We start from the raw sequence: 112,520 nt of genomic DNA, 5'->3' as shown, positions 1-112,520 counted from the left end.
GCCGCGGACGAGAACTGCAATGGTATCGCTGGTCATCGACAGACGCTTCCGGGGCCCGCCCAACTCCGGCAACGGAGGCTATGTATGCGGATGTCTCGCAAGGCACGCCGCGGGAGACGTCGAAGTGACGTTGCGCGTCCCGCCGCCGCTGGAGCGGTCGCTCGAGGTGTTGACGGGGGCCGACGGCGGAATCGAGTTGCGCGAGAACGACAGGCTGCTCGCCACGGCGCGTGCAACAGGCATCGATGTGCCTGATGTTCCCAGGGTGAGCTACGAGGCGGCCGAAGAGGCGGCCGGCCGAACACCTTACGACGAGCAGACCCACGACCTTCCGACTTGCTTTGTCTGTGGCCCCGCGCGTGCCCAGGGCGACGGTCTGCGCATATTCGCCGGTCCGCTGCAGGCGGCGCTGCCCTCGGGCAGGCCTGTCGTGTTCGCGGCGCCCTGGGTGCCTGATGGCAGCCTGTACGGTGCGGACGGCTATGTCGCGACCGAGTTCGTCTGGGCCGCTCTCGACTGCCCGACCGGCTATTGCAGCGTTGGCGCCCGGCACCTGGGATTGAAGGGCGACGAAACGGCGCTGCTCGGACGCATGGCCGCTCGGATCGATCGCCGGCCGCGTCCCGGAGATCGATGCGTGGTGGTGGCGTGGCCGACCGGGCGGGAAGGCCGCAAGCTCTTTGCCGAGAGCGCCTTGCTCGATGCGCAGCAGGAGGTGTTGGCGGTAGCACGAACGACGTGGCTGCTGGTCGACCGGCAGGGTCAACTCGGAGCGATGGCATGAACGAGAGGGGGAGCAGCGTATGACCAGCCGCGAAGCAGAGCTCGAACTTCGCCAGTCCATCATCGACGCGTGCCGCGAGATGGCGGCGCAAGGCATCAACCAGGGAACGTCCGGAAACATCAGCGTCCGAACCGACGACGGCATCCTGCTCACGCCGTCCGGTGTTCCATACGACCGCATGAAGCCCGAAGATATCGTGGCCATGAAGTGGGACGGCTCGTGGACCGCGTCGGCCGGCAACGTTCCGTCGACGGAGTGGCGCTTTCACCTCGACATCCTGAAATCGAAGCCGGAGGTCGGCGCCGTCGTCCACGCCCATCCGGTCTTCTGCACCATCATCGCGATCATGAACCGCTCCATCCCTGCGATTCACTACATGATCGCCGCAGCCGGCGGAAACGACATCCCCTGTGCGCCCTATGCTCAATACGGCACCGCCGAGCTGTCGCAGGCGGCCCTGAACGCGCTTCGCTATCGCCGGGCCTGCCTCCTCGCACATCACGGATTGATCGCCATCGGCCCCAACCTGCGCAAGGCCCTGTGGCTCGCAGTGGAGGTTGAGGTGCTCGCCAAGCAGTATCACGGCTGTCTTCAACTTGGCTCTCCTCCGCTGCTGCCCAACGAGGAAATCGACAGCATCCTGAAGCGATGGGGACAGTACGGCCTGCGCGATAACGGCGGCACGCCCAAGATTCCCCAGCGGTCGAGCTAAATCACGATCCAACCATTGTCCTGCGAGAACTCATGGCACACTCTCACGACGTCAGCGTCTGCGGCACTTATATTCTGGATATTCTTGGGGTCCCGGTGACCGAGATTCCGCCCGGTGGCGGCCGCTTGCTGATCGAGGAAATTCGGCTGGCGGTCGCTGGCACCGCCGGCGGAACGGTCATTCCTTGCGCGCGGCTCGGTCTGAAGGCGCTCGCAGTTGGCGCCGTCGGCTCCGACGAGAAGGCCGACTGGATGCTGAACGCGCTGGAGCGCGAAGGCATCGACATCTCTCTCATGGAGCGGATGGCCGACAGTCCGACCTCGGCAACAATCCTGCCGATCAGGCCCGACGGCTCGCGTCCGGTCATGCACGCAAGAGGCGCCTCCGCCCGCTGGCGGATCGCACCCGAAACGCAAAGGGCCGCTTGCCGGAGCAAGATTCTGCATCTCGGCGGGGTCGGTTCCTTGCTCGCGATGGACGGAGAGCCTTCCGTCGCATTGCTGCGCGATGCGAAGGCGGCCGGTTGCACGACGACGCTCGATCTCATCCAGGCGCGGCGTGAAACGCTGGCCCTGGTCGAGCCGCTGCTGCCGCATGTCGACTTCTTCATGCCGAGCATCGATGAGACCAGTGCGATGGTCGGAACCGACGAACCCGCTGCGTGTGCGCGGTTCTTCATCGACAAGGGAGCTGGGGCCTGCGCCATTTCTCTCGGTGCCGATGGCTCCTTCGTGATGGCACGCGACGGACGTCAGTTCACGGTACCGGCGTTCGACGTCGCGGTCCGCGATACCTCGGGATGTGGCGATTCCTACACGGGCGGCTTCATCGCGGGGCTGGTTCGCGACTGGGACCTGCTCGACTGCGCCAAGCTTGCGACCGCGACGGCCGCGATCGTCGCGACAGGGCTGGGTTCGGGCGCCAATCTCGTGTCCTTCGAGGAGACCGTGAACGCCATGAACACCTTTCCGGTCCGCAAGCCTGCTCGCGCCTGATCTTTTCATACCGGTAAAAAAGACCATTCATCCGAACAACAGGGGAGAACGCAACATGGCACGACATGCGATCGTGACGGGAGCAAGCCGCGGAATTGGCCGAGCGATAGCCATTGGCCTTGCAAAGCGCGGCTACGATCTCGCGCTGACCGACATCGCCGCCCAGGAGAACGCCCTCCTTGAGACTCTTGCACAGGTCAACGAGCTGGGCCGCCGCTGCATTTCAGTGCTGGGCGACGTCAGCGATGTCGGCGATTGCAGGCGGACTGCGGCTGAAGCCATCCAGGGGCTCGGGCACATCGATGTCCTCGTCAACAATGCGGGGATACTCAGGCTGGCGACCATCGATGAATTGACGACTGATACATGGGATCAGACGTTCGCCGTCAACACGCGCGGCGTCTTCCAGATGACCCAGGCCGTGGTGGCGCATATGAAGGAGCGCAAATACGGGCGGATCGTCAACATCGCCTCGCTCGCCGCCCGAACAGGCGGTCCGGGACAGTCCCACTACGCCGCATCGAAGTCGGCGGTGGTCGGCTTCACCCGGGTTTCGTCCATGGAGTTCGGAGGCTACGGCATCACTGTCAATGCCGTATGCCCGGGCATCATCGTGACTGAGATGGGGATGAACAATCTCCGCGATCCCGAGCGGGTCGCCTATTTCGAGAAGGTCACGGACCTGCACCGGCTCGGGCGGCCCGAGGACGTCGTCGGGCCCGTGGCGTTCTTTGCGTCTGATGATTCTGCGTTCGTGACCGGCCAAGCCCTTAACGTGGACGGAGGTATCTTCTACAGCTAAAGCATGATCCGGAAAAGTGCGAAGCGGTTTTCCGGAAAGATCATGCGCAACCAACAACCTAAAGCGCGATGACGATTCATCTAAATCTCATCGCGCTTTAGCAACGGGCTCGATCAGCTTCAACGGACCTATTGCGGCTCGATGCCGGCTGCCTTGATGATCCTTCCCCATTTGCCGATCTCGGCCTTCAAGAAAGCCTCGAGTGCTTCGGGCGTGGCGCGCTCGGCGTCGACAGGAGCCATGCTGAGCTCGGCGAAGCGGCTGACGAGCGCGGGATCCTTGAGAGCTGTCTGGAGTGCACCGACCAGCAGGTTGACGACCGGCTTCGGGGTGCCGCGCGGCGCGTAAAGGCCGTACCAGGTGGTCACGTCGAATTCCGGAGTGCCGGCTTCGGCCGAGGTTGGAACGTCCGGCAGCGTCGCCACGCGTTTCTTGCTGGTGATCGCGTAGCCTCTGATGGTGCCGGACTGGATATAGGGCGTCGGTCCGGTGGCGGGGTCGCAATAGACGTCGATGTGGCCGGCGATGACATCGTTCAGCGCGGGCCCGCCGCCTTTGTAATAGATCGGCGTGAGCTTGGTATCTGTCGCGCTCATGAACATCAGGCCGCAGAGCTGCGAGGCTGAGCCGAGACCGACATTGCCGAAGGTAATCTTGTCGCCGGCGTTGCGGATCTGCGCGATGAGCTCTTGGAGATCCTTGGCTGGAAAGTTCGGCCTCGCCACGAGGATCATCGGCACGTCGGTGACGAGCCCGATCATGGCGAAGTCCCCGACCGGATCGAACGGCAGCTTGGCATAGAGGGCAGGCGCGGTGGCCTGGCCGACATGCATCAGGAGCAGCGTGTAGCCATCAGGGGCCGCCTTGGCGACGCGGTTGGTGCCGAGCGTGCCGCCGGCGCCGACGACATTCTCGATCACGATCGACTGTTTCAGCGTCGCGCTCATGGCGCTGCCGAGGATGCGTGCGATGACGTCGCCGGGACCGCCGGCGGAGAAGGGCACGATCATCGTTACCGGGCGGGAGGGGTAGTCGTCCGCGATGGCCGCACCGCAGGGATAGAGCAGGACAAGCAGGATCAGCGATCGTACGAGATACGTCATCGAACACTCCCTGGCGGCATTGTTCTAGTCGTCGGAAGGCGCCGCCTCCTTGGCCGCCGACGATTTTTCGATCATGTCGAGTGCGGCCACCGCAGCCGCATTGATGTGGTCGACGCAGCAGCGCTCGGCGAGGTCCGCATCGCCGCTCTGGATCGCGCGCCAGATCGCGGTGACCTCGCGCAGGCTCTTGTTGATCCGTTTCGGTTGCGACATCGAGGTGATCCGCAGCAGCTGAATCCGGTCATGCAGAGGCTTGAGCGCGCGTTCGATGAACGCGTTGCGGCAGCCGCCGATCAGTGCGGCGTAAAACTCGGTCTTGGCCTCGAGACAGCCGACGAGATCCTGCTTGGCCGCGGCCGCCTTCAGCCGCGTCAGGGCTTCCCCGATCCGGCGGGCGACGTCCGGATCGTGAAGCCTGGCGCATTCGCGGCCGGCAAAGCCTTCGAGCACCGCGCGCGCGGCGTAGAGCTGCCGGGCCTCCTCCAGGCTGATCGTGGAGACCACGGGGCCGCGGTGCGGGACCGTGTTGACCAGCCCGTCGGCCTCGAGGGCGCGCAGCGCTTCGCGGATCGAGGGGCGGCTGACGCCCATCATCTCGCAGAGCTCGCGCTCGACCAGGCGCTGGCCCGGTTTCAGCGTTCCCGACATGATCGCCTCGCGCAGCTTCTGCGCCACCATCGCCCGGACGGTCGGGACGTCATCGATGCGGAGTGTCGACTGCAAATCGCGGCGTCTTTCCATGTCCGGGCCTTGGTTGGAATGATTCAATACCGGTTTACAGGCAGAATCATCATTTCGGCAATTTGAACGTGGGCGGGCTGATCAAGGGCAAAGACGATCGAACGGGCGATATCGGCCGGCTCGAGCGCCATTCTAAACTGGTCGAAATAGTCCTTTTCCTTCTGCTTGTCGCCGCGGTAGCGGGTCAGGATGATGTTGGTCCTGGTCAGGCCGGGCTGGAGCTCGGTGACCCGGATCGCGGTGTCCGCCAGCTCGCCCCGGAGAGTCTCGGTGAACATGTGCACACCCGCCTTGCTGGTGCTGTAGGCCGCCATGTCCGGAATAATACGGACGGCGTTGATGGAGCTGATGTTGACGATATGACCGGTGTTGCGCCGGACCATGTCCGGGAGGAGCACGCGGGTGACGCGCATCAGGCCGATGAGATTGGTCTGGATGATGCTGGACCAATCGTCCGGAGAACCGACGTCGAAGCGCGTCCGCCCGCCGATATCGTGCCCGGCATTGTTGATGAGGACATCGACCGGTTTGAAATGCGCGGGGATCACCTCCGGCAGGCGATCGACGGCCTTTGCATCGCTGACGTCGAGCTGGATCGGAAACACCATGCTGCCCGCCGTCGCCGCCAGCTCCTGAAGGGCCTTGGCGTCGCGATCGACCAGCACGACGCGGCGGCCGCTGTCCAGCAGCGCCTTGGTGATGGCGCGCCCCATGCCGCCGGCGGCGCCCGTCAGCACGACGGTCTGGCCCGTTCCTTCAGTCATCGCAACACTCCCATTTCATGCGCTCATGCGATGGACCAGCCGCCGTCGATCGGCAGGCTGGCGCCGGTGATGTCATTTGCCGCGGGACCGCAGAGAAAGACGACCATGGCGGCGACGGCATCCATTTCGATGAAGCGCTGCGTCGGCTGGCGCTCGCCGAGGTACTTGCGGGTCACGTCGTCGACCGGACGGCCGTTGTTCTCCGCCATCGCCGCGATCTTGTTCAGGATTGCCGGTGTCGGCAGCGTGCCCGGACAGATCGTGTTGCAGGTGATGCCGCTGCGGGCGGTCTCGATGGCTACGGCGCGCGTCAGGCCGAGGATTGCGGTCTTGGTGGTGACGTAGTCGATGCGGTCCTCGACCGCGCGGCTTGAGTAGATCGAGCCCATGTTGATGATCCGGCCCCAGCCGCGCTGCTTCATCGCCGGCAGGGCAAGGCGGATCAGGTGGAACGGCGCCGACAGATTCACAGCGAGCGCCTGGTCCCAGCGATCTGGCGGAAACTGCTCGATGGCGGAGAAATGCCTGATAACCGCATTGTTGACCAGGATGTCGATGGCGCAGCGACCGAGCAAGTCGGCCATCATGATCTCGATGGCGTCGCGCCGGGCCAGGTCGGCAGCGGCGGGGATGACCTCGACGCCGAAGCGGGCGTGGAGGGCGTCTGCGGCCTGCTCAGGCGCGATGAGATCGTGCAGGACAATGTTGGCGCCCGCGCCGGCCAGGCCCTCGGCCACGGCGTGGCCAAGGCCTGCCGTCGCACCGGTCACGAGCGCCCATTTGCCCTTCATTGCCGCCGCGCTCCGCTACTTCTTGTCGAGCTCGGCGAAGACTTCCTTCGCGTTGCGGAACGCGTCCACGCCGGCCGGCACGCCGCAATAGATCGCGACCTGCATGAAGACCTCGCGGATCTCCTCTTTGGTCGCGCCGTTGGCGAGGGCACCGCGGACGTGGGTCTTCAGCTCGTGCGGACGGTTGAGCGCGCAGAGCATCGCCAGATTGAGGAAGCTTCGCGTCTTGCGTGTCAGCCCTTCGCGGCCCCAGACGTAGCCCCAGCAATATTCTGTGGTCAGATCCTGCATCGGGCGGTTGAACTCGTCGGCGGACGCGATCGCCTTGTCGACGAACTCGTTGCCGAGCACGCTTTTGCGGATTTCGAGGCCGCGGTCGTAGGTCGCCTTGTCCATTCTGTTCTCCGTTTCTTGTTCGGGCGTTGTCAGGTCTTCGGCCAGAAGGGCTTTGCCAGCGCGAGCTCGGGCGGGAACACCGTCACCGGCACGCCGGATTGCCACTGCACGATGGTCATGCCGGCGCCGACCCGGCGGCCCTTCTCGTCGAACTTGATCTCGCCCAGCGGGTAATATTTCGAGGGGCCGCCATCCATGGTGCGCAGCGCTTCGCCGACCGCGACGCGATCGGCCTTGCCGGCCTTCTCCAGCGCGTCCTTGATCACCCACATGTCGCCATAGGTGGAGATCGCGTTCTGCGTCATCCACGGTTCCTTGTAGCGGGTCTTCAACTCGGCGATCAGCGCCTCATGGCCCTTGGCGCCCCAGCTGGCGACGCAAGTGAGCACGCCCTGAAGCAGTTCGGGGCTCACGGTCTGAAGCATGTCGGGCTCGGCGATCGCAATGCCGAACGAGATGGTCGGCACCTTGCCTTGACCGAGGCCGAACTCGTTCATCTTCTCGAGCAGCAGCTTGGCGTCCGAGATCACGGTCGGCAGGAAGAAGAGCAGGTCGGGCTTGGCCGAGCGAATCTTCTGCACCAGCGATGTCGCATCTGCCAGCGGCGGCGTGAAAGTTTCGTCCACGATCAGCTGCAGCTGGTTCTCCGCCAGCAGACCCTCGCGCATCGCCTTTGCGGAGGCGATTGAGGCGCCCGTGTTGTCGGTCAGGATCGCGACCGTCTTCGGCCGCTTGCCCGAGGCCGTCTCCGCCAGCTTGATGAGCTGGGGCAACGCCTGCTTCGCCTGTGAACCTGCGGTGGCGGCGGTCTGGAATACGTATTTGAATCCGCGATCGGTGATGAGATCGGAGTAGGAAAGGGTGAGCATGGGCAGGTTTGCGCGCTCGGTGACTTCGGTCACCGCGAGCGTGAAGGAGGACAGATAGGCGCCGCTGGCCGCGACCAGATCGGTCTCCTGCGCCACCATGCGCTGGGCTGCGTTCTTGGCCTTCTCCGTGGTATCGCCGGAATCGAGCACGACGAGCTTCAGTTTGGCGCCGCCGAGCGCTTTGACGCCACCTTGCGCGTTGATGTGGTCGATGGCCATCTCGGCGCCTTCGCGCATCACCGTTCCCGGGCGGGCATAGAGCCCCGAGATCGGCACCAGCAGGCCGACTTTCACCTCCGACGGCTGCTGCGCCCAGCCGCGGGATGCGATCAGAGTGCCGGAGGCGCCGGCCAGCAATGTTCGGCGAGAGATCGTGATCTTGCTCTCAGCAGTCATGACAATTCTCCTCCCTGAAAAATCGCGCAAGGCTCTATGATGATTTCTTCGGCCAGAACGGCTGCGCCTGCGCGAGTTCGGGCGGATAAACGGTGACAGGCACGCCCGATTGCCATTGCACGATGACGACGCCGGCGCCGACCCTGCGGCCCTTCTCGTCGAATTTGAGCTGACCGCCCGGATAATATTTCGATGGGCCGGCATCCATGGTGCGGAAAGCCTGCGCGACCGCGTTGCGGTCGGCCTTGCCGGCCTTCTCCAGGGCTTCCTTCATCAGCCACATGTCGCCATAGGTCGAGATGACGTTCTGCGTCATCCAGGGCTCCTTGTATTTGGTCTTGAGCTCGGCAATCAGGGCCTCGTGGCCCTTCGAGCCCCAATTGGCGACGATGGTCATGATGCCTTGCACCGTCTCCGGGCTCACGCTCTGAAGCATGTCCGGCTCGGCGATCGTGATGCTGAAGGACACGGTCGGGATCTTGCCCTGGCCGAGGCCGAACTCGCTGATCTTCTCAAGGCCAAGCTTGGCGTCCGACACCGCGTTCGGCATGAACAGCAGCAGATCGGGCTTGGCCGAGCGGACCTTTTGGATCAGCGGCGTCGCATCGGACAGCGGCGGGGTCCAGACTTCCTCGACGACGAGCTGGAGGCCCTCCTGCGCGAACAGTTTTTCCTTCAGTGCCTTGGCGGTGGCGACCGAGGTCGCGGTGTTGTCCATCAACATCGCCACGGTCTTCGGCTTTTTGCCCGAAGCGTTCTCGGCGAGCTTCATCAGCGTCGGCAGGCCGAGCTCGGACTGGCGGCTCGCGGGGGCGGCGGGCTGGAAGATGTATTTGAAGCCGCGGTCGGTCAGAAGATCCGAATAGGACAGCGTCAGCACCGGCAGTTCGGCACGCTCGGTCACCTCGGTGACCGCAAGCGTGAACGAGGAGAGATAGGATCCGGTTGCGGCGACAAGATCGGGCTCTTGCGCCACCATGCGTTGCGCCGCGTTCTTGGCCTTCTCGGTGGTGTCGCCGCAATCGATCACGACGAGCTTCAGCTTGGCGCCGCCGAGCGCCTTGATGCCGCCCTGCGCATTGATGTGCTCGATGCCCATCTCGGCGCCCATCTTCATCACCTGGCCGGGGCGGGTGTAGATTCCCGATAGCGGCACGATCAGCCCGACTTTGATCTCACCGGGCGCCTGCGCGCGTGCCACGCCAGCAAGGCCCACGGCGGCGGCGCCGGACAGGACGGTCCGGCGCGTCAGGCCTGTCGGTGTCTTGTCCTTCGATGTCTTGGTCATTTTGTTTGCTCCCTGGTCTCTGTTTCTTGTGGTCGTCACATGCCGAGATAGGCCTTGCGCACGCGATCGTCGGCGCGCAGCGTGTCGTTATTGCCTTCGAGCACGACATGGCCGGCTTCGAGGACATAGCCGTGGTCGGCCGATTCCAGCGCTTCCGCCACGCGCTGCTCGACCAGCAGCATGGTCACGCCGGACTGGCGGCGGATCTCGATCAGCCGCTCAAAGATGAAGTCCGCAGTGGAGGGCGCCAGCCCCATCGAGGGTTCGTCCAGCATCAACAGCTTCGGCGAGGAGGCGAGGCCGCGGCCGATCGCGAGCATCTGTTGCTGGCCGCCGGACATCGTACCCGCGAACTGGTCGCGGCGTTCCTTCAGCACCGGCAGCCATTCGAAGATGCGCTCGATATTGCTCCGCCAGTCGCGCCGGCCGCTCTCGGTCATCGCGCCCATTTCCAGGTTCTCCATCACGGTCAGGGACGGGAACACCTGACGGCCCTCGGGGACGTGGGCGATGCCGAGATGGGCGCGCTGCGGCGGCGGCACCGCGAGCAGGTCGACGCCGTTGAACGTGATTGCTCCGCCGCTCGGCTTGACGATGCCGGAGATCGTCTTGAACAACGTGGTCTTGCCGGCGCCGTTGGGGCCGACGATCGCGACGAACTGGCCGGCGCCGACATTGATCGAGACGTCGTTCAGGACGGGCTTGGCCGAATAGCCCGCGCTCAATCCCTCAATTCGCAGCATGGCCCACCCACTTCTTGCCGAGATAGGCCTCAATCACGCGGTTGTCGCGCGTCACCACCTCCGGCAGACCCTCGGTGATGACGGCGCCGTGGTCGAGGACGAGGAATCTGTCGACCAGACGGACCATCGCCTGCATGGTGTGCTCGATGATCGCGATGGTCATGCCGTCGCGCGCGAGCTGCTGGATCACGGCGACGACCTCGTCGGCCTCGCCGTGGCCGAGGCCCGCCAGCGTCTCGTCGAGCAGCAGGATGCGCGGCTGGCCGGCGATGGCGCGGGCCAGCTCCATCAGCCGCAATTCCTTGGTCGAGAGCTCGCCGGCGACACGATCGGCGACGGCGGAGAGGCCGACGCGGGCGACGGCATCTGCGGCGAGCTTGCGCGCCTCCTCGTCGGAGCGCGCGCGTACATAGGCGCCGACCACGACGTTGTCGAGGATCGACATGCGCAGGAATGGCCGCATGACCTGGAAGGTGCGGCCGATGCCTGCCTCGCAGATCACGTGCGGCCGCTGGCCGGACATGTTGCGGCCGTCGATCAGCACCTCACCCTGGCTCGGCTTCAGGAAGCCGTTGAGGAGGTTGAACAGCGTTGTCTTGCCGGCGCCGTTGGGCCCGATGATGCCGAGGATCTCGTTCTTGTGCAGCTTGAAGCTGACATCCTGCACGGCCTTGAGGCCACCGAAGGATCGCGACAAGCTTTTCACTTCGAGCACGACTTCGCCGGTGGCGGCGCGCTGCCGCGGGGCGGGCTTCAGTGTGGTGACGTTGGCAGCCGATGTTTCGGGCATGTCGATCGCAGCCGCCTTGGGCGCGATCCGCTTGCGCAGGAGATCGCGCAACTTCCAGAACAGGCCTTCCGGCGCCAGCAGGATGACGCAGACGATGGCGAAGCCAAAGATCACGCCCTGGATGCCGGGGAAACGCGCGCCGGCCTCGGCATGCAGGATCTCGGCGAGCGGGATCAGGATCCCCGAGCCGATCACCGGACCCCAGACCGTGCCGACGCCGCCGAACATCGCGACCGTCAGCGCCTGTGCCGACACCAGCATACCGAACACCGATTGCGGGGTCACGACCAGCAGCACCTGTGCGTAGAAGCCGCCGATGGCCGCGGCGATTGCGCCGCTCAGCGTGATCGCGCGCAGTTTCCAGGCCAGCGTGTTGATGCCGGCGGCTTCAGCCGCGGCCTCGTTCTGCTTGATCGCGAGCAGCGCCATGCCGAAGCGGGAGCGCTCGATCAACTGAGTCAGCACGATGGTGGCCAGCATGATCGCCAGCCCCAGCAGCGTATAGACGTGTGGATCGGCGAATTGCATATAGGCGATCGGCGCATCGCGCTTGATCGGGAGCGTCCCCTCCTGGAAGCGGAGCCACTCGAACACATAGAGGATGGCGAGCGGGTAGGCGAGCATCGCCAGGGCGAAATAGTGACCCTGGAGGCGGAAGGTCGGAAACCCGATCAGCAACCCGGCGATGCCGCCGAGCATGGCCGCGATGGGGATCAGCAGCCAGGGGGAGATATCGAAGTAGATCTGGCCGAGCGCGGTCGCATAGGCGCCGATGCCGAAGAACGCGGCATGGCCGAACGAGATCAGCCCGGTGTAGCCGCTGAGCAGATTCCAGGACAGACCGAACACCGCCCACACCGGCACCAGCGTCAGGATGAGCTGGTAGTAGGAATTGGTGACGCCGAGCGAGAGCGCGGCATAGCCGATGGTGAAGAGCAGGGGCGGCAGAAAGGAGCGCATCCAGAGCATGGTCAGGTCCTCTCCACCATCCGCCCGAAGAAGCCTTGCGGGCGGAAGAAGATGATGAGGAGGAAGACGGCGAAGATTGCCGCGTTCTGCAATTGCGTCGGCAGGATCAGCGTCGACATCTGCTGCACGAGACCGATCGTCATGCCGCCCCAGAAGGCGCCGATAATGCTGCCCATGCCGCCGAGCACGACGCCCGCATACATGACGATGACATATTCGAGGCCGACAAACGGGTGGAACGGATAGTTGGTGGCGAGCAGGCCGCCCGCGATCGCCGTGATGCCGCAGCCGAGCGCGAAAGCGGTGCGGTGCGCGCGATCGACGTCGATGCCCATATACGTCGCGGCGGTCGGATTGTCCGCGGCGGCGCGGAGCGACTTTCCGATCCGTGTCCGCGTGATCAGCAGCGAAAGCAGGATCATGATCGCCAGGGATACGATCATATCGATGCTGCGCGCCTTGTTGAGGAAGATGCTCATGTCGAAGAAGGGGCCAAGCTCCCAGGCCGAGCTCGACAACGGCGTGCGGATCGAGGCCAGCACCGAGCCGAAGACAATGAGGCCGCCGTTTTGCAGGATCAGCGCGATACCGAGCGTGAGGATGAGCTGGGCGTAGTGGCCTTCGCCCTCCAGCGAGGCGGTGCGCGTCCCCGAGACGTGCGAGATCAGCGTGCGATGGACGAAATAGCCGAACACGGCGAGCACGGGCCCGGCCAGCAGGATCGAGACGAACGGCCCGACCGTATTGCCGAACACCGCCTGCACGCCGGCAGCGGTGAACAGATAGAAGGCAGTGTACATGCCGAGCATCATGAAATCGCCATGGGCGAAGTTGATGACGCGCATGACGCCGAAGATCAGGCCGAGCCCGACGCACATCAGCCCATAGACGGCGCCAATCAGCAGGCCCGCGGCGAGCGCTTGCAGAAATCCTTCCATCAGCCACGTCTCCGCGCTGCGGACGATGCTAGACTGGCCTCCAAGCCGACCATATTTCCCCCGTGCTCTCCGGCATTTCTTATGATGCCGATCGTAAAACCCGTTCCGTCTCCAGGCGGCACTGCGCGGCAATGGCGCCGGCATTGCCGAGCTGCTCGCAATCGTCGATAAGTTGTTGGAGCCGGTGCGCGCGATCCACACCGAGAACTCGGGCCGCGGCCGCGCGAAAGCGCGCGCGAATTTCTGAAGGCGTTGCCGCGATGACGTCGGGCAGCGCGTGCTGGATCGTCCGGCCACTACGCAGTTGCACGGTCACGTCCGCGCCCTGCTTGCCGGGGAAGGCTACGGTGAATCCGGGATCGGCCTTCAGATCCGTGATCGCGACGAGACGCATGATCTCGGCATCGTCGAGCTCAGAGTAGTTCTCGTCCTCGATCTCGCCCCGCGCCAGCGTCGCCGCGACGCTGAAGGGAATGCTCATCTTCGCCTGCAGCGCGTTGCGGTAGGGCCCTATCGAATCGCAGCCGGGATAGCGAACGGCGGCATCGGGCGCGCGGATGACGACCCGATCGATCTCATCGGTGCCGGCGATCTCGTGGGAGACGCGCAGTGCGGCTTGCGCGGCGGTCTGCGCGAAATTGCAGGCCGGGACCGGCTTGTTGTAGACGGCCATGATCTCGCAGTCTCCGTCCGGGAAGAGCCTGATGCTGTCCGGCGCGGCCTGGCGACGATAGGCGGCGAACAGCCCGGCCTCGCCTTCGAGGATGGTCTCGGAGCCGAAAGCGCCGGCTGCGGCGAGGCCGATCGCCTTGATCGCGTTGCTGGCGGCAAAGCCTGGATGGAAATACATGTCGGAGCCGCCGGCATGCGGCCATTCGTTCAGACCGCTGGAGGTGTTGGCCGCGATCGCGATGGCGCTGGTTGCTGCGTCTTCGGGGAGGCCGAGCGCGAAACTTCCGGCGAGCGCCGCGCCCGGAGGGGCCACGAGGCCGGTCGGACGATGGAGGCGAGCGAGATCAGACGTCAGCAAGGCGCGGCCGACCCGCGCGCCGGTCTCATAGCCGATGATGGCCGCGGCGAGCAGCCTTGCGCCGGGCAGCGGCGCCTGTTCCGACAGCGCGAGCAATGTCGGCCAGATCACCACGCCGTGGTGCGCGATGCTGGCCGCGTGCATGTCTTCCCGCACGAGGCCATGCCCCATCACGGCATTGGCGAAGGCGGCATCGGCCGGCGAGGAAAGTTGCGACGTTCCGACGATCGTTGCTCCGCCGCCCCCCTGTGCGATCGCTACGGCCTGGCGGCTCCAGGGATGCTGGCCGGCCTCGAACGCACAGGAGAGGAAGTCGAGCAGACAGAGCTTTGTCTTGGCGACGACGTCAGGCCCGAAACTGTCCAGGTCCAGCGCAAGCGCGCTCCGCGCCATCTGCCGCGCGAGCGAGATCTTGCCTGATCCGGTCGGACCGATCGTCATCGCAATCGCTCTCCCTGCTGGGTTTGCGTGATCAGCCGCGCATTTCGACGCCGGCCCACTCCTCGAGCACCTTTGCGATCGAGGTGAAGTCGGACGACGCGCCATACTTGGCGTTGGTGATTGCGAGCATCTGCCGCACCACCGCGCCGCAGACCATCGGCACGCCCATTGCCTCGGCCTCGTCCACGCAGAGCCGGACGTCCTTGTAGGAAAGTCCCGTGGTGAAGCCGAAATCGAAAGTGCCCGGCAGCACCGAGCGGGGGAATTTGTCCTCGGAGGCGCTGTTACGGCCGCTGCTCGCGTTGATGATGTCGATCAGCACCTTTGCGTTGACACCGCCCTTGACGCCCATGGCGACGGCTTCCGAGGTGATGACCAGCGCGGCGGCCGCCATCAGATTATTGGCCAGCTTAGCGGTCTGCGCCACGCCGGGCTTGTCGCCGGTGTAGAACAGCTTGCCGAAATTCTTCAGGATCGGCTGCACGATGTCGTAAGTGGCTTGCGGGCACGACACCATGACTGCCAGCGTGCCGTTCACGGCGCCCTTGATGCCGCCGCTCACGGGCGCATCGACCAGCGTCATGCCCTTGGCCCTCAGGCCTTCGGCAACGAGCTTCGCCGCGCCGGGACCGGAGGTCGAGAGATCGATGACGATCTGGGCGCGCCTGCCGCTACTGATGCCGTTCTCGCCAAGAGTGACAGCCTTGACGATGTCGGGCGTCGGCAGGCTGGCGAGCACGATGTCGGCGCGCGAGGCCACGTCGGCCGGCGACTTGCCGAGCAGGGCGCCGCGCTTGACCAGCGGCTGGGTTGCCTCGGCCTGCGTGTCAAAGACGACGAGCGAATACCCCGCGTCCATCAATCGTCCCGCCATGGGACCGCCCATGCGGCCCGTGCCGATCACGCCGAGGATCTCTCCCGCCATCGTCTACTCCCTGTCGCGCGATCCCGTGACGGACGCGCCTTTCTTGATCTCGTTGCTCAACCGTTGTCGCCGGCCGGCCTTTGCGGCCGCCGTCGTCATGGCCGCGGGACCCCGCGCCAGCGAGGTCGGATTGTTATGATTGTCAGACAAGCTGTCAAGCATAACATTTGGGATCGACAGTTTGCCGCGGATCGTCATATGGTCCGGGAAAACGAGGAAGACGCCCCGCGTGCCGCAAGATTCAATTCCCAGTGTGAGCAGGACGCTCGCCGATTTCGTCGCGGCGACGTCATGGACGGACGTGCAGGCGCAGAGCCGCGAGGGGCGGCGATCGATCCTCAATTTCTTCGCCACCGCGCTCGGCTCTGCGCGTGACCCCGTCGTCACCGCAGCGATGCGAACACTGGCGCCGTTCAGCGGCGTCGGGACCTCGACCATCATCGGTCACTCGCAACCGATGGACGCGCTTTGCGCGTCGTTCCTCAACGCCATCTCGGCCAATCTGCTCGACTTCGACGATACCCATCCCGAGACCATCATTCATCCCGCCGCGCCGGTCGCCGCCGCGCTATTCGCGCTTGCGGAGACGCGAAAATTGTCGGGGCGCGAAGTGCTGACGGCCTTCATTCTCGGTGTCGACGTCGAGTGTCGCATCGGGAATGCAGTTTCGCCGCGCCACTATGCGCGCGGCTGGCACATCACCTCGACCTGCGGAATCTTCGGCGCTGCTGCGGCGTGCGCGAAGCTGCTGCGCCTGCCAGCGGAAGGCATTGCGAACGCGATCGGAATTGCTGCGAGCCAGTCGGCCGGCAATGTCGAGAACCTGCCGAGCGCCGCCAAGAATGTCAGCGTGGGCAACGCCGCGCGCAACGGGCTGTTCGCTGCACTCCTTGCGCAACAGGGATATGAAGCCGCGCCCCGCGCGATCGAAGGCCCGCTCGGCTGGGCGCGCACCATGGGCGACGAGCCCGATCTGGCTCGCCTGTTCGACGGCCTCGGCAAGACGTGGGAGATTGCGAAGAACACCTACAAGCCCTATCCGGCCGGCATCGTGTTCCATGCGGTCATCGATGCCTGCTTCCACTTGCGCGACCGGCTTGGTCGGCGCATCGACCAAATCGAGTCCGTGACGGTGCATGGCTCGGCTCTGCTGCTCGCGCGCGGCGATCGTCCCGTTAACAATGAGCGCGACGCGCGGGTCAGCATCCATCATTGCGTGGCCTGCGGACTGCTGCTGGGCAAGGCGGGCGTGACCGAGTTCGCGCCCGAGACGGTGATCAGGCCCGATGTCGCGCAAATGCGACAAAAGGTGAGGGCGGAGCTCGACGCTCAAATGCCCGATGGCGCGGCGCGTGTCAGCCTGCACCTTTCGTCCGGCGAAGTCCTCACTGAGACCGTCATCTCGCCGCGCGGCAGCCAGGCTACGCCGCTGTCGGACCGCGACATCGAAGAGAAGCTGCGCGAAGGGGTACGGACCGGTCGAAGCGATTGGGATGCAGACCGCGTCATCGGCGCTGTCTGGCGGCTCGATACGATTGATGAGGTCGGTGAGCTCCTGCAATCGTTGCGGCCATCTTCGGCAATGCGCCTACCAACTTCCACCTAGACTCTCTCAAGACCTGAAAGGGACAATCATGAGCAAGACCGAACTGTTCGAAAAGGGCCTCAAGGTTCGCAAGGAGGTGCTGGGTGAGGATTACGTCAACAAGTCGATCGCCGGCGCCGACGAGTTCACGCGCACCATGGCGGAATGGTCCACCGAATTCTGCTGGGGCGCGCTGTGGACGCGGCCTGGCGTCGACCGTCGCACGCGCTCGATCGTCAATCTGGCGATGCTCGGCGCACTGAACCGCCCGCACGAGCTCAAGCTGCACGTGAAGGGCGCGTTGAAGAACGGGCTGACCAAGGAGGAGATCAAGGAGATCCTGCTCCAGGTCGCCGTCTATTGCGGCGTGCCCGCCGGCATCGACGCTTTCCGCAACGCACGCGAGGCTTTCAAAGAAGTCGACGCGGAGTCCTGAGCGCGCCCCATTTGGCTGGTGGAAGCGATGAGCGAGCCGGAATACGAGCTCTTTGCCATCCGCTACGCAACGCGGGATGCGCAGCGGAGCGAGCACTTCATCGGCGGCGACCCGCATGACGGGCCGATGCCGATGGACTATTTCATGTGGCTGGCGAGGGGAGGCGGGCGCGGCTTCATCATCGACACCGGCTTCAACGCCGCGGTCGCGAAGCAGCGCAGGCGGACGTTCCTGCGCTGCCCGGTTGAAACGCTTCGGGCCTTCGACATCGACCTCGCCGAGGTCAGGGATGTGATCCTCACGCATCTGCACTACGACCACGCCGGCAATTTCGACCGGTTTCCCAACGCGCGATTTCATCTGCAGGAGCGCGAACTCGCCTATGCCACCGGACGCTACATGCAATATCCGAGGCTGTCGCATTCCTTCGAGGTCGAGGATGTCTGTGGGATCGTGCGCCTCAACTATGCGCGCCGCGTCCTGTTCTACGATGGCGACGCCGAGATTGCGCCCGGGCTGACAGTCCATGCGGCCGGGGGGCATTCGGCCGGTCTTCAGTTCGTCCGGGTAAGGCCCCGCCGAGGCTTCGTTGTGCTCGCCTCCGACGTCAGTCATTTCTACGAGAACATGGCCAGCGAGCGCCCGTTCACGACCGCCTTTCATGTCGGCGACATGCTGGCAGGTTTCGACAAGCTGCGGGCAGCCGCGCCGGATGCGGATCACATCGTACCCGGTCATGATCCGCTCGTCATGAAGCTCTATCCGGCACCAAGCCCGGACCTCAGCGGTGTCGCGGTCCGGCTCGACGTCGCACCGTCCGGAACCGCTGCTCAGGGCATCCAGCGCGGCGCAGAAGGCCGCGAGTCCCAATGATCATTCAAAAGGGCATTCCGATCCGTCTCGTGCGCTCGATGGTGTCGGTTCCGGCACGGGCTGTCGTCGAGGAATCGACCAAGCAACCATATCCGCTCGCCGCGAATGTTCGGCGCGGTTCCTTCAAGCTCACGGCTGTGTCGCGTCTTTCAAGCGCATAGCTTCGGATCGAGTTGGGCAATCGATATCGCGCGAGACCCTCACCGGCTTCGAACGAGATCAATGACTTCGTGATCAGCTTGTCGATGACAAGCAGATCATCGAAGGGAGTCAGCAAGACCTGGCGAGCAGCCTCGCAGGCTGCATCGAGCGTAAAGGACTCCCTGTAAGCGGACAGATGGTGCAGCACTGCTTTCTCGTCTTCGTCAAGCAGGCTGTAGCTCCAGTCGATCGATGCAGCCATCGTCTGGTGACGCGGCAACGCCGTTCGGTGGCCTTGCCAGAACAGCCAGGTATTCGTCTCAAGGGAGCCCGCGATCTGCGAGAGGCCAAGCGTCGGCACGCGCGTTGCCGCCAAGTTGATGGCAAGTGCCAGTCCGTCCAGTCTGCGGCAGATCTTTGCAACGATCCGTGCGTCGGATTCAGTCAACTCAAGCTGATGTCCGCTCGCTGCGACCTTGTTGATGAACAGGCTGAGTGCTGGATGGGAAAACAGCCGCTCGGCCGGTTGTTCATCTTCGACCGGTGGACACTCAAGACCCGAAATCCTGTACACGTGCTCGCCGTCGGCCCGGAGTGTCTCCCTGCTCGTCGCAAGGACGCGTATCGCGGGGGCTTCACGTAGAATTTTTTCAATTAACGCCGCAACAGCATCGATCAAGTGCTCACAGCTATCGAAGATCAGCAGCATGCGTCGACCGCGTACAAATTCGAGCATGGCCGCATTTGGATCGCTCGACGGGGCGGTCAGTCCGAAGGAAGATGTCAGCGCGACCGGCAGAAGATGCGGCTCGGTGATCTTTGCAAGATCGAGAAAATGAATGTCGCCCTGGAAGGATGCAAGCTGGTCGTGAGCGACAGCAATGGCGGCTGTTGTCTTTCCGACGCCTCCCGGTCCGTGAACGGTGACGAATCGCGTCGTTCTCAGCAGGTCCGAGATCTTGCGCACGTCGTCGTCGCGGCCGACCATTCGGGCCAGCGGCAGCGGAAGCCGTTGTGCCTGGCCCCGCTCCGTGCCCCGCGCGAGCGCGGCAGCAGATTCGAAGTGGCCGGTGGTCGCGACAAGGCAATAACCGCGGCCGGCTACCGTCTTGATGTAGCACGCACCGCCAGTTCCGTCGCCCAGCGCCTTCCGCAGCCCGGCGACCTGCACCCTTAATCCGCCTTCTTCGATGTTGATGCCAGGCCAGACGCGGGCAATGAGCTCGTTCTTGCTGACGACCTCACCCTGTCGTTCCGCCAACAGGATCAGGATTTCGAGAGAGCGGTTGCCGATTGGGAGCGCGTTGCCGTCCTTGAGCAGGAGCCGCTGACGGGGAAAGAGCCGGTACGGACCAAAAGCGAAGAAGGCCTCTGCCGCGCTGCCTTGTGCCAGCGCATTCGCCTGGGTTGCCCGCGGCAACGCATCGGGATGGCCTACCGCCGAAACCTCCTGGGTTATGACGGTGTCCGTGGTCATGGCATGCCCTACATGGTCCGCTTGCCGAGGGCGGATTCGATACAACCGAGCAGATCGTCTCGTCCGAATGGCTTGGACAGGAAACAAACTCCGCCGGCGCGTAGGGCTCTGTCGCGAACGCGCTTGTCCGGGAAGGCCGTCACGAAAACGGTCGGAATCCTGAGGCCGGAGGCAATCAGTTTGCCGTGCAGTTCAAGTCCGCTCATACCGGGCATCTGGACATCCAGGATCAGACAGGACGTATCGGGCAGCTTGTCGGATTTCAGAAAGTCGTCGGCCGATTCAAACGTGATTGGCGTGTATCCGAACGATTCGACCATGCCGCCCATGGCGACCCGCACCGACTCGTCGTCGTCCACGATTGCGATCAAGGGTTCATCGTTCAAGATGCTCTCCTATCATCCCAGATTGACGGGAATCCGAAGGGGTAACCATTGGCGAAGGTGGCACTCTAGATGCCAAATTCGCTGCCCGAATTAACCAAGGAGTCGCGGCTACTATCGTTTCGTTTAGGTGCGTTGCCGCATTTCGCGGTTTTTGCTAGTAAAGGAGGCGATGTGAGGCAGGCGTCGAACGCCCTGAAATCGGAGAGCGTCACCTTGGCTCCGATCGCCTTCAAATGGTCAGCGCGGATCGATGAGCCAACCCGTTTCCAGACCTGACCGCGTCCTCCCCACGATCGGTATCATCGCTCTTGCGGTCGGCATTTTCGCCATCGACGTTAATACGCCGCTCGAAGTGTCGGTCAGCATCCTCTACGTGTTTGTCGTGCTTGTCGCCTCGTCCGTCTACGGCTGGACCGGCATCTTGGTCGCCGGGCTGGCTTGCGAGGCATTGACTCTGATCGCGCATCCGTTTTCGCCAGGCGATCCCTGGTCGCATTGGTCGCTGATCGACCGCGTCATCGGTGTTGTCGGCATTGCGATGTCGACCTTGCTGGTGATGCGCAACCGGTCCACGATGGACGCGCTTCAAAGGAGCGAATCCTTTCTCGCGGAAGCGCAGCAATTGGGCCGCACGGGCAGCGTCGGCTGGCGCGATCCTTGGGGCGAACAGTACTGGTCGCGGGAGACATGGCGCATCTATCGATATGAACCGGGCCAAACGGCGCCCACGCTCGCTGCCATGCTTGCGCGCACGCACCCGGACGACCGAAGGCTGCTTGAGCAGACCATCGAAAAGGCTTTCCGGGAGCAGACCGGCTTTGCACTTGAGCATCGGCTGTTGATGCCCGACGGTGAAATTCGCTATGTCCGGATTGTCACCCGCATGGCCAGGGAGTGGGCGGCCGAGGCGGGGATCGTCGGCGCAGTGATGGATATCACCGCTGCCAGGCTCGCTGCTGACGAGTTACAGCGCGCCCAGTCCGACCTAGCTCGCGTAACGCGGGCCACGACCATGGGGCAGCTCGCGGCATCGATCGCGCATGAGATCAATCAGCCGCTCACTGGAGTCGTCACCAACGGGCACACCGTGCTGCACTGGCTCAATGAGAGGACGCTGAATCTCGACAAGGCCCGCACGACGGCGGAACGCGTGTTGCGTGATGGTGAGCGCGCGAGCGGTGTCGTCCGGCGCATCCAGGGGCTGTTGATGAAGACGCCGCCCCAGGCCACCGACATCGATCTCAACGAGTTGATTGACGAGGTCCTCGATCTGCTGCAAACCGAACTGCGGCTGCGCGATGTGACGGTGCAGACCGAACTTGCGCCGGCGCTGCCAGCATTTCTCGGCGATTCCGTCCAGCTTCAGCAGGTCGTCCTCAATCTTGTCATCAATGGAGCTGACGCCATGTCGGACGTGACCGGCCGACCAAAGGTGCTGGTCGTCGGTTCGCGCGAAGGGGCCGACGGCGAGGGGGTGGTGTTCGTGCGTGACAGCGGTATTGGTCTCGACCGGGAGACGATGGACAAGATCTTCAGCCCCTTCTTCACGACGAAGGCCAAGGGGATGGGAATGGGATTGACGATCTGCCGCACGATCATCGAAGCGCATGGTGGACGGCTATGGGCTTCGCCCGCGGAACCACATGGCGCGCTATTCCAGTTCATCCTGCCGAACAAGGCGCACGCCGACCTATGAACGAGGAATCCCCTATCGTCGCGGTCATTGATGACGACGTGTCGGTGCGTGAATCCATCGAGGGACTGCTCGAGACGGCGGCGCTTCGCGTCGAGTTGTATGCCTCGCCGCGCGAATATCTGCAGGCCAGGCGCAAGGACAATCCGAGCTGCATCATTCTTGACGTCCGCCTGCCCGGTTCGAGCGGACTGGATTTTCAGCGCGAGATGACCGCGGCCGGCATCCGGGCGCCGATTATCTTCATTACGGGCTATGCCGACGTCCATATGTCCGTTCAGGCCATGAAGGCGGGCGCGGTCGAGTTTCTCACCAAACCCTATCGCGACCAGGATCTGCTGGAAGCGGTGCTGTCAGCCATCGACAAGGACCGCGAGCGTCGAGCGAACGACCGCACTCTGACCGATATCAAGCAGCGCTTCGAAGCGCTGACATCCCGAGAACGTCAGGTGATGGCGCTGACGATCTCTGGCCTGCAAACCAAGCAGATCGCAGGCGCTGCCGGCATACGCGAGGTCACGGTACGGGTGCATCGGCGGGAAATCATGCGGAAGATGAATGCGCGATCGCTGGCCGATCTTGTGAAGATGGGGGAGGCACTCCGCAGCAGGGGTGTCACGCTTGACCCTCATGCGCCGCCCGATGACTGACGCCATCCAGCTTGCGCACGGAAGCGATCCGGGCAGCCTTGTGCTGCGGAGACCGCCGCCCTCCTCGAACGGCTTGCCGCCAGGCCGCCTGATGGCGGTCGTCGCGATGGCCGCCCTCCAGCAGCCAGGTCAACCACGACGAGGTGACCCAGGGCGAGGTATAGGGGGGCGATGAGATATCCGGGCGGTTTCCAACCCCGTCCAATCCGTCGCCATGCTCCCGCCAACCTGCTGGAAAATCGGCGTTTTCGTGCCAATTTGGACCTGATAGGGCTTCGCCTTCTCCGCTACCAAATCGATCTCACCTTCGCTCCGATGTCAGGCTCTCGTGCCAAGCAGCACGGCGCACATTGCGCGTCGGGCGTCGCGGGTGACGAGGAACTCTCGCGCAGGATTGAGGCTTGAATCCGCGGGCCGGCCTCGCCGCCGATTGCTGGCCTGCACGGCCTGCCTCCAAGCCTCCATACCCCCCCTGGGCGGGCCGTGCTTTAGGAGAGGAGACGCAATTGTCCGAGCCGACCGAGCAAGAGATCAGGGAATGCGCACACCGCCTGTGGGAGCAGGCCGGCAAGCCCGAAGGCCGCGAGGAGGAATTCTGGCACGCGGCCGAGCAGGAGCTTCGCAACGCTGACAAGTCCAACACGCTGCGCACGCCGGATACGCTGTGACCGGGAAGCTGTGCCCATTCTGCCGGGGTCTCGGATGGGTCTGCGAAAACCATCCGCTCCGGGCCTGGAGCGAGAAACTCGGCGGCTGCCGCTGCGGCGAGGGCATGCCCTGCACCTGCAACACCACGGAGGATCCCGAAATCCGCGTGGTGATCGTCGAGGCCGACACGACCTGGCACTGAAAGCAGCGGCCCCTCGACTCGCAGTCGTCGTCGGTAGGATGCATAGAGCGAAGCGAAACCTTCGCCCATCCTGCGCGCTTCTCATCCGCCGCGCCGTAGCCGAGGGAACGGACCATCCCGCAAGGAATTCAGTGTCTGAACAGCATGGGCTCTGACCACAACCCTTTCCCACGGCAGCATCAGAGGTGGACGAACAGAAGAAGCTAGAGCACCAGATCGAACTCGCCACGCGAGCGGCCGCGCTCGTCAGGGACGAAACCACCGGCCATCGCTTCCGCAGCTTCGCCGGGGAGCTGAGGCGAAAGCTCCGCCGCATGATGCGCCGCGGCCAGGTGCGCGCCCGTGCCTACGAGCTCTGGGAGCAGGCCGGCCGTCCCGGCAATCGCGAGCTGGAGTTCTGGCTGGAAGCCGAGCGGCAGATCGAGGAAGAGCGCGAGGAGAAGAAGGGCGGGGGCGGTTCGTAGGCGCTGCCGCTTGATTGAGGCAGACACAGTCCAACCTCGTCATGCCCGGGCTTGTCCCGGCCATCCACGTCTCTTGTGCTGCGCGGCAACAAAGAAAACAGCCGCCGGGCTCTTCACCCAGGCGGCCTCGAAAAGTCCGGGGCTGTCGATCGTCGCCGCAGCCTCACGCGTACCGCCGTTACCTTGTTTGCGGCCATGCAGGGTGACTGTAGGGGAGGGCGCGTGATTCTGCTGTGATCTGAAGCACACAGTGGAAAAGTGATGGGAGCTGGGAAGGTTCTGCGAGTGAGCTAAGTCTCGCGCTTCGCTGAGTCGGGGCCCATCCATCCGCACGGTGCCGTTCCGCTGCTAGGTCCCGGCTCTGCGCTGCAACGCTTCACGCGTTGTCGCTTGTCCGGGACACACGAGAGCCCCCTCAGGTCCGATACCACGCCGCCAGATTCCACGTGATGGTGTCCCAGCCTGAGATGTCGATCATCAGATTGTTGGCGCCGGCGTTGACGATGTGGCGCGAGAGCAGCGGCAGGAAGACGTTGGCCCCGCAGAAGATCTCGTCCACCTTCATCAGCAGCGCGGCGCGCTTGACCGGGTCGAGCTCGTTCTGCGCGGCCTTGTAGGCCTTGTCGGCTTCGGGATCGGAATAGCGCGAATTGTTACGGCCGAGCCATTTGTTGTCTTTGGTGGCGATCTCCCAGGACACGCACTGGTTCAAGAGGCGCTCTGGATCTGGTTGCGGCTGCGTCGTGTTGTACATCTCCATGTCGGCGTAGAATTTCGAATAGGTGTCGGGGTTGCCGACGTCGGAGGAGAAGAACACCGAGGCGGTGACCGCCTTGATCTCGATATCGATGCCGGCCTTCTCGCAGGCCTGCTTGATGATGGCCTGGGTTTTCTGGCGCGGGGCGTTGGTCGAGGTCTGAAACACATATTTGAGCTTCTTGCCGTCCTTCTCGCGAATGCCGTCCGCGCCTTTCTTCCAGCCGGCCTCGTCGAGGATCTTGTTGGCCTTGTCGATGTCGAACGCGTATTTCAGGTTGGGCGACTTGAACTGCTTGGGCGCGTTGACGAAGCTCGCGGTGGCGATGGCGCCGCGTCCGTAGATGAACTTCTGGATCGAATCGCGGTCGATCAAGAGGTTGATCGCGCGGCGCACGGCGGGGTCGGACAGCGTCGGGTGCTTGGTCTTGACGCTGGATCGCTCGCCGTCGACCTCGGTCCAGGGGTCGGTCGTGTTGAGGATGATGAACTCGACATTGCCTGACGGCGTGATGTCGAGCTTGCCCTTGCCGCCCGCCTCCATCCGCTTGAGCACCTCCTCCTCCACCTGCATGTTCCAGGCAAAGTCGTATTCACCGGTCTGCAGCACCGCGCGCGCCGCAGATACGGCATCGCCGCCGCCCTTGATCTCGAGCGTGTCGAAATGCGGCTGGTTCTTGATGTGATAGTCGGGATTGCGCTCGGCGCGGATCATGTCGCCCGGCTTGAACTCGAGGAATTTGTACGGACCGGTGCCGACCGGCTTCAGATTGCCCGGAGCTTCGCGCGACTTGGCGCCGACATAGTCGCCGAAATGATGTTTCGGCAGGATCTGGCCGACTGAGCCGACGAACGGATCGGCCCAGAACGGCGTCGGCGCCTTGAAGATCACCTTGACGGCGTAGTCGTCGATCTTCTCGACCTTGATGTCCTTGTAGGAGCCGGTGGTGTAGGCCGCGGTGGCGAGGTCGGCGGCATACTGCCAGGTGAAGACGACGTCGTCGGCGGTGAAGGGCTTGCCGTCATGCCATTTGACGTCCCGCTTCAGCTTCCAGATCACGCTCATGCCGTCGGCGGAAAGGCCGCCATTTGCCTTGGTCGGGGCCTCGGCGGCAAGGCAGGGGATGAGATTGCCCTCCTTGTCCCAGCCGGCGAGCGGCTCGAAGAAGACGCGCGAGGCGATCTGGTCCTTGGTGCCGAGCGCGAAATGCGGATTGAGCAGGGTGGGCCCCTGCCACAGCAGCATCTTGAGCGTGCCGCCGCCGCCGGCCTTGGTCGGCTTGTACGGCAAGGTGGCGTCCGCCATCGCCACGTCATTCCAGACCAGGATCTGGCTCGCGATCGGGGCCGTGATCCCGAGCGCGGCCACCTTCCGGATGAACGAGCGCCGCGACAGCGTGCCTTGCTTGACCTGTCCGACCAGCGTGCGGATTTCGTTCTCGTTCATCAGATGACCCTCCACCTCGGCGACACATCGTCCCAGGCGGTCATCATGTTGCATCGTGGCCGAGGCGGCAATGCCGGCAATGCCGCCCTGCGACGAAATGACGACCCGCAGAGCCCGTGCGGATTACGACCAGGATCGCCGCCTGAGAGATCTAGGCGGCGTCGCGGTCGCCGCGCGAATTCGTTTCACGTTTGCCAGCGAACGGAGAAAGCGAGCCCGCGACGGGCGGGCAATATGGATTTCCATTTCATTGATTTCGCCTCGCGGAGAAGCGAATACGGTTCCAATCATTTTCGCCGTGCCACGGAGTCCAAGATGTCGTTTCGCCTCCCCCTGATCCTGTCCGCCGCCCTCGCCCTGGGGGCGGCCTCGGCCTCGGCCGAAACCATCAAGATCGGTGTGACGCCGGGGCCGCATGCGCAGATCCTGGAGGCGGTGAAACCGATCGCCGCCAAGCAGGGCCTCGACATCCAGCTCCTCGAATTCTCCGACTACGTCGTGCCGAACGCCGCGCTCGATGCCGGCGAGATCCAGGCCAATTCGTTCCAGAACCAGCCTTACCTGGACAACCAGAAGGCCGACCGTGGCTACAAGATCGAGGCCGTCGGCCTCACCGTGAACTTCCCGATCGGCGTGTACTCGAAGAAGCACAAGGCCTTCGCCGACCTTCCCGAGGGCGGCAAGGTCTCGATCCCGAACGATCCGACCAATGGCGGCCGCGTGCTGCTGCTGCTGCGCGACAAGGGCGTGATCAAGCTGAAGGAGGGCACCGGCTTCAAGCCGACGGTGCTCGACATCACCGAGAATCCCAAGAAGCTGAAGTTCATCGAGGTTGACGCGGCGCAGGCGCCGCGCGCACTCGACGATGTCGACGCCGCCGCGATCAACACCAATTACGCAACCCAGGCGGGCCTCGATCCGGTCAAGGACCCGATCCTGCGCGAGGACCCCAAGGGCCCCTACGTCAACCTGATCGCGGTGCGCACCGCCGACAAGGACAAGCCCTGGGTCAAGGTCCTCGTCGACAGCTACCACACGCCGGAGGTCAGGGAGTTCGTCCTGACCAAGTTCAAGGGCGCGGTGCTGCCGAGCTGGTAGGCAGTCTGCCCAGTCAAAGCCCACGCAGGGGCGATCCCGGCGGCAGCCTTGCGCAGGAATCTCGCGCAGGAATCTTGCGTACGAGCCTTGCGCAATGCCCGCTTGTCTGGAGCAGCAGTAACCGACATCATCGGCGGCCTGGCCATCCCAGTCCGACAGGGGTCGTATGAAACGCTTTGCAAATCTGAAACGCCTGGGGTTCTTCACGCGGCTTCTCGACGAGGCCCCGGCCGCCGAGCGATATCGCTTCGCGGCCGAGCAGATCGTGCGCGCCGAAGAGGCCGGCCTCGATTCCGCGTGGATCGCGCAGCATCATTTCCACGAGCGCGAAGGCGGCCTGCCGTCGCCCTTCACGTTCCTCGGCTACGTCGCAGCCCAGACCTCGCGCATCCGCCTCGGCACCGGCATCGTCACGCTGCCGCTGGAGAACGCGGTGCGGGTCGCTGAGGACGCCGCGGTGCTCGATCTCCTCTGCAGCGGCCGTTTCGAGCTCGGCGTCGGCACCGGCGGCAATCCGTCGGCCTTCGCCGCCTTCGGCCTCGACAGCGCCCAGCGCAACGAGATCTTTGCCCGAAATCTGGACGTCGTCCGCACGGCGCTGGTCGGCAAGCCGCTCGCCGGCGGTGACACGATCTATCCGCAAAGGCCGCAACTGGACAAGCGCATCTGGCAGGCGACGTTCTCGGTCGCCGGCGGGGCGCGTGCGGGCAAGGCAGGCGACGGCCTCTTGCTGTCGCGGACCCAACCGCGGACCAAGGAGGCGCCGAAGGCCACCCTCGCCGAGATCCAGAACCCGGTCATCGATGCCTATCTGGAAGCGCTGCCAAAAGGGGCCGAACCTCGCATCATGGCCTCGCGCAGCGTCTTCGTCGCCGACGACCATGCCGAAGCTCTGCGCTTCGCCGATATTGGGCTGCGGCGCGCGCTGCCGCAATTCCTCAAGGGCGGCCACGCCAAGCCGGGCGAGACCCTGGAGGAGATGATCACGGCGTTCGACACCCATGTCGGCGACGCCGACCACGTCATCGCCTCGCTGCGCAGCGACGCGACGCTGGAGCGGGTGACGGATCTCGTCTTCCAGGTGCATTCGGTCGACGCGGCGCATCCCCATGTTCTGCGCTCGATCGAGCTGGTCGCGGACAAGGTCGCGCCGGCGCTGGGCTGGACCCGGACGGCGGCCGACGTCGCGCTGGCGGTCTAGTTGGAATGAATGCACGAGGCAGAATGATGAGCACGCAGGATATCATCGATACACTCGCCGGGATCGAGCCGGGGTCGGCCTTGGATGCCATCCGCGCGCGCCGCCAGCAGGCGCGCGAGAATGCGCAGAAGAGCTCCCTCTCGCTGTTCGAGCCGATCGACGCGAGCGATTGCTCGCTTGTAGAGCGCGCTGCAGTTGCGGCCTTCGTGACCGGGCTCCATGGCGAATCGCCCGTTGCCGCCTTCTATCGCGAGAAGCTCTTCGCAAATCCGGCTGGGGGGAGCCTGCTGGAGGTGATCGAGGCGGAGATCGCACGGGGCAGGACCTCGGGTCCGTATGGCTCGTATCCTGCCGGTCCGTTGTCGATCGAAAACACCGCCGGTCTGATCTACCGGGTGAGTGCGGCGAGCAAGCCGGCACTTGGCGCCAGGCTCGCAGCAGCGCTCGAACACGCGCATCTCCTGGTGTTTCGGCCCCGCGATGCGGCAGCGGGCGACATGAAGGCGCTGCTCGAAGCCGGCTGGTCGACCACCGGCATCGTCACCTTCTCCCAGCTCGTCGCATTCCTGTCGTTCCAGCTACGCGTCGTCAGCGGCTTTCGCACGCTCGCAGCCGTGAACGCATAAGAGGAGGCCGCAATCATGAGCGCCGCCGTCAATCCGCCCGTCGCCTTCACCCAGGACGAGCTCGGCTGGGTCTCCTGGATCGATCCGCTGCCCGAGGCCGAGCTGACCGAGCGGCATTACGCCGGTCTCGTCGACCGCGCCCGTGCCAAGTCGGAATATTTCCGCCTTCTGGTGCGCGATCCCGAAGTGCTGGAAGCCCGCACCAAGACCGATAAGGACATCTTCTACAATGTCGTCGACGGCCTGCCGCGCGCCGAGCGTGAGCTCGCCGCCGCCGCGACCTCGCGTTACAACGGCTGCATCTATTGCGCCTCCGTGCATGCGCGCTTTGCCAGCACCTATTCCAAGCGCCGCGACGATGTGCAGCGGCTGCTCGACGAAGGCGTCAAGGCCGATCTCGGTGCGCGCTGGAATGCGGTGGTCAAAGCCTCGGTCGCGCTGGCCGCGACGCCGATCGCGTTCGGTCCCGACAACATCGCGGAGCTGCGCCGCGCCGGTCTCGACGATGCCGAGATCGTCGACGTCATCAATGGTGCGTCCTTCTTCAACTGGGCGAACCGGCTGATGCTGTCGCTTGGCGAACCCTCGAAATAGGGAACCGGCATGGAAATTGCTGCTTGTATCAACTAAAGTGGATGGAGCCGTGCATGAGCAACATCGATCGTCGAAGCCTGGTCAAGGGCTCGCTGGCCGCCATGATGGCGGGCGCCGCCTTCTCGCGCGCCGCCTTGGCGCAATCGTCCGAACCGATCCTGCTCGGCGTCAGCGGCCCCCTCACGGGGCCGAACGCGCAATATGGCACGCAGTGGAAGCAGGGCTTCGACCTCGCACTCGATGAGATCATGGCGGCCGGCGGCATCAACGGCCGCAAGCTCGCTTACCAGTTCGAGGACAGCCAGAGCGATCCGCGCCAGTCGGTGGCGATCGCCCAGAAGTTCGTCTCCGATCCCCGCATCGTCATGGAGCTCGGCGACTTCTCGAGCCCGGCCTCGATGGCGGCTTCGCCGATCTATCAGCGCGGTGGCCTCGTGCAGTTCGGCTTCACCAACTCGCACCCTGACTTCACCAAGGGCGGCGACTTCATGTGGAGCACCTCCGTCAGCCAGGCCGACGAGCAGCCGCTGCTGGCGGCCTATGCGGTGAAGCGCCTCGGCCTCAAGAAGCTCGCCGTGCTGCACCTCAACACCGATTGGGGCCGCACCAGCCGCGACTATTTCGTCAAGGCGGCGAAGGAATACGGCGCCGAAATCGCGGTGACGGAGGGCTACATCGCGGAGGAGCGTGACTTCCGCTCGACGCTGGTCCGGGTGCGCGACGCCAGTCCCGACGGGCTGATTCTGATCTCCTATTATTCCGACGGTGCGCTGATCGCGCGTCAGGCCCGCCAGGTTGGCCTGAAGCAGGTGATGTGCGCCGCGAGCTCGGTCTATTCGCCGAAATTCATCGAGCTCGGCGGCGAGGCGGTCGAGGACGTTCATCTCGGCACGCGCTATTTCCCTCAGGATCCCAGGCCCGAGGTGAAGAAGTTCATCGCCGGCTTCAAGGCCAAGTATGGCGGGCAGGAGCCCGACGCCTTCAATGCCTATTCTTATGATGCGATGAACATGGCCGCTGCCGTGGTGAAAATCGGCGGTACCGACCGCCGCGCGATCCGCGACGCCTTCGCGAAAGTGAAGGACGTCTCCAGCGTCATCTTCGGCCAGGCGACGTTCGACGTCGAGAGCCGCCGCGTCAAGGGCGCCATGAACGCCGAGCTCGTCGTCCGCAAGGGCCAGTTCGCGCTCTGGGACGGCAAGCCGACCTGACCTGACGGCCGGAGCGACCGCTCCGGCCGTTTTCCTTTGCACGCGGGGACCAATTTTTGTCTTCCTGGCTCGACTACACGATCAACGGGCTGATCGTTGGCAATGTCTACGCCCTCGTTGCGGTCGGGCTTGCGCTGATCTTCGGCGTCAGCCGGCTGATCAACTTCGCGCAAGGCTCGATCTATCTGGTCGGCGCCTATATCGGCTGGGGTGCGGTGGTGCAGCTGCATACGCCGCTGCCGCTCACCATCATCATGGTGGCCGCGGCCGCCGCACTGGTCGGGCTGATCATCGAGCGGTTCGGCCTGCGGCCACTGCAGAACTCGGTGCGGATCGCGCCGCTGCTCGCGACCATCGGCATCAGCTTCGTGCTCGACCAGCTGGTCATGCTGACCTTCTCGCCCAATCCGCGCGCGCTGCCGAGCCAGCTGCCGGACGTCCGCTTCCAGGTCGGAGGCGGCACGATCGGCCCGCTCGATCTCTTGATCGCCGGCGTCGGCATCACCAGCGCGCTGCTGCTGTTCGTGTTCCTGCGCTACAGCAAGCTCGGCTGGGCGGTGCGCGCGGCTTCGCAGGACCGCGACGCCGCGATGCAGATGGGCGTCGACGTCAATCGCGTCAACCAGGCCGTGTTCGGCATCGCAGCTGCGCTCGGCGGCGTCTCCGGCATGCTGGTCGGCATGTACTACAACCAGATCGACACCGCGATGAGCCTGCAGGCGACGCTCAAGGGCGTGGTCGCCGAAGTGGTCGGGGGCGCCGGCAATGTGCCGGGCGCTGTGATCGGCAGCCTGCTGCTCGGACTGGTCGAGAGCTACGGCGTCGCGGTGTTCGGCACCAGCTACCGCAATCTGTTCGCGTTCCTGCTGCTCGTCGTCGTGCTCGTGCTGCGGCCGAACGGGTTGTTCGCCAGCGCGCGGCAGGCCCCGCCCGAGCCGCTCACCGGCACGTTCATCGCGCCGAGCCGCCCGGTGCGCATTCCGCGCTGGGCCCTGGCTGCGGCGGCCGCGATCTTCGCCATCCTGCCGTTGTTCCCGGTGTCGTTCTACGTGCTGCAGACCCTGATCAATGCCTGGCTGCTCGGCATGCTCGCGCTCAGCCTGACGCTGGTCGCCGGCACGATGGGGCAGGTTTCGCTCGGACACGCCGCGCTACTTGCGATCGGCGCCTATACATCGGCGCTGCTGTCGTTGACCCTCAACGTTCCGGTCGGCCTTGCCGTGATCGGTGGCGGCCTGATGAGCGCTGCGCTCGGCACGCTCTTGATCTCGCCCTCCTTCCGTCTGCGCGGGCATTATGTGTCGATCGCGACCCTTGCCATCGGCGAGATCGTCTCGCTGGTGATCCTGAACTGGGAAAGCGTCACGCGCGGGCCGATCGGCATCTCCGGCATCCCGCCGCTGTCGCTGTTCGGCTACGATTTGGTCAGCCCAACCTCGATCTACTGGTTCAGCCTTGCGGTGATGCTCGTGCTGGCGCTGCTGCAGGGGCGGCTGCTCACCTCGCATCTCGGCCGCAGCTTCCGCGCCATCCGCGACGACGACATCGCCGCGCGCGCCTATGGCCTCAGCCTGAACCGCTACAAATCGCTGGCCTTCATCTTCGGCGGGTTCGCAGCCGGCGTCAGCGGCGGCATCGCCGCGCACCTCTATTCCTACATCAACCACGAAACCTTCAACACGCAGCAATCGATCCTGGCGCTGACCGTCGTCATCCTCGGCGGCCTCGGCAATGTCGTCGGCGCAATTCTCGGATCGGTGGCGCTGGTCGGGCTGCCCGAGGTCTTCAGGATCGCGGCGGAGTACCGCATCCTGATCTACGGCATCGTGCTCCTGCTGCTCGTGCGGTTCAGGCCGCAGGGCCTGCTGGGGACGATCTGATGGCGGAGCATCACGCACGCATGCTGTCCCTGCGCGGCCTGACGCGCCATTTCGGCGGCCTCACCGCCGTCGACGCCATCGATCTCGATCTCGCCAAGGGCGAGCTCGTCAGCATCATCGGCCCCAACGGCGCCGGCAAGACGACGCTGTTCAATCTTGTCACCGGGCTCGATCGGCCAGACGCGGGGACAGTTCACTTCGAAGGCCAGGACATTACCGGACTGTCGCCGGAACGGCTCGCAGGCGAGGGCATTGCGCGCACGTTCCAGCTCGGCCGCGTCTTCGGCAATCTCAGCGTGATGGACAACGTCCTGATCGGGGCGCACACGCGGCTGCGCGCCGTGAAGCCGGCCGTGCCGGTGATCGGTCCGCTGCTGGAATTGGGCCTGGCGCTGCTGCGCCCCTCCAGCGTCAAGGCCGAGGAGGAGCAGCTGCGCGAGGAGGTGAAGGCCATCCTCGCCCGTTTCGGCGAGCGGCTGCTGCCGCGGATCGACCAGCCCGCCTATAGCCTGTCCTATGCCAATCGCCGCCGCGTCGAGATCGCACGCGCGCTCGCACTGAAGCCGCGCCTTCTGCTGCTGGACGAGCCGACCGCCGGCATGAACCCGACCGAGACCGCGGAGATGCAGGGGCTCGTCGCCGAGCTCAAGGCGGAAGGTCTCACCATCCTCCTGATCGAGCACAAGCTGGAGATGGTGATGCGCCTGTCCGATCGCGTCATCGTCATGGACGAAGGCAGGAAGATCGCGGAAGGGCCGGGCGACGAGGTGCGGAGCGATCCCAAGGTGATCGAGGCCTATCTCGGCCACGGGCTGTCAGCGACGTCTGAGCAGGAGAGCGCGGCATGACCAATCCAGCTCCCGAGCCGCTGCTGGCGCTGTCCAACGTCAACACCTTCTACGGCCAGGCGCAGGTGCATTTCGACCTGTCGATCACGGTCGGACGCGGCCACATCGTCTGCCTGCTCGGCGGCAATGCCAGCGGCAAGTCGACCACGATGAAGATCATCCTTGGCCTGGTGAAGCCGCGCTCGGGCGAGGTGGCCTTCGACGGCGCCTCGCTGATCGGTCTGTCCACGCCGCAGATCGTCCGCCGCGGCATCGCCTCGGTGCCGGAGGCGCGGCGGCTGTTCGCCGACATGAGCGTGCGCGAGAACATCCTGATGGGCGCCTTCGTGCGCAACGACCGCGAGGCGATCGGCCAGGATCTGGACAAGATGCTCACCCTGTTCCCCAAGCTCGGCCAGCGGCTGTCGCAGCGGGCCGGCTCGCTCTCCGGCGGCGAGCAGCAGATGGTGGCGATGGCGCGGGCGCTGATGAGCCGTCCCCGAATGATCGTGATGGACGAGCCGACCATGGGCTTGTCGCCGCTCTATGTCGACCGTGTACTGGAGCTGATCAGGACCATCAACCAGGAGGGCGTCTCCGTCTTCATGGTCGAGCAGAACGCCAGCCTCGCGCTCGAGATCGCGCACGAGGCCTATGTGTTGCAGACCGGCAGGATCGTGCTGTCAGGCCCGGCGCGGGCGTTGAAAGACGACCCGCGCATCCGCGACGCCTATCTCGGCGGCTCCGAGGCCGCCTGACGCTCAGGCCGACGCCGCTCGCGCGACCTGCTCCGTCGGCAAGTCGTCGCCATTGGGATCGCCTGGCGCAGTCGCCCAGGCCAGCTCGACCAGCGTCACGATCCTGCGTCCGCCACCATCGAGCTGGACGACGATCAGGCCCTGCTCCTCCATGTAGCCGAGCAGCCGCTGCGCCCGGCGCAGCGAATGCGAGCCATAGGCGCGCGCGATCGCGGCATCGCCGGGACACGGCCAGCCTTCCTTGGCCGCACGCGCGATCATCATGAACACGCCCTGCATGTCGTCGGGCAGGATCGAGGCGCGCAGCGCCACATCCTGCCAGGCGTCGTCTTCCGTAAGATCGGTGCCGAGACCGGCGCGCGCATGCGTCAGCATGCGGCGAAACTCGTTGAGATCGGGCACAGCCGAGCCGAGGCCCTCGATGCGGCAGCGGACCGCGAACTCCTGATAGAGCACGCCGATCGCGCGGAAGCCCGCGTCGGGCTCGGCGAGCACGGCGCGCAGCGTGCGGTCGACGCGCTCGCGCCGCTCCGCAAGCTCCTCGGCACTGACTGCCACCTCGACCACCTCGGGTCGGGTCTCCGGAGTGGCGGCCGCCTTCGCGGCGCGAAGCTGCTCCAGCAGATCCGGCGCCGGCCGCCGCTGCGGCCGGCTGGCGTCGGGCGGCGGCGCGGCCAGGATCACGGCGCGCATGTCTTCCGTGGTCGCTTCCGGCAGCGGCATCAGGCGCGGCGTCGAGTTGCGCGGGCTCGTTTCGGTCGGGCCGATGTTCAGGCGCAGCGGACGGCGCGACAGCGCCGGCCCCAGCGCCATGAATTGTCCGCGCTCGAGGTCGCGAAAGGCCTCGGCCTGCCGCCGTTCCATGCCGAGCAGATCGGCGGCGCGCGCCATGTCGATGTCGAGGAAGGTCCGGCCCATCAGGAAGTTGGAGGCTTCCGCCGCGACGTTCTTGGCGAGCTTGGCCAGACGTTGCGTCGCGATGATGCCGGCCAGCCCGCGCTTGCGGCCGCGGCACATCAGGTTGGTCATGGCGCCGAGCGAGAGCTTGCGCGCTTCGTCCGAGACCTCGCCGGCCACCGCCGGCGCGAACAGCTGCGCCTCGTCGACGATCACGAGCATCGGATACCAATGGTCGCGGTCGACGTCGAACATCCCGCCGAGAAACGCCGCGGCACGGCGCATCTGGTTCTCGGCATCTAAGCCTTCGAGATTGAGCACCGTGGAGACGCGGTGCAGCCGCGCCCGCTCGCCGGCGACCTGCAGGCCGCGCTCGGTGTGATCCTCGGCCGCGATCACGAGATGACCGAAGCGCTCGGCCAGCGTGACGAAATCGCCTTCGGGGTCGATGATGGCCTGCTGCACCCAGGGCGCGCTCTGCTCCAGTAGCCGCCGCAGCAAATGCGATTTGCCGGAGCCCGAATTGCCCTGCACGAGGAGGCGGGTCGCCAGCAGTTCCTCGAGGTCCATGGCGGCCGCGGCGCCTGCCGTGGTCTGCCCCATCTCGATCGCAATCGTCATGTCCTCGACTCAAGTCCCCGTCTTCGCGGACAGGGGCTTATCAATCCCGTCGCGGCGCGTCGAGCCGCACAGGGCGAATCGTGCCGCGTTGCCCACGGCGGCGTTCAGGCGTGATTCGATTGCCGTAGAAGTGCGGGACGGTAGGGCGGCTGCGGATCGTCGTCCTCGTTCTCCGGGATGGCGCAGGAGCCGAATTCCTGCCTGATCCGCTCCATCTCGGCGATGCGTTCGTGCAGTCGCTGCAAATGTTCCGGCGAGTTCGCCCGCCAGAACCGGAACGTGTCGGCCGTGAGCGGCACGAATGCCGTGCCGAACAGCGTCGGCTCGGGAACGACGGTGCGTCCGAGCAGCAGGAAGCGGTCGGCGCCGGAGACAACCAAGGTGGCATAGCCCCGGTTTCCGATCCGCTTGATCCCGTTCAGCGACCATTCGACGAGCTTGCTGAAATACGGCTCCTCGCGCCAGCGATCGGGGCAATGGTCGTCGACCGTGACGTTCACGGCGTCCTGGCTGAAATGCACGATGATGCCCGACTTGGCGGGAAACCATTCGTCGTCGAGATGCCCTTGCAGCCATGCGCAAACGAAGGAACGGCACATTTGCGGGCGGCGATCGTAGATGGTGCACCCGGTGCCCGTCTGCCAATGCTTGCAGAGCTGGTTCACCGGCTTGTCGACCGCGGCCACCTCGAGAACGTCGCAGCAGGCGTTGCACGATCCACATTGCCGGGCCAGCGGCGCCGTCTTCGGCACGCTGGTCGCACGAAAGCCCTGGCCGTCGCGGACCAGCAGCTTCTGCTTCTCCAGCGTGTTCAATGCGCGCTCGACCTTGAGACGAGACAATCCGGTCGCGTCGATGACGCTCTTCATGGTTGTCGCGCCGGCCTCCACCGCGCGAACGACCTGCAACGTCGACTGATCCATCTTCGATGACTTGTTCTTTTTCTTTCGCCCATCGTCCGGCTATCGCCGGCAGAGCTGGAACCTGCCGCCCGGAACCGGCACCCGGAGTATCTGCCGAGCCATCCCGGCAGCCTCCGTTACGTAAAGCCAGACCTCGCATGGATGCAACGTTTTCGCAAATCGGCGAGTACGGCGATGGCCCGGCTTGGGCCGGATGCGGCGATTCCGGGCGCTGGGCACCGGATTTGATGACGAAGATCAAACCAGGCTGGCCGTGACGCCCGTCGCCTCGGGCATCCCGACCTGGTCACGCGCGCCGGCGCGGTCACGCTGGGTTGCCGGGACCGGCCTGATCTGGCGTCAATCCTTCCTGGCGGCTTGAAGCGCCACGCCTTGCTCGAAATCGGCGCGCGCTACTGCGCGCCCGATCCGCCCTGCACGATCTTCTCGTTCAGCTTCTGGTCCACGGTGTCGACCGTGCGGTCGATCTCGGAATTGGGCGTGCCGAGCTGGTGCGAGATCAGCTTCACCAGCAGGTCGACGCGCTCGATGAAGGGCGCGCCGCTCGCGACCGCGCGCGCAGCCGATGACGGCTTGAGCAGGCTCTCGGCGGCCTTGGCGTATTTCGCGAACGGCACCTGATCCTGCGGATCGGCGCCGAGCTTGCGGGCGATCGCGTCGACATGGTCGTAGATCGTTTGCGAGCGCTTGAGGTCGCCGTGCACGGCGTCGCGGATCGACTGCGGCTCGTGGGGGGGGATGCAGCGGTAGTTGCCGGTCAGCAGCATCGACCATTTCGCCAGCGGCACGAACAGGGAGTCGAACACTTTCAGCTTCACCGGCACGTCGTGGCCGTCGAGCGTCACCGCGTCGATGTCGGCCTCCAGCTCGCGCAGCAGCTTGTTGTGCTTCTCGTCGGCGAAGACCGACGCCTTGAAGTTGGTGGGCAGGCCGACATGCAGCACGTTCGCGGCTTCTTCCGGCGGACGGAACGCCTGCGGATCGGGCGAGCACAGCGTCACCAGCCCCGGCTCGAACCGCTCCCACACCTGGGCATTGGTGTAGGCCTCCTCCAGATCCATGTCGGCGAGCGCGGGAATCCGCTTCAGATAGGGCAGCGGCGGCATGTTCATGATCGACAGGCACGGCAGCTTCGCCGCGGCGATCTTGATCATGAGCACGCGCACCGTGTGGTTGGTGTATTGCGGCTCCTGCATTGCAAGGCCGACCAGATCGTAGCGGGAGAGATCGACATTGGCCGGGGTCACCGCGTCGAGCTTGCCGGGCAGGTTGCGCGAGAAGATCGCCCGGTGCACCGCCTCGTCACGCAGCTTGATGCGCACCTCGGTACCTTCGCGGTTGATCAGCTCGGCGGTCTTGGCGCGGCAGACCAGGGTGACGTTGTGCCCCGCCATCAGCAGCTTCGTGCCCAGCAGGGAGCCGTAAGAAGCCCCGAGAATCAATATGTTGCGCGCCATGCTCCGTCCCTTTGACAATTTGTGCGATTTTTGAGCCCCGGCCGTCATCCGCGGGCGAGTTGCCGGCATGTAAAGCGAACTGCGCGGGTCTGGCAACTGGGATAATGCATACAAGGCCGCGCCGGGCCCCTCTATCGTCCGGATGGAGGAGGCGAAATCCAACCACCATTTCGCCTACCGGCGAGAACGCCGGCCTGGACCGCGCTCGATCCGGCCACGGGCGCTCGTCTGTCGGCGATGCGTCAAAGCGTTCGCGGTCTCGGCACCGCTCGCTCGATCCGGTACGGCTTCACTGAACCTGGCTTCACCGAATTCCGATCTGTCGGATGCTCCGTTCGGCGAGGCGCGATTATACGTCGCCACACTCGCGCGGATGACCGGCGCGTTGATCCGTTCGCTGTCATCTCCTTGTCACGCCGCCGGCTGGCGTCGATGACGCGGCGATCCGCCGCATCGCTCACCATATCGTGGTTTCACAATGACGGCACACACAGGCATGTCTGTTCTGTCGGCAAAGTGAAGTCGTCTTCATCCGCCGATCCAACAAGAAACGACAAGGCCCGCATCGCAAGTATGCGCGGCGAACAACTGTGTATCAGCAATGGAGCTGGGACGTGACGATTGAGTTGAGCCGGCCTCGACTTCGTGCCCAAGTCGGCTCGTTTGGAATGCCGGCCGTCTCGCGCAGCGCCCCCGCTGCGCGACGCGAAGATGAAACGGTGCGCCCGCGATCGCATCAAGCAGGTGCACCGGGCGCCGTGCAGAACGCGGAGCCGGCCGGTCCGGACGCAAGTCCGGGCAATTGTTGACGGCGCCGCTCGGGGGACTGCGATGGAAGGGGATCATTGGCCTTGCGGCCCGTGCGACGGTGCCGGGCAAAACCTGGCCCGCTTGCGCGATCGCGCGTCACAATTTTTCGAAAGCCTGTCCGTCGCGGAGCTGGTGCGTGAGACGCACCGGCACCTGTGGATTTCGGACTGGCTGAGGCTCGCAGACGACTACCGCACATTGGCCGAAAGCGCGCGCGATGTTGGGTCCGCCCAAATTGCGCGGGAAGCGTGGCTATGCTCGTTGACGGCCCTCGAAGTCGTTAGGACTCTGTCCTGTCCGGGTGATGTCGAAAATGCCGATCTCGCGGACGAGGTCGGTATCGGCCTGAGAGGCTTCGAGGCCGAGGCTGGTCTGGCGGTTGAGCGCGTCAAGATCGATTTCTTCGATCAAGGGGCGTTGGCCGGCTTCTTCCTGCCGGCACTCCGTCGTGGGCCTACCGCGCCGGCCGTGATCTGCGTCAGCGATGGGGACGTCACCCTGGGCTCGATGATGAGCAGGCTGTTGCCGGCCTCGCTCTGCGGGTCAATGTCGCTGCTGTTCGTCAATGCCGGCACTTCGACTGTCCATCGCTCCTTCAAGCCGGAGCACAGACTTCAGTGCTGGTTGGACTATCTGGAAGCTCGTCCCGATGTCGATTCGCGGCGGATCGCGATCTATGGCGAAGGGGCGGGCGCGTCTCATGCGTCCCGCCTCGCCCTCTCGGATCGCAGAATCGCGGCCGCGGTGTGCGACGGCGGTGTCTCGACGCCGGTCATGCGCAGAGCGCTGCGGAGGATGACCAGCTTCGGGCCGGCTATCCCTGACGGAGCGTCGGCGGGTTCGTTACTGCCGTCGCGTCGGCTCCCGTGCCCGCTGCTCATGGTCGTCGGGACCCGCTCCATGATCTGGGAGCAGGATGCGCTCGATCTGCAAGCCGGCTATCGGGAGAGTGGAGCTGATTGCTCGGTCGTCGTGCCCAACAACGTGCCGCACCCGCTCGGCGAGGTCGAGAATTTCATCGCCATCGACAACTTCGTGCTCGAATGGCTCGACAGCAAGCTCGGGACTGCCCGCCCGCATGAAGCCGTGACCTACCTCTAGCTCGGTCAGGGCCTGGCCGGTGCGCGTGTTGACCCCTCATGATGAAGGGGCAGCGGAGTGGATGTCGCGAGCCATGGAAGGCCGATGCTGGCGCAGCGCGACGACGGCACCCGGTCTCGCCCGGGCATCAGCGGATCACGACGCGTCGATAGCCAGCAATCGTGCCGCCAGCCGGGCATTTCTGGCGATGGTTGCGAGCGCGCCATTCAGCTCACTCAAGGTCTTCTCGTCGAGCTCGTTGAACATGGTCGAATTCAAGGCGAGCTTTCTCTTGGACAGTTTCTCGATTTCAGCCGTCGCCTTCGGGGTCAGCGACATCAGAATGAAGCGGGCGTCGTCCGCGGCCGGCTGCCGCGATAGAAAGCCGCCCTTTTCCAGGATCTTGGTCTGGTTGGTCACGAAGGCCGGGTGGACCCGCAACTTGTTCGCGATCTCGATGCCGGCAACGCCTCGTCCTTGGTCCAGTTCGGTGATGGCCATCAAGATCAGCCATTGCGGCTGGGTAATGCCCAATAGTCCGGCCCAGCTGGTGTGAATGTCCTCCAGCTGTGCGTGGATCTCGACGATGTTCCAGATGAACTCCCTGATCGTTTTGTCGAGCTTCTTCTCGATCATGCCGCGTTGCCCCCCGTTTGGCGTTGATCCTTTCTTATTGTTCTTGGATCAGTGTTCTATCGGGATATCGCGGGCACGTCTCCTATGTCGCGTCTCGACGAGGGCAACAGCCACGACATTGTTGAAATGGCCCGATGATTTGATGCTTGCAAAAGTCAATTAATTCAATTACGTCTCGCTGCACTCAATCTTTGCTGCTCTTGACCCTGTCGACGGACAGCGATGTGAGACCTCCAAGAAAGCCCTCGGGATGCCCCCTGAGGGCTTTTTACTTTTTATTCAGTGCGTTAGTCGGCCTTCTGACCGCCTCTGTTGCTCTGCGGCAACATCTCCCGCCGAACTTACAATTCACCAAATCAATAAATTGAGGCTGTTGTTTTTCTAAACTATACGTGAAGCACGACGGAGGGGGGGCACCTCGCTGTCGTTTCAGTCCGGACCTTCAGTGCGGATCTGAATTGAACGGAAATTATGAGGGTGAAGCGGTGTCCTCCGAGGAAGCCGAGCCCCCTGAATCGACCTGGAGGTTTACCTAATGAAGTTGACGAAGACTCTTTTGCTTGGCTCGGCTGCCGGCCTGATGGCCGCCTCCGGGGCTTTCGCTGCCGATCTCCCCGTGAAGGCCAAGGCGGTCGAGTACGTGAAGATCTGCTCGCTGTACGGCGCCGGCTTCTACTACATCCCGGGCACCGACACCTGCATCAAGCTGGGTGGTTATCTGCGCGCCGAAGTTGGGTTCAACACCAACAGCATGTACGGCATCTCGAACGGCTCGCCGGCCGGTGCGCACAACCGCCTCGGCAACTACTACACCATGCGCGCTCGTGAAGATCTCAACATCGACACGCGCACCGCGACCGAGTACGGCGTCGTCCGTACCTTCTTCGACGGCGTGTTCTCCTGGACCACCGGCGGCTATCAGGGCTCGGGCTCCGCGACCGGCGGCACGGTCTATACCGGCAACCTTGGCCTCAACACCTCGGGTGCAACCCCGGCTCTCGTTGGTTCGTCGATCAACGGCACCGACGGCAACACCTCGGGCGGTTCGCTCGGCGTGTACTACGCCTTCATCCAGTTCGCTGGCTTCACCATGGGTAAGGCGGTGTCGCAGTTCGACGCGCCCTGGACCAACTATCCTGGCAACAACATCGACAGCCTCGTCGGCGGTTCCGGCACGGTCACTGGTGTCAACCAGTTCACCTACACCGCTGACTTCGGTCAGGGCGTGACGGCCTCGTTCTCGGCTGAAGATGCGACGGCCTACTACCAGGCGGGCAACGTCAACCTCTCCGGCGCCAGCGCTGGCAGCATGATCGGTGGCACCTACGGCACCAACGCCATCGGCGGTTCGCGTTCGCCGAACCTCGTCGGTATGGTCCGTGTCGACCAGGCCTGGGGCCTGTTCCAGGCGTCGGTCGCTGCGCATGACAACCACGTCGCCTATTACGGCGCCACCGAGCCGACTGGCCACCCCGACGACAAGTGGGGTTGGGCGGTTCAGCTCGCTCTGTCGATCAAGAACATCCCGACCGGTGCGGGTGACGTGATCAACATCCAGGGCGTCTACACCGACGGTGCGACCCGCTACAACTTCCAGAACCTGGCGGGCAGCAGCTACTCGATGTTCGGCAGCTCGGGCATCGCCTACCAGAGCGTTGGCTTCGCCTATGCTCCGGACACCGTGTTCATCACGGGCGGCCAGCAGGAGACTGTGAAGACCTGGGGCTTCCGCGGTGCTTACACCCACAACTGGGATGCGTACTGGAACACCGCGCTCTACGGCGCCTATGCTCAGGCTCAGTACGGCTCGGTCGCCAAGACCGCGCTCTGCGGCGCTGGCGGCACCGGCGGTGTCTTCGGCGGCCTCGCGGGTGTCACGGGTTGTAACCCTGACTTCGCCGTCGGCCAGATCGGCATCATCACCCGCTGGACCCCGGTCAAGAACCTGACGTTCTCGGGCGACCTGAACTGGACCCGTCTCGACCAGAAGTACTCTGGAACCGTGGGTTACGCTGGTGCCGGCACGACCGCCAAGCCGGCCGCCCTGTACGAGCTGAAGGATCAGGACAGCATCACCCTGCTCCTCCGCGCTCAGCGCAACTGGTAAGATCTGTCGAAAGACGTGAACGAACACCCGGCGGGAAACCGCCGGGTGTTTTTTTGTGCCGATGCGGCGTGATAGCTGAGGCTACGCCATCGTGGCTGTGTCGCCCTCCGTCAATCCCTCCCGCCCAAAATATTCCGCTTTACCGAAATTCGGAAATGGCGTATGTGTCGCCTATCCCGGCTCATCCTTGAGGGGCGATCATGTTGTCGTCACGATGCGCGAGCCGGGTTTGCGGTGGACGCGGCAGCGTCGGCACGAGTTGGGGCGGGCAGGGCGGGTAGTCCCTGTGAGCCTGAATCCCGCGTGCAGATGAGCGGCGCTGTTCAGTTCGTCGTGCCAACATTTTTCCGGCCATGTCGACAATGCCGGGAAACCCTGTGGCGCCAACGAACGCGCGTACGGCAAAACCGTGTGGTCCTGGCCGTCGTTGCTACGGTCAAGCCTTTCGAAGATGCGCGCGAGCCCAACCGGGTGGACGGCATCATCCAATTCGAACGGCGAGGGAGGCCAGAAGGAAAGTTCGGCTCCCGGGAGAGCACGGCATAAGCCGTCCGACCATCGCGCAGGGAAGGCCGTGTGTTGGGCTTCACCTGTATGCTGCTGGGCGGTTCTTCCTGCGTGTGCATTTCGCGCAGCGGACCGCGGGTGCCGCCGGCACCCGGCCTTCCCTGCGCCCTCTTGGCTAAGAGGGCGGCGCGATCAAGCAAAGCTCGGGCGGATCAAGCCGCGAGAACGGGAAGGCGTGTCTGCTCGTCACAAGCTCGGACATCGTAGGTTGGGCAAAGCGCAGGCGTGCCTACGCGGGACGCCAAACTCTCGGGTGCACGCAACGCACGGTGCGGTTGTCTCCCGCGGTGAGGTCAGACCGATTGCACGCATGGCGCGAACCCATCCGCCTGGCCTTGTCGACGTCACCTGTCCGGAAATTGCGGGCTTCAGCCCTGGCTCACGATCCGTGCGCGGTCGAGATGCTCCTCGATCTTCGGGCGGTCGCGGGTACGTTCGAAACTGGTGCACAGCAGTTCGGTTTCCTCGAGCGAGACCGGCGCGCGATAGAGCCGGCACATGAACTCGGCGCTCCCGCGACCCTTGCCGATGCCCGGGCCGCGTTCGGCGAGAAACATGCAGTCCCGGCAGACGCTGGCATCGAGCCGCTGATGGGCCGCGTCGAGGTGATTGAGGACCTCGCGGAGCGAGCCGCGCAGCCTGAGGCATTCGTCGCTCCCGAGCGCATCGACCGCATTCACGACGTGGTTGATCGGGTCGTGCTGGCTCAGGCATTTCTCGCCCTGGGCGGTGACGTGCAGGACGACAGAGCGCTTGTCTTCCTGCGACGGCTTCCTCACCAGGAAGGACTTGCTCTCCAGCGTCTTCACGATTTGCGATGCAGTCGCTCTGGTCGCGCCGATGAAGCCGGCAAGCGCGGAGGGCGTGCGCGAAAACCTGTTGGCGCGGCCGAGAAAGCGCAGCGCCATCCATTCTCGATCGCGCAATCCATGCTGGTTGCCCTCGAAATACCAAGCCCTCGCCGCTTGAACCAGCAGCTCGACGGCTTCTCGTGCCAATGGCATGAATCTACCTCGTCCCCGGAACTTCGTCTGCGGCGACCCGAAGCCGCTTTACGCCTTGGCTCACGAATGCGTCGAAGGACAGCAAAGCGCTGCAGCTGTCCGGCGAGCGCGTCGCGTCGAGCTTGCGTTCGAAGGGACGAATTGCAGCGCGCCCGATCCGGACCAATGGGCGACGCGTGCACCGGAGAGACAAGCTGCGTCGTTGGCATGCCAACAGCGTCGTCGCACGGGAGCCCGAGTTGCCGTCGCCAGCAGACGATGGATCGGAACAGTTCAACCGAAGCCCCTGAGTTCAAGTCACGCGCAGACGTTTCTTATATTCCGTCGGAAACGATGAATGAGCTTCTCAACAAAATCAAGTACAGACACTCGCGTGCCCCAGATGTCGTTGCAGGTGAATGTAACGTTCAAGACAATCTTGCTCTTCAGAACACATGATAGTGAGCGCAATACGTTGTCCGGCAAGCAGCATGCACTCAATTCTGCAACGCTTTGATTGCACCGCATCTTGCTGTCTGCGTTCGACGCAAACTGATCGAAGCTTGTGCAAGAGTGTGGCGCGTAGCGCGACGTCATCCACAGCTTGTGCGTGGCGTCGCAGAATCATCGAGGGAATTCCAATGAATTACACGCGCCGGTTGTTGCTCGCGGAGCGCGTAGAATCGCCCATACGACTGCTTCCGGCGCGGCTGCTCATTCCTGCTAGTCGCCCTTGAGCATGTCCCGGAGCTCGCGGAACGGATCCGCGCTCGGTGGCGCCGACGCGTCCTGTCGCATCGCGTTGTAGATTCTCGGAACCATGTCGACCGCCTGGTCGAGGCCCGAATCACGTCCCGGCTGATACCCGCCCATCAGGCGAAGGTCGCGCGTGTCCTCGTATTTTGCGATCATGGCGCGCAGCTTGCTCACCAATTCCCGCTCTTCGGGGTCCCAGACGTTATGGGCGAGGCGGGAGACCGAGGCTAGAACGTCGACGGCCGGATAGCGCGCCTGGTCGGCGATGTGTCTGGAGAGCACGATGTGTCCATCGAGCGTGCTGCGGATGGTGTCGGCGATCGGCTCGTTGTGATCGTCGCCGTCGACCAGCACGGAGAATATCCCGGTGATGGTGCCGGAGCCTTCCTCGCCGGGGCCGGCGCGCTCCAGGAGGCGCGGCAGATCGGTGAAGACAGTCGGTGCGTAGCCGCGAGCGACCGCGGGCTCGCCGGCGGCGAGCGCGACCTCGCGGGCGGCGTGGGCGAAACGGGTGATCGAATCGACCATGAGCAGGACCGATTCGCCGCGGTCGCGGAAATATTCGGCGACCGCCATGGCCGTCTTCGGCGCCAGCCGCCGCATCATCGGGCTTTCATCTCCCGTCGATACGATGGTGACGGCACGCTGGCGATCGTTGCCCAGCACGTCCTCGATGAACTCGCGCACCTCGCGGCCACGCTCGCCGACCAGGGCCAGCACCACGGTGTCGAAGCCCTGGCTGCGGGCGAGCATCGCGAGCAGCGTCGACTTGCCGACGCCGGAGCCGGCAAAGATGCCGACGCGCTGGCCGGCGCAGATCGGCGCGAACAGGTCGATGACGCGCACGCCGGTGCGCAGCGGCTTGTGCACGCGTGCGCGCTTCATGGCCGACGGTGCCTCGGCCTCGGCCGAGACCGCGAGGGATCCCGGGGTGAGGGGCCCCTGTCCATCCAGCGGTGCGCCGAGAGCATTGATGACGCGACCCTTCCAGCTCGGATCCGGCGCAAAGGACAAGGCCGGCATCCGGTAGCCGACCGAGCCGAGACCGCCGGCGAATTGCCGGTCGAACGGCTTGGCAACGATGCCCTCGCTATCGATCCGCACCACCTCGCCGATCTGGGGCTTGCCGGCCGAATTGACGCCGATGAGCTCGCCGAGCCTAACGAAGCGCGACAGGCCGGAGACACGAAAATGCGTCGGCGCGATCTCGGAGATCGCGCCGCTGACGCTTGCCAGGGGAGTGCTCTGCTGCAGCTCCAGCAGCGCCCACTCGAGTTGCCGAAGAGCGTTCAAGGAAACCGTCCAACCTCAATCTGAAGCATGATCCGGAAAAGTGTGCAGCGGTTTTCCGAAAAGATCATGCTTGAACAACAAACAAGCGCCGCGAGGCGCGTCTACTTGCCGGGCTCGCCCAGCGTCCGGATGGCGTTCTGCAGCGAGCTCTCGGTGCCCTCGATCATCGAATTGGTGCCGTCGAAGGCGCGCGAGGCCGCGATCAGCTTGGTCAATTCCATCATCGGGTTGGCGCCGGAGCCCTCGACATAGCCCTGCTTGAAGCCGTCGCGGGAGAAGTCGGCGATGGCGGTCGCGGGGCGGTCTGGCGTCACGCCGGAATTGCCGTAGCGCTCGAGATTGGCGTCGGCGGGGATGCTGAACAGGCCGATCGTGCCGATCTCGTTGTTGTCCTGGGTGATCGCGCCGCTGCGCGAAATCGAGATCGGTCCGCCGTTCGGGTCGAGCGTGATCTGCGCGCCGCCGGAATCGACGACCGGAAAGCCGCTGACGGTCTGAAGATCGCCGTTCGAGGCGATCTGGAGCCGGCCGTCGCGGGTATAGACCGTGCCGTTCGGACCGGCGAAGGCGATCCAGCCCTGCCCGACCACGGCGACGTCGAGCGGGTTGCCGCTCTCGGTGATGTTGCCCATCTCGCGGGAGATGATGTTGTCGCCCGGCGAGGAGAAGGCGACCGGGCTCGGGCCCGCCTTGGACAGCACGGTCTCGAACTTCACCACGTCGGTGCGGAACGCTGCCGTGTTCACGTTGGCGACGTTGTTGGCGATCGTCTGCAGGCGCTTCTCGAGGGCGACCTGCGCCGACAATCCGACATAGAGAGCCGATTGCATGACTTACCTGTTGAACCTGATGTTCTGAAGCGTCGTGAGCATGTTGGTATCCATACTGGCCGAGGCGGATGCGCCGCCGATGAGGACCAGCGCGGGATTGGTCGCGCTGTTGCTCTGGGCCTGGGTCGCGTCCCACATCGCCGCGAAACGCTGCACGAATTTGGTGACCTTGGCCGGGTCCTTGAAATCGGTGAGCTCGATCCTGTCGGTGATCATCTTGGCCTGGGCGTCGATGTTGGCCGCGCTGATCGTCGACGGCAGGCCGAGCGCGGTTTGAACCACCTGTGTCAGCGCCTTGTCGGCGAGGATCTGATAGGCGGTCGTGACGGTGGAGGCCTTGCGGGTGAAATAGAGCGCCAGCCGCAGGCCTTCGTTCTGGTCGCCGGCCTTCTCCTCCATCGTCTGCGTGACGTATTGGGTCGCCGTTCCGGTCGTGGCCGCGGTGGTCTGGGTCGCCTTGTTGCCGAGGGCGGCGAAGTTGAAGGCGGTGGCGAATTGCCGGTAGCGGGTGTCGGTGAGCTTGTTGGCGAAGGCGTCCTTGCTCGCAACCCCCTCCGTCAGCACTTTGCGCATGAACGCCTTGGCGTAGGTCATGTCGCTGAGGCCATAGGCCTTCATCGCGTAGGAGTAGAGGCGATAGTCCTTCAGGAAATCGTCGATGGTCTTCACCTTGCCGATATGGCTCAGGAAGTAATCGGTCTCGCGACTGACATCGGGCTGCTTCGCGACCTGCGTCAGCGACTTGCCCATGTCCTTGGTCAGCCTGGTGTAGTCCGCGATGGTGGATAGCATGGCACGCGTCCCTCTGGCCGCCGGTGCGCCCCCGCCTCAAGCTGCCGTCAATTGCTTGCGCGAGGCTGACGATGGAGCAAGCCAGCCTCGCGCAAGGCTCGCCAACTAGATATTCCCGATGGGATCGGCGATGGAGTGGCGCGTTGGGCAGTTTCGTGGGGGGTTTCATCACGGTAGCGGCGCTGCTCGGCGGATTTGCCGCCATGGGCGGGCACCTGGCCGTTCTCATGCAGCCGTGGGAGTTCGTGATCATCATGGGCACCGCGGTCGGCACCTTCATCGTGGCCAATCCGTGGAAGACGGTCGTGGACACCGGCGTCGCCTGCATGCAGGCCATCACCGGCGCCGTGCCGAGTGAGCGCTATTATCTCGACCTGCTCGGCGCGCTTCATGCCCTGATGCGCGAGCTGCGCGGCAAGGGCCGCAACGAGGTGGAAGCGCATATTGACGATCCCGCGTCCTCGGAGATCTTCAAGGCATTCCCCAGCGTGCTCGGGGATCCCTCACTGCTCCAGTTCATCTGCGACTATGTCCGCCTCATCATCATGGGCAATGCGCGCACGCACGAGATCGAAGCGCTGATGGACGAGGAGATACACACCATCGTCAAGAGCAAGCTGATGCCCTATCATGCGCTCGTGACGGTGTCCGAGGCGCTGCCGGCACTTGGCATCGTCGCCGCCGTGCTCGGCGTCATCAAGGCAATGGGCGCGCTCGACCAGTCGCCGAAGCTGCTCGGCGGCTTCATCGGCGCGGCCCTGGTCGGCACCTTCGCCGGCATCTTCCTGTCCTATGGCGTCCTTTCCCCCTTCGCGATCAAGATCAAGATGACGCGCGAAAAGAAGTGTCGTCCCTACATCATCGTCAAGCAGACGCTGCTGGCGTTCATGAACGGCGCGATGCCGCAGATCGCGGTCGAGCACGGCCGCAAGATGATTGCGAGCAGCGAGCGGCCGTCGATCGACGTCGTCGAGAACGAGACGATCGCGGGTCCCAAGGCGGTCGCGACCGAGGCTGAACCCAAGGCTGCACGCGCATGATGATGGAAGACGTCGAAGTCGATCAGAAGAAGCAGCTCCCGAACTATCTGCTGGACGCCGCCGGCATATCGATCGAGCGCATGCCGATGCTGAATGTGATCTTCGATCGCATGGCGGCATCGTGCACCGACAGTCTGCAGCCGATGGCTGGAACGCCATGCTATTTCTCGGTCAACGGCATCACCAACGACCCTCTCGGCGACATCATCAAGGACTACGAGGGCAACGCGGTCGCTGCGGTGCTCTATGCCGAGCAGTGGGACTCCCGCGTCATCATCATGCTGGACCGCGACTTCGTGTTCACGATGGTCGAGGCGATGTTCGGATCGGACGGTGCGGAACCGCCGCTCGATGTCGAACGCACTTTCTCGAATATCGAGATCCGGCTGGTCCAAGCGCTGTTCGAGCGGTTCGCCAAGGCGCTGCAAGCCGCCTTCGCCGGCACGTCAAACGTCACTTTTCGCGTGGAGCGGGTCGAGACGGCGATGGCGTCGCTGGCGATCGGTCGCGCCAGCAACATGTCGATCTGCGCGAACATGATGGTGCAGGCGCTCTACCGCGGCGGCCAGATGTTCCTGATCATTCCGCATTCCGCGCTCAACCCGCTGAGGCAGAAGCTCGCTCACGTCGTTGTCAGCGACGGTCGCGCGACCGATCCACGCTGGCGCGAGCAGATGGAGAGCGAGGTTCAGAGAACCGAGGTGACGCTGAGCGCGGTGCTCGACGAGAAGATGATTTCGCTCGAGGATGTCGTGAAATTCAGGGTGGGGCAGGTGCTCGAGCTCGAGGCTACGCCGCGCACGCTGGCCCGTCTCGAAAGCAACAACCAGGTGCTGTTCTGGTGTCAGATCGGCCAGCTGGATGGCTATTACGCCATGCAGGTGTCCGATCCCGTCGACCAGAAACGGGAGTTCGTCGATGATATCCTATCTCGTTGATGCCGTGCTGCTGATTGCGCTCGCCTTCACCAGCATGCGGGTGACCCGGATGCACCGCGAGCTGGCGCGGCTGCGCAGCTACCAGGGCGAGTTCTCCACCATCGTCCATGAGACGGCGGGTGCGTTCGACACGGTCATCACCGCGGCGCATGATTCTACGGCCAATCTCGGGCGGCTCGCCAACGTGCTGAGCGCCAAGATCGACCAGGCCCATGAGGCGATCGCGGCGCTCGATGCCCGCAGCGGGCTCGTGCCGGCCGCATCCGCGGGCGGCACCGAAGTGAACAAGCACTAAAGCCGGCCCCGCCGGCATCAACACAATCGGAACGTCACGACGCTCCAAGAGCGGACTACCAAGAGGCGATACCAGATGGCGCAATCCTTCGATTATGACTCTGCCACGCGAGCGACCGCCTCCGACGAGGGGCACACGGATACGACTCCGCTGGAGCGGCTGGCGGAGATCGCCGCGCGCACGGCGGAGGAGAGCGGAAAGTTCGCCAATGTCGATGCCATCCTGCGCATTCCGGTCACCATGCAGGTCGTGCTGGGATCGGCGACCATTCCGGTGGCGAATCTGATGAAGCTTGGCCGCGGCGCGGTCGTTCCGCTCGACCACCGGGTCGGCGAACCCGTCGACGTCGTCGTCAACGGCCGCATTGTCGCCCGCGGCGAGGTGGTCGTCGTCGAGGAGGACAATTCCCGCTTTGGCGTCTCGCTCACGGAGATCGTCGGACCGCTGGGGCAGGGCGATAGCTGACCATGGCGGCACAAGTCGGCATCGCCCCCGTCAAGCAGCGAGGCGTTGCCACGCTGGGTGGAACGGAAAAGGTCGCGGCGCTCCTCCTGGCTATGGGCCGGCAGGCCGCCGCGAGCGTGCTCGCGCAATTCGAGCCGCAGGACATTCGCATCGTCACGAAGGCCGCGGCCGAGCTGCGGCCGATCACGGCGCAGGAACTCGAATCCATCGTCGAGGAGTTCGCCCAGCAATTCTCCATGGGCGCGAACATTCTCGGCACTCTCGGCGGCCTGGAGGCCGTGCTCGGTGACGTGCTTCCCGCCGACCAAGTGTCGGCGATCATGTCGGACCTGCTCGGCAATTCGAGCCGGTCGGTGTGGGATCGCGTCTCGTCGGTGTCGGAAAACTCGCTTGCGACCTATCTTTCCAAGGAGCATCCGCAGACCGCAGCGCTGATCCTCTCCAAGGTCAAGCCGTCCTGTGCCGCCAAGGTGATGAGCCAGCTGCCCTCGAGCCTGCGCAACGAGCTGATGCGGCGCGTGCTCAGCCTCAAGCCGATCGTCGACGACGCGATGAAGGTGCTCGAAAAGACGCTGCACGAAGACCTGACGCTCAATTTCGCCCGCAATCTCGGCGCCGACACCTACGCCCGTGTCGCCGACATCATCAACAAGATGGAGCGCGGCCATATCGAGGACATCCTGAAGAGCTTGTCGGAGAAGCGGCCAAAGTCGGCCGAGGTGCTGAAGGAGCTGCTGTTCACTTTCGACGACGTCATCAACCTGGCGCCGAAGGCGCGCACCATGATCTTCGACCAGGTTCCGACCGACCGCATCGTGATCGCGCTGAAGGGCACCGACAAGCATTTCCGCGAGCTGATCCTGTCCGCGGTCGCCTCGCGCGTTCGCCGCGTCGTCGAGGCCGAGCTCGCGATCGGCGAGCCCTCGAACCAGCGCGACGTGCTGGAGGCGCGGCGCGTTATCACCGACCTCGCGCTCGACCTCGCGGAGAAGGGTGAAATCGAGCTCAACCCCGACCAGGAGGATGAGCTGGTCTTTCGCTGACCGCTGAACGGGCATGGCAGAAACATCCGATCAGGAGAGCAAGACAGAAGAGCCGACCGAGAAGAAAGTCCGCGATGCGCTCGAACAGGGCAAGATTCCGGTCTCTCGGGAAGCCTCTATTTTTGCCTCAATGGCCGCTCTGATGGTCATTCAGGCGTTCCTGATCGGTCAGGGCGTGCAGCAATTGACGCCGACCCTGAAGAGCCTGCTCGACGATCCCGAAGGCTTCCCGCTTTCCACCGGCGCGGACGCGCAAAACCTGCTCACCGTGGTCGGCCTGCAGGCGCTGCGCTTCCTGGTGCCGCTGGTCGTCATCCTCATGGTGTTCGGGCTCGCCTCCTCGTTGCTGCAGAACGCGCCGCGCTTCGTGCTGGAGCGCATCAAGCCGGAATTGTCGCGAATCTCTCCGATCGGCGGCTGGAGCCGGATCTTCGGAACGCGAGGCCTCGTCGAGTTCGTCAAGTCGCTGTTCAAGCTGGCCGCGGTGACCTCCGTGGTCGTGTTCGTGCTGCGCTCATCGGAGGCGAAGGCGTTCGAGGCGATGTACACCGATCCGGTTGCGCTGCCGGAGATGATCCTCAACATCGCGATGCGGATCGTCTCGGCGATCTGCATCGCGACCATCATTCTGGTCGCGATCGATCTCGCCTGGGCGCGCTTCCACTGGCGGCGCGAGCTGCGCATGACAAAGCAGGAGATCAAGGACGAGCACAAGCAGGCCGAAGGCGATCCGCTGATCAAGGCTCGCCTGCGCTCGCTGGCACGCGACCGCTCGCGGCAGCGGATGATCGCCTCGGCTGCGCGCGCGACGCTTGTGATCGCGAATCCGACGCACTTCGCGATCGCGCTGCGCTACAAGCGCGAGGAAAATCCCGCGCCGCTCGTGGTGGCCAAGGGCATGGACGTGATCGCGCTGAAGATTCGCGAGGTCGCAGAGCAGAACCGGATTCCCGTCATCGAGAACAAGGCGCTGGCGCGCGCACTCTACGAGGCGGTCCAGGTCGATCAGGTGATTCCGGCCGAATTCTTCCGCCCCGTCGCCGAGATCATCTACTTCATCCAGTCGAAGCAGGCGCCGCGGACCGAGAAGGTTCAGTAGATTTCCGAGGATGACGTCCGGCCCAACAGCTTGACGAAAGCTTAACGACCTAGGCTCCTCTCCGAATGGACCGGAATGGAGCTGTCGTGGGACCGCTTTATCTTTTCGAACTCGCATCGTCGCAGGCGCGCTATCTTGAGCTCCGCCAGTCGACCATCGCCACCAACGTTGCCAACGCCAACACGCCGGGCTTCAGGGCGCGCGACGTCGAGCCTTTCAACAAGGTGCTCGACGGCATGCCGGTAAGGCTCGCCACGACGTCGCCGTCGCACATGCAATTGTCCGCGGCCGAGACCGACACGCGCGCGACCGCGAAGAAGGATAGCTGGGAAGTGGTTCACTCCGGCAACTCCGTCAGCCTCGAGCAGGAAATGATCAAGGGCAGCGACGTCAATCGCGATTATTCGATGAACTCGGCGATCGTGCGGTCGTTTCACCGCATGGTCCTGTCGGGCGCAAAGGCCTGAGGTGAACTGACATGCTGGATTCACTGAGCGCCTCCCTGACGGTCGCGAGCTCCGGGCTCGAAGCGCAGTCGACGCGCATGCGCATTGTCTCGGAGAATCTCGCCAACGCAACCTCGACGGGACGCACGGCCGGCGCCGATCCCTATCAGCGCAAGACCATCACCTTCGATGCCGCGATGGACCGGGCCGCGGGTGCGCAGCTCGCGAAAGTCAAGGAGATCGGCGTCGACACCACGCCTTACCGGGTTGAATACGATCCCGGGCACCCCGCCGCCGACAAGGCCGGCTACGTCAAGCTGCCGAACGTCAACATGATGATCGAGATGGCCGACATGCGGGAAGTCAACCGGTCCTATGAAGCCAATCTCCAGGTCGTGAAACAGGTGAGGTCGATGCTCGGCATGACAATCGACCTCCTAAGGAGCTGACGATGCTTGAGGCGATTTCATCCACGGCGATCTCCGCCGGACAGGCCGCGAGCCGCGCCACCGAGACGCAGGCCATCTCGCCTGCGGCAACCGCAGCGGTCCAGACCACTGACGATGTCGGCTTCGACTCGGTGATGAAGCAGGTGACGACCGACGCGATCGGAACGCTGAAGGCGGGCGAGGCGGCGTCGATCTCGGCGATGCAGGGCAAGGAATCGACGCGGCGCGTCGTCGAGGCGCTGATGTCGGCCGAACAGGCCCTGCAGACGGCGGTCGCGGTGCGCGACAAGGTCGTGCAGGCCTACCAGGAAGTCGTTCGGATGTCGATTTGATCTGAAGGAGTGACCCAAGTGAAATCGCTCGCCATTGCGGCCACGGGCATGAACGCCCAGCAGACCAATATCGAAGTCATCGCGAACAACATCGCCAATATCAACTCGACCTCGTACAAGCGGGCGCGCGCGGAATTCACCGATCTGTTCTACCAGATGGACCGCATGCAGGGCGTGGCGAACGTCAACGGTTCCTCGCCGATCCCGGAAGGCGCCAATCTCGGCCTCGGTGTCAAGTCGGCGGCCATCCGCAAGCTGCACATCCAGGGCGCGCTGACGCAGACCGGCAATCCTTACGACCTTGCGATCAACGGCCGCGGCTGGTTCCAGGTGCTCGGTCCCAACAACGAGGTGCAATACACCCGTGCGGGCTCGTTCAACGTCAATGCCAACGCCCAGCTCGTCACGATCGACGGTTATCTGCTGGATCCCGCGATCACCATCCCGCAGGGGACGGTGGAGGTCACTGTCAACCAGACCGGCCAGGTGTTCGCCAAGCTCGACACCGAAGTGAACCCGAGGCAGATCGGTCAGCTCAACCTCGCCAATTTCGCCAACGAAGCGGGCCTCGAACCACTGGGCGGCAATCTCTACAAGGAGACCACAGCGTCGGGCACGCCTGTCGTCGGACTGCCGGGCGACGCCGGCTACGGCAAGATCAACCAGAAATGGCTTGAAGCCTCGAACGTCGACCCGGTCAAGGAAATCACCGAGTTGATCTCTGCCCAACGCGCCTACGAAATGAATGCCAAGGTCATCCAGGCCTCGGATGAAATGGCCCAGACGGTCTCGAAGGGCATGCGCTAGTTCCGGTGTTTCGATGTTGAACAGGGTGGGCCTGATCATGCGCGGGTTGGCCGTCGTGCTGCTGGTTCTGGCCTCGGTGCGCGTCGCCGTCGCCGAGGAGAAGCGGCTTCCGGTACCGGCGGTTTCGATCCGCGCCGGCGAGGGGATCCGGGACGACATGATCGCCGAGCGCGCCTTCGCGCCGAGCCTGCTCGGCGTTGCCATGTTCATCGAAACACGCCAGGTGCTGGTCGGCCGCATGGCGCGGCGCGCGCTGTTGCCGGGCCAGCCCATTCCCAGCAATGCGGTGGAAGATCCCTGGACCGTTGCGCGCGGCGCCATGGTCAAGGTGGTGGTCGAAGACAGCGGCCTGTCCATCGTCACCTACGGCTCGGCGATGCAGTCGGGGGCGGCGGGCGCGCTCATCCCGGTGCGCAATACCGATACCGGGGTGATCATCAGGGGCATCGTCCAGCCGGACGGCACCGTCAAGGTCGTGGACGGGTCATGACGAGGCTCCTGCTTTCGCTCGTCCTGCTGCTTTCGGCCGGCAGCGCCCATGCCGCGGTCCGCATCAAGGACATCGCGGACATCAAGGGTTTGCGCGAAAACCAGATCGTCGGCTATGGCCTCGTCATCGGCCTGAACGGCACCGGCGACACGCTGCGCAACGCGCCCTTCACGGAGCAGTCCCTGCAATCGATGCTCGAGAACATGGGCATCAATGTTAGGAACGAGACCACGAGCACCAACAATCCCCCGCGTCCCACCACCCTGCGCACGCGCAACGTTGCGGCGGTGATGGTGACCGCGGACCTGCCGCCTTCGATCGGGCCCGGCGAGCGCATGGACGTCACCGTGTCGTCGCTCGGCGATGCCACCTCGCTGCTCGGCGGCACGCTGGTCATGACGTCGCTGCGCGCAGCTGATGGTGCCGTCTACGCGGTGGCGCAGGGCGCGATCACGGTCGCCGGGTACAGCGTCGGAGGCCAGGCGCAGAGCGTCAGCCAGGGCACGCCGACGGCCGGGCGCATTCCGAACGGTGCGCTGGTCGAACGCGAGGTTCAGGGAAGTCTCCACGAGATGGAGTTCCTGGTGCTGGAGCTGAAGAATCCCGATTTCGTCACCGCGACGCGCATCCTCGACGCCATCAACCGCTACGCCGGCGGACGCTATCGCGCGCAGATCGCCTTTGAGCGCGATTACCGCACCATCGTGCTGTCGAAGCCGCGCCACATCGGCCCGGTTCGATTCCTGTCCGAGATCGGCGAGCTGACGGTCGAGCCGGACACGCCGGCACGGGTGGTGATCAACGAACGCACCGGCACCGTGGTGATCGGGCGCGACGTGCGGATATCGACCGTTGCTGTGACCCACGGCAATCTGACGGTCCGTGTCACGGAGATGCCGGTGGTGTCGCAGCCGGCGCCGTTCTCGCGAGGCCAGACGGTGGTCGTCCCGCAGACCGTGGTCGAGGCCAACGAGGCCGGAGCGCAGGTGGCCATCCTCAGCGGGGTCGATCTGCAGCGCCTGGTGCGCGGGCTGAACCAGATTGGCCTGAAGCCGTCGGGCATCATCGCGATCCTCCAGGCGATCAAGACCGCCGGCGCGCTTCAGGCCGATGTCATCGTGCAATGATGCATAAGCGTCGTGCAAGCTTGGTCGCTCAATGCTCGGATCTCGACCGAGAATCGCACACGGCCCGATGCTGAAGCTGGATCACAAAGCCAAACTCCTCCTGCTGGTTGCGGCCTCAGTGCTCGCGAGCGCGTCGCCCGTGCGCGCTCTGGACGAGGCCAAGACGTCGAAGCCGCTCAACCTGCTGTCCTTCGCGCGCGCCCGCGCGGCCGGCCCTCAGAAGCCGCAGCCGGTCACGGTGGCGCCAAGCGATAATGCGTCGATCCGGGCCACGGCATGGGCGGCCGAAGATCCGGGCCCGGCGGCCACCGGAGCGGTGCTTGCTCCCGAGATGCTTGCACCGGCGGCTGCGCCTGCAGCTGCACCGGTACGTCCGGCCAAGCCTGGCAGCGTCACGGCGCCGCCGAAGCCCGCACCGCCGCAAGCCACAGCGTCTGCGGACAACGAAGTCGCCCTGTTCTGCAGCAACGTGGCCGATCCTGCCGTCGATGCGAGGCTGGCCTGGCAGCTCAAGGAATTGCAGAAGGCCGAGACCCTGCTGCGCGAACGGATCGCCGAGGTGGAGGCCAAGCGCGCCGAATATGAAAAGTGGATGGAGCTCCGCGACGACTTCCTGAAGAAGGCTGAAGCCAGCGTTGTCGAGATCTATTCGCGCATGAAGCCCGAAGCTGCGGCGACCCAGATCGCCGGCATGGCGGATGAGACCGCCGCCGCCGTGCTCGCCAAGCTCAGCCCGAGGAGTTCGAGCGCAATCTTCAACGAGATGGATACGGCACGCGCGGCGCACCTCGCCGACCTGCTTGGGGGCATGCGTCGCGTGGACGACGGAAAGACCAAATAGATGAAGAAGCCGATCCTCATCCTCCCGCTCATCCTGGCGTCCGGGCTCCTGGCCGGCTGCTTCCATGATCCGGCCGAGGTCCTGACCGGCCCGCAAATGTCGCCGGTCGGCAGCGGCCTCCGGACCCAGGCCGACCCGATCCCGGTGACGCCGCGCATGCGCACGCCCGTCAGCTATCGTTCGACCTGGGACGACGGCACCGATCTCTACCGCGATCCCCGCGCCCGGCGCACCGGCGACGTCGTGACGGTGATCATCTCGATGCAGGACAAGGCCAAGCTCGACAACAAGACCGGCCGCTCGCGCGATTCGCAGGTCAAGTTCGGGCTCGATTGGCTGATGGATGTCGCGGGATGGAACGACAAGGGCCAGGCCAACGCCAACCTCAGCACCAACACCCAGATCAAGGGTAACGGCCAGATCGACCGCACCGAGGATATCAAGCTCTCGATCGCCGCCATCGTCACCGACGTGTTGCCGAACGGCAATATGATGATCAGTGGTTCGCAGGAGTTTCGCGTCAACACCGAGATGCGCGTGCTCAACGTCGGCGGCATCGTGCGCCCGCGCGATATCTCGCGGGCCAACACCATCTCCTACGACAAGATCGCCGAGGCGCGCGTGTCCTATGGTGGTCGCGGAAATCTGTCCGACGTGCAGCAGCCTGGATGGGGACATCGGATCTATGACGCCGTGGCACCATTCTGAAGTTCGCGCTCGTCCGGCGGTGTCGCGAAGGCAGGGGACGTCATGCGCCTGATTGCGGCCATCGTGGCGTTGACCTTGGTCGCGATCGGTGCGGGCGCGCTGGCCGGCCTGCATCTGTTTGCGGCGGCCGAGCGCGCCGCCGACGCGAAGAAGAACGTGACGCCGCCGCCGATCGCCTCGAGCTACGCCGGCAGCGCGCGCTTGCGGAAATTGTCCCCGATCGTAACCAATCTCGCCGCGCCGGCCAACAATTGGGCCCGTATCGAAGCCTCCATGGTGACCGAGAGCATGAGCGACGAGGACGCCGGCATCCTGGCCGCCCACATCAGCGAGGACATCGTCACTTATCTGCGGTCCGCGACGGTCGCGCAGTTCGAGGGATCGCGCGGGCTCCAGCATCTGCGCGACGACCTGACCGAACGCGCCAGCATCCGCTCCTCGGGCAAGGTTCGCGAATTGATCATTGAGACGTTGGTGATCCAGTGAGAGTGAAAGTCCTGCTGCTCGCCTTGATCATGGTCGTGCTACCCGAAGTGGCGCTCGCCCAGATTCCGGACCTCAACTCGCTGCTGCCGCCCGGAAACGGCTCCACCAGCGGCAGGGTCATCCAGCTGATGGCGCTGATCACGGTGCTGTCGGTGGCGCCGGGGCTTCTCATCATGGTGACGAGCTTCACACGATTTGCGGTGGCGCTGTCGTTCCTGCGCGCCGGGCTCGGCCTCCAGACCACGCCGGCCAATCTGGTGCTGATCAGCCTCGCGCTGTTCATGACTTTCTACGTGATGGCGCCGACCTTCGATCGCGCCTGGGAGACCGGCGTCCAGCCGCTGATGAAGAACGAGATCTCGGAAGAGCAGGCCTATCTGAAGATCACCGATCCGTTCCGCGAATTCATGCTGGCTCACGTCCGCGACAAGGATCTGCAGACCTTCGAGTCGCTCGCCGCGGAGAGCTTTCGCAAGAAGTTCGACGACAAGCGCGTCGATCTGCGCGTCATCATCCCCGCCTTCATGATTTCCGAGCTGAGGCGTTCGTTCGAGATCGGATTTCTCATCATCCTGCCGTTCCTCGTGATCGACATGATCGTCGCGACGCTGACCATGTCGATGGGCATGATGATGATGCCGCCGACGATCCTCGCACTGCCGTTCAAGATGCTGTTCTTCGTGCTGATCGACGGCTGGAATCTGCTCGCCTCCGGACTGGTGCGCTCGTTCTCGTAAGCGGCGGCAAGCCGCCGGCCGAACCGTTATGGTTAGCGAGAAGTGCCAGCGCATGGTTACCAGAGGGTAATGGTAACCATATGATATTGCTGCGAAATTCAAGTCGATCTTAATCCGCGCGCAAGATTCGGCGTGCTAGCAATGCGTCACGGCGGGGTGGACCCCACCCACTTCAGTCCAAAGGCATGATGCCGCCCCTCCGTACCGGTGAAAGCCCGGTATGTCCCCTGATGAAAATGTAACGCGTACATAAAGGGACATTCGCAATGTCAAGCCTGCTCACGAACTCGTCCGCCATGACCGCGCTCCAGACCCTGCGGTCTGTCAGCTCGCAACTCTCCACCACGCAGAGCCGGATCTCCACTGGCCAGCGCGTGGCGACGGCCGCGGACAACGCCGCCTACTGGTCGATCGCGACCTCGATGCGTGCGGACAACGCCGCACTCTCCGCCGTCTCCGACTCGCTCGGTCTGTCGGCCGCGACCGTCGACACCGAGTACACTGCTCTGAACAAGGTCCTCGGCGACAGCAACTCGGGCCTGACCAAGCTCCAGTCGCTGCTGGTCGAGGCCAAGACCGCCGGTATCGATCGCAGCAAGATCCAGTCGGAAATCACCCAGATCCAGCAGGACATGAAGAACGTGGCCGGCGCGGCGACGTTCAACGGCGTCAACTGGCTGAGCACCAACGCCTCCACGCCGGCGACCGTCAATCTGGTGTCGTCGTTCTCGCGCGTCGGCTCTACGCCGACCACCAGCTCGATCACCGTGACCGTCGCCAACTACTCGCTCTACACCTCGACCACGAGCGGCATCCTCGACACGGTGAGCGGCAGTGCGTCGGTCGACAGCCTCAACATCGGCGCTCTGACCGACTCGACGGCCGACCAGACCATTCTCGACGGCTATATCGCGCAGGTCACCGCAGCGATCGGCACGGTGTCTTCGGGCGCCGCCAACCTCGGCGCCATCAAGAACCGTATCTCGAACAACTCGGAGTTCGTGAAGTCGCTGATGGATTCGGTTGATCGCGGTATCGGCCAGCTCGTCGACGCCGACATGAACCAGGAGTCCACCCGACTGGCGGCTCTCCAGGTCCAGCAGCAGCTCGGCGTCCAGGCGCTTTCGATCGCCAACAACAACAGCCAGAGCATCCTGTCGCTGTTCCGCTAAGTCCGGAGACAACCTCGGGAGGGCCGCGCTTCTCGCGAAGCGCGGCCCTTTCCTTTGGCGCGATGCCGCCCGCGATGATTTCGGCTGCGCTGTTGCCGCGCGATCACAGCGCCACAAGCCCCGCACAAGCTTCGCTGGCTAGTCTGGCCGTTACGACGGATTGGGTTCACGCGCATTTCCGCAGCCCAAAGGCATGATGCCGCCCTGTCGTACCGGTGCAAGCCCGGTATGTCCCCATTCAATCTGTTTTCAAAGGGACATCAAAGATGGCTTCCAGCCTGCTTACCAACTCCGCCGCAATGACTGCGCTCCAGACCCTCCGGAATGTCAGCGCCAGCCTGCAGACGACCGAAAACCGGATCTCGACCGGCCAGCGCGTCTCGACCGCTTCGGACAACTCGGCCTATTGGTCGATCGCGACCTCGATGCGCGCCGACAACGCCGCGCTCTCCGCCGTCTCCGACTCGCTCGGTCTGTCGGCTGCGACCGTCGACACCGAATACACCGCCCTGAACAAGGTCATCGGCGACCAGAACTCCGGCCTGACCAAGCTCCAGGCGCTGCTGGTCGAAGCCAAGACCGCCGGTATCGACCGCACCAAGATCCAGTCGGAAATCACCCAGATCCAGCAGGACATGAAGAACGTGGCCAACGCGGCAACGTTCAACGGCGTGAACTGGCTGAGCACCAACGCCTCCACCCCGGCGACGGTCAACCTGGTGTCGTCGTTCTCGCGCGTCGGCGGCACGCCCACGATCAACACCATCACGGTGACGGTCGCCAACTACTCGCTCTACACCTCGACCACGGCCGGCATCCTCGATACGGTCTCCGGCAGCGCGTCCGTCGATACCATCAACATCGGTGCGCTGACCGACTCGGCGGCCGACCAGACCGTTCTCGATGGCTACATCGCGCAGGTCACCACCGCGATCAATACGGTCAGCCAGTCCGCCGCCAACCTCGGCGCCATCAAGAACCGCATCTCGAACAACACGGAGTTCGTGAAGTCGCTGATGGACTCGGTGGATCGCGGTATCGGCCAGCTCGTCGACGCCGACATGAATGCGGAATCGACCCGGCTCCAGGCGCTGCAGACCCAGCAGCAGCTCGGCGTTCAAGCGCTCTCAATCGCCAACCAGAACAGCCAGAGCATCCTGTCGCTGTTCCGCGGCTAAGCGGCGCTTTCGAAAACGACCGTGCTCCCTCAGGGAGCACGGTCCCCGCCGTGACCGGCGGATATGACGGCACAAGACGTGCCGCGCAATAGATCCCCGACGCTGAATTTCATGTGACACGCCGCGACCGCTCGTGCGGCCAGGCGACCGCTCGTTGCCGGCGAGCCGATTGCGTCCCCAAAGTTTCTTGTAAAATTGCAACGCCGTGCCCGCGAGCCGACACATTCGTGTCCTCGCGCAACCTTCAGACAAGGTTGGCAGCGGAGTGTCGTCTCCGTTCGCATTGGTACGAGGTCATATGCTCAGTCGCGCGCAGATACAGCAACTGCTCAACAATCTGCTGGAGCTTGGGCCGCGACGCCTGATGGCCTTGGGACTGATCGGCTTTGCCGTTCTCGTCACCGTCGTCGGCGGCGCCTATTATCTCAGCCGGCCTGAATTCGAGACGCTCTACACCGGCCTCACCCGCGAGGACGTGACGCGCATGGGGGCGGCGCTGCGCGAGCAGAACATCGCTTTCGACGTCAACACGGCCGGAGACGCGATCTCGGTGCGCCCGAGCCAGACCATGCAGGCGCGGATGCTGCTCGCCGAGAAGGGGCTGCCGACCAGCGCCAATTCCGGCTACGAGCTGTTCGACAAGATCGGATCGCTCGGTCTCACCTCGTTCATGCAGGAGGTCACCAAGCTCCGGGCGCTGGAAGGCGAGATCGCGCGCACGGTGCAATTGATGAAGGGTGTCAAGGCGGCGCGGGTGCACATCGTGCTGCCGGTGCGCGGCTCGTTCCGCGCGACCCAGCAGCCGCCTTCGGCATCGGTCGTGCTGCGCACCGACGGTGCGATCGAGGCGCGCACCGCGCAGTCGATCCGCCATCTCGTCGCCGCCGCGATTCCGGGCATGAGCCGGGACAAGGTGACGGTGCTGGACGCCGACGGCTCGATGCTGCTCGCCGAGGAGGACGAGGCGAGCGCCGCCCCGACCAAGATGGCGAGCCTGCAGAAGACGGTCGGCGGCATGGTACAGGAGAACATCCGCAAGGCGCTGACGCCGTATCTGGGCCTGGACAATTTCGAGGTCAGCGTCGCGCCGCAGCTCTCCACCGACAAGAAGCAGATCAACGAGACCGTGTACGATCCGGAGAGCCGTGCCGAGCGCTCGGTGCGGAACGTGCGCGAGAAGGAATCGTCGCAGAACGCCGATCGCTCGACCCCGACGACGGTGCAGCAGAATCTCCCCGATCAGCAGGTCAACGCCGGCGGCGGCAAGAATTCCAGCGAGGACAAGCCCCGCCGCGAGGACGTCACCAATTTCGAGGTCTCGTCCAAGACCACGACGACGGTGAGCGACGGCTATTCGGTGAAGAAGCTCTTCATCGCCGTGCTGGTCAATCGCGCGCGGCTGGTCGCCGATCTCGGCGACAAGAGCAATCAGGCCATCGTTGACAGCAAGCTTGCCGAGATCAGCCAGCTCGCGGCGACGGCCGGCGGACTGGACAAGGCGCGCGGCGACCAGATCCAGGTGACGGCCGTTGATTTCATCGAAGGTTCGCGCGAGCTGGCGCCGGTGCCGCCGATCAGCTTCGTCGAGATGATCAACAAGCAACTCGGCAGCGTCATCAACGCGGTGACGATCCTGGCCGTCGCTTCGATGCTGGTCTGGTTCGGATTGCGGCCGGCGGTCAACGGCATTCTGACCCACCGCGCGGAGCAGGAGCAGGTCGAGGCCGCCGAGGCCGCTGAGCTCGAAGCTGCCGCGGCGCTTGCACTGGCCGAGAGTCAGGACCCCGAACTCAACCTCGTCGAGGATCTCGAAGGCAAGATGCAACGAACGCCGCAGAAGCGGCTGGAGCAGATCGTTCGGCTCGACCAGGCGCAGGCAGCAGCGATCCTTAAAGACTGGATGCGACGCGAGGAGGCGGCATGAACGCGGCAATCGGAAAGCTCCTGACGCAGTTCGACGCGAACGGCCGGGCCAAGTCGCCACCGTCTCCGCCGCCCAAGATCCAGGACGTGCTGACCCGGCCGAAGGAGGTCGTGCGCGAGCCCCAGCCGCAGCCTCAGCCCTCGTCGCAGCCGCAGCTTCAGTCGCCGCCTCCGGCGCCCAAGGCGGAAGCGCCGGCGGCAAATCTTCTGGACGACGCTTACCGGCGCGGCCATGCGGCCGGCGTCGCGGAAGGCGACGCCAGGCTTGCCGAGGAGCGCGTCCGCAGCGCGATCCGGCTCGGCGAGGAGCGCGCCAAATGGTCCGACCAGCAGGCGGTCGCGATCATCAGCGGCTTCGAGGCGGCGTGCCGCGAGATCGAGACCAACGTCGCAAGCTCCGTGGCGCGGATATTGCTGCCGTTCCTCGCCGACGCGGTCCGCGACAAGGCGATCGGATCGCTGGTCGAGCAGATTGCGACGCTCACCGGCAACTCGTCCATGCCGGCCTTCAAGGTCACCGGCCCGAGCGAGCTGCTCGACCTGGTCAAGACGCAGCTCGAGGCGTCGAGACGAACCGGCATTGTGTACGAGGCCGCCGAAACGCTCGAGGTTCGCGTCGTGGCCGACCAGACCGTGATCGAGACGCAGATCTCGGCCTGGAGCGAGCGCCTGAAGGACGCGCGCCGGTAACCCGCCATGGAAGAGGTCAAGCATGAGCTCGTGATCGTCCGCCGGCGCAGCGCCTTCGCCGAGGAGGCGCATCACGGTGGCGTATGGAAGATCGCCTATGCCGACTTCATGACCGCGATGATGGCTTTCTTCCTGGTCATGTGGCTGCTCAATGCGCTCAACCAGGACCAGAAGCAGGTGGTCGCGAGCTATTTCAATCCGATCCAGCTCGCGGAGAACGCGCCGGCCCCGAAGGGCCTCAAGAATCTCTCCAAGAAGGAGCCGACCTCGTTTGAAGGTCAGGACGGCAAGCGTCAGCCGGCCGGCTCGAACGAGGAACGCCGCGGTGACTCGCCGACGGCCGAGAAGCCGGCCTCCTTCGAGGAGAAGGTCCTGTTTCGTGATCCCTACGCGACGCTCGCCGAGATCGCGAACAGCGCGAACCAGTCTTCGGGGCAGCGGCGCGCCGGCGCGCTGACATCCGCCGAAGAGGACGGCCTCAAGGGCGGCGATGCCTACCGCGATCCCTTTGACCCCGGCTATTGGAAGCTGGCGCCGCAAGCGGCCAAGGATGCGGATATCATGATCGAGAGCGAGTCCAGGCCGAATGTCTCCGCGCGTACCGGCGCGCCCAGCACGAATCAGAGCGAGCCGCAGGCGCGGCGTGCCAAGGCGGACGATGCCGGCGGGAGCGTGGCTCCGAGCGCGGACGCCTCCTCCGCAAACCTGTCGCCCCTGCTGCCGCCGGGGCCCGCGCCGGCGCAATCCCCGCGCGAGGGCAGCGCCCAAACGACCGTTCAAGCCAACGCCGCCGCGCAGCCGCGCCAGAGCGATGCGACGAAGGAATCCGAGCCCCGCGATGGGGCGCAAACCCAGCAGCCGACAATCAAGCAGCTTCAGTCCGCAATCGCGGACGCGCTGTCGGACATCAAGGCGGGCGCTGGGCCGGCGGCCGAGGTGCGCCAGGTCGAGGAGGGCCTCCTGATCAGCCTGACCGACGATGCGAGCTTCGGCATGTTCGCGGTCGGCTCGGCCGAGCCGCGGCCGGAGCTCATCCGCGTGATCGACAAGATCGGGCCGTTGTTGGCGAAACGCCAGGGCATGATCATCGTCCGCGGCCATACCGACAATCGGCCGTATCGTTCGGAGAATTACGACAATTGGCGGCTGTCGACCGCGCGCGCCCAGATGGCCTATTACATGCTGGTTCGCTCCGGCCTCGACGCGCAGCGGATCGAGCATGTCGAAGGTTACGCCGACCGGCGGCCGAAGCTTCCGAACGATCCGGCAGCGGCGCAGAACCGCCGGATCGAGATCCTGATCCGTGAGAAGCGCTCATGATCAGGCCGCTCCTATGCTCCGCCCTGCTGCTGCTGCCGCTCACGGCGGCGAACGTGCATGCTCAAGCTGCGCCCCAGCCGGGCGAGCCCTATGAGCTCGTCCGCGCGTTGCAGGCGGTGCAGGACGGCATCGCCAACGGTGACACTGCCGCACACGGCAGCCACATCGCGCTGATCCGGCAGACCGGAGAGAAATTTCTCGCTGCCGATCCCGCCGTGTGGAGCAATCCGCAGAACAGCCAGGCCGTGGTCATCTACCTGCTCAGCGGCGGCGCGCCGCAAATCGTCCGCAAGCTGCCGCGCGACAAGATGAACGTGGACGAGCGGCTGTTCAACGGTGCGCTCGCCTATGTCGAGGGCCGTCAGGACGAAGCGCGGGAGCTGCTCAAGGACGTCAAGCCGCGCGCGCTTTCCTCGGGCCTGGGCGGGCAGGTCGCGCTGGTCCAGGGCGCGCTGTTCGCACGTGCCGAGGCATCGCTCGCGATCGAGCGGCTGGACGACGCACGCCTGCTGCTGCCCGGCACGCTGGTGGAGGAAGCGGCACTGCGGCGCGAGATCCTGTTGGTGGGGCAGGCGGAGGAGTTCGACAAGTTCGAGTTCCTGACGCTGGCCTATCTCCGCCACTACCGCAATTCGATCTATGCCGGCGATTTCTGGCAGCGCTTCTCGACGGGCCTGACGCAATCGAGCCTGGCACTCGACGAGCGCCGCTTCGCGCGGATCGCGGCCATGCTGGAGCAGGTCGATCGTGCGAGCCGCCTCAAGCTTTATCTCGTGATCGCGCGCGCGGCGATGGTGCGTGGACAGCTGGCCGTGACGCGCCTTGCCGGCGAACGGGCGCTGACGCTCAGCGCGGACGCCTCCACCGAACGCGAGCGGGCACATTTCTTCCGCGGCGCATCGCGAGCGCTCACGGACGAATATGACGGGGGTCTCGCCGAGCTGAAGGCCGTCGACCGGTCGAAGCTGCCCGAGCGCGACGTGCCCCTTCTGAACGCCATGGTGCAGCTCGCGCTCGATATCCGCAAACCGTTCCCGGGCGGATCCGCTGCAGCAGCCGACAAGCCGCCGGCAACGCCGGCGCGTCTCGATCTGGCGTCATCGACCGCGACGCTCGCGCGGGCGCGCAAGCAGCTCGGTGAACTCGAACTCCTCACCAAGGACCGTCGTCCATGACCAAGCTCAATGGAACCTCCGGACAGGTCTTCTCGGGTCTTGCCGAGAGCCTCAACATGCGCGGGACGTCGCGTTCGGAAAAGGGCGCAGGGGCGAAATCGCAGGCAAGCTCCTCATTCAACGATCTGCTGCACACGGTCTCGAACCTCGCCAAGCAGGCCCTGAACGAGGATGGCCGCGACACCAGCGCGAAGACCGGATCGCTGCGCACGCGTCTGGTCCACCCGACCGGGCAGGACAAGCCCGAGGACGCGACGGTGCCCGAGCTGATCGCGTCGCCCGAGCGATCAAAGTCCGCAGAGGAGGCTTCCGACAAGAAGTCCGTGAGGTCGTCGGAAAGGCAACGGCCGGCCGATCATGCCGCGAAGGTCGAAGTTCAGGCCCAGCCGGTCGTTGCCGTGGCGGTCGGGCAGGAGATCGCCGCTGCGCCTGTCGTGAAGCCGCAGGTCCAATTGCAATCTTCCGACAAGGACGCGCCCGCCCGCGAGGAACGGTCCTCCACGGCGAAGCGCGAGGTTCAAGCCGCGGCGAAAGCGGCGACGGCCGATGCGTCCCCATCCAACGCCGCTCCGACCGCTGCGCGCCCGCAGGCGGCTTCGCCGGCGGCGGCCGCACCGCAATCCCTGCCTGCACAAGACGGCGAGCCATCGCGCGCAATGCCCGCGACACCCGGCTTCGAGGCGGTCACGGCCAATGTCGAGCGCGCGGCCAAGGCCGCGGGGCGTGATGCACTGCCCGAGACGACCAAGGTCACCGTGGTCCAGCAGGAGACTCATCTGCCTCCGGCGCAATTCAACGCCCCGCAACAGGTCGCCAATGCGGTCGTTGCCGAGCTGAAGGACCCCGCAAGCCCAGCGGCGCTCGCAGCGCCGGATCTCGCGGCCTCCCAGACCAATGCGCCGGATCAGCCGCTCAAGATCCTGACCGTCAATCTCGAGCCGCCCGCGCTCGGCAACGTCACCGTGCGCCTGCGCCTCGTCGGTACCGAAGTGTCCATCCATCTTGCAGCCGAGCGCAAGGACACGAGCCAGATGCTGGACCAGCAGCGCGACCAGATCCGCGATCTCATGCAGTCGGCGGGCTATGTCGCCGACGTCGCACCCGTCCAGCACGGCGCGCTCGACGGATTCCAGAGCGGCTCCGGACAGTCGCAGCCACAGCTCTCGGGCCAGCAACAGCCTTCGTCGCAGTCGCAAGGACCGTTCGGCGGCACCGGCACGTCGTCGGGGCAGTCCGACGGCAGCGCGAGACAGGCCCGGCAGGAACGCCAGTCCAATCAGGAGACGCGTCATGACCAGGACGTTGGCCAGCAGAATCGCCGCGGCCCTGTTTATCTGTAGCGCCGGCGCCGCGGCAGCGGCGACCGACAATGCGCGCCCCTGCGAGCGCGAGATGGCGCGCGCGGCGCAGCAGCACGGGATTCCGCTCGGCATTCTCTATGCAGTCGGCCTCACCGAGACCGGACGGCGCGGCGCGCTGCATCCGTTCGCGCTCGGGGCAGACGGCCAGACCGTGTTCGCCAAGGACATCAACGATGCCATGGCGAATTTCGAGGCGATGCGAGGCAAAGGGCTCAAGCTGATCGATCTCGGCTGCATGCAGATCAACCATTACTATCACGGCGACAAGTTCGCTTCGGTGCGGACAATGTTCGACCCCGCCAGGAACGTCGACTATGCCGCGCGGTTCCTGAAAGAGCTGAAGCAGCGCGAAGGCAGCTGGACCATGGCCGTTGCGCGTTACAATGCCGGTCCCAACAATCAGCCGGCGCAGAAGCGCTACGTCTGTCACATCGTCGCGCACCTCGTCTCGAGCGGCTTCGGCGCCTGGACGGACAAGGCGCGCTCGTTCTGTCAGCCGAAAGCAACCTGACGTGACGAGCTGAGACGACAACCGACGGCACGACGACAAGTTGTGCATCGCTCCCAATCATCAGCCCCGCGCAAGCAAGAACCCGCATTGTAGCTGCAACCTACCAAAGGAGCCCACTTCATGAGCCTGTATGGTGTTATGCGCACCGGCGTTTCCGGAATGAACGCGCAGTCCAACAAGCTGTCGACGGTCTCGGACAATATCGCCAACGTCAACACGACTGGCTACAAGCGGGCTTCCACCGAATTCTCCTCGCTGATCCTGAAGAGCGGCTCCGGCAACTACGATTCCGGCGCGGTCGAGACCAAGATTCGCTATGCAATCAGCGACGGGGGCAATACGCAGTACACCACGTCGACCACGGACCTCCGCGTCCAGGGCAATGGCTTCTTCGTGGTGTCGAACGCCAACAACACGCAGCAATATCTGACCCGCGCCGGCTCCTTCGTGCCTGACAGCCAAGGCAACCTGGTCAACGCGGCCGGCTTCTATCTTCTGGGCCAGCCTGGTCTCGTGACCAACTTCTCGCAGAACAGCTTGTCCGGCATGCAGATCGTCAACGTTGCCCAGGTTTCGCAGGTGCCCGTGCCGTCGACGGCGGGGACGCTCACGACCGGCAATCTGGATCCGAAAGCGGCGGTCATTGCTGGCCCGCCCGGCCCCGCGTCATATTCATCGAAGAGCTCGATCGTGGCCTACAACAATATCGGCCAGGCCGTTACGCTCGACGTCTATATGTCCCACACGGCGACGGCTGCCGGTTCGGATACCTGGCAGATTCAGGTCTACGACTCCGCGACGGCAACCTCGCTCGGTGCCGCTACGACTTTCACCTTCGACACCACGGCGGCCGGAAAGGGCGCGCTCGCCGCCGCAAGCCCGACTGGTCTTGCCTTCACCGTTCCCGGAGGCGCAGCGATGACTCTGGATCTGTCGAACATGACTCAGGTCGGCACCGACTTCAGCTTCAAGGCGACCGTCAATGGTAGCGTTCCCGCGGCCATCGACAAGGTTGATATCGATGATGCCGGTCACGTGACGGCGATCCTCAAGAACGGGCAGCAGCTGGCGCTCTACACCATCATGCTCGCCGACGTCGCGAGCCCCGACAATCTGACGCCCGAGCCCGGCAACGTCTATTCGACCAACATGAACTCCGGCAATGCGCAGGTCGGAAATGCCGGCACCGGTGGGCTCGGCACGGTCCAGTCCAGCGCCCTGGAGGACTCCAACGTCGACCTCGCGGACGAGCTCACCGGCATGATCGAGGCCCAGCGCGGCTTCACCGCGAACTCGAAATCGTTCCAGACCGGCTCCGACCTGCTGGACGTCGTCGTCAACCTGAAGCGCTGAACCATTCGGCGCTCGTTTCGGGCAAGAGCACGCCATGTCGATTACCGCCGCCCTCAACTCCGCCCGCTCTTCGCTCATGGCGTCGGGCATCCAGTCGGCGACGATCTCGCGCAACATCGCCGGGGCCAGCGCCCCCGGCTATTCGCGCAAGCTCACCATGCTGGACAATCTGCCCGGCACCGGCGTCTACGTCGCGGCGATCCAGCGCGCGGCGAGCTCCGGCCTCTACAGCAACGTGCTGATCGCGACGTCGTCGTCCGCCAAGCAGAGCGTGATCTATGACGGTCTGCAGAAGATCGCTGCCGCGACGGTAGACGATCCCGAGCTCGAACAGTCGCCCACCGCGCAGCTCAACAAGCTGAAGCAGGCGCTGCAGCAATTTGCCAATTCCACGGACAATGCGACCCTGGCGCAGGCCGCCGTGACCTCCGCCAAGGACATGGTGACCGCGCTCAACCAGGCCACCAAGACCGTGCAGTCGGTCCGCGAGCAGGCGGACGCCGACATGGCGGCGTCGGTCGCCAACATCAACCAGCTCCTCACCCAGTTCCAGACCGTCAACACCGCGATCGTGAAGGGCACGATCACCGGCGACGATGTCACCGACTATCTCGACCAGCGCGACAACATCGTCTCGAAGCTGTCGCAGGAGCTCGGCGTCACCATGTCGCTCCGTCCCAACGGGGATGCGGCGCTCTATGCCGACAGCGGCGTCGTGCTGTTCGACAAGACGGCGCGGGCCGTGAGCTTTGCGCCGACCAACGCCTACACCGCCGGCACCACCGGCAATGCCGTCTTCATCGACGGCGTGCCCGTGACCGGTGCCAATTCCGTCATGCCGCTGAAATCCGGCAAGCTCGCCGGCCTCGCCCAGCTGCGCGACCGGGACACGGTGACGTATCAGAGTCAGCTCGACGAAATCGCCCGCGGCCTGATCGAGGCCTTCAAGGAGAGCGACCAGTCCGCCGTCCCGACGCTGGCAGACAGGCCTGGTCTCTTCACTTATCCCGGCGCGCCGGCAATGCCCGCGAGCGCCACGATCTCGGTGGGCCTCGCCGGCACGATCGCGGTTGCCGCATCGGTCGATCCGGCGGCGGGCGGCAACCCCAATCTCCTGCGCGACGGTGCGATCAGCGGCAACCCCGCCTACAATTACAACACGACCGGCAATGCCGGCTTCTCGACGCGGCTCCATCAGCTCATCGACAACATGGCCGCGCCGCAGCCGTTCGACGTCACCGCTCAGGGCAAGCCGAGCGGCAGCGTGATGGAGTTCGCCTCGTCCTCGGCGAGCTGGATCGAAAGCCATCGCAAGACCGCCGACGACAACGTTCAGTATCAGAACACGCTGCTCGACCGCAGCACCGCTGCGCTGTCCAACGTCGCTGGCGTCAACATGGACGACGAGATGTCGCTGATGCTCCAGGTCGAGCGCACCTATTCGGCGTCGTCGAAGATCATTTCCACCGTCGACGAGATGTTGCAGAGCCTTCTGGCTGCCGTGGGGAATTAAGTCATGATGAGCGCCAACTACATCTCGACCCTGATGCTGTCGTCGTCCTTGAGGTCGTCGATCACGAACAACCAGAGTGCGCTGACCAAGGCCTCGAAGGAGGCGACCACCGGCCGGTTCGCCGACGTCGGGCTCGAGCTCGGCACGGGAACGGGCCGCGACGTGGCGCTGCGGGCCGATTTCGACTTCGCCGACCAGCTCGTCGACACCAACGAGCTGGTTTCGGGGCGGCTCGACGTGACGCAGAACCGGATCACGCAGCTCGGCACGACCGCCTCGGAATTCCTCAAGAACCTGATCGCGGCCCGCGACGCCGACAGCGGCGCGAAGATCATCCTGCCGAGCGCGTCCGCGAATCTTCAGGACCTCATCGGCGCGCTCAACGTCTCCTACAACGGCTCGTACCTGTTCGGCGGCATCAATACGCAGACCGTGCCGGTCACGAACTACGCGGCCGGCTCGGCCAGCAAGAACCAGGTCGATGCGGACTTCCTGGCGACGTTCGGCTTCTCGCAATCCGCTGCGGGCGTGAGCACGATCACGCCGGCGCAGATGCAGAACTTCCTCGACAATGTTCTCGACCCCGAGTTCGCGAGCCCGGCCTGGAACACCAACTGGTCGGCGGCCACGGACCAGACGCTGTCGAGCCGCATCTCCACGACCGAGGTCGTCGACAGCTCGGTCAGCGCCAACCAGCCCGGCTTCCGCAAGCTCGCCGAGGCCTACACCATGCTCACCGACCTCGGAAACACTGGCCTGAGCAAGGACACGTTCCAGGTCGTCGTCGACAAGGCCATCGGTCTTGTCAGCGGCGCGATCAACGATCTTGCCGTGCTCGGTGGCACCGTCGGCTCGATCCAGCAACGGGTCACCGGCGCATCCGAAAAGCTGAAGATCCAGAAGGACATCCTCAACAACCAGATCGTCCAGATGGAGGCGGTCGACCCGACCGAGGCCTCGGTCCGGGTCAACACCTTGCAGACCCAGATCAAGACGGCGCTGGCGCTGACCTCGCAGCTCCAGCAGATCAGCCTCATCAACTATCTCTGAAGTCGGGGCTCGCGACCTTTGTCCTGTTATTCGTTCTCCTGCGCAGAGTGGTTCTGATGACGTTTGAAGCCTATGAAGCGGTCGTCGACGAGAGCGGCTACGAGGCGCGAGGCCGCGAGCGGCAGGGGCTCAGCCTCGGCATCGACCGGCTCGAGCGGCTCCAGAAGGGGCGCTTCAGCCTCGAGGATCTGGTCGAGAGCCTGCTCTACGTGCGGCGGCTATGGACGATCTTCATCGAGGATCTCTCGCACCCGGAAAACGGGCTGCCGGACAAGCTGCGCGCCGACATCATCTCGATCGGCCTGTGGGTCGTCAAGGAAGCCGATCGCCTTCGCGAGGAGAGATCGAACGACGTGATGCAGCTCATCGAAATCAACCGCCTGATCCGAGACGCGCTTTGATGAAAGTCTCCTTGCGGGCGGGCGAACGAATCTACATCAACGGCGCGGTGCTGCGCGTGGACCGAAAGGTCTCCGTCGAGCTCGTCAACGACGTGATGTTCCTGCTCGAAGGGCAGGTCATGCAGGCGTCCGACGCCACTACGGCGCTGCGGCAGCTCTACTTCATCGTCCAGCTCATGCTAATGAACCCGACCGACATCCGGGACGCCGCGGCGCTTTACGCCCAGCATCACGCGGCCCTGTGTGCCGTGTGCGAAAACCGCGAGATGCTGGACGGGCTTGGCGCGATCGACGAGCTGGTCCAGGCGACGCGTTACTTCGAGGCGCTCAAGCGGATCCGGGCCCTGTTCCCGGTGGAGCAGGCCATTCTGGCCGGCGCGGCCACCATTTCCCCCGTCGAGGCTGCCTGACAGCGGAGAGACACATGAACGTCAACAGCGCGACCGACAGCACGAGCAAGTCGTCCAACACGACCGGCTCCACCACGACGACGTCAAGCAACAGCGTCGACTACAATACCTTTCTTCAGCTCCTCGTCGCCGAGATGAAGAACCAGGATCCGACCAATCCGATGGACACCTCGCAATATATGAGCCAGTTCGCCCAGCTCTCGACGGTCGAGCAGGCGATGCAGACCAATTCGAAGCTGGACGCGCTGCTGTCGTCGCAGTCCTTGTCCCAGGCCAACAGCCTGATCGGGAAGACTGTCAGCTTCACCGACTCCACCGGCGCCAGCTTCAGCGGAAAGGTCGTCTCGGTCGCGATCAACAGCGACGGCTCCATCGCCACCCTCCAGGACGGCACCAAGGTCGCGGTCGGGCCCGGGCTCACGATCAGTCAGTCATGAACGAACGGGACGCCCTCGACATCGTCCAGGCGGCGATCTGGACCATCATCGTCGCCTCAGGGCCTGCAGTCGGCGCCGCGATGCTGGTCGGCACCGTGATCGCGCTGATCCAGGCGTTGACCCAGATCCAGGAGGTGACACTGACCTTCGTTCCGAAGATCATCGTCATCCTGCTGGTCGTCGCCGTCTCCGGCTCCTTCATCGGCGCGCATCTCTCGACCTTCACCGAGATGGTTTATGCGCGGATCGAGCACGGCTTCTGATCGCCGAGGCCACCACCCTCGCGTAAGCTTTGCGCGGCAGATTGCAGGGCGGACCCCTCTGCCGGTGACCCATGGCCGATACGTTAGCTGCTAGCCTGCCCAATCCGCGCCGCCTCGGGGCCGACGCCTTTTTCGCGGGCGGCATCGTGACCATGCTCACGATCCTGTTCCTGCCGATTCCCCCGATCCTGATCGACCTCGGCCTTGCGTTCTCGATCGCGCTGTCGGCGCTGATCCTGATGGTTGCGCTGTGGATCCAGCGGCCGCTCGATTTCTCCGCCTTCCCGACCGTGCTGCTGATCGCGACGATCCTGCGCCTCGCGCTGAACATCGCCACGACGCGCCTGATTCTGTCGCGGGGCGGGGAGGGCGAACAGGCCGCCGGCTACGTCGTTGCCGGCTTCTCCAAGTTCGTCATGGGCGGCGACTTCGTCATCGGCCTGATCATCTTCGCGATCCTGGTCACGGTGAACTTCGTCGTGATCACCAAGGGTGCGACACGTATCGCCGAAGTCGGCGCCCGCTTCACCCTGGACGCCATCCCCGGCAAACAGATGGCGATCGACGCGGACCTGTCCGCCGGCCTGATCGACGACAAGGAAGCCCAGCGCCGCCGCCGCGAGCTCGAAGAGGAGAGCGCGTTCTTCGGCGCCATGGACGGTGCCTCGAAATTCGTCCGCGGCGACGCCATTGCCGGCCTCATCATCACCGCGATCAACATTTTCGGCGGCATCGTCATCGGCGTCACCCATCACGGGCTGACCCTGACGCGCGCCGCGGACGTCTATACCAAGCTCTCCGTCGGCGACGGTCTGGTGTCGCAGATGCCGGCGCTGATCGTGTCGCTGTCGGCAGGCCTGCTGGTCTCCAAGGGCGGCACCAGGGGCTCGGCGGAGCAGGCGGTGCTGCGGCAGCTCGGCGGCTATCCGCGCGCGGTGTCGGCCGCCGCGCTGATGATGTTCGTGCTCGCCCTGATGCCGGGCCTGCCGATGGCGCCCTTCGTTCTGCTCGGCGGCGTCATGGCCTTCGTCGGCTACACGTTGCCGAAGCGGCAGGCGGCGCGGGAGCGCAAAGAGGCGGCCCTGAAAGCCGACGAGCGCGCCCAGGCGGACGCCAAGGAATCCGTCAAGGAATCTCTCAAGACGGCCGAGATCGAGCTGGCGCTCGGCGGCCACCTTTCGGTCCATCTGCTGGGCTCGCGCACCGAGCTTGCGCACCGCGTGGCCAAGATCCGCAAGAAGTTCGCCAAGCAGTACGGCTTCGTCATCCCGGAGATCAAGCTCACCGATAATCTGTCGATCGACCCCAAGGGATATCAGATCCGGATCCACGACACCCGCGTCGCCCACGGCGAGCTCAGGCTCGGCGAGGTGCTCGTGCTGGTCGACAAGGACGGCAAGCCTGACGTGCCCGGCGACGAAGTGATCGAGCCCGCCTTCGGCATGAAGGCGCTGTGGGTGACCGAGGCGTTCACGGACGAGGTCAAGCGGCAGGGTTGCAAGCCGGTCGACAATCTGTCGGTGCTGCTCACGCATCTGAGCGAGGTGATCAGGGCGAACCTCGCCCAGCTCCTGTCCTACAAGGACATGCGGGCGCTGCTCGACCGGCTCGATCCCGAGTACAAGCGCCTGGTCGAAGATCTCTGTCCGTCGCAGATCTCCTATTCGGGCTTGCTGGCGATCCTGAAGATCTTGCTGGCCGAGCGGGTCTCCATTCGCAACCTGCACCTCATCCTAGAGGCGATCGCCGAGATTGCGCCCCATGTGCGGCGCTCCGAGCAGGTCGCCGAGCACGTGCGGACGCGGCTGGCCCAGCAGATCTGCGGCGACCTCTCCGACAACGGCGTGCTCAACGTCGTCCGTCTCGGCAATCGCTGGGACCTCGCATTCCATCAGAGCTTGAAGCGCGACGCCAAGGGCGATGTCGTCGAGTTCGACGCCGATCCGCGCTTGATCGAGCAGTTCGCGACCGAAGCCAGCGCCGCAATCCGCAAGTTCACCGAGAGCGGCACCAGCGTGGTACTGGCGGTGACGCCCGAAGCGCGTCCCTATGTCCGGATGATCCTGGAGCGGGTGTTCCCGACATTGCCGGTGCTGTCGCATGTCGAGGTCGCGCGCAGCGCGGAGATCCGGGCACTCGGAGCCATATCGTGATCAGCGGCCTCGCCGACAGCGTGCTGGTGACGTTCATCGTGTTCTGCCGCATCGGCGCCTGCCTGATGCTGGTGCCGGGCTATTCCAGCGTCAACGTTCCAGCCCAGGTCCGCCTGTTCGTGGCGCTGGTCACGACCTTTGCGCTGGCGCCGATCCTGATCGCGGTCCTGAAGCCTCTCACGGACAACGCAGCTCCGCTGACGCTGGCGCTGCTGATCTGCTCCGAGCTCCTGGTCGGCAGCGTCATCGGGCTCGGTGGGCGGGTGTTCTTTCTCGCGCTGCAGACCATGGCGACCGTGATGGCGAGCGCGATCGGCCTGAGCAACATCCCGGGGACGCCGGTCGGCGACACCGATCCGGCGCCGGCGCTGGTGCCGCTGATCATGGCGGCCGTCACTACGCTGTTCTTCATGACCGACCAGCATTGGCAGGTGCTGCGCGGACTGATGAACTCCTACGACGTCTGGCAGCCCGGCAACAGGATCGGCGGCAGCATGGCGCTCGACCAGCTTGTCGGCCGCCTGTCCGAGGCCTTCGTGCTGACGCTGCGGATCACCAGCCCCTTCATCGTCTATTCGGTGATCGTCAACCTGGCGGTCGGCCTGATCAACAAGCTGACGCCGGCGATTCCGGTCTATTTCATCTCGGTGCCCTTCGTGCTGTTCGGCGGCTTCCTGCTGCTCTACCTGACCAGCGACGAACTGCTGACGCAATTCATGCTCGGCGTTTCGTCCTGGCTGGCGGAGTGACCGGTGGTGACCTCGCGCGCGGACAAGCTCGGCCGGATGGTTTCGCTCGTGAAGCTCCAGCTCCGGCTGTCCGAATGGCAGCTCGCGCAGCTGCGGCAGCAGCAGCGAAGCCTGCAGGACGAGCAGGAATGGCTGGTGGGAGCCTTGAACGACGGCAAGCCGCCGACGGGCTCGTCAAGCGAATCGATCGCGCGGCGCCTGAACAGAACGAGCGTCGGTGCGCGCGCGGTTCAAGCGCAGGCGGCGCAGCAGCTCGATCAGGTTCGCGCGGAGAACCGCCGCGTGAAGCAGCTCGAGGAAATCGCGAAGGCGGCGCTGGCGGACAAGCTTCGCGACGCGGAGAAGCGGGTCCTCGAGGAGATGACGGGACAAAGCCCAGCCGTGCGCGCCTGGACGCCACGGCCAGCCAACCGGAACAAGACATGATCGTGACAGCGACACCCGACCTCGTTCTCGACGTGCTCGAAGCGGCCGATCCCGTGACGCAGCACGCGGCCACCGCGAAGCTCGATGCGCTGAAATCCTCTGATGCCGATTTCGCCGCCACGATGGACGCGGAGGTCGGCAAGGCCGCGGCGGCCGCCGAGCAATCCGCGACGACGGTGGCCGAGGCGCGATCGGATGCGGTGAACGGCGCGCCGGTACGGGTGATCAAGGCGCCGGGATCCGGCGAAGTGTACCGGAAGTTCGAAGCCTTCATCCTCCAGACCTTCGTCGAGACGATGTTGCCGAAGGATTCCGAGGAAGTCTTCGGCAAGGGCACGGCCGGCGGCGTCTGGAAGTCGATGCTGGCGGAGCAGCTCGGCAATCAGCTCGCAAAGGGCAAGGGCATCGGCATCGCCGAGCGGCTCGCCGCCGCGCATCCGGAACAACGGGACAGCGCGGGCAAGGCCGGATGACGATCGGCGAATGGGTGACAGACGTTGAGGGGTGAATTTCCTATGCAGGCACAAGAAGGCACGGCGGCCATGGTGATCGAACAGCCGGTCGCGGACACCGAGGTGATGACGACGGAGGCGGCAGCGGACGATGCACTGCTGCCCGCGTTGCTGCCGATCGTGGGCAGCGAGGCCGCGGTCGATGGCGCCGATGCGGTGAGAGCGGACGAAGTGCGCGGCCTGTTGGCGGCAATCCGCCGGCTCGAGAGCATCGTCGAGGAGGAGACTGTCGCGCTGTCCACGGGCAAGAAGATCGACTTCGACGACTTCAGCGCGCGCAAGAGCCGGAGCATGCTCGAATTTGTCCGCCTGATGCGGGGGCGAATGCATCTCGGCGGCGAAGCCGAGGTCACCGAGCAGATTCAACGGCTGCGCGAAAAGCTCGAGCGCAACCGCTCGATCCTCGAAATGCACTATGACGCGGTGCGCGAGGTCGCCGGCATCATCGTCAAGGCGATCAAGGAGGCCGAGTCGGACGGCACCTATACCGGTCGCGCAGCGCAGGACGGCAAATGATCAGACTGGTGTTGGCCGGGCTCTGGGTCTGCATCCTCACGGCGGGCACGAGCTATGCCGTGGCCTATTGGAAGGAAAACGGCAGCCTTCTGCCGGCGAAGGACGAATTTCTCGAGGGGTTGCAATACCAGAAGACGCGGGCACTGAGCGTGCCCATGGTCGAGAACGGCAACGTTCAGGGCTATATCGTCGCGCGCTTCGTCTATACCGTGGAGGCGCGGACCATGCACCAGCTCAACGTTCCGCCGGAGCCGTTCGTTGTCGACGAGGCCTTCCGCAGGATCTATGCCGACGACCGTCTCGACTTCAGGAAGCTCGCCCGCTACGACCTCGCCATCCTGACCACGGCCATCAAGCAGCGCGTCAACGAGCGGATGCAGGCTGAAATCGTCCAGGACGTCCTGGTCGAGGATTTCAACTACGTCTCCAAGGAAGAATTCCAGCAGAAGCCGTAGCTCTTTTCTGCGGCCATCCTTCGAGACGCCTACGCCGCTCCTCCTCAGGATGAGGACGGAATGCGCGGTACTCGTTTCCGTAGGCACTGAGGACGATAGCCTCATCCTGAGGGGCGCGTCAGCGCCGTCTCGAAGGACGGGGCGTACGCTCAGCTTGCCGTCAAACGTGCAACGGCCTCCGCGAAGCTGTTTCGCGGAGGCCGTTGTCTGTTCGTGCCAGGCTTTGGCCGTGTCAGTTTCCGACCGGGTACGCTGCCGGGACGGCACGCGCCCTGTTCAGGAGGATGCCGACCTCGTCGAGTTCCTGCATCGGCTCGTCGAGAGCCTCGCCGGCCGGGATGTCGAGGCGGTATCCGACGTAACGCCGGGCCACGATCGCGTCGAAGCCGAGGCGGTCGCGGAGCTTCTTGCGCAGCTTGCTGACGTGACTCTCAATCACGCTTTCGTCGAAGGTGGACTCGAAGATGCCGTAGACCGCGTTGAAGATCTGCGTCTTAGTCACCCACTTGCCGTGGTTGCTGACCATATATTCGAGGATGCGCAGTTCGCGACGGGGCAGCGTGAGGGCGTGGCCCGCGATCTCGGGATCACGGCCGTTGAAGAAGACCTGGATTCTGCTCTCGCAAGGCCTTGGCAGCTCGCCCACCCGGCGACGCGCGATTGCGGCCGTTCGGGCGAGGATCTCGCGAAGGTGTATCGGCACGTGCACGACGTCGTCGACGCCCGATTCGAACAGCTCAAGCGTGTTCTTGAGCATCTTCTGGCCGCTCATGGCGATGATGGGAGCCGAGGAGCGCTTGCGCATGGCCCGCGGCAGGCTTCCGCGGGCATCGCAATCCCCGAGAAGGAAGGCGTCGACCGCTGCCAGATCCGACTCGCTAGCGGATTGCAGCCAGTCCCAGAATTCCCTGGAGGAGAATCCGATCGACGACACGCCTTCGCGAACGAGCCCTCCGACGTAGCTGTTCGCGACGCTCTCGCGATCATCAACGATAATATACATCAGTCTTTCGCCCCTGTTTCGCACTGGTTGCGGCCGGTTGGTTGATGTGATGCTCCGACTCGGCAACTATGCTGTTTGACGACATTCCTTCCCGCGAACCGTTGTTATGGTTTCGATATTCGCGGGCAGCCCTACGCATTCAGCGCCCGCATTTCGCAGGCCTGGAACTTCGACTCGATACTGAACGCTTACTGTGTGAATCCCGGCGGGTGTGTTACGGATCACCTCGCGGAGCGGATTGAGAAACGACCTAGAACAGTTGCGCCAAGTTGCTCATCGCGTCCGAACGCCACTGAAACTGTGTCGATCTCCTCGCCAACTGGCGAGAATCACTTGAGTAGGACCGTAACAATTGCCGATTTCCGATCAAGCGTGCGTAACAAAGCGGTTGCTATTTGTGCTTGATGCTGTTGGTTTGTTTCGGGTTGTTTCTTGATATATTCAAACGCATCAGTTGATTTGAAAGCCAAACTAGTTCTGCACCGTGACGGTTCTAAGGTTCCGTATCCCCGTACAACTACAGCTATTTCAGGTAGTTCTGCGCGTCAGGTACGTGGAGGAGTTTTCAACCCCGGATTGACTCTCGCACGCGCTTTTCCGCATGCGACAATTCGACTCACGTATCGCAGTATGACTTAGCTTGGCGAAATCTTGGCGAGTGTGTGTCTTTCGAGTCGCACTCTCGCCACGTCCATGGCGCGTTCGAACCATCCGTCGTCGCATCGCGCATGATGAAGATCTCTCGATGCGAACGTTTCAGGCAAGCTTCGACAAATAACGTCACGGTTCGACAGATCGAATCGAACGGAGCATCTTTACATGTTGTCCGATGGACAAGCTCGTCCCAGCGCGGCCGCTGATGTTTCCGCGACGGCGAAGCCTGCTCCCGAGCCGCGCGATATCATGGACAATACGGCGCGCGCGACCAAGCCTGCTGCGGGCGCAAAGCGAGTGTCGGCCGCGGCAAGCGACGAAGCTCTCGCGAAGGAGGCGCTCGAGGGGCTCAAACGCATTCGCGCCAAGGCACGTCTCGACAAGATGGCGATAACCAAGCCTGCGCCGACCGTGATCAAGCCGGCCGTGATCGTGGCCAAGCCGCCGCCGCCCCGTCCGACCTGGGTTGTGCCGCTCGCGACATTGGCGGTCGCCGCCATGCTCGTCGTCTGCGCCTGCACCGGCGTGATCGCCTATCTCACCACGCAGCCCGCGCAGAACAACGTTGCGGCCAATACGGAGATCAGGATTCTGCGCGAGACCGTCGCACAGCTGCGCAAGCAGGTGTCGGGCGTGTCCGAAAACCTCGACGGCCTGCGCACTGCAGTCGATCAGTCGAGCAAGGCGACCAACGACCGCTTCGGCCGGTTCGCCGAGAATTTGGACCGTATCGAGCGAGTGAGCTCGTCGTCGACGGCGAAGCTCGACAAGCTCGCCCAGGCGCAGGTCCAGACGCCGGCACCGGCGCCGGCCGCGGTGCAATCGCAGCTCCCCTCGCAGCAAGGGCCGATGATAGCCTCGGTCGCTGCGCCCGAGTTCACGGGCTCGGTGTCGCCGTCCGAGCGCGCGTCGGCGCCGCGGAAGGCGATCAAGGGTTGGTCGGTCCGCCAGGCCTATGAAGGCATTGCGATCCTGCAGAGCCCTAACGGCGTCATCGAGGCCGTGCTGGGACAGCAGGTGCCAGGTCTCGGCCGCATCGAGGAGATCAGGAACGAGAACGGGCGTCTGGTGGTAGAGACAAGCGGCGGCGTCGTCTATTCGTCACGCAAGGCGACGCCCTGATCGATGGCCGCTTTCTACTGGCGGTGATGCTCGAAGCTGGTGCATAGCAGATCGACCTCCGCCTCCGCGATCGGCGCGCGAAACAGGCGGCAGCTGAATTCGACCGTCGTCTTGTTGTCGGTGGCGGTGCGATCCTCCCGCAGGAAAATGCATCGCTTGCAGACGTCGGTGTGGTGCCGCTGCTCGGCTGCGTCCGACTGATCCAGCACGTGCCGGAACGTGTCGCGGAAGCGGATCTTGACCTCGTCGTCGAGCACGGCAATCGCCTCGACGAGAACGTTGACGGGGTCGCGTACCAGGAACTTCTTGCCCTGCTGCGTCACGCTTAGCATGACCGAGCGCTTGTCCGTGGCCGAGCGTTTCCGCTCGAGATAGCCGAGCCGCTCGAGTTCTCCGATGATGAACGAGGCGGTGCCGCGCGTGGTGCCGACATAGCTCGCGAGCGCCGAAGGCGTTCGGGAAAAGCGGTTGGCCCGGGAGAGGAATCGCAGCGCCATCCACTCGCGGTCGCGCAAGCCGTGCTTGGTGCCTTCGAACCACAGGATCCGCGCGACCTGCTCCAACAGTTCAATCGATTCGCGAGCCAAATTCATTTCAGTTCCAGGTCGGATAAAGCTTTATTCAATTGAGCCTTGGGCAGCGCAGTCTGAGTGGACGAGAATGAAGTTCTGGGGGCCTCTCCGTCGCCGGAGATGGAACTTCCGGTCGTGGAACTAGGGCGTCACAAAGAAAGTTCGAGTAAACCGGACGGCTCGAGTCCTTCGAAAATTTCAATCAAATGATGCCTTCCGCGCGCGTGATTGAGGGCGTGCCCGCATGCTGGGGCAACATGATGTGTCATCGTGGCCGTTGCGCTGTCCATTTGTTGCGGCTGAGCGCGTGGAATGCGCGAACACGCGCGTCCGTCGCGGCGCCAGGCGGTATGGCCCGCCGGGAGAGAACCCTCTTTTTCGGTTAATGGATGTTGCGATGCAATGCGGCTAGACGGTTAAGTACTGCACGCAAGCGAATCCACGCAAAGTCGGCACGTCGCCGGAACTCCAGCTGACAGCGCCGCTGACGCAGGCCTGCAGCATTGGCAGTCACGAACCGGCAGCATGCTCGAGCTCTTCAACGTCATCGCCGCCGGCTTTCTTCGCCATCCAAATTGGCGACGCCTTGTCGCAATGAGCTGGTGCCGGAGGCTGTCGCGCTGAAGCAACGGCAAGGCCGGCCTGAATTGCGCGTGATCGCAGGCTGGTGATTTGCGTTTCGCCGGCAACTATTGGCGAATGCGGCGCCCCGGGGGACACCAGCATAGGCAGCAGGAAGGGATAGACCGATGAGCTTCGAAACCACCATGACCTCCGACGTCGTCGGCCTGACGAAAGTCGCCCCGGTCTCGCGCCGTGGATTCATGAGCGCCACTGCGGCCGTGGCGGCCGGCTACACGCTTGCGGCCGGGCCGGTGCGCGCCGAGGCAATCACCACCGACGCCAATGGTCTGCAGACCGGCGATGCCAAGATCAAGGTCGGCTCCGAAGAGATGCCGGTCTATTTCGCCCGTCCTGCCGGCAACACCAAGGCGCCGGTCATCATCGTGGCCATGGAGATTTTCGGTCTGCACGAATACATCAAGGACGTGACGCGGCGGCTTGCCAAGCTCGGCGCGTTCGCCATCGCGCCCGACTATTATTTCCGCAAGGGCGTCGACCTCACCAAGGTTACCGAGATCAAGGACCTCCTGCCGATCGTCAATGCCAAGCCGGATGCCGAGCTGCTGTCCGATCTCGACGCGACCGTGGCGTGGGCGGGATCGCAGGGCGGCGATATCGCCAAGCTCGGCATCATCGGTTTCTGCCGGGGCGGCCGCACGGTCTGGGAATACGCCGCCCACAGCGGCGCGCTCAAGGCCGGCGTTGCCTTCTACGGCACGGTGGTCGATCCCGCCAATCCGCTGTGGCCGAAGAGCCCGATGCAGCTCGCGCCCGAGATGAAGGCGCCGGTGCTCGGCCTCTATGGCGGTGCCGACACCGGCATTCCCGTCGCGCAGGTCGAGCAGATGAAGGCCGCGCTGGCCGAGAACAAGAAGACGGCTGAATTCAAGATCTATCCCGAGGCGCCGCACGGCTTCCACGCCGATTACCGCGGCAGCTATCGCAAGGACGCCGCAGAAGATGGCTGGAAGCAGGCAGAGGCCTGGTTCAAGAAGTACGGCGTCCTGAGCTGACGCCGGACATCAAAAGGGGGCGGCCAGATCGGCCGCCCTTTCTCTTTCGATGCGTAGCGATCTCACTTCACCATCGCGCCATAGACGATGTCCTGAACCTGCTCGCGATAATACTTCCTGAGCTCGCCCGGCGCCGCCGTTCCCACCACGACGACGAGACGCTCCTTGGGGTCGCAGAAGAGCTGGGTTCCGTAGGCGCCGTTCCAGGTGAACTCGCCGGGATTGCCCGGGACCGACGACAGGCCCTCGCTGGTGCGGACCGCGACCGAAAGGCCAAAGCCGAAGCCGCCGCGATGCGGCTCGACATTCGCCACGTTGTTCTTGATCTCGGGGCCGAGATGGTTGCTCGTCATGTGGTGCACGGTCTTGGGCGAGAGGATGCGCTGGCCGTCGAGCTCGCCGCCGTTGAGCAGCATCTGGCCAAAGCGGAGATAGTCTCCCATCGTTGCGAACGAGCAGGCGCCGCCGCAGTCGAACTTGGTCGGCGTGTCCAACAGCTTGATGGCCTGCGGCTTGCCCGTCAGCGGGTCATTGGCGAAGGGACGGGCGAGGCGAGGGCGCTGCGCGTCGGTCGGATGGAAGGTTGCGTCCTTCATGCCGAGCGGCTGCCAGACATTGGCGGCGAGATATTCGCCGAGCTTCTGCTCGCTCACCTTTTCGACGACGGCGCCGAGCACGTCGATCGAAAAGCCGTATTCGAACTCGGTTGACGGCTGATGCGCCAGCGGCAGCTTCGTGATGCGGTCGATGAAGGCCTGGGTGTCGCCTTCGATCGCGGGCGCGACGCCGTCAGGATATTGCCGCGCGACCGGGCTCGATGAGTCCGGCCGGCCGCCATACATCAAACCTGACGTATGCCGGTAGAGATCGTGGATGAAGATCGGCGAGGCCTGCGGTTCCAGCTTGAGCGATCCGTTGGCCTCGATCACGCCGACCTTCATGTCGGCAAAGCCGGGATAGTAGTTGGACAGCTTGGCCTGCAGCGGCAGCCGGCCTTTCTCCATCAGCGTCAGGCCCGCGACCGCCGCCATCGGCTTTGTCATCGAGGCCAGCGCGAAGATCGCATCGACCGGCATCGGCGTGCCCTTGTCCGGGTCGAGCAGGCCATAGGCCTTGTAGTGCACGAGCTTGCCGTCACGCGCGATGGCGACGACCGCGCCGGGCACGCGCTTGGCGGCGATCTCGCGCGCGAAGAAGTCGTCGAGACGGGTGAGACCCTGTCTGGAGAAGCCGACATCGTCAGGGCTGGCTTCGGGCAACGGTGCGGCGCGTGCTGCACCGAGCGTGATGACGGCCGCCGCCGCCGCGATCATGGCGATCGTCTTGTTCATTGCATCCTCCCTGGCAAGCTCATGCAGTGGCTCCCGTGATGCCTAGATCACGACCGCGCAGGAACGAAGTCAAGCGCGCGCAGGGCATGTCTGGGACGCGCTGATAGGGTCGGAACTGTTATCGTCCTTCGCCGGCGCGCCACAGCGCGTCGAGGCCGTGGCGATAGGTCGGATGAGCCAGCGTGACGCCGAGCTCGCGCTTCAATTTCGCGTTGGAGACACGGGCGCTGCTGGCATAGAAGCTGCGCGCCATCGCCGACATCTCCGCGGTCTCGAACGGCTCTTCGGGCGGCGGGGCAACGCCCATCAGCTTGGCGGCGTAGGAAATCACGTCTTGCGGCGGTGTCGGCTCCTCGTCGCACACGTTCCACGTGCCGCCATTTTCGTGGTGAGTGGCAGCCATGATCGCGCTGGCGATGTCGTCGGCGTGGATACGGTTGAAGACCTGTCCAGGCTTGATGATGCGTCGCGCCGTGCCGGCGCGCAGCGTCACCAGCGCGTTGCGGCCGGGACCATAGATGCCGGCAAGCCGCAGGACCGCGGCATCGCCGCGCGCAATGTCCATCCAGGCCTGCTCGGCGGCGATCCGCATGCGGGTGCGATCGAGTGTCGCCTGCGGCGACGTGGTCTCGTCGACCCAGTCGCCGGCATGATCGCCGTAGACGCCGATGGTGGAGAGATAGATCACCTTGCGGCGGCCCATCGCCAGCACGTCGCCGAACGCTGCGATTGCGGGGTCGCCGGCGCTGCCGGGCGGGATCGAAACCAGAAGAACATCCGCGGCGCTAACCTGCTCGACCGTCTCACGCGACGGACGGCTGCCGGAAAAGGCGTGCACCTCGACGCCGGCAAGGTCTTTCCGCTGTGCGGGATCGCGCACGGTGCCGGCGACATGCGAGAAGCTGCCGCCGTGTCTGCGGGCGAAGTGCCGAGCGCTATAGCCGAGGCCGAAAATGAAAAGCCGCATGCGTCTCCCTGCAGGTCGAAAGTTCCGGTCCGCGTCGCTGCTCGGTCATAAGAGATTTTTGGGTCCGGCAAAAGATATTGCGATTTGTCTTGCCCGCCAGGGCAGCGGATGCTCGCTCGTCACAGCCAGATCGGGAAGGAGGCGTCGATCATGCAGGCAGAAGCGCTCGCCTCGGTGCCGGCGGATGCCACCGCGCTGATCCGGCGCGCGGCCGCGCTGATTTTCGACGTCGACGGCACCCTCGCCGAAACCGAGGAGTTGCATCGGCAGGCCTTCAACCATGCCTTCGCCTGCCACGGTCTCGACTGGCAGTGGGGCCGCGCCGTCTACAAGGACCTGCTGCGGGTGACCGGCGGCAAGGAGCGCATGCGCGCCTATCACGCAAGGCTGGAAATGGGATCGCCCTTGTCCAATGCCGACATTGCCGAGCTTCATCGCATCAAGACTGCGCGCTATGCCGAGCTGGTCAAAACCGGCAGCTGCCCGTTGAGGCCGGGCGTGACCGAGCTGCTTGCCGCGGTCAAGGCGCGCGGCCAGCGGCTTGCGATCGCGACAACGACCTCGCACGGCAATATCGATGAGCTGCTGTCGCAGGCGCTGGGGACGCATTGGGCGGCACAGTTCGACGCCGTCGTTGCCGGCGACGATGTCAGTCACAAGAAGCCCGCACCGGACGTCTATCTCGAAACCCTGGCGCGGCTGAAGCTGGGCGCGGCGGACTGCGTCGCCATCGAGGATTCCGCAAACGGGCTGATCGCGGCCTCACGCGCCGGCATTCCGGTCCTGATCACCCGGAGCACGTTTTTCCGCGACGAGGATTTCAGCGCGGCACGGGTCGTGCTGGACGACCTCTCGGAACTCGGGGGCGCCAGACAAGAAACTGAAAAACAACCCCATGCACAGTAGGACGCGCCGATCCGTTCGCCGCGGTCAGTGGACGCGGTGGCTCGTTCTATCGTCCTCAGCCTGCTCGACAATCTGCGCGATCGGGCTCGACTGGTGATGCACCAGGCGCCAGTCGTGGCCGACGCGGCGGAAATGGTTGGCGGCGGCCAAGGCGGTGCCGTCGACGATCTCGATGCAGAGCACGCGGGCGCTGTCGCCGTCGACGATGGCCTGCGGCTCGGCGCAGACGATCTGCGGCCGCTGCGGGTTCTGCAGGATGTCGCGCCAGCTTCCGATCACGGTGGCGCGGCCGATGATCGCAGGCCAGCCGGGATGGATGCAGGAAATGCCGTCGTCATCGGCCCACATCTGTTCCATGCCGGCGAAGTCGCCCGCCGAAAAAGCCGCATAGAAGGCCGCGTTGGCGGCGATGACCTTGCTGTCTTTTGCCATCGCTCTCGGGTGGGGCAAGGACAGGCAAAAATCAAGCGCGACTTCCGTTCGAATTCGCGTCGATTTGGACGCAGTGCAGCATTGCCCGTTTTATGGTCAGGCCGAGACGTGCGTCTCCACCGCCTGCCGCGCGCCGACCCGGTAGAGTTGGCCGAGCGCAGCGGTTACGGCCTCGCGCAGGCGCGGCTCGGCGCCCAGTGGGCCGAACACCTTCTCGACCCCGAGCAGTGCGGGCGCGAGCCGCTCGGCAACAGGTCCCGCCTCGCGCGCCAGCGCGGCGAACTCGGCGGCAAGGGGATCGCGTACGTCGATGGCGCGGCCCTGCTCGTCGCAGCCAGTGACGTAGCGCATCCAGCCGGCGACCGCGAGCGCGTGCGTTGCGATCGGCAGCTTGCCGGCGAGGCGATCCTGCATCGCGCCGAGCAGCCGCTGCGGCAGCTTTTGCGAGCCGTCCATCGCGATCTGCCAGGTGCGGTGATGCAGCGCCGGGTTGGCGAAGCGCTTGAGCAGCGAGGCGCGGTAGGCGGTGAGGTCCGTGCCCGCGGGCATCGTCAGCGTCACCGCGGCTTCGTCCATCACCTCCGCGGCGAGGCGCGCAAAATGCGGATCCCGCATGGTGTCGGCGATGGTCTCGTAGCCGGAGAGATAGCCGAGATAGGCCAGCGCCGAATGGCTGGCATTGAGCAGCCGCAGCTTCATCAGCTCGAACGGCTTGACGTCGCTGACGAGTTCGACACCCGCTGCGGCAAAGTCGGGCCGGCCTGCGGTGAAGCGATCCTCGATCACCCATTGCGTGAACGGTTCGGTCATCACAGGCCAGGCGTCGCCTAGGCCCAGGGCGGATGACACCGCATCGCGGTCGGCATCCGTGGTTTCCGGCACGATGCGATCGACCATGGTGCAGGGGAAAGCGACCGTGTCGGCGATCCACTTGCCGAGATCCCTGGAGCGCAGCGCGGCGAACTGCGTCACGATCCGCTGCACGGTGTGACCGTTGGCAGCGAGATTGTCGCAGCACAGCACGGTGAAGGGCGGAAGACCCTGCGCCCGCCGCCGCGCCAGCGCAGCGACGATGAAGCCAGGCGCTGAGCGCGGGGCATCGAAATTGTTCAGGTCGTGCACGATGTCGGGATGGCGCTCGTCGAGATCGCCGGTCTGCGGCGTGTGGCAATAGCCCTTCTCGGTAACGGTGAGCGAAACGATGCGGGTGGCGGGATCGGTCATCCGCTCGATCAGGGCTGCCGGATTTTCGCGCGCGACGACGCTGTCAAGCAGCGCGCCGATGACGCGGTGCTCGGTGCCTTCGGCCGAACGCACGGCAACGGTGTAGAGATGGTCCTGCGGGGCGAGGGCGTCGCGCGTATCCGGGCTGCGCAGGCTGGCGCCGACGATGCCCCAGGACGTCGCTCCCGTGGCAAGGCAATCGTCGACGACGACGGCCTGATGGGCACGATGAAAAGCTCCCAGGCCCAAATGCACGATGCCGGGCGTGACGCGCGTTCGGTCATAGGCCGGACGGCGGATGGCAGGAGCCAGCCGGTCGAGATTGGCGCGGCCAAGGCGCATCGAACTCTGGCGCATGGACGTCTCCCCTTTGTTTGCCGCTGCTTGACATGGCGTCCGTATCAGGTCAATGCTTCGGTCAATTGGTAAGACCAATTTTCCAAAATTGGCGGGCCGCGGGTCTCGATGACCTCGCGACCCTTTCGGGAGGACCAGCGTGCCGCTGGAAGCTGTGGAGGCGAGACGGCTCTATCGCCAGGTCGCCGATCAATTGCGAAGCCTGATCGACAGCGGCGAGTACGCGGTCGGCAGCCGCTTGCCGACCGAACGCGAGCTCGCCGAACAGCTCAAGGTGTCCAGGCCGACGGTGCGCGAGGCCTTGATCGCGCTCGAGGTCGAGGGGCGGCTGCGCATCCGGGTCGGTTCCGGCATCTATGTGATCGAGCCCGCCGCGATCGCCGCGCCGGCCCCTGCCGCCGTCATCGAGGGGCCGTTCGAGCTGTTGCGCGCGCGCGAATTCCTGGAAAGCGCCATCGCCGAACAGGCCGCGCGCGTCGCGACCCAGGATGATTTCGCCCGCATCGACGCCTCGCTCGTGGCGATGGAGAATGTCGAGCATCCCGGCGAAGCTTCGATGGTGCACGACCGCGCCTTTCACGTCGCGATCGCCGGAAGTCTCGGCAATGCCGTTCTGGTGCGCGTGGTCGGCGAGCTGTTCGACCAGCGCCTCAATCCCTATTTCGCGCAGCTTGCGCATTATTTCGAGAGCCCGGGCACCTGGCGCACCGCGCTCGACGAGCATCGCGCTGTGCGTGATGCGATCGCCGCGCATGATCCCGACGCCGCGCGGAAAGCCATGCGCGTTCATCTGGTGCGATCTCAGGAGCGCTTCGCGCAGAATTTCGGTGCCGAGGCCGTGGCGGGATCGACTTCGGTGAGATCGGCGGCGAAACGGTCGAAACCGAAGCATGCGCCGAAGAAGAAGCGGGCCGCCGCGAGCAGCAGCGCGCAGCGGCGATGAGATTGGGCGGCCCGCATCCGTGCCGGGCGGGCGAAACAAGAAGCAGACTTGAATGATGGAGGAAAAGTCGATGTTGAAGAAAATGACGATTGCCGCGGTGCTGTCCACCGCCGCATTGCTGGCGGCGACCAGTGTCAGCATGGCACAGACCAAGTTGAAATGGGCCCATGTCTACGAGACCTCGGAGCCGTTCCACACCGCCTCGGTCTGGGCCGCGCAGGAGATCGGCAAGCGCACCAACGGGCGCTACGAGATCGAGGTCTATCCGGCCTCGCAGCTCGGCAAGGAAGCCGACATCAACCAGGGCCTGTCGCTCGGCTCGGTCGACATCATCATCTCGGGCTCGAGCTTCGCGGCCAAGAGCTTCGCGCCGATCGGCGTGACCTATTATCCCTACACCTTCCGCGACGCCGATCATCTGCTCGCCTACACCAAGAGCGACATCTTCAAGGAGCTCGCCAAGGGCTACGAGGACAAGAGCGGCCACCACATCGTCGCGGTGACCTATTACGGCGTGCGCCAGCCCTCGTCGAAAAAGCCGATCAAGACCTGCGCCGACATGAAGGGCCTGAAGATGCGCGTGCCCGACGTGCCGGCCTATCTCGCCATGCCGCGCGCCTGCGGCGCCAACACCGCGCCGATCGCCTTCGCCGAAGTCTATCTCGCGCTCCAGAACGGCACCGTCGAGGCGCAGGAGAACCCGCTGACCACGATCGAGGCGAAGAAGTTCTACGAGGTGCAGAAGCACATCGTGCTGACCGGCCACATCGTCGATCATCTCAACACCGTGATCGCCGGCGCGCTGTGGAAGAAGCTCTCGGATGAGGACAAGAAGATCTTCACCGACGTAGCGCAGGAGGCCGCCGCTAAGGCCACCGGAGAGATCAAGCAGAACGAGGCCAAGCTGGTCGCCTTCTTTAAGGAGAAGGGCCTGACCGTGACCGAGGTCGACAAGAACGAGTTCCGCGACACCGTGCTGAAGAACGTCGCGTTCGAGACCTTCGGTTACCGCAAGGCTGACTGGGAAAAGATCCAGGCGGTGAAATAAGCAGTGACGGTCATTCCGGGGCGGCGCGCAGGACCGTGCATAGCACGGTCCGAGCACCGAACCCGGAATCTCGAGGTTCCGGGTTCTCGCTTCGCGAGCCCCGGAACGACGTTCAGGTTTTCAGGAGCAACCTCATGTCCACCGCCGAAATCCACCGGCAGATCACCGCGGACGAGATCGCCCACACTTTCGAGGAGGAGGCGACGCCGAAGGTCGATCTCGGCATTTACGCGTTCGAGGACTGGGTGGCGCTGGCGATCTTCTGGGTGATGGCGCTCGCCGTCTTCCTCCAGTTCTTCACCCGCTACGTGCTCAACGACAGCTACGCCTGGACCGAGGAGATCGCGACCTATTGCCTGATCGGGGTGGTCTTCATCGGCGCCTCGACGTGCGTGCGGCTGTCGCGGCACATCCAGGTCGATCTCCTCTACCGGTATCTGCCGCAGTCCGCGGGGCGTGGGTTGTCGACGATGATCGACCTGATCCGGATCGCCTTCTTCGGCTACGCCACCAAGCTGGTCTGGGTCTACATCCAGATCATCGGCGACGAACAGATGACCACGATCAACTTTCCCAAGAACTTCGTCTATTACGCCGTGCTGCTCGGCTTCGTGCTGATGTTCGGACGCTCCGTGCAGGTGGCAATACAGAACTGGCGGCAGGGTTACTCGGTCCTCGAACGTCCCGGTGCCTACGACGGATCGGAAGGATAAGACCATGCTGCTGTTGCTCGGAGGCTTTCTCGTCCTGATGCTGCTCGGCGTTCCCGTGGCGATTGCCATGGCTGCGTCGTCGCTGCTCTACATCCTGGTCAGCGGCGTGACGCCCGACGTCACGCTGGCGCAGCGCATGATCGCCGGCGTCGAGAGCTTTCCGCTGCTCGCCGTGCCGTTCTTCATCCTGGCCGGCAACCTCATGAACATCGCCGGCGTCACCGGGCGCATCTACAAATTCGCCGTCGCACTGGTGGGGTGGATGCGCGGCGGCCTCGGCCACGTCAACATCATCGGCTCGGGGATCTTCTCCGGCATGTCCGGCACCGCGATCGCGGATGCCGCAGGTCTCGGCACCATCGAGATCAAGGCGATGAAGGACCACGGCTACTCCACCGAGTTCTCGGTCGGCGTCACCGCGGCCTCCGCCACGCTCGGGCCGATCATCCCACCGTCGCTGCCCTTCGTGATCTACGGCATGATGGCGAACGTCTCGATCGGTGCGCTGTTCCTGGGCGGCGTCATTCCCGGCGTCGTCCTGACGCTGTTCATGATGGCGACCGTCACCTATTTCGCGCACAAGAACAAATGGGGCAGCGACACGCTGTTCTCCTGGCCGCAGCTCGGCTCGGCCGGCCTCGAGATCGTCATCGTGCTGGCGTTCCCGATGGCGATCTGGCTGATGGTGCTGGCCGGGCTTTCGGTCAACGTGGCCGTGGTCATCGGCCTCGGCACGCTGCTGATGATCGACTGGTACTTCGACTTCTCGGCGGTGATGGCGCTGATGGCGCCGGTGATCCTGATCGGCGGCATGACGCTCGGCTGGTTCACGCCGACGGAAGCCGCGGTCGCCGCGGTGATCTGGTCGCTGTTCCTTGGCCTCGTGCGCTACCGCACCATGACGTTCCAGACCGTCGCCAAGGCGACCTTCGACACCATCGAGACCACGGCCTCGGTGCTGTTCATCGTCACCGCCGCCTCGATCTTCGCCTGGCTGCTGACGGTGTCGCAGGCCGCCCAGATGCTCTCGGACTGGATGCTCAGCATCACCCATAACAAATGGGTGTTCCTGGCGCTCGCCAACGTGCTGATCCTGTTCGTCGGCTGCTTCATCGACACCACGGCGGCGATCACGATCCTGGTGCCGATCCTGCTGCCGATCGTGCTCAAGCTCGGCATCGATCCCATTCATTTCGGCCTGATCATGACGCTGAACCTGATGATCGGCTTGTTGCATCCGCCGCTCGGCATGGTGCTGTTCGTGCTTGCGCGCGTCGCCAAGCTCTCGGTCGAACGCACGACGGTCGCGATCCTGCCCTGGCTGGTGCCGCTGCTGCTCGCGCTGATTGCAATCACCTACATTCCCGACCTGACCCTCTGGCTGCCAAAATACATGGGACTCTCCAAATGACCTCGACCGCTCTCGCCGCAACCCTGTTCGGTCCCGAAGATTTGCGCATGATCGAGCATCCGCTCGACAAGCTCGCTGACGGCATGGTGCGCATCCGCTTCGGCGCCGGCGGCATCTGCGGATCGGACATGCACTATTTCCGCCACGCCCGCACCGGCGATTTCGTGGTGAAGTCGCCGCTGGTGCTCGGCCACGAGATCTCTGGCGAGGTCGTGGAGATCGCAGGCACTGCTGCCAATCTGAAGGTCGGTGACCGCGTTGCCGTCAACCCGTCGCGCTGGTGCGGCCATTGCGTGGCCTGCCGCGAGGGCCGGCCGAACCTGTGCGAGAACATCTACTTCATGGGCTCAGCCTCGAAGACACCGCACATGCAGGGCGGCTTCGCCAACTATTTCGACGCAATCCCCGCGCAGTGCGTGAAGATCCCGGACCATGTCTCCTACCAGGCCGCGGCGCTCGCCGAGCCGCTTTCGGTCTGCCTGCACGCCGTCGCGCGCGCCGGCAACATCGAGGGCCGGCGCGGCATCATCTTCGGTGCCGGCCCGATCGGGCTCTTGACCATGCTCGCCGCGCGCCGCGCCGGCATGGCCGACATCACCGTGGCCGACATCGCCCCGGCGCCGCTGGCCTTTGCGACCAAGCTCGGTGCCTCGCATGTCGAGAATGTCTCCGCCGGCGAGGAGGGCCTGAAGGCGCAGGCCGCTGCACGCCCCTATGACGTCGCCTTCGAGGTGTCCGGTACGGCTGCGGGCCTTGCCAGTGCGATCGGCATCGTCAGGCGCGGCGGCGTCGTGGTGCAGATCGGCAATCTCCCGGGCGGCCAGATCCCGACGCCGTCAAATGCGGTGATGGCGAAGGAGATCGACCTGCGCGGCTCGTTCCGCTTCGGCTTCGAATTCGCAACCGCCGTGGAGCTGATCTCGAGCGGCAGCGTCGACGTGCTGTCGCTGGTCACCGCCGAGCGGCCGCTGTCGACCGCGCCGGACGCGCTGCGACTGGCGCTCGACCGCTCGCAGAGCGTCAAGGTCGTGCTGACCGCGAATTGACTCTTGTTTTGACGCGTTTTCTTCACGCGAACCGGTACCCACTTCGCTCGAAAATGCTTTGGGAGATTGCGCATGATGCTCGAGGGTTGGCGCTGGTACGGGCCCGATGATCCCGTCTCGCTCGATGACGTCAGGCAGGCCGGAGCGAGCGACATCGTCTCGGCGCTGCATCAGGTGCCGATCGGCGAAGCCTGGACGCGCAAGGCGGTCGAGGAGCGCAAGAATTTCATCGAGAACGGCCAGCCCGGTCGCTCGCAGCTGACCTGGTCGGTGGTGGAATCGATTCCGATCCCCGACGACGTCAAGCGCTTGGGCGGGAAGGCGACCAAATCGATCGAGGCGTGGATCGGGAGCATGGAGGCGGTCGCTGCCTCCGGCATCAAGATCATCTGCTACAACTTCATGCCTGTCGTGGACTGGTGCCGCACCGACCTCGAATGGGAGCTGCCGAACGGCGCCCGCGCCATGCGCTTCGACCAGGATCGCTTTGCCGCGTTCGAGCTGCATATCCTGAAGCGTCCGGCCGCCGCGCAGGAATATTCGCCCGCGCAGCAGGCGCGCGCGAAAAAGCTGTTCGAGCAGATGAGCCAGGCGGATATCGACTATCTCGTCATGGTCATTGCCAGCGCGCTGCCGGGCTCGACCACCGAGCCGATGACGATCCCGCAATTCCGCGATCGACTGGAGACCTATCGCGACATCACGCCGAAGATCTTGCGCCAGCATCTCGCCGAATTCCTCGCGCGCGTGACGCCGGTCGCCGAGCAGCTCGGAGTGTCGCTGACCTTGCATCCGGACGATCCGCCGCGGCCGTTGTTCGGCTTGCCGCGCATTGCATCCTCAGCGGACGACTATCAGGCGCTGTTCGATGCGGTGCCGTCCAAGGCCAACGGCATCTGCCTGTGCACCGGCTCACTCGGCGTCCGGCCTGAGAACAATCTGCCCGAGATGGCCGAGCGCTTCGGCCCGCGCATCGCCTTCGCCCATCTGCGCGCCACCAAGCGCGAGGTCGACGGCCTGTCGTTCTACGAGTCCGACCATCTCGACGGCGACGTCGATATGGTCGCGGTGCTCAAGGCGCTCTTGAAGGAGAACGCGCGGCGTTCGCCCGACAAGCAAATCGTGTTTCGCCCCGATCACGGCCACCGCATGCTCGACGATCTCGCCGCCACCAAGCGCACCAACCCCGGCTACACGGCCATCGGCCGCCTCCGCGGCCTCGCCGAGCTCCGTGGCGCGATCCGGGCGATCGAGCATCGGTAGGGCGCGAAGCGTGGGACTCTTCGCCTCTCCCCGCCTGCGGGGCGAGGGGGATTAGTAACACGCCGCCATCGCCCCCAGCTTCGGATAGAGCCGGTCGATCGCCGCGATCTCGCTTCGCATTTGCGCGATGATCCAGTCGCGGATCTCGGCGGCGATCGGGCGCATCGGCCGGTTGCGCGGCGGCAGGAATTCGCAGACGCGGCGCGTCGTGGTGATCGTGTCGGAGGCCGGCACCAGCGCGCCGGTGAGCAGCCAGTGCGAGGCGACCGTCAGCCAGCCGAGCGCGATGCCCTGGCCGAGCAGGGCGGCCTGTACCACGACGGCATAGTCGGTGAAGCTCAGCGCCTTGGCCGCGCCGCGGCGGCCGGTGAGCAGCGAGGCGTAGTCCGCGGCCCAGTCGTCCGGCGTCTCGGCGAGGCGGATGATGGTGTTGCCCTCGGTGGGATCTGTCTCGCCGAGATAGCTCGGGCTGCACATCGGCAGCATGACTTCCCTCATCACGACCGTGCCGCCGGACGACGGCTCGTCGCGATCGCGAAAGCGCATGCCGAGGTCGACATTGTCCACCGGCCCGCGCAGCGCACCGGAGATGAGCTGGAAGCGCAGATCGACCTGCGGAAACTGCTTCTGGAGCTTGTCGATGCGCGGCATCAGCCAGTGCGTGGTGAAGGCCGAGGAGACCGACAGCGTTACCGTCTCGGTGCCCTTGCGGCGCCGCTCGATCTCCACGAGCCCGCTCTCGATGCTGCGAAAGCCTTCGAGCACGCGGCGATAGAGCAGCTCGCCTTCCTCGGTGAGCACCGCGCGCCCCGCCGTGCGGTCGAACAGGCGCACGCCGAGATGCTCCTCGAACTGTCCGAGCATGCGGCTCACCGCCGGCTGCGTGACGTTCAATTCGGCGGCCGCAGCGGTGAAGCTGCCATTGCGCGCCGCTGCGTCGAAGACGAACAGGGCGTTACTGGAGGGCAGCATGCGGCGCAGCTCAGGCATAACCCCATGTTATGGGGCCCGTAATAATTTGGCAATTGCCGGGTTTTGCCAACTCTGTTGTCATTGGCATCACAGCCTAAAGATAGCGGCTTGGAGCGAAGGATGAGTTGCAGCGCACGCTGCAACCGCGAGTGCCCCAAATCCCTGTCTATAAAGCAGGCTTATGGCGCGCAGTGAGGCACGCCGTTGCAGGGATGGGCGAGGTCGATCATTGGACAAACGAGCGGAAAGCGTCGAGATCAGGTCCGCGAGCAAGGCGTATGGCGCCGTCCGCGCCCTCGACGACGTTTCCCTCAATGTCGGCGCCGGCGAGTTCGTCTCGCTGCTTGGTCCCTCCGGCTCGGGCAAGACCACGCTGCTCGGAATTCTCGGCGGCTTCATCCTGCCGTCGTCTGGCACGATCCTGTTCGGCGGCCGCGACGTCACTTACATGCCGCCGCACAAGCGCGACATCGGCGTCGTGTTCCAGAACTACGCGCTGTTCCCGCATATGAGCGTCGGCGAGAACGTCGCCTTTCCCTTGCGCGCCCGCCGCCTGCCGAAAGCAAGCTGGCCCGACAAGGTGCGCGCGGCGCTCGGCATGGTCGGCCTCGCCGGCTACGAGGAGCGCGGCATCGCCCAGCTCTCCGGCGGCCAGCGCCAGCGGGTGGCGCTGGCGCGTGCCATGATCTTCGAGCCCCGCCTGATCCTGATGGACGAGCCGCTCTCCGCGCTCGACAAGCAGCTGCGCGAATCCATGCAGATCGAGCTGCGCGCGCTGCACCGGCGCATCGGTGCCACCATCATCTACGTCACTCATGACCAGCGCGAGGCGCTGACCATGAGCGACCGCGTCGCCGTCATGAAGGACGGCCGCCTGATCCAGATCGACGAGCCCGAGCGGCTGCACGACCATCCCGCCGATTCCTTTGTCGCCAGCTTCATCGGCGAGGCAACGATGCTGCCGGTGCGCCGCGTCGATGCCGCCAGCGTCGCGCTCGGCAATGCGCTGCTGCGCAGCGCCCGCGCCATTCCCGATGGCGATGCGCTGATGCTCGCCGTGCACAGCGAAAAGCTGCTGATCGACGATGGCGCGCAGGATGCCGCCTGCAACCGGCTGACCGGCACGGTCACCGACATCGTCTACCAGGGCGAGAGCCTGCGCATCTTCCTGGCGCTTGCCGATGGCGTCGCGCTCAGCCTGCGCCAGCCGAGCTATCACCAGGCCTATAGCCGCATTCCACCGCTCGGCGGCAGCCTCACCGTCACCCTCCACCCCGAGGACACCATTGTTGTGCCCAGGGTGGACTGACTTAAGCCTTGTCCAACCGAAGAGAAGAAACCGACATGTCGACCCAAGCCGCGTTCAGCAATTTCAAGGTTCTCACCTTCGACGTCGTCGGCACCTTGATCGACTTCGAGACCGGCGTGCTCTCTGCGGTGCGCAAGATCTCGGGCAAGACGCCGGCCGAGCTCAGTGACGAGCAGATCTTCGAACCCTACAAGCGCGGCCGCGACAAGCACTATGAGCGCTCCAGCGAGGCGATGTTCCACGTCTACCGTCACCTCGCCACGGAGCTTGGGCTGCCCGCCGACGATGCGGCCTGCGATGTGTTCCAGCTCTCGGTGCTGCGCTGGGGGCCGTTCGCCGATTCGGTCGAGGCACTGAAGCGCCTGCGCACGAAATTCCGGCTGGTGGCGATGACCAATGCCGACCGCGTCGCGCTGTCCTGCTACGCGCACGCGCTCGGCAATCCCTTCGACGACACGGTGTGCGCCGACGATACCGGGGTGGCCAAACCGAACCCGGAGTTCTTCGCCTACAACAAGGGCCGCCAGTCCGCCTTCGGCTACAAGCAGTCCGACATCCTGCATGTCGCGCAGAGCCAGTATCACGACATCGGGATCGCGCGGAAGCTGGGTTACAAAGTGTGCTGGATCGAGCGCCGCCAGGGCGTCGCCGGGTTCGGCGGTACGCCGGCGGTGGAGACGCTGACCGAGCCGGATTTCCATTTTCCGACGCTGAAGGCGCTCGCCGACGCGGCCATCGGGCCCGCGGCCTAGCAGCGTGAGCGCGAGCATGACACGGGACTGGAGCGCGCTGCCATCGGTCAACTCGCTGTGGGAAGCCACGGCCGAGCCGGCGCGCGCGTTTCCCGTGCTGTCGGGCGAGCAACAGGCGGATGTGGTGATCATCGGCGCGGGCTATACCGGTCTGTCTGCCGCGCACCACATCGCCAAGAGCGGCCTTGCGCCAATCGTGCTGGAAGCCAATCGTCCCGGCTGGGGCGCCAGCGGGCGCAATGGCGGCGTCATCACCGCAAAATTCCGCCTCTCGTTCCGCGAGGTCGACGCCATGCATGGCCGCGCCATGGCGCGGCGCATGTATGAGATCGCGCATGAGTCCACCGACATGGTCGAGGAGCTGGTCTCCGAATTCGGCATCACCAGCGCGAACCTTGCGCGAACCGGTCAGGTCAAGGCCGCGCACAACGAGACGACGCTGCGGGCCGCGATCGACGAAGCCAATTGGATGACGCGCGAGATGGGCTCCGCCGAGGTCCGCATCCTCGACAAGCGGGGCGTGCGCGACGAGACCGGCTCCGACAGCTTTGTCGGCGGCGTGCTCAATCCCGGCTCGGGCGGCATCCATCCGCTGAATTATCTGCGCGGCCTCGCAAATGGCGTCGCGAGCCGCGGCGTTGCGATCTTCCAGCAGTCGCCGGTCGTCAAGCTCAGGCATGAGAGGGGCGGCGTCGTCGCCGAGACGCCGCAAGGTTCAGTACGCGCCAAACAGGCGATCATCGCCACCAACAGCTATTCGGATTTGACCGGCGCCACCGCGCAGCTGCAGCGCACGCTGATCCCGTTCCGCAGCGCCATGGTCGCAACCGAGCAGCTGCCGCGCAATCTCGCAGGCAAGCTGATGCCGACGGGGCGCACCTATACCGAGACCAAGCGCATGATGCGCTGGTTTCGCATGGTCGATAACCGCGTCATCTTTGGTGGCCGCGGCGCCTTCGGCAAGCAGGACTCGCAAGCCGCCTTCGACGCACTTCGCAAGGCGATGGTCGGCATCTTCCCCGATCTCGCCGACGTTCCGATCGCCTACAAATGGTCGGGCCTCGTCGCGATGACGCTGGATTCGGTGCCGCATATCGGCCGCCTCGACGATCGTACGCTGGTCTCGCTCGGCTACAACGGCGCCGGCGTTGCGATGTCGAGCCTGATGGGCCGCTATCTCGCAGCCTTCGCGCGCGGCGAGAGGCCCGATGTCGGCCTGCTCGATGTCAAGCGCATGAAGACGATTCCGTTCTATCCGCTGCGCGAGCCCGCCGTGCGCGTGGTCGCCGGCTGGTACCAGTTTCTCGATGCGATCGGTCAATGAGATTGATTTGGAGGAGGCGAGGATGATGATGAAGCAGAGTTTGGGGCTGGGCTGTGCGCTGCTGGGCGCAATCGGATTGACCAGCGCGGCTGATGCCGCCGAACAGATCACCTTCGTCTCGCAGGGCGGCGCCTATCAGCAGGCGCAGACGGTGGCGATCCTCGATCCCTCCGCCAAGAAGCTCGGGATCACCATCAACCAGGATTCGATCCCGGACGCCTGGCCGGCGATCAAGCCCCAGGTCGGCAGCGGCAAGCCGATCTGGGACGTCGTCGACACCCCGACCGGCAACTGCCTGCGCGGCGGCGAGCAGGGGCTGATGGAGAAGCTCGACTTCTCGAAGATTCCAAACGGCGCGGCGATGCCGGAGGCCTATCGCAGCCCCTATTCGGTGTCCTACGAGTTCTATTCGAGCGTGTTGGCTTTCAGCCAGAAGACCTTCCCGAAGGACGCGCCGAGCAGCTGGGCCGATTTCTGGGACGTGAAGAAGTTTCCCGGCCGCCGTGCGCTGCGTAACCACCCGTTCGCGACGCTCGAGGCGGCGCTGATGGCCGACGGCGTCGCGCCGGACAAGCTCTACCCGCTCGACGTCGACCGCGCCTTCAAGAAGCTGGAAGAGATCAAGCCGCACATTACGGTGTGGTGGACCTCGGGCGCGCAGTCGGCGCAGCTGCTCAACGACGGCGAGGTCGACATGGAGATGGCCTGGAACGGCCGCGTCAGCGCGGTGGCCAAGGAAGGCGCAAAGGTGTCCTTCACCTACAACCAGGGCATCCTGCAAAGCACCTCGCTCTGTATCCTCAAAGGCGCACCGAATTTGGGGACGGCGGTGAAGTTCCTCAACGAGGCCGTCGATCCCGTCCACCAGGCCAATTTGCCGCTCCACATCGACTACGGCCCGGGCAACCCCAAGGCATTCGAGACCGGCGTGATCAAGCCCGAGCGCGCGGCGCAATTGCCGAGCGAGCCGGCCAACGCCGCCAAGCAGGCGCTGATGTCCTACGCCTGGTGGTCCTCGCCCGCCGGCGAGGCCGCGGAGAAGCGCTGGGCATCGTTCATGCAGAAGTAAGGCGAGGCAGCGTTGACGACATCCGTGCCAGATCCCTCTCAAAAGCATCAGCGCCGCGAGCACGGGCTGATGCTGGCGCTGGTGTCGCCGGCGCTGCTGGTGATCCTGGCTCTGATCGTGCTGCCGGTCGGCTGGCTCGCCTGGCAGTCGATCTATCATGACGGCTTCACGCTGGAGAATTATCGCCGCGTCTTCACCGAGGACATCTACTGGCGCAGCTTCGCGCTGACCTTCGAGATCAGCCTCGCGGTCACACTGATTGCGCTGCTGCTCGGCTATCCCGTGGCCTACCTCGCCAACGCGTTGCCCAAAGGCTGGAGCATCCTCGTCCTGGCGCTGGTCGTGCTACCGTTCTGGACCAGCGTGCTGGTACGCGCCTATGCCTGGCTGGTGTTGCTCCAGCGCAGCGGCGTGATCAACCAGCTCCTGCGCCATCTCGAATTGATCTCCGAGCCGCTCGCGCTGGTCCACAACAGTTTTGGTACAGTGGTCGCCACCGTGCACATCCTGCTGCCGTTCATGGTGCTGCCGCTCTATGCCACCATGCAGAAGATTCCGAACGATCTGATGCAGGCCGGCGCCAGCCTGGGCGCAAGCCCGTCGCTGACGTTCTTCCGGGTCTTCCTGCCGCTGTCGCTGCCGGGCGTGCTGGCGGGCTGCACCATGGTGTTCGTGCTCTGCCTCGGTTTCTACATCACGCCGGAACTGCTCGGCGGCGGCCGCACCGTGATGGTGTCGATGCTGGTGAGCCGCAATGTCGAGCTCTACAACCAGTTCGGCGCCGCGAGCGCGGTCGCGGTGGTGCTGCTCGCCGGCGTGCTTGCGATCTTCTTCGTCGTCAGCCGCTTCATCTCGCTCGACCGCGTGCTGGGGCAGAAATGACGCGCCTCTCGCCCGCCCGCATCCTCCTCTACGTCATCAGCGCGCTGGTGCTGATCTACCTGATCTTGCCTGTGCTGATCATCGTGCCGATCTCGTTTTCCAGCGCGCGCTTCCTGACCTTCCCGCCGCCGTCCTTCTCGCTGCGCTGGTACCAGCAATATTTCTCAAATCCGGCCTGGATGCAGGCAACGCAGGTGACGCTGACGGTCGCGGTTCTGACCGTCCTGATCGCAACGCCATGCGGGGTGGCCGCCGCCTATGCCATCAGCCAGTCGAAGCTGCGGATCATGCGGCTGATCCACATGGCGCTGCTGCTGCCCCTGGTGGTGCCGATCATCATCACCGCGGTCGGCATCTTCTTCGTCTATGCCAAGGTCGGCCTGGTCGCGACCATGCCCGGCCTCGTGTTGGCGAATGTGATGCTGGGACTGCCCTATGTTGTCATCTCGGTGCTGGCGGGCCTACAGAGCTTCGATCCGGCGCAGGAGATGGTAGCGCGCAGCCTCGGCATGAACCGCCTGCGCAGCTTCTTCGCGGTGACGCTGCCGCAGATCAAGTCCAGCGTCGTCGCCGGCGGCATCTTCGCTTTCATTTCGGCGATGGACGAGACCATCGTGGCGCTATTCATCTCGGGCGGCCAGTACCAGCCACTGACGAAGCGTATGTTCACCGCGCTCCGCGATGAGATCGACCCGACCATTGCGGCGATCTCGACGCTGATGACGGCGGCGTCGTTCATGCTGGTGCTGCTGGCGAGCACGCGGCAGAAGAAGGGTGGGTGAGGGCGAGCGCTGCTCGGCTCTCGGTGTCATGTGCCTCGGACGCAGCGCGTCCAGGATATGAGAGTGTGTGACGCGGTCACGATCTTTCGCTCTCACAGACCTTCGCCCCCAGCCAGGCCAGGATCATCTCCACGATCTGCGCGCGGCTCTTCGCCAGCACCCTGGGCTCGCTGAGGTCGCAATCGAACAGCGCGCCGAAGGTATAGCGGTTGGCGACGCGGAAGAAGCAGTAGGACGAGATGGCCAGGTGCAGGTCGATGGCCTCGACGTCGTCGCGGAAGACGCCTTCGGCACGACCGCGTTTCAAAATGCCGTCGAGGGTTGCGATCACGCCGGCATTGAGCTGCCGCAGCTGCACATTCTGCTTCAGGTGCTTGCCGTGGTGGATGTTCTCGATCGAGACGAGGCGGATGAAGTTCGGGTTGCGCTCGTCATGGTCGAAGGTCGCCTCGATCAGCCGCCGCAATCCTTCGCGGGCGTCGCAGCTGGCAATGTCGAGCTGGTCCTCCAGCGCGCGAATGCTGCGATAGGCCTCCTCGAGCACCGCGAGGTAGAGCTGCTCCTTGCCGCCGAAATAATAGTAGATCATCCGCTTCGAGGTGCGCATCCGCGCCGCGATCGCATCGACGCGCGCGCCGGAATAGCCTTCCGAAGCGAATTCGGCTATCGCCACTTCGAGGATGTCGCGCTTGGTGCGCTCAGGATCGTTGGTGCGCTTTAATGGGGGCGGCATGCGTTTGAGCGTCGCTGTCTGATGGCCCTGACGCAGAGCGACGGCAGGGCTGTGGGGGAAGGCGAGACGATCACCCGATCGCGAAATCGGCGGCCGTCTCGGCGTGAATCGCCGTGGTGTCGAACGTCTCGACCGAAATGTCATCGGGACCGACCAGCATCGTGATCTCGGTGCAGCCGAGGATGATGCAATCCGCGCCGCGGGCGACCAGCGCGGCCATCACGTCCTGATAGCGGCGGCGGGAGGGGGCGGCGACGATGCCAAGGCACAGCTCGTCGTAGATGATGCGGTTGACATCCGCGCGCGCCTCAGGGGGAGGAACCAGCACGTCGAGATCATGCGCGCGCAGCCGATCGACGTAAAAGTCCTCCTCCATTGTGAATTTGGTGCCGAGCAGCCCGCCCCGCCGGTAGCCCTTCGCCCGGATCCGCTGTGCCGTCGCATCGCCGATGTGAATGAACGGAACGGTCAGGTTCGAGATGATGTCGGGGGCCAATTTGTGCATCGTGTTGGTGCACAGCACGATCGCTCGCGCGCCGGCGCTTTCGAGGCGCCGCGCAACCTCGGCCAGGCTGGCCGCCGCCTCGGTCCAGCGCCCCGCGTACTGCATCTCCTTGATGCCCTGAAAATCGTAGGAGTACATCAACAACGGGGCCGAATGCAGCTTGCCCATGCGGACGCGGACGCGTTCGTTGATCAGCTTGTAATAGAGCGCCGTGCTCTCCCAGCTCATGCCGCCGATCAGGCCGATGGTTTGCATTCCAGATGCTCCCGAACTTGGTCAGCTGGGATCGTAAACGAAGAAATCGAGGCTCGGTAGTCATCGCTTGATTGCGGTGGCCCGGTCGTGTCATTGTTCCCTCGCGCCGATTTGACACTCAGCTTGCGGGCGCTTCTACAAATGCAGCTAAAGAGACCGCCATCCCTGCATCGTCCCGCATTGCGTTGTTTGCTCGGCAATCTCGAACGGAGAGGGCCATATGAAGTTTGCTGCGATCGCGGATGTGCACGGGAATCGGCCGGCGCTTGAGGCCGTTCTTGCCGATATCGCCGGGCTCGGTATCGAAGAGGTCGTGAATCTCGGCGACCATGTCAGCGGACCGCTCGAGGCGGCCGCAACGGCCGACCTGCTCATGGCGCGGGGCTTTCCCTCGATACGTGGAGACCAGGACCGAATCCTGCTCGAGCTCTGGCAGGCGGGCGGTTCGGCGCGCAGCGATTTCCGACAGCTCGAGCGCAGGCATTTCGATTGGCTGGCAAGCCTGCCTGCCACGCTGATGTACAAGGAGCGGGTGTTGCTGTGCCACGCCTCGCCGACCAGCGATGCCGCGTTCTGGCTCGACGCCGTCGCCTCCGATGGCGGTGTGCGCGCCAGCCCGATTGCGGCGATCGAGGCCGACGCCGAGGGGATCGATGCCGAGCTCATCCTGTGCGGGCACACTCACATTCCAAGAGTGGTTCGTCTGAGAGATGGGCGATTGGTGGTCAATCCCGGCAGCGTCGGATTGCCTGGGTATGACGGCAAGCTGCCCGTTCCTTACGTGGTCGAGGTCGGCACGCCGCACGCGTGCTACGCCATTGTGGAGCATGCCGCAGGAAGCTGGTCCGCGACCATCCGCTACGTGCCTTACGACAATGCGGCCATGGCCGCCCTGGCGCGCAGGAAGGGCATGGCCAGCTGGGCGAGCGCGATTGCAACCGGTTGGGTTTCGTAAGCCTGAATGGAGCGTGAGCGTCATCCGGGGCCTTCATGCCCGCCGAACCCGATCCGGGACTACGCAGCGCTCCATCCGGGCTATCGCTGGACATTCTCTGTATTCAGATTAGAATGCAAATTAGTATTTTGACAGGACCAACCATCCCGTGCGTGCTCTCTTCGTCGACGCGAACGACACCCTCGCGGCGGTGACCGACAAGCTGCTGTGCTCCCAGAGCCTGCCGGTTGGCATCAACCGCAATCCCTCCATCAAGCCGGACGACCTGCCCGGCCTGCTCGATGGTGTCGAGATCATGATCGTCGACCACACCGCGGTGCCGACGGCGATCGCCGAGAAGTGCGGCGCCCTGAAGCACGTTGTCTTCCTCGGCACTGGCGCGCGAAGCTACATGAACCCGGAAGAGCTGGCTGAGCGCGGCATCACCGTTCACACCATCAAGGGCTATGGCGACACCGCGGTCGCCGAATGCGCGATCGCCCTGATGTGGGCTTCCGCAAGGAGCTTCGGCGAGATGGATCGCGGCATGCGCGAGGGCAACTGGCTGCGCCGCGACGCGGTGCAGCTCACCGGCAAGACGATCGGCCTGATCGGCTTCGGCGGCATCGCGGCAGAAGCTGCGCGCATGGCGGCCGGCTGCGGCATGACGGTGATCGCCTGGAACAGGACGCCGAAGACTCATCCGAACGTCGAATTCGTGCCGCTGGAGCGGCTGCTCGCGGACAGCCACGTTGTCTCGCTGCATCTGCTCCTCAACGACGAAACCAAGGGCTTCCTGTCGCGCGAGCGCATCGCGCAGATGCGTCGCGGCAGCATCCTGGTCAACACCGCGCGCGGCGCGCTCGTCGACGAGGACGCGATGCTTGACGCCTTGCGCTCGGGCCACATCGCCCATGCCGGCCTCGACGTCTTCCCCGTCGAGCCGCTGCCGCCGGGCCATGCGCTGACCAAGCTGCCGAACGTGACGCTGTCGGCGCATTCGGCGTTCCGCACGCCCGAGGCGAGCGACAATCTCATCGGTGCCGCGCTCGATCACTGCCGCCGCATCATCGCGAATGGGCGGTAGTGCAAACGGCAGGGGCGGGCATGACGCCTGCGCAGGGGGCGAAAAGCCTTTCGATCTTGCGCGTCCTGCCGGCCTGTCTTACGCCACTTCGGAATGGAATTTGCGCGAGGCCGTCGCGCACATCGTCAATGCTTTGAGGGAGCCGTCATGACCATCCGCAACACCCGCACCGGGGGCCAGATCCTGATCGATCAGCTCGTCGCGCAAGGCGTCGAGCGTGTCACCTGCGTGCCGGGCGAGAGCTATCTCGCCGCGCTGGATGCACTGCATGACAGTCCGATCGACGTCGTGATCTGCCGCGCCGAGGGCGGCGCAGCGATGATGGCGGAGGCCTATGGCAAGCTCACCGGGCGGCCCGGAATCTGCTTCGTCACCCGCGGCCCCGGCGCGACCAATGCCAGTCACGGCGTCCACATCGCGATGCAGGATTCGACGCCGATGATCCTGTTCGTCGGCCAGGTCGACACCGGCATGCGCGAGCGCGAGGCGTTCCAGGAGCTCGACTACAAGGCGGTGTTCGGCACCATGGCGAAATGGGCGGTCGAGATCGATCGGCCCGATCGCATTCCGGAGCTGGTGGCGCGCGCCTTCCGCGTCGCCATGCAGGGCCGCCCCGGTCCCGTCGTGATCGCGCTGCCGGAGAACATGCTGACCGAGACCGCGGCCGTTGCCGATGCCATGCGCATCGAGCCGGCGGTGAGCTGGCCGGCGCCGGCGGATATCGAGCGCGTCGCTACCATGCTCGCGAGCGCCAAGGCGCCGCTCGTCGTCCTCGGCGGCTCGCGCTGGACCGATGAGGCGACCAGGACGATCGCGCGCTTTGCCGAGCGTTTCGACCTGCCGGTTGCGACCTCGTTCCGACGGGCCTCGCTGATCGACGCCGACCACTCGCACTATGCCGGAGATCTCGGCATCGGGCCAAGCCCGGGCCTGAAGGCGCGCGTCGACAACGCCGATGTGATCCTGTTGATCGGCGGCCGCATGTCGGAGATGCCGTCCTCGTCCTATACGCTGCTCGACATTCCCAATCCGAAGCAGAAGCTGATTCATGTGCATCCGGGCTCGGAAGAGCTCGGCCGCGTCTATCAGCCGGCGCTGGCGATCCAGGCGACGCCGGCTGCGTTCGCGGCGGCGGTCGAGACGCTGAAGCCCGCCGGGTCGGTTGCCTGGAAGGGCGAGGCCGCCAAGGCGCACGCCGATTACCTCGCCTGGACCGAGAAGGCGCGCGAGCTGCCGGGCACGTTCCAGTATGGTCAGGTCATGACCTGGCTGCGCGACCGCCTGCCGAAAGACGCGATTGTCTGCAACGGCGCCGGCAATTATGCTGGCTGGATTCATCGCCATCACCGCTTCCACAGCTTTGCCGCGCAACTGGCGCCGACCTCGGGCTCGATGGGCTATGGCGTGCCGGCGGGCGTGCTCGCCAAGCGGCAATATCCGGATCGCGTCGTCGTCGCCTTTGCCGGCGACGGCTGCTTCCTGATGAATGGCCAGGAGTTCGCAACCGCCGTGCAATATGACGCACCGCTCGTCGTCATCGTCATCGACAATTCGCAATACGGCACCATTCGCATGCACCAGGAGCGCGACTATCCCGGCCGCGTCGTCGGCACGCAGCTCAAGAACCCGGATTTTGCGATGTACGCAAAAGCATTCGGAGGCCATGGCGAGCGCGTCGAGCGCACGGAAGAATTCGCTCCGGCGTTCGAGCGCGCGCTGGCCTCGGGCAAGCCGTCGATCCTCCACTGCATCATCGATCCCAGGGCGATCTCGGTCGGCAAGGATTTTACGCCCGCAGTGAAGGCTTAAGCGATGGCAGCCGGTCGCCACGTAGCGATCATCGGAGCCGGCGCGGTCGGGGTCATCAGCGCCATCGAGGCGCTGCGCGAGGGCCATCGGGTCACGCTGATCGATCCGGGCGAGCCCGGCGGCGAACAGGCCGCGAGCTATGGCAATGCCGGCTGGCTGTCGTCGCATTCGGTGATTCCGCCGGCCGAGCCGGGCATCTGGAAGAAGGTGCCGGGCTATCTCATGGACCCGCTCGGGCCGCTCGCGATCCGTTGGTCTTATTTTCCGAAGGCGTTGCCCTGGCTGATCAGATATCTGCTCTCGGGCTGGACCGAAGCGCGGGTCGAGACCACGGCCTTCGCGCTGCGCGACCTTTTGAAGGACGCGCCGCTGCTGCACCGGAAGCTGGCGGAAGAGGCGGGGGGCCCCGAGCTGATCGAACGCAACGGCGTGATGCACGTCTTCACCTCGCGCGGCAATTTCGACAACGATCTCGGCTGGCAGCTACGCAGGAAGGTCGGCGTCGAATGGCTGGAGCTCAGCGCCGACGAGATGCGTCAGCGCGAGCCCGACCTGCATCCGCGCTACACTTTTGGCGTGGTGGTGGAAGAAGCTGGCCGCTGCCGTGATCCCGGCGCTTATGTCGCAGCGCTCGCCAATCATGCGATTGCTGGCGGTGCCAAGCACGTGCGGGCCAAGGCGGCCGGCCTCAAGCTCAACGGCAACAAGCTCGTGGCCGTTCTCACCGACACCGGCGAGATCGCTTGCGATGCTGCCGTGATCGCGGCTGGCGCCCGCTCAAAACAGCTTACCGCCTCGATCGGCGATCCCCTGCCGCTGGAGACCGAGCGCGGCTACCACGTCATGATCGAGCACCCGGAATCGGGGCCGCGCAGCTCGATGATGGCATCCGACGCGAAGATGGTGGTGAACTGGACCAACAAGGGGCTGCGCGCCGCCGGCACCGTCGAGATCGCGGGTCTTCAAGCCGCACCGAACTGGAAACGCGCCGAGATCCTGCGTGACCACCTCATCGGCATGTTCCCGAAACTGCCGAAGGATATTCCGGCCTCGCGCATCAAGACCTGGTTCGGCCATCGGCCGAGCATGCCGGACGGACGTCCCTGCATCGGCTACGCGCGCGCCTCGCGCGACGTCGTCTATGCCTTCGGCCACGGCCATGTCGGCCTGGTCGGCTCGGCCCGAACCGGCCGCCTCGTCGCGCAGCTCGTCAGCGGCAAGGCGCCGGAGATTCCGCTTCTCCCCTTCGCGCCCGAACGTTTCCTCTGAGGTCGCAGCATGACCAGTTCAGTCAATTCGTCCCGGATCGCTCGCGGCGGCAAGGCCATCTATGGCGCGCCGCTCGGCATCTTGATGCTGGAAGCGCGCTTCCCCCGCATTCCTGGTGACATGGGCAACGGCACGACCTGGCCGTTTCCGGTGCTCTATCGTGTGGTAAGCGGGGCCTCGCCGGAGAAGGTGGTGCTGAAGGGCGCGGCCGGCCTGCTGCCCGACTTCATCGACGCCGCCAAGGATCTGGTGCGGCTCCGGGCCGAGGCCATCACCACCAATTGCGGCTTCCTGTCGCTGTTCCAGAAGGAGATCGCCGCCGCCGTTGGCGTTCCCGTTGCCACGTCATCGCTGATGCAGGTGCCATGGGTGCAGGCAACCCTGCCGCCGGGCAAGCGTGTCGGTCTCGTCACGGTGTCGGGCTCGACCTTGACGCCGGCCCATCTCGAAGGCGCCGGCGTGCCGCTCGACACGCCGCTGGTCGGCACCGAGAACGGCAAGGAGTTTTTCCGCGTCCTGATCAAGGCCGAGAAGGACGATATGGACATCGCGCTGGCTGAGCGCGACGTGGTCGAGGCCGGCAAGGAGCTCGTCGCCAAGAACCCCGACGTCGGCGCCATCGTGCTCGAATGCACCAACATGCCGCCTTATGCGGCAGCGCTTCAGGCCGAGGTCGGACTGCCGGTCTATGACATCTATTCGATGATCACCTGGTTTCACGCTGGACTACGACCGCGCGCCTTTGCATAAATGAAGCCTATGAAGAGCAACGTGGAATTGGCTTCCGACAGCATCGTCGACCGCGTCTATGAACAGCTCAAGGCGATGGCCGTGAGTTACGCGTTCAAGCCGGGTGAGCGGCTCAACGAGGGCGAGCTGGCCAAGCGCCTCGGCGTCAGCCGCACGCCGCTGCGCGAGGCGCTCAACCGCCTCAACACCGAGGGCTTCCTGCGCTTCACGCCCGGCAAAGGTTTCTTCTGCCGCGAGCTCGATGCGCACGAGATCTTCGATCTCTACGAGCTACGCAAGTCAATTGAAGTCGCCTCGATCCGCCTTGCCATCAAGCGCGCCAAGGACGAGGATATCGATGCGCTGTTGAGATTCCTCGAAGCCACCGGCCCCGACCCCGGCGAGCGCTCCTCGCTGGAGCTGGTCGAGCTCGATGAGACCTTTCACGAGCGGCTAATGGCGATGTCCGACAATGCCGAGATGCTGCGCGTGCTGCGCAACGTCAACGCCCGCATCCGCTTCGTGCGGTGGATCGACATGGACCGCGCCAACCGCTCCAATACGCAAGGCGAGCACCGCGCCGTGGTCGAAGGCCTGAAGGCGCGCGACGAGGCAACTTGCATCTCCGTGCTGGAAAAGCACATCGACCGCCGCCTCGACCGCATCACCGCCGCGATCAAGGAAGGCTACGCGCAAATCTACATGCCGGCGGCGCGGTCGTCGGCGAACTGACGCCTAACACGGCGTTCTGCTTTCAGGAGGCCCTCATATGAAGCTCAAGGACAAGGTGGCCGCTATCACCGGTGCGGCTCCCGGCATCGGCAAAGCCTGTGCGAAGAGATTTTTGGACGACGGCGTCAAGGTTGTGATCTCAGACGTCGACGCCGAGGGCTTGGCTGCGACGGCCGCCGAGCTCGGGCGGCCGGATGCTCTGCGCACCGTCGTCGGCAATGTCGCCAAACGCGCCGATGTCGACCAGCTCGTCGCCACGGCGGTGAAGGAGTTTGGCCGGCTCGACATCATGGTCAACAATGCCGGCGTCGCCCGCAATCGGGACATCCTCGAGATTTCCGAGGAGGAGTTCGACGAGATCATCGGCATCAATCTGAAAGGCGCGTTCTTCGGCGTGCAAGCCGCGGCGAAGCAGATGATCGCGCAAGGCGGCGGCGGGGTCATCATCAACATGTCCTCGGTGAACGCGCTGCTGGCGATCCCGGCGCTGGCGACCTACGCGATGTCCAAGGGCGGCATGAAGCAGCTCACCTCGGTCGCCGCCGTCGCGCTCGCCCCGCATAACATCCGCGTCGTCGCGGTCGGACCGGGCACGATCCTGACCGACATGGTGGCATCATCGATCTACACCTCCGAGGACGCCCGCAAGACCGTGATGTCGCGTACGCCCGCGGGCCGCGGCGGCGAGCCGAGCGAGGTGGCGTCCGTCGTGGCTTTCCTCGCCAGCGACGATGCGTCCTATATCACCGGGCAGACGATCTATCCGGATGGCGGACGGCTGATCCTGAACTACACGGTGCCGGTGAAGGACAAGTAAGGACGGTCACTCCGCCGCAACGGTGACGCCGTAACCCAGCCGCTTCGAAATGCTCCCCGCGCAGTCGCGCAGCGCATGCGCGATCGGGCTGTCCCAGCGCGCATCGAACGTGCCTTCCGGCCCCATCGCGGTGATGACCAGCGCGACGTGGCCGGAATGATCGAACACGGGGGCGGAGAATGCGTTGACGCCGGGCAGGGGATCGCCGAGCGCGCGGGCGAGGCCGTGCTTGCGAACCTCGGCGAGCATCTCGGCGACCTTGGCGCCTTTCACGGCCCGCTTCGGGTTGTAGCCGACGCCATGGCGGTCGAGGCCGCTCTCGAGCGCGGCGTTGATCGTCTTCTCCGGCAGGAATGCCGCGAAGGCACGCCCCGTCGCAGTCTCCAGCAGCGCCATCACCGAGCCGGCACGCATGACGATGTGGACCGGCTGGGCCGGCTCTTCGAGCTGGACCACGGTCGGGCCGTGCGTGCCCCAGACCGCGAGCGAGACCGCATGTCCGATCTGGCTCGCGAGCGCGGCGATCTTCGGCCTTGCGATGTGCACGCCGGAGAGCCGGCGCAGGCTGATCAAGCCGAGCTCCAGCGCCAGCGCGCCGATCTCGTAGCGGCCGGTAGTCTCGTCCTGCTCGATCAGCCCGATGCGGGAGAAGCTGGCGAGATAGGGATGCGCCTTGGCGGGCGTCATGCCGGCCTCGCGGGCGAGATCGCGCAGCATCATCGGCTCGCCGCTGCGGGGGAGCGCGCGGAGCAATTCTCCGCCGACCTCGATGGATTGGATGCCGCGGCTTTCTCTCTTCATACGTCTCCGATGCGCTTGAGTCCTTGTTTGAGCATGATCTCTTCGGAAAACCGCTGCACACTTTTCCGGATCATGCT

The 112,520-nt window shown here is 64.7% G+C and carries 114 protein-coding genes; 81 read left to right on the top strand and 33 right to left on the bottom strand.

The genetic code is table 11. From position 1 onward, the window contains the following. Positions 1-19 precede the first annotated feature (19 nt). From X268_RS26130 to X268_RS26115, 4 genes are read left to right on the top strand one after another with little or no spacing between them, the layout of a single operon-like run. Positions 20-784, top strand: coding sequence for a hotdog family protein (locus tag X268_RS26130; protein WP_128927595.1), 765 nt, complete (start codon positions 20-22; stop codon positions 782-784). Between the two features lie 19 nt (positions 785-803). Further along, positions 804-1,496, top strand: a complete 693-nt coding sequence (locus X268_RS26125) for an L-fuculose-phosphate aldolase (protein ID WP_128927594.1) — start codon at positions 804-806, stop codon at positions 1,494-1,496. Between the two features lie 32 nt (positions 1,497-1,528). Beyond that, a complete protein-coding gene (locus X268_RS26120; protein ID WP_128927593.1) occupies positions 1,529-2,491 on the top strand; it encodes a carbohydrate kinase family protein in 963 nt (320 codons plus the stop codon). A 55-nt stretch (positions 2,492-2,546) separates the two neighbouring features. Next, the gene (locus X268_RS26115) at positions 2,547-3,293 is read left to right on the top strand and encodes an SDR family NAD(P)-dependent oxidoreductase (RefSeq protein WP_128927592.1); all 747 of its coding nucleotides are present in this window, start codon (positions 2,547-2,549) and stop codon (positions 3,291-3,293) included. A gap of 128 nt (positions 3,294-3,421) precedes the next feature. Here the strand turns inward: X268_RS26115 and X268_RS26110 are convergent, their stop codons facing one another. From X268_RS26110 to X268_RS26055, 12 genes are all read right to left on the bottom strand, one after another. After that, positions 3,422-4,396: a tripartite tricarboxylate transporter substrate-binding protein gene (locus X268_RS26110; protein ID WP_128927591.1), complete on the bottom strand. Its 975-nt coding sequence runs from the start codon at positions 4,394-4,396 to the stop codon at positions 3,422-3,424. A 24-nt stretch (positions 4,397-4,420) separates the two neighbouring features. Next, a complete protein-coding gene (locus X268_RS26105; protein ID WP_128927590.1) occupies positions 4,421-5,137 on the bottom strand; it encodes a GntR family transcriptional regulator in 717 nt (238 codons plus the stop codon). 23 nt (positions 5,138-5,160) lie between these two features. Next, entirely contained in the window at positions 5,161-5,901 is a 741-nt protein-coding gene (locus X268_RS26100) for an SDR family oxidoreductase (protein WP_128927589.1), read from the bottom strand. 23 nt (positions 5,902-5,924) lie between these two features. Beyond that, positions 5,925-6,692 carry an SDR family oxidoreductase gene (locus X268_RS26095; protein ID WP_128927588.1) on the bottom strand — a complete coding sequence of 256 codons (768 nt, stop codon included), beginning with the start codon at positions 6,690-6,692 and terminating at the stop codon, positions 5,925-5,927. Between the two features lie 15 nt (positions 6,693-6,707). After that, the gene (locus X268_RS26090) at positions 6,708-7,088 is read right to left on the bottom strand and encodes a carboxymuconolactone decarboxylase family protein (RefSeq protein WP_028137140.1); all 381 of its coding nucleotides are present in this window, start codon (positions 7,086-7,088) and stop codon (positions 6,708-6,710) included. A gap of 29 nt (positions 7,089-7,117) precedes the next feature. Beyond that, positions 7,118-8,353: an ABC transporter substrate-binding protein gene (locus X268_RS26085; protein ID WP_128927587.1), complete on the bottom strand. Its 1,236-nt coding sequence runs from the start codon at positions 8,351-8,353 to the stop codon at positions 7,118-7,120. Between the two features lie 34 nt (positions 8,354-8,387). Next, complete coding sequence (locus X268_RS26080) at positions 8,388-9,641, bottom strand: ABC transporter substrate-binding protein (protein WP_128927586.1); 1,254 nt, start codon at positions 9,639-9,641, stop codon at positions 8,388-8,390. Between the two features lie 35 nt (positions 9,642-9,676). Continuing rightward, positions 9,677-10,384 carry an ABC transporter ATP-binding protein gene (locus X268_RS26075; protein ID WP_128927585.1) on the bottom strand — a complete coding sequence of 236 codons (708 nt, stop codon included), beginning with the start codon at positions 10,382-10,384 and terminating at the stop codon, positions 9,677-9,679. Then, positions 10,371-12,143, bottom strand: a complete 1,773-nt coding sequence (locus X268_RS26070; RefSeq protein ID WP_208764393.1) for a branched-chain amino acid ABC transporter ATP-binding protein/permease — start codon at positions 12,141-12,143, stop codon at positions 10,371-10,373. Before X268_RS26070 ends, X268_RS26075 begins: the two co-directional genes overlap by 14 nt. Before the next feature lie 2 nt (positions 12,144-12,145). Continuing rightward, entirely contained in the window at positions 12,146-13,081 is a 936-nt protein-coding gene (locus X268_RS26065) for a branched-chain amino acid ABC transporter permease (RefSeq protein WP_128927584.1), read from the bottom strand. Between the two features lie 79 nt (positions 13,082-13,160). After that, entirely contained in the window at positions 13,161-14,552 is a 1,392-nt protein-coding gene (locus tag X268_RS26060) for an MmgE/PrpD family protein (protein ID WP_128927583.1), read from the bottom strand. A gap of 31 nt (positions 14,553-14,583) precedes the next feature. Further along, positions 14,584-15,477, bottom strand: a complete 894-nt coding sequence (locus X268_RS26055; protein ID WP_128927582.1) for an NAD(P)-dependent oxidoreductase — start codon at positions 15,475-15,477, stop codon at positions 14,584-14,586. Positions 15,478-15,706: 229 nt separating this feature from the next. Between X268_RS26055 and X268_RS26050 the strand changes: the two genes are divergently transcribed. Genes X268_RS26050 through X268_RS26040 form a run of 3 tightly spaced genes read left to right on the top strand, consistent with a single transcriptional unit; the run spans position 15,707 to position 18,371 of the window. After that, entirely contained in the window at positions 15,707-17,083 is a 1,377-nt protein-coding gene (locus tag X268_RS26050; protein WP_128927581.1) for an MmgE/PrpD family protein, read from the top strand. Positions 17,084-17,111: 28 nt separating this feature from the next. Further along, positions 17,112-17,498 (top strand): carboxymuconolactone decarboxylase family protein, encoded by a 387-nt coding sequence (locus tag X268_RS26045; RefSeq protein WP_025037872.1) that lies wholly within the window; start codon positions 17,112-17,114, stop codon positions 17,496-17,498. Between the two features lie 27 nt (positions 17,499-17,525). Further along, positions 17,526-18,371: an N-acyl homoserine lactonase family protein gene (locus X268_RS26040; RefSeq protein ID WP_128927580.1), complete on the top strand. Its 846-nt coding sequence runs from the start codon at positions 17,526-17,528 to the stop codon at positions 18,369-18,371. A 4-nt stretch (positions 18,372-18,375) separates the two neighbouring features. Here the strand turns inward: X268_RS26040 and X268_RS26035 are convergent, their stop codons facing one another. Continuing rightward, the gene (locus tag X268_RS26035; protein WP_128927579.1) at positions 18,376-19,989 is read right to left on the bottom strand and encodes an ATP-binding protein; all 1,614 of its coding nucleotides are present in this window, start codon (positions 19,987-19,989) and stop codon (positions 18,376-18,378) included. Between the two features lie 8 nt (positions 19,990-19,997). Beyond that, the gene (locus X268_RS26030; RefSeq protein WP_128927578.1) at positions 19,998-20,378 is read right to left on the bottom strand and encodes a response regulator transcription factor; all 381 of its coding nucleotides are present in this window, start codon (positions 20,376-20,378) and stop codon (positions 19,998-20,000) included. A gap of 247 nt (positions 20,379-20,625) precedes the next feature. Between X268_RS26030 and X268_RS26025 the strand changes: the two genes are divergently transcribed. From X268_RS26025 to X268_RS26005, 5 genes are all read left to right on the top strand, one after another. After that, on the top strand, positions 20,626-22,071 hold the full coding sequence (locus tag X268_RS26025) for a sensor histidine kinase (protein WP_128927577.1): 1,446 nt from the start codon (positions 20,626-20,628) through the stop codon (positions 22,069-22,071). Continuing rightward, on the top strand, positions 22,068-22,718 hold the full coding sequence (locus X268_RS26020; RefSeq protein WP_128927576.1) for a response regulator transcription factor: 651 nt from the start codon (positions 22,068-22,070) through the stop codon (positions 22,716-22,718). Before X268_RS26025 ends, X268_RS26020 begins: the two co-directional genes overlap by 4 nt. Positions 22,719-23,224: 506 nt before the next feature. Beyond that, positions 23,225-23,386: a DUF2934 domain-containing protein gene (locus tag X268_RS26015; RefSeq protein ID WP_128927575.1), complete on the top strand. Its 162-nt coding sequence runs from the start codon at positions 23,225-23,227 to the stop codon at positions 23,384-23,386. Next, entirely contained in the window at positions 23,383-23,568 is a 186-nt protein-coding gene (locus X268_RS26010; protein WP_128927574.1) for a hypothetical protein, read from the top strand. The genes X268_RS26015 and X268_RS26010 overlap by 4 nt, the downstream gene beginning before the upstream one ends. Positions 23,569-23,753: 185 nt before the next feature. Next, the gene (locus X268_RS26005) at positions 23,754-24,032 is read left to right on the top strand and encodes a DUF2934 domain-containing protein (RefSeq protein WP_128927573.1); all 279 of its coding nucleotides are present in this window, start codon (positions 23,754-23,756) and stop codon (positions 24,030-24,032) included. 415 nt (positions 24,033-24,447) lie between these two features. Here X268_RS26005 and X268_RS26000 read toward each other — a convergent pair whose 3' ends face one another. Next, a complete protein-coding gene (locus tag X268_RS26000) occupies positions 24,448-26,235 on the bottom strand; it encodes a peptide ABC transporter substrate-binding protein (protein ID WP_128927572.1) in 1,788 nt (595 codons plus the stop codon). A 315-nt stretch (positions 26,236-26,550) separates the two neighbouring features. On the opposite strand from X268_RS26000, the gene X268_RS25995 reads away from it, so the two are divergent. The 8 genes from X268_RS25995 (at position 26,551) to X268_RS25960 (ending at position 34,430) form a co-directional block, all read left to right on the top strand. Beyond that, positions 26,551-27,333, top strand: coding sequence for a MetQ/NlpA family ABC transporter substrate-binding protein (locus tag X268_RS25995; protein ID WP_128927571.1), 783 nt, complete (start codon positions 26,551-26,553; stop codon positions 27,331-27,333). A 166-nt stretch (positions 27,334-27,499) separates the two neighbouring features. Beyond that, positions 27,500-28,534 carry a putative FMN-dependent luciferase-like monooxygenase gene (locus tag X268_RS25990; protein WP_128927570.1) on the top strand — a complete coding sequence of 345 codons (1,035 nt, stop codon included), beginning with the start codon at positions 27,500-27,502 and terminating at the stop codon, positions 28,532-28,534. Between the two features lie 26 nt (positions 28,535-28,560). After that, positions 28,561-29,160: a CMD domain protein gene (locus X268_RS25985; RefSeq protein ID WP_164937947.1), complete on the top strand. Its 600-nt coding sequence runs from the start codon at positions 28,561-28,563 to the stop codon at positions 29,158-29,160. Positions 29,161-29,175: 15 nt separating this feature from the next. After that, positions 29,176-29,754, top strand: a complete 579-nt coding sequence (locus X268_RS25980) for an alkylhydroperoxidase domain protein (protein ID WP_128927568.1) — start codon at positions 29,176-29,178, stop codon at positions 29,752-29,754. Positions 29,755-29,807: 53 nt separating this feature from the next. Next, complete coding sequence (locus X268_RS25975) at positions 29,808-30,965, top strand: ABC transporter substrate-binding protein (protein ID WP_128927567.1); 1,158 nt, start codon at positions 29,808-29,810, stop codon at positions 30,963-30,965. A 56-nt stretch (positions 30,966-31,021) separates the two neighbouring features. After that, positions 31,022-32,845, top strand: coding sequence for an ABC transporter permease (locus X268_RS25970; protein WP_128927566.1), 1,824 nt, complete (start codon positions 31,022-31,024; stop codon positions 32,843-32,845). Then, positions 32,845-33,693 carry an ABC transporter ATP-binding protein gene (locus tag X268_RS25965; protein WP_164937946.1) on the top strand — a complete coding sequence of 283 codons (849 nt, stop codon included), beginning with the start codon at positions 32,845-32,847 and terminating at the stop codon, positions 33,691-33,693. Before X268_RS25970 ends, X268_RS25965 begins: the two co-directional genes overlap by 1 nt. Continuing rightward, the gene (locus tag X268_RS25960) at positions 33,690-34,430 is read left to right on the top strand and encodes an ABC transporter ATP-binding protein (RefSeq protein ID WP_128927564.1); all 741 of its coding nucleotides are present in this window, start codon (positions 33,690-33,692) and stop codon (positions 34,428-34,430) included. The genes X268_RS25965 and X268_RS25960 overlap by 4 nt, the downstream gene beginning before the upstream one ends. Positions 34,431-34,433: 3 nt before the next feature. Here X268_RS25960 and X268_RS25955 read toward each other — a convergent pair whose 3' ends face one another. From X268_RS25955 to X268_RS39650, 3 genes are all read right to left on the bottom strand, one after another. Then, positions 34,434-35,948 carry a helicase HerA domain-containing protein gene (locus X268_RS25955; protein WP_128927563.1) on the bottom strand — a complete coding sequence of 505 codons (1,515 nt, stop codon included), beginning with the start codon at positions 35,946-35,948 and terminating at the stop codon, positions 34,434-34,436. Between the two features lie 104 nt (positions 35,949-36,052). Continuing rightward, positions 36,053-36,871, bottom strand: coding sequence for a YkgJ family cysteine cluster protein (locus X268_RS25950; protein WP_128927562.1), 819 nt, complete (start codon positions 36,869-36,871; stop codon positions 36,053-36,055). Between the two features lie 392 nt (positions 36,872-37,263). Next, positions 37,264-38,328, bottom strand: a complete 1,065-nt coding sequence (locus tag X268_RS39650; RefSeq protein WP_164937945.1) for a ketopantoate reductase family protein — start codon at positions 38,326-38,328, stop codon at positions 37,264-37,266. 831 nt (positions 38,329-39,159) lie between these two features. Between X268_RS39650 and X268_RS25940 the strand changes: the two genes are divergently transcribed. After that, on the top strand, positions 39,160-40,239 hold the full coding sequence (locus X268_RS25940; RefSeq protein WP_128927561.1) for an alpha/beta hydrolase family protein: 1,080 nt from the start codon (positions 39,160-39,162) through the stop codon (positions 40,237-40,239). 135 nt (positions 40,240-40,374) lie between these two features. Here the strand turns inward: X268_RS25940 and X268_RS25935 are convergent, their stop codons facing one another. After that, entirely contained in the window at positions 40,375-40,854 is a 480-nt protein-coding gene (locus X268_RS25935) for a MarR family winged helix-turn-helix transcriptional regulator (RefSeq protein WP_128927560.1), read from the bottom strand. 535 nt (positions 40,855-41,389) lie between these two features. Between X268_RS25935 and X268_RS25930 the strand changes: the two genes are divergently transcribed. After that, positions 41,390-42,961 carry a porin gene (locus X268_RS25930; protein ID WP_128927559.1) on the top strand — a complete coding sequence of 524 codons (1,572 nt, stop codon included), beginning with the start codon at positions 41,390-41,392 and terminating at the stop codon, positions 42,959-42,961. Between the two features lie 935 nt (positions 42,962-43,896). Here X268_RS25930 and X268_RS25920 read toward each other — a convergent pair. From X268_RS25920 to X268_RS25905, 4 genes are all read right to left on the bottom strand, one after another. Next, the gene (locus X268_RS25920) at positions 43,897-44,532 is read right to left on the bottom strand and encodes a MarR family winged helix-turn-helix transcriptional regulator (protein WP_128927558.1); all 636 of its coding nucleotides are present in this window, start codon (positions 44,530-44,532) and stop codon (positions 43,897-43,899) included. 702 nt (positions 44,533-45,234) lie between these two features. After that, positions 45,235-46,560 (bottom strand): flagellar protein export ATPase FliI, encoded by a 1,326-nt coding sequence (gene fliI, locus X268_RS25915; RefSeq protein ID WP_128927557.1) that lies wholly within the window; start codon positions 46,558-46,560, stop codon positions 45,235-45,237. Between the two features lie 101 nt (positions 46,561-46,661). Continuing rightward, a complete protein-coding gene (flgF, locus tag X268_RS25910; RefSeq protein WP_128927556.1) occupies positions 46,662-47,390 on the bottom strand; it encodes a flagellar basal-body rod protein FlgF in 729 nt (242 codons plus the stop codon). Positions 47,391-47,393: 3 nt separating this feature from the next. Continuing rightward, positions 47,394-48,182, bottom strand: coding sequence for a DUF1217 domain-containing protein (locus X268_RS25905; RefSeq protein WP_128927555.1), 789 nt, complete (start codon positions 48,180-48,182; stop codon positions 47,394-47,396). A 143-nt stretch (positions 48,183-48,325) separates the two neighbouring features. On the opposite strand from X268_RS25905, the gene motA reads away from it, so the two are divergent. The 37 genes from motA to X268_RS25720 all read left to right on the top strand — a co-directional run bounded on the left by motA (position 48,326) and on the right by X268_RS25720 (position 79,053). Further along, positions 48,326-49,222: a flagellar motor stator protein MotA gene (motA, locus tag X268_RS25900; protein ID WP_128927554.1), complete on the top strand. Its 897-nt coding sequence runs from the start codon at positions 48,326-48,328 to the stop codon at positions 49,220-49,222. Next, positions 49,219-50,160 carry a flagellar motor switch protein FliM gene (locus X268_RS25895; RefSeq protein WP_128927553.1) on the top strand — a complete coding sequence of 314 codons (942 nt, stop codon included), beginning with the start codon at positions 49,219-49,221 and terminating at the stop codon, positions 50,158-50,160. Before motA ends, X268_RS25895 begins: the two co-directional genes overlap by 4 nt. Then, positions 50,141-50,455, top strand: coding sequence for a hypothetical protein (locus X268_RS25890; protein WP_128927552.1), 315 nt, complete (start codon positions 50,141-50,143; stop codon positions 50,453-50,455). The genes X268_RS25895 and X268_RS25890 overlap by 20 nt, the downstream gene beginning before the upstream one ends. Positions 50,456-50,530: 75 nt before the next feature. Continuing rightward, positions 50,531-50,920, top strand: a complete 390-nt coding sequence (gene fliN / locus X268_RS25885) for a flagellar motor switch protein FliN (protein ID WP_128927551.1) — start codon at positions 50,531-50,533, stop codon at positions 50,918-50,920. 2 nt (positions 50,921-50,922) lie between these two features. Then, the gene (locus X268_RS25880; RefSeq protein ID WP_128927550.1) at positions 50,923-51,963 is read left to right on the top strand and encodes a flagellar motor switch protein FliG; all 1,041 of its coding nucleotides are present in this window, start codon (positions 50,923-50,925) and stop codon (positions 51,961-51,963) included. Between the two features lie 13 nt (positions 51,964-51,976). Further along, positions 51,977-53,062: a flagellar biosynthesis protein FlhB gene (flhB, locus tag X268_RS25875; protein WP_128927549.1), complete on the top strand. Its 1,086-nt coding sequence runs from the start codon at positions 51,977-51,979 to the stop codon at positions 53,060-53,062. 65 nt (positions 53,063-53,127) lie between these two features. After that, a complete protein-coding gene (gene flgB / locus X268_RS25870; protein WP_128927548.1) occupies positions 53,128-53,529 on the top strand; it encodes a flagellar basal body rod protein FlgB in 402 nt (133 codons plus the stop codon). Between the two features lie 11 nt (positions 53,530-53,540). Continuing rightward, the gene (gene flgC, locus X268_RS25865; RefSeq protein WP_128927547.1) at positions 53,541-53,957 is read left to right on the top strand and encodes a flagellar basal body rod protein FlgC; all 417 of its coding nucleotides are present in this window, start codon (positions 53,541-53,543) and stop codon (positions 53,955-53,957) included. A 2-nt stretch (positions 53,958-53,959) separates the two neighbouring features. Beyond that, complete coding sequence (gene fliE, locus X268_RS25860; RefSeq protein WP_128927546.1) at positions 53,960-54,289, top strand: flagellar hook-basal body complex protein FliE; 330 nt, start codon at positions 53,960-53,962, stop codon at positions 54,287-54,289. Between the two features lie 18 nt (positions 54,290-54,307). Beyond that, entirely contained in the window at positions 54,308-55,096 is a 789-nt protein-coding gene (flgG, locus tag X268_RS25855) for a flagellar basal-body rod protein FlgG (RefSeq protein ID WP_128927545.1), read from the top strand. A gap of 13 nt (positions 55,097-55,109) precedes the next feature. Beyond that, entirely contained in the window at positions 55,110-55,586 is a 477-nt protein-coding gene (flgA, locus tag X268_RS25850; RefSeq protein ID WP_164937944.1) for a flagellar basal body P-ring formation chaperone FlgA, read from the top strand. After that, positions 55,583-56,713: a flagellar basal body P-ring protein FlgI gene (gene flgI, locus X268_RS25845; RefSeq protein WP_128927543.1), complete on the top strand. Its 1,131-nt coding sequence runs from the start codon at positions 55,583-55,585 to the stop codon at positions 56,711-56,713. Before flgA ends, flgI begins: the two co-directional genes overlap by 4 nt. A 67-nt stretch (positions 56,714-56,780) precedes the next feature. After that, entirely contained in the window at positions 56,781-57,554 is a 774-nt protein-coding gene (locus X268_RS25840; RefSeq protein ID WP_164937943.1) for a MotE family protein, read from the top strand. Next, entirely contained in the window at positions 57,555-58,262 is a 708-nt protein-coding gene (gene flgH, locus X268_RS25835; RefSeq protein WP_128927541.1) for a flagellar basal body L-ring protein FlgH, read from the top strand. Between the two features lie 42 nt (positions 58,263-58,304). Beyond that, the gene (locus X268_RS25830; RefSeq protein WP_128927540.1) at positions 58,305-58,748 is read left to right on the top strand and encodes a flagellar basal body-associated FliL family protein; all 444 of its coding nucleotides are present in this window, start codon (positions 58,305-58,307) and stop codon (positions 58,746-58,748) included. After that, positions 58,745-59,485 (top strand): flagellar type III secretion system pore protein FliP, encoded by a 741-nt coding sequence (gene fliP, locus X268_RS25825; RefSeq protein ID WP_128927539.1) that lies wholly within the window; start codon positions 58,745-58,747, stop codon positions 59,483-59,485. The genes X268_RS25830 and fliP overlap by 4 nt, the downstream gene beginning before the upstream one ends. Positions 59,486-59,751: 266 nt before the next feature. Then, complete coding sequence (locus X268_RS25820; RefSeq protein WP_128927538.1) at positions 59,752-60,657, top strand: flagellin N-terminal helical domain-containing protein; 906 nt, start codon at positions 59,752-59,754, stop codon at positions 60,655-60,657. A gap of 266 nt (positions 60,658-60,923) precedes the next feature. After that, the gene (locus X268_RS25815; RefSeq protein WP_128927537.1) at positions 60,924-61,835 is read left to right on the top strand and encodes a flagellin N-terminal helical domain-containing protein; all 912 of its coding nucleotides are present in this window, start codon (positions 60,924-60,926) and stop codon (positions 61,833-61,835) included. 298 nt (positions 61,836-62,133) lie between these two features. After that, positions 62,134-63,759 carry a flagellar basal-body MS-ring/collar protein FliF gene (gene fliF / locus X268_RS25810; RefSeq protein WP_164937942.1) on the top strand — a complete coding sequence of 542 codons (1,626 nt, stop codon included), beginning with the start codon at positions 62,134-62,136 and terminating at the stop codon, positions 63,757-63,759. Further along, complete coding sequence (locus tag X268_RS25805) at positions 63,756-64,448, top strand: hypothetical protein (RefSeq protein ID WP_128927535.1); 693 nt, start codon at positions 63,756-63,758, stop codon at positions 64,446-64,448. The genes fliF and X268_RS25805 overlap by 4 nt, the downstream gene beginning before the upstream one ends. A gap of 6 nt (positions 64,449-64,454) precedes the next feature. Beyond that, on the top strand, positions 64,455-65,768 hold the full coding sequence (locus X268_RS25800) for a MotB family protein (protein ID WP_128927534.1): 1,314 nt from the start codon (positions 64,455-64,457) through the stop codon (positions 65,766-65,768). Then, positions 65,765-66,943, top strand: a complete 1,179-nt coding sequence (locus X268_RS25795; RefSeq protein WP_128927533.1) for a chemotaxis protein — start codon at positions 65,765-65,767, stop codon at positions 66,941-66,943. Before X268_RS25800 ends, X268_RS25795 begins: the two co-directional genes overlap by 4 nt. Then, positions 66,940-68,283, top strand: a complete 1,344-nt coding sequence (gene fliK, locus X268_RS25790) for a flagellar hook-length control protein FliK (protein ID WP_128927532.1) — start codon at positions 66,940-66,942, stop codon at positions 68,281-68,283. The genes X268_RS25795 and fliK overlap by 4 nt, the downstream gene beginning before the upstream one ends. After that, positions 68,234-68,815 (top strand): transglycosylase SLT domain-containing protein, encoded by a 582-nt coding sequence (locus tag X268_RS25785; protein ID WP_128927531.1) that lies wholly within the window; start codon positions 68,234-68,236, stop codon positions 68,813-68,815. The genes fliK and X268_RS25785 overlap by 50 nt, the downstream gene beginning before the upstream one ends. Positions 68,816-68,935: 120 nt before the next feature. Continuing rightward, entirely contained in the window at positions 68,936-70,168 is a 1,233-nt protein-coding gene (locus X268_RS25780) for a flagellar hook protein FlgE (protein ID WP_128927530.1), read from the top strand. A gap of 34 nt (positions 70,169-70,202) precedes the next feature. Continuing rightward, positions 70,203-71,681 carry a flagellar hook-associated protein FlgK gene (gene flgK, locus X268_RS25775; RefSeq protein WP_128927529.1) on the top strand — a complete coding sequence of 493 codons (1,479 nt, stop codon included), beginning with the start codon at positions 70,203-70,205 and terminating at the stop codon, positions 71,679-71,681. Positions 71,682-71,684: 3 nt separating this feature from the next. Next, entirely contained in the window at positions 71,685-72,731 is a 1,047-nt protein-coding gene (locus X268_RS25770; protein ID WP_128927528.1) for a flagellar hook-associated family protein, read from the top strand. A 56-nt stretch (positions 72,732-72,787) separates the two neighbouring features. After that, on the top strand, positions 72,788-73,132 hold the full coding sequence (flaF, locus tag X268_RS25765) for a flagellar biosynthesis regulator FlaF (protein WP_164937941.1): 345 nt from the start codon (positions 72,788-72,790) through the stop codon (positions 73,130-73,132). After that, the gene (gene flbT, locus X268_RS25760) at positions 73,132-73,542 is read left to right on the top strand and encodes a flagellar biosynthesis repressor FlbT (protein ID WP_128927526.1); all 411 of its coding nucleotides are present in this window, start codon (positions 73,132-73,134) and stop codon (positions 73,540-73,542) included. The genes flaF and flbT overlap by 1 nt, the downstream gene beginning before the upstream one ends. A gap of 14 nt (positions 73,543-73,556) precedes the next feature. Continuing rightward, a complete protein-coding gene (flgD, locus tag X268_RS25755; RefSeq protein WP_128927525.1) occupies positions 73,557-73,979 on the top strand; it encodes a flagellar hook assembly protein FlgD in 423 nt (140 codons plus the stop codon). Continuing rightward, positions 73,976-74,242, top strand: a complete 267-nt coding sequence (fliQ, locus tag X268_RS25750; protein ID WP_128927524.1) for a flagellar biosynthesis protein FliQ — start codon at positions 73,976-73,978, stop codon at positions 74,240-74,242. Before flgD ends, fliQ begins: the two co-directional genes overlap by 4 nt. A gap of 71 nt (positions 74,243-74,313) precedes the next feature. Next, a complete protein-coding gene (flhA, locus tag X268_RS25745) occupies positions 74,314-76,395 on the top strand; it encodes a flagellar biosynthesis protein FlhA (protein WP_128927523.1) in 2,082 nt (693 codons plus the stop codon). Further along, positions 76,392-77,144 carry a flagellar biosynthesis protein FliR gene (gene fliR / locus X268_RS25740; RefSeq protein WP_128927522.1) on the top strand — a complete coding sequence of 251 codons (753 nt, stop codon included), beginning with the start codon at positions 76,392-76,394 and terminating at the stop codon, positions 77,142-77,144. The genes flhA and fliR overlap by 4 nt, the downstream gene beginning before the upstream one ends. Before the next feature lie 6 nt (positions 77,145-77,150). Further along, complete coding sequence (locus X268_RS25735) at positions 77,151-77,570, top strand: hypothetical protein (RefSeq protein WP_128929387.1); 420 nt, start codon at positions 77,151-77,153, stop codon at positions 77,568-77,570. Beyond that, entirely contained in the window at positions 77,567-78,043 is a 477-nt protein-coding gene (locus X268_RS25730; protein WP_164937940.1) for a rod-binding protein, read from the top strand. The genes X268_RS25735 and X268_RS25730 overlap by 4 nt, the downstream gene beginning before the upstream one ends. Before the next feature lie 42 nt (positions 78,044-78,085). Next, complete coding sequence (locus X268_RS25725; protein WP_128927521.1) at positions 78,086-78,598, top strand: flagellar biosynthesis protein FlgN; 513 nt, start codon at positions 78,086-78,088, stop codon at positions 78,596-78,598. Beyond that, positions 78,595-79,053, top strand: coding sequence for a hypothetical protein (locus X268_RS25720; RefSeq protein WP_128927520.1), 459 nt, complete (start codon positions 78,595-78,597; stop codon positions 79,051-79,053). Before X268_RS25725 ends, X268_RS25720 begins: the two co-directional genes overlap by 4 nt. Before the next feature lie 232 nt (positions 79,054-79,285). On the opposite strand, the gene X268_RS25715 is transcribed toward X268_RS25720, so the two are convergent. After that, positions 79,286-80,056, bottom strand: coding sequence for a winged helix-turn-helix domain-containing protein (locus X268_RS25715; RefSeq protein WP_164937939.1), 771 nt, complete (start codon positions 80,054-80,056; stop codon positions 79,286-79,288). A gap of 819 nt (positions 80,057-80,875) precedes the next feature. Here X268_RS25715 and X268_RS25705 point away from each other — a divergent pair. Further along, positions 80,876-81,832, top strand: a complete 957-nt coding sequence (locus X268_RS25705; RefSeq protein WP_128927518.1) for a hypothetical protein — start codon at positions 80,876-80,878, stop codon at positions 81,830-81,832. A 14-nt stretch (positions 81,833-81,846) separates the two neighbouring features. Here the strand turns inward: X268_RS25705 and X268_RS25700 are convergent, their stop codons facing one another. Further along, entirely contained in the window at positions 81,847-82,425 is a 579-nt protein-coding gene (locus tag X268_RS25700) for a MarR family winged helix-turn-helix transcriptional regulator (protein WP_128927517.1), read from the bottom strand. Positions 82,426-83,153: 728 nt separating this feature from the next. On the opposite strand from X268_RS25700, the gene X268_RS25695 reads away from it, so the two are divergent. Next, positions 83,154-84,041, top strand: coding sequence for a dienelactone hydrolase family protein (locus X268_RS25695; protein ID WP_128927516.1), 888 nt, complete (start codon positions 83,154-83,156; stop codon positions 84,039-84,041). Between the two features lie 62 nt (positions 84,042-84,103). Here X268_RS25695 and X268_RS25690 read toward each other — a convergent pair whose 3' ends face one another. After that, positions 84,104-85,372: a serine hydrolase domain-containing protein gene (locus tag X268_RS25690; protein ID WP_128927515.1), complete on the bottom strand. Its 1,269-nt coding sequence runs from the start codon at positions 85,370-85,372 to the stop codon at positions 84,104-84,106. A gap of 118 nt (positions 85,373-85,490) precedes the next feature. Then, positions 85,491-86,339 (bottom strand): SDR family oxidoreductase, encoded by an 849-nt coding sequence (locus X268_RS25685; protein WP_128927514.1) that lies wholly within the window; start codon positions 86,337-86,339, stop codon positions 85,491-85,493. Positions 86,340-86,489: 150 nt separating this feature from the next. On the opposite strand from X268_RS25685, the gene X268_RS25680 reads away from it, so the two are divergent. After that, positions 86,490-87,245 carry an HAD family hydrolase gene (locus X268_RS25680; protein ID WP_128927513.1) on the top strand — a complete coding sequence of 252 codons (756 nt, stop codon included), beginning with the start codon at positions 86,490-86,492 and terminating at the stop codon, positions 87,243-87,245. 24 nt (positions 87,246-87,269) lie between these two features. Here X268_RS25680 and X268_RS25675 read toward each other — a convergent pair whose 3' ends face one another. Both X268_RS25675 and X268_RS25670 read right to left on the bottom strand, forming a co-directional pair. Beyond that, positions 87,270-87,677, bottom strand: a complete 408-nt coding sequence (locus X268_RS25675; protein ID WP_128927512.1) for a nuclear transport factor 2 family protein — start codon at positions 87,675-87,677, stop codon at positions 87,270-87,272. Between the two features lie 96 nt (positions 87,678-87,773). Beyond that, on the bottom strand, positions 87,774-89,258 hold the full coding sequence (locus tag X268_RS25670) for a mannitol dehydrogenase family protein (protein ID WP_208764392.1): 1,485 nt from the start codon (positions 89,256-89,258) through the stop codon (positions 87,774-87,776). A 139-nt stretch (positions 89,259-89,397) separates the two neighbouring features. Here X268_RS25670 and X268_RS25665 point away from each other — a divergent pair, with 139 nt between their 5' ends. The 6 genes from X268_RS25665 to uxuA all read left to right on the top strand — a co-directional run bounded on the left by X268_RS25665 (position 89,398) and on the right by uxuA (position 95,682). Then, complete coding sequence (locus tag X268_RS25665) at positions 89,398-90,201, top strand: FadR/GntR family transcriptional regulator (RefSeq protein ID WP_128927511.1); 804 nt, start codon at positions 89,398-89,400, stop codon at positions 90,199-90,201. A gap of 70 nt (positions 90,202-90,271) precedes the next feature. Continuing rightward, on the top strand, positions 90,272-91,249 hold the full coding sequence (locus tag X268_RS25660) for a sialic acid TRAP transporter substrate-binding protein SiaP (RefSeq protein WP_164937938.1): 978 nt from the start codon (positions 90,272-90,274) through the stop codon (positions 91,247-91,249). 134 nt (positions 91,250-91,383) lie between these two features. Continuing rightward, entirely contained in the window at positions 91,384-91,962 is a 579-nt protein-coding gene (locus X268_RS25655; RefSeq protein WP_128927510.1) for a TRAP transporter small permease, read from the top strand. 4 nt (positions 91,963-91,966) lie between these two features. Then, on the top strand, positions 91,967-93,373 hold the full coding sequence (locus X268_RS25650) for a TRAP transporter large permease (RefSeq protein WP_128927509.1): 1,407 nt from the start codon (positions 91,967-91,969) through the stop codon (positions 93,371-93,373). Then, entirely contained in the window at positions 93,370-94,419 is a 1,050-nt protein-coding gene (locus X268_RS25645) for an L-idonate 5-dehydrogenase (protein WP_128927508.1), read from the top strand. Before X268_RS25650 ends, X268_RS25645 begins: the two co-directional genes overlap by 4 nt. A 72-nt stretch (positions 94,420-94,491) precedes the next feature. Beyond that, entirely contained in the window at positions 94,492-95,682 is a 1,191-nt protein-coding gene (gene uxuA / locus X268_RS25640) for a mannonate dehydratase (protein WP_128927507.1), read from the top strand. Positions 95,683-95,733: 51 nt separating this feature from the next. On the opposite strand, the gene X268_RS25635 is transcribed toward uxuA, so the two are convergent. Next, a complete protein-coding gene (locus X268_RS25635; protein WP_128927506.1) occupies positions 95,734-96,672 on the bottom strand; it encodes a LysR family transcriptional regulator in 939 nt (312 codons plus the stop codon). A gap of 211 nt (positions 96,673-96,883) precedes the next feature. On the opposite strand from X268_RS25635, the gene X268_RS25630 reads away from it, so the two are divergent. The 6 genes from X268_RS25630 to X268_RS25605 all read left to right on the top strand — a co-directional run bounded on the left by X268_RS25630 (position 96,884) and on the right by X268_RS25605 (position 102,772). After that, on the top strand, positions 96,884-97,963 hold the full coding sequence (locus X268_RS25630; protein WP_164937937.1) for an ABC transporter ATP-binding protein: 1,080 nt from the start codon (positions 96,884-96,886) through the stop codon (positions 97,961-97,963). Between the two features lie 35 nt (positions 97,964-97,998). Then, positions 97,999-98,715: an HAD family hydrolase gene (locus tag X268_RS25625; protein WP_128927504.1), complete on the top strand. Its 717-nt coding sequence runs from the start codon at positions 97,999-98,001 to the stop codon at positions 98,713-98,715. Between the two features lie 16 nt (positions 98,716-98,731). Further along, on the top strand, positions 98,732-100,039 hold the full coding sequence (locus tag X268_RS25620) for an NAD(P)/FAD-dependent oxidoreductase (RefSeq protein ID WP_164937936.1): 1,308 nt from the start codon (positions 98,732-98,734) through the stop codon (positions 100,037-100,039). Between the two features lie 22 nt (positions 100,040-100,061). Next, positions 100,062-101,108: an ABC transporter substrate-binding protein gene (locus X268_RS25615; RefSeq protein WP_164937935.1), complete on the top strand. Its 1,047-nt coding sequence runs from the start codon at positions 100,062-100,064 to the stop codon at positions 101,106-101,108. A 69-nt stretch (positions 101,109-101,177) separates the two neighbouring features. Beyond that, complete coding sequence (locus X268_RS25610) at positions 101,178-101,990, top strand: ABC transporter permease (protein ID WP_128929383.1); 813 nt, start codon at positions 101,178-101,180, stop codon at positions 101,988-101,990. Beyond that, positions 101,987-102,772 carry an ABC transporter permease gene (locus X268_RS25605; protein WP_128927501.1) on the top strand — a complete coding sequence of 262 codons (786 nt, stop codon included), beginning with the start codon at positions 101,987-101,989 and terminating at the stop codon, positions 102,770-102,772. The genes X268_RS25610 and X268_RS25605 overlap by 4 nt, the downstream gene beginning before the upstream one ends. A 76-nt stretch (positions 102,773-102,848) precedes the next feature. Here the strand turns inward: X268_RS25605 and X268_RS25600 are convergent, their stop codons facing one another. Together X268_RS25600 and X268_RS25595 are read right to left on the bottom strand one after the other, a co-directional pair. Then, entirely contained in the window at positions 102,849-103,505 is a 657-nt protein-coding gene (locus X268_RS25600; protein WP_128927500.1) for a TetR/AcrR family transcriptional regulator, read from the bottom strand. 70 nt (positions 103,506-103,575) lie between these two features. Continuing rightward, on the bottom strand, positions 103,576-104,265 hold the full coding sequence (locus X268_RS25595) for an aspartate/glutamate racemase family protein (protein ID WP_128927499.1): 690 nt from the start codon (positions 104,263-104,265) through the stop codon (positions 103,576-103,578). Between the two features lie 220 nt (positions 104,266-104,485). Here X268_RS25595 and X268_RS25590 point away from each other — a divergent pair, with 220 nt between their 5' ends. The 7 genes from X268_RS25590 (at position 104,486) to X268_RS25560 (ending at position 111,642) form a co-directional block, all read left to right on the top strand. Further along, on the top strand, positions 104,486-105,220 hold the full coding sequence (locus X268_RS25590; protein ID WP_128927498.1) for a metallophosphoesterase family protein: 735 nt from the start codon (positions 104,486-104,488) through the stop codon (positions 105,218-105,220). Between the two features lie 148 nt (positions 105,221-105,368). Next, on the top strand, positions 105,369-106,286 hold the full coding sequence (locus X268_RS25585; protein WP_128927497.1) for an NAD(P)-dependent oxidoreductase: 918 nt from the start codon (positions 105,369-105,371) through the stop codon (positions 106,284-106,286). A 147-nt stretch (positions 106,287-106,433) separates the two neighbouring features. Beyond that, positions 106,434-108,095 (top strand): thiamine pyrophosphate-binding protein, encoded by a 1,662-nt coding sequence (locus X268_RS25580; protein ID WP_128927496.1) that lies wholly within the window; start codon positions 106,434-106,436, stop codon positions 108,093-108,095. 3 nt (positions 108,096-108,098) lie between these two features. Further along, positions 108,099-109,364: an NAD(P)/FAD-dependent oxidoreductase gene (locus tag X268_RS25575; RefSeq protein ID WP_128927495.1), complete on the top strand. Its 1,266-nt coding sequence runs from the start codon at positions 108,099-108,101 to the stop codon at positions 109,362-109,364. Between the two features lie 9 nt (positions 109,365-109,373). Next, entirely contained in the window at positions 109,374-110,114 is a 741-nt protein-coding gene (locus tag X268_RS25570) for an aspartate/glutamate racemase family protein (RefSeq protein ID WP_128927494.1), read from the top strand. A 21-nt stretch (positions 110,115-110,135) separates the two neighbouring features. Continuing rightward, positions 110,136-110,825 (top strand): GntR family transcriptional regulator, encoded by a 690-nt coding sequence (locus X268_RS25565; RefSeq protein ID WP_245477652.1) that lies wholly within the window; start codon positions 110,136-110,138, stop codon positions 110,823-110,825. 37 nt (positions 110,826-110,862) lie between these two features. Further along, a complete protein-coding gene (locus tag X268_RS25560; protein ID WP_128927492.1) occupies positions 110,863-111,642 on the top strand; it encodes an SDR family NAD(P)-dependent oxidoreductase in 780 nt (259 codons plus the stop codon). 6 nt (positions 111,643-111,648) lie between these two features. On the opposite strand, the gene X268_RS25555 is transcribed toward X268_RS25560, so the two are convergent. Beyond that, positions 111,649-112,443, bottom strand: a complete 795-nt coding sequence (locus X268_RS25555) for an IclR family transcriptional regulator (RefSeq protein WP_128927491.1) — start codon at positions 112,441-112,443, stop codon at positions 111,649-111,651. Between the last annotated feature and the right edge of the window lie 77 nt (positions 112,444-112,520).

The organism is Bradyrhizobium guangxiense, from assembly GCF_004114915.1.
Classification (GTDB): Bacteria; Pseudomonadota; Alphaproteobacteria; order Rhizobiales; family Xanthobacteraceae; genus Bradyrhizobium; species Bradyrhizobium guangxiense.
Note: the sequence above shows the minus strand (reverse complement) of the source record. Positions and strands in the feature narration are given on the sequence as shown.

What these genes read in the sequence shown, in the direction of transcription:
- X268_RS25830 (WP_128927540.1), top strand. Translation starts at nt 58,305, where the DNA reads ATGCGCCTGATTGCGGCCATCGTGGCGTTGACCTTGGTCGCGATCGGT.
- X268_RS25580 (WP_128927496.1), top strand. Translation starts at nt 106,434, where the DNA reads ATGACCATCCGCAACACCCGCACCGGGGGCCAGATCCTGATCGATCAG.
- X268_RS25695 (WP_128927516.1), top strand. Translation starts at nt 83,154, where the DNA reads ATGAGCTTCGAAACCACCATGACCTCCGACGTCGTCGGCCTGACGAAA.
- flgH (WP_128927541.1), top strand. Translation starts at nt 57,555, where the DNA reads ATGAAGAAGCCGATCCTCATCCTCCCGCTCATCCTGGCGTCCGGGCTC.
- X268_RS39650 (WP_164937945.1), bottom strand. Translation starts at nt 38,328, where the DNA reads ATGGCGCGCAACATATTGATTCTCGGGGCTTCTTACGGCTCCCTGCTG.
- X268_RS26125 (WP_128927594.1), top strand. Translation starts at nt 804, where the DNA reads ATGACCAGCCGCGAAGCAGAGCTCGAACTTCGCCAGTCCATCATCGAC.
- X268_RS25600 (WP_128927500.1), bottom strand. Translation starts at nt 103,505, where the DNA reads ATGCCGCCCCCATTAAAGCGCACCAACGATCCTGAGCGCACCAAGCGC.
- X268_RS26110 (WP_128927591.1), bottom strand. Translation starts at nt 4,396, where the DNA reads ATGACGTATCTCGTACGATCGCTGATCCTGCTTGTCCTGCTCTATCCC.
- X268_RS25930 (WP_128927559.1), top strand. Translation starts at nt 41,390, where the DNA reads ATGAAGTTGACGAAGACTCTTTTGCTTGGCTCGGCTGCCGGCCTGATG.
- X268_RS25555 (WP_128927491.1), bottom strand. Translation starts at nt 112,443, where the DNA reads ATGAAGAGAGAAAGCCGCGGCATCCAATCCATCGAGGTCGGCGGAGAA.
- flgK (WP_128927529.1), top strand. Translation starts at nt 70,203, where the DNA reads ATGTCGATTACCGCCGCCCTCAACTCCGCCCGCTCTTCGCTCATGGCG.
- flgB (WP_128927548.1), top strand. Translation starts at nt 53,128, where the DNA reads ATGGACCGGAATGGAGCTGTCGTGGGACCGCTTTATCTTTTCGAACTC.
- X268_RS25980 (WP_128927568.1), top strand. Translation starts at nt 29,176, where the DNA reads ATGAGCGCCGCCGTCAATCCGCCCGTCGCCTTCACCCAGGACGAGCTC.
- X268_RS25935 (WP_128927560.1), bottom strand. Translation starts at nt 40,854, where the DNA reads ATGATCGAGAAGAAGCTCGACAAAACGATCAGGGAGTTCATCTGGAAC.
- flbT (WP_128927526.1), top strand. Translation starts at nt 73,132, where the DNA reads ATGAAAGTCTCCTTGCGGGCGGGCGAACGAATCTACATCAACGGCGCG.
- X268_RS25995 (WP_128927571.1), top strand. Translation starts at nt 26,551, where the DNA reads ATGTCGTTTCGCCTCCCCCTGATCCTGTCCGCCGCCCTCGCCCTGGGG.
- X268_RS25985 (WP_164937947.1), top strand. Translation starts at nt 28,561, where the DNA reads ATGAGCACGCAGGATATCATCGATACACTCGCCGGGATCGAGCCGGGG.
- flgI (WP_128927543.1), top strand. Translation starts at nt 55,583, where the DNA reads ATGACGAGGCTCCTGCTTTCGCTCGTCCTGCTGCTTTCGGCCGGCAGC.
- X268_RS25575 (WP_128927495.1), top strand. Translation starts at nt 108,099, where the DNA reads ATGGCAGCCGGTCGCCACGTAGCGATCATCGGAGCCGGCGCGGTCGGG.
- X268_RS25680 (WP_128927513.1), top strand. Translation starts at nt 86,490, where the DNA reads ATGCAGGCAGAAGCGCTCGCCTCGGTGCCGGCGGATGCCACCGCGCTG.
- X268_RS25610 (WP_128929383.1), top strand. Translation starts at nt 101,178, where the DNA reads ATGCTGGCGCTGGTGTCGCCGGCGCTGCTGGTGATCCTGGCTCTGATC.
- X268_RS25620 (WP_164937936.1), top strand. Translation starts at nt 98,732, where the DNA reads ATGACACGGGACTGGAGCGCGCTGCCATCGGTCAACTCGCTGTGGGAA.
- X268_RS26115 (WP_128927592.1), top strand. Translation starts at nt 2,547, where the DNA reads ATGGCACGACATGCGATCGTGACGGGAGCAAGCCGCGGAATTGGCCGA.
- X268_RS25770 (WP_128927528.1), top strand. Translation starts at nt 71,685, where the DNA reads ATGATGAGCGCCAACTACATCTCGACCCTGATGCTGTCGTCGTCCTTG.
- X268_RS25955 (WP_128927563.1), bottom strand. Translation starts at nt 35,948, where the DNA reads ATGACGATTGCGATCGAGATGGGGCAGACCACGGCAGGCGCCGCGGCC.
- X268_RS25655 (WP_128927510.1), top strand. Translation starts at nt 91,384, where the DNA reads ATGTCCACCGCCGAAATCCACCGGCAGATCACCGCGGACGAGATCGCC.
- X268_RS26090 (WP_028137140.1), bottom strand. Translation starts at nt 7,088, where the DNA reads ATGGACAAGGCGACCTACGACCGCGGCCTCGAAATCCGCAAAAGCGTG.
- X268_RS25675 (WP_128927512.1), bottom strand. Translation starts at nt 87,677, where the DNA reads ATGGCAAAAGACAGCAAGGTCATCGCCGCCAACGCGGCCTTCTATGCG.
- flaF (WP_164937941.1), top strand. Translation starts at nt 72,788, where the DNA reads ATGACGTTTGAAGCCTATGAAGCGGTCGTCGACGAGAGCGGCTACGAG.
- X268_RS26040 (WP_128927580.1), top strand. Translation starts at nt 17,526, where the DNA reads ATGAGCGAGCCGGAATACGAGCTCTTTGCCATCCGCTACGCAACGCGG.
- uxuA (WP_128927507.1), top strand. Translation starts at nt 94,492, where the DNA reads ATGATGCTCGAGGGTTGGCGCTGGTACGGGCCCGATGATCCCGTCTCG.
- X268_RS25950 (WP_128927562.1), bottom strand. Translation starts at nt 36,871, where the DNA reads ATGGATCAGTCGACGTTGCAGGTCGTTCGCGCGGTGGAGGCCGGCGCG.
- X268_RS25780 (WP_128927530.1), top strand. Translation starts at nt 68,936, where the DNA reads ATGAGCCTGTATGGTGTTATGCGCACCGGCGTTTCCGGAATGAACGCG.
- X268_RS26120 (WP_128927593.1), top strand. Translation starts at nt 1,529, where the DNA reads ATGGCACACTCTCACGACGTCAGCGTCTGCGGCACTTATATTCTGGAT.
- X268_RS25595 (WP_128927499.1), bottom strand. Translation starts at nt 104,265, where the DNA reads ATGCAAACCATCGGCCTGATCGGCGGCATGAGCTGGGAGAGCACGGCG.
- X268_RS25990 (WP_128927570.1), top strand. Translation starts at nt 27,500, where the DNA reads ATGAAACGCTTTGCAAATCTGAAACGCCTGGGGTTCTTCACGCGGCTT.
- fliQ (WP_128927524.1), top strand. Translation starts at nt 73,976, where the DNA reads ATGAACGAACGGGACGCCCTCGACATCGTCCAGGCGGCGATCTGGACC.
- flgD (WP_128927525.1), top strand. Translation starts at nt 73,557, where the DNA reads ATGAACGTCAACAGCGCGACCGACAGCACGAGCAAGTCGTCCAACACG.
- X268_RS25645 (WP_128927508.1), top strand. Translation starts at nt 93,370, where the DNA reads ATGACCTCGACCGCTCTCGCCGCAACCCTGTTCGGTCCCGAAGATTTG.
- X268_RS25690 (WP_128927515.1), bottom strand. Translation starts at nt 85,372, where the DNA reads ATGAACAAGACGATCGCCATGATCGCGGCGGCGGCGGCCGTCATCACG.
- X268_RS25685 (WP_128927514.1), bottom strand. Translation starts at nt 86,339, where the DNA reads ATGCGGCTTTTCATTTTCGGCCTCGGCTATAGCGCTCGGCACTTCGCC.
- X268_RS25660 (WP_164937938.1), top strand. Translation starts at nt 90,272, where the DNA reads ATGTTGAAGAAAATGACGATTGCCGCGGTGCTGTCCACCGCCGCATTG.
- X268_RS25905 (WP_128927555.1), bottom strand. Translation starts at nt 48,182, where the DNA reads ATGCTATCCACCATCGCGGACTACACCAGGCTGACCAAGGACATGGGC.
- X268_RS25615 (WP_164937935.1), top strand. Translation starts at nt 100,062, where the DNA reads ATGATGATGAAGCAGAGTTTGGGGCTGGGCTGTGCGCTGCTGGGCGCA.
- X268_RS25840 (WP_164937943.1), top strand. Translation starts at nt 56,781, where the DNA reads ATGCTGAAGCTGGATCACAAAGCCAAACTCCTCCTGCTGGTTGCGGCC.
- X268_RS25785 (WP_128927531.1), top strand. Translation starts at nt 68,234, where the DNA reads ATGACCAGGACGTTGGCCAGCAGAATCGCCGCGGCCCTGTTTATCTGT.
- fliK (WP_128927532.1), top strand. Translation starts at nt 66,940, where the DNA reads ATGACCAAGCTCAATGGAACCTCCGGACAGGTCTTCTCGGGTCTTGCC.
- X268_RS25920 (WP_128927558.1), bottom strand. Translation starts at nt 44,532, where the DNA reads ATGCCATTGGCACGAGAAGCCGTCGAGCTGCTGGTTCAAGCGGCGAGG.
- X268_RS26095 (WP_128927588.1), bottom strand. Translation starts at nt 6,692, where the DNA reads ATGAAGGGCAAATGGGCGCTCGTGACCGGTGCGACGGCAGGCCTTGGC.
- X268_RS25725 (WP_128927521.1), top strand. Translation starts at nt 78,086, where the DNA reads ATGCAGGCACAAGAAGGCACGGCGGCCATGGTGATCGAACAGCCGGTC.
- X268_RS26080 (WP_128927586.1), bottom strand. Translation starts at nt 9,641, where the DNA reads ATGACCAAGACATCGAAGGACAAGACACCGACAGGCCTGACGCGCCGG.
- X268_RS25720 (WP_128927520.1), top strand. Translation starts at nt 78,595, where the DNA reads ATGATCAGACTGGTGTTGGCCGGGCTCTGGGTCTGCATCCTCACGGCG.
- flgA (WP_164937944.1), top strand. Translation starts at nt 55,110, where the DNA reads ATGTTGAACAGGGTGGGCCTGATCATGCGCGGGTTGGCCGTCGTGCTG.
- X268_RS25635 (WP_128927506.1), bottom strand. Translation starts at nt 96,672, where the DNA reads ATGCCTGAGCTGCGCCGCATGCTGCCCTCCAGTAACGCCCTGTTCGTC.
- X268_RS26130 (WP_128927595.1), top strand. Translation starts at nt 20, where the DNA reads ATGGTATCGCTGGTCATCGACAGACGCTTCCGGGGCCCGCCCAACTCC.
- X268_RS25700 (WP_128927517.1), bottom strand. Translation starts at nt 82,425, where the DNA reads ATGAATTTGGCTCGCGAATCGATTGAACTGTTGGAGCAGGTCGCGCGG.
- X268_RS25730 (WP_164937940.1), top strand. Translation starts at nt 77,567, where the DNA reads ATGATCGTGACAGCGACACCCGACCTCGTTCTCGACGTGCTCGAAGCG.
- X268_RS25570 (WP_128927494.1), top strand. Translation starts at nt 109,374, where the DNA reads ATGACCAGTTCAGTCAATTCGTCCCGGATCGCTCGCGGCGGCAAGGCC.
- X268_RS26070 (WP_208764393.1), bottom strand. Translation starts at nt 12,143, where the DNA reads ATGCTCTGGATGCGCTCCTTTCTGCCGCCCCTGCTCTTCACCATCGGC.
- X268_RS26085 (WP_128927587.1), bottom strand. Translation starts at nt 8,353, where the DNA reads ATGACTGCTGAGAGCAAGATCACGATCTCTCGCCGAACATTGCTGGCC.
- X268_RS25890 (WP_128927552.1), top strand. Translation starts at nt 50,141, where the DNA reads ATGATATCCTATCTCGTTGATGCCGTGCTGCTGATTGCGCTCGCCTTC.
- X268_RS25650 (WP_128927509.1), top strand. Translation starts at nt 91,967, where the DNA reads ATGCTGCTGTTGCTCGGAGGCTTTCTCGTCCTGATGCTGCTCGGCGTT.
- X268_RS26020 (WP_128927576.1), top strand. Translation starts at nt 22,068, where the DNA reads ATGAACGAGGAATCCCCTATCGTCGCGGTCATTGATGACGACGTGTCG.
- flhA (WP_128927523.1), top strand. Translation starts at nt 74,314, where the DNA reads ATGGCCGATACGTTAGCTGCTAGCCTGCCCAATCCGCGCCGCCTCGGG.
- X268_RS26065 (WP_128927584.1), bottom strand. Translation starts at nt 13,081, where the DNA reads ATGGAAGGATTTCTGCAAGCGCTCGCCGCGGGCCTGCTGATTGGCGCC.
- X268_RS25560 (WP_128927492.1), top strand. Translation starts at nt 110,863, where the DNA reads ATGAAGCTCAAGGACAAGGTGGCCGCTATCACCGGTGCGGCTCCCGGC.
- X268_RS25895 (WP_128927553.1), top strand. Translation starts at nt 49,219, where the DNA reads ATGATGATGGAAGACGTCGAAGTCGATCAGAAGAAGCAGCTCCCGAAC.
- X268_RS26025 (WP_128927577.1), top strand. Translation starts at nt 20,626, where the DNA reads ATGAGCCAACCCGTTTCCAGACCTGACCGCGTCCTCCCCACGATCGGT.
- X268_RS25670 (WP_208764392.1), bottom strand. Translation starts at nt 89,258, where the DNA reads ATGCGCCAGAGTTCGATGCGCCTTGGCCGCGCCAATCTCGACCGGCTG.
- X268_RS25705 (WP_128927518.1), top strand. Translation starts at nt 80,876, where the DNA reads ATGTTGTCCGATGGACAAGCTCGTCCCAGCGCGGCCGCTGATGTTTCC.
- fliE (WP_128927546.1), top strand. Translation starts at nt 53,960, where the DNA reads ATGCTTGAGGCGATTTCATCCACGGCGATCTCCGCCGGACAGGCCGCG.
- X268_RS25625 (WP_128927504.1), top strand. Translation starts at nt 97,999, where the DNA reads ATGTCGACCCAAGCCGCGTTCAGCAATTTCAAGGTTCTCACCTTCGAC.
- fliF (WP_164937942.1), top strand. Translation starts at nt 62,134, where the DNA reads ATGCTCAGTCGCGCGCAGATACAGCAACTGCTCAACAATCTGCTGGAG.
- X268_RS26105 (WP_128927590.1), bottom strand. Translation starts at nt 5,137, where the DNA reads ATGGAAAGACGCCGCGATTTGCAGTCGACACTCCGCATCGATGACGTC.
- X268_RS26075 (WP_128927585.1), bottom strand. Translation starts at nt 10,384, where the DNA reads ATGCTGCGAATTGAGGGATTGAGCGCGGGCTATTCGGCCAAGCCCGTC.
- X268_RS26045 (WP_025037872.1), top strand. Translation starts at nt 17,112, where the DNA reads ATGAGCAAGACCGAACTGTTCGAAAAGGGCCTCAAGGTTCGCAAGGAG.
- X268_RS26060 (WP_128927583.1), bottom strand. Translation starts at nt 14,552, where the DNA reads ATGACGATCGGTCCGACCGGATCAGGCAAGATCTCGCTCGCGCGGCAG.
- fliN (WP_128927551.1), top strand. Translation starts at nt 50,531, where the DNA reads ATGGCGCAATCCTTCGATTATGACTCTGCCACGCGAGCGACCGCCTCC.
- X268_RS25805 (WP_128927535.1), top strand. Translation starts at nt 63,756, where the DNA reads ATGAACGCGGCAATCGGAAAGCTCCTGACGCAGTTCGACGCGAACGGC.
- X268_RS25940 (WP_128927561.1), top strand. Translation starts at nt 39,160, where the DNA reads ATGGAAGGGGATCATTGGCCTTGCGGCCCGTGCGACGGTGCCGGGCAA.
- X268_RS25590 (WP_128927498.1), top strand. Translation starts at nt 104,486, where the DNA reads ATGAAGTTTGCTGCGATCGCGGATGTGCACGGGAATCGGCCGGCGCTT.
- X268_RS25795 (WP_128927533.1), top strand. Translation starts at nt 65,765, where the DNA reads ATGATCAGGCCGCTCCTATGCTCCGCCCTGCTGCTGCTGCCGCTCACG.
- X268_RS25715 (WP_164937939.1), bottom strand. Translation starts at nt 80,056, where the DNA reads ATGTATATTATCGTTGATGATCGCGAGAGCGTCGCGAACAGCTACGTC.
- X268_RS26100 (WP_128927589.1), bottom strand. Translation starts at nt 5,901, where the DNA reads ATGACTGAAGGAACGGGCCAGACCGTCGTGCTGACGGGCGCCGCCGGC.
- X268_RS25605 (WP_128927501.1), top strand. Translation starts at nt 101,987, where the DNA reads ATGACGCGCCTCTCGCCCGCCCGCATCCTCCTCTACGTCATCAGCGCG.
- X268_RS25815 (WP_128927537.1), top strand. Translation starts at nt 60,924, where the DNA reads ATGGCTTCCAGCCTGCTTACCAACTCCGCCGCAATGACTGCGCTCCAG.
- X268_RS25960 (WP_128927564.1), top strand. Translation starts at nt 33,690, where the DNA reads ATGACCAATCCAGCTCCCGAGCCGCTGCTGGCGCTGTCCAACGTCAAC.
- X268_RS25965 (WP_164937946.1), top strand. Translation starts at nt 32,845, where the DNA reads ATGGCGGAGCATCACGCACGCATGCTGTCCCTGCGCGGCCTGACGCGC.
- flhB (WP_128927549.1), top strand. Translation starts at nt 51,977, where the DNA reads ATGGCAGAAACATCCGATCAGGAGAGCAAGACAGAAGAGCCGACCGAG.
- X268_RS25820 (WP_128927538.1), top strand. Translation starts at nt 59,752, where the DNA reads ATGTCAAGCCTGCTCACGAACTCGTCCGCCATGACCGCGCTCCAGACC.
- X268_RS26055 (WP_128927582.1), bottom strand. Translation starts at nt 15,477, where the DNA reads ATGGCGGGAGAGATCCTCGGCGTGATCGGCACGGGCCGCATGGGCGGT.
- X268_RS26000 (WP_128927572.1), bottom strand. Translation starts at nt 26,235, where the DNA reads ATGAACGAGAACGAAATCCGCACGCTGGTCGGACAGGTCAAGCAAGGC.
- flgF (WP_128927556.1), bottom strand. Translation starts at nt 47,390, where the DNA reads ATGCAATCGGCTCTCTATGTCGGATTGTCGGCGCAGGTCGCCCTCGAG.
- X268_RS25975 (WP_128927567.1), top strand. Translation starts at nt 29,808, where the DNA reads ATGAGCAACATCGATCGTCGAAGCCTGGTCAAGGGCTCGCTGGCCGCC.
- X268_RS25800 (WP_128927534.1), top strand. Translation starts at nt 64,455, where the DNA reads ATGGAAGAGGTCAAGCATGAGCTCGTGATCGTCCGCCGGCGCAGCGCC.
- X268_RS26035 (WP_128927579.1), bottom strand. Translation starts at nt 19,989, where the DNA reads ATGACCACGGACACCGTCATAACCCAGGAGGTTTCGGCGGTAGGCCAT.
- flgC (WP_128927547.1), top strand. Translation starts at nt 53,541, where the DNA reads ATGCTGGATTCACTGAGCGCCTCCCTGACGGTCGCGAGCTCCGGGCTC.
- X268_RS25880 (WP_128927550.1), top strand. Translation starts at nt 50,923, where the DNA reads ATGGCGGCACAAGTCGGCATCGCCCCCGTCAAGCAGCGAGGCGTTGCC.